The sequence below is a fragment of the Paenalcaligenes sp. GW821-LYS-B07-1 genome, from assembly GCF_058803365.1.
Genome location: NZ_CM179516.1, coordinates 1,539,427 through 1,654,769 on the forward strand (window position 1 = coordinate 1,539,427; position 115,343 = coordinate 1,654,769).

Consider the following 115,343-nt stretch of genomic DNA (forward strand, 5'->3'; position numbering starts at 1 on the left):
ATCGAACGTTTGCGCAGGCAGGGCATAAAAGACGAGCGTGTGCTGCAAGCCATGATGGCTGTACCACGACATTTGTTCGTTGATGAAGGCTTGGCAAGTCGAGCTTATGAAGAAGATGCTCTACCTATAGGTTATGCGCAAACTATCTCGCAACCTTGGGTGGTGGCACGTATGATTGCCACCTTATGTGAGGTGCGCGTTCCTACCAAAGTTCTGGAAGTGGGTGCTGGCTGCGGCTATCAGACGGCTGTGCTCGCACACTTGGCAAATGAAGTGTATGCCATAGAACGAATACAGGGACTATACGATCTTGCTCGTATTAAAATGCGTGATTTAGGCTTAACAAGCCGCGTAAGATTGAACTTTGCGGACGGTATGCTGGGCGTGCCCCATGCCGCGCCGTTTGATGGAATTATTGTGGCAGCTGCCGGACTGAAAATTCCTCAGGCTTTACTGGAACAGTTGGCCGTGGGAGGGCGTTTGATCGCCCCAGAAGGCTCTGCCTCACAACGATTGGTATTGATTGAGCGTACCAGTATGACAACGTGGCAACGTAAGGAGTTAGAATCCGTGCGTTTTGTGCCGTTACGTGCCGGTACTCAGCTTTAAAAAACTCAGGAGAGGGATATGCAGCATTCAGGCGGTAGGTTGATGGCCGTTGCTGAAAATGGCTTGAGCAAGTCGGCAAGCCGTAGTGTAGTAAGCGTAGTCTTGCTATCAGTAGTGTTAGCGGGTTGTGCTTCCAGAATGGATAAAGCGCCTATAGTAGATGGTTCCGCTGGCGGTCCTACTGGCACCACGCAAACTGCACAAAATGCTGGTGGTACGTATCAAGTAAGAGCCGGCGATACGCTCTATAAAATTGCACAAGCTCATGGGATGAGCGTGTCTAATTTGAGCCGTATCAACAACATTACTGATCCTTCGCAGTTGCGTGTGGGTCAAGTATTGCAATTGGGCGAGGGCGTTACACAAGTAGCTGTCACCACTCCAGTAACTCCACCTCCTACTAAAGCGCCTGCTCAACCAGAGCAAGTGCCACCAACTAGCGGTACCACGACTACACCAGCTGCCACGGGCACAGTACAGCGTGCTAGCGATGCTAACTTAATCTCGTGGGCATGGCCTGCTAATGGCCCTGTGATTCAGTCCTTTACGACTGCAACCAAAGGTATAGATCTGTCTGGTGCTATTGGTGATCCTATTCGTGCTGCTGCAGATGGTAAAGTGATGTACGCTGGTAATGGTGTACGTGGCTTGGGTAACCTGATCTTGTTGGGTCATAGCAATGGCTTCATTACTGCCTATGCGCACAACGACAAGTTGTCCGTAAAAACTGGCGATGAAGTGAAAAAAGGCCAAACTATTGCATCGCTGGGTGAAAGTGATACAACGTCCCCACGCTTGCACTTCGAGATTCGCCGCAGAGGTACTCCAGTCAATCCACTGGCATATCTGCCCGCACGCTGATATGATTTTCAGCCGAATGGCATAACGTGAACGAATGCGTTGCTTGTTCATACAGGCAGCGCATTTTTAATTTAGACATCCTCATGACAACAGCATACGAGTTGGAAATAGAGTCTCTCGATATAGAGGGACGTGGTGTAGGCCACTACGATGGAAAAGTGGTATTTGTAGATGGTGTATTGCCAGGTGAACGCGCGTTAGTGGAAAACGTACGCAGCAAATCATCCTATGACAAAGCTCGCGTGGTGCAGCTGTTGACGCAGTCTCCCCAACGCCAAACGCCTCCCTGTCCTAGCTTTGGTGTGTGTGGTGGCTGTGCCATGCAACATCTAGAGCCATCGGCGCAGGTAGCGGTTAAACAGCGTGTGTTGGAAGATGCGCTGAGCCATATCGGTGGTGTCAAAGCTGAAAGCTACTTGGCACCTATGCATGGCCCGTACTGGCACTATCGTCATCGTGCCCGTTTGTCCGTGCGCAATGTGATGAAAAAAGGCACAGCGTTGGTGGGTTTTCGTGAGAAAGGCAGCCATTACGTTGTAGATATGGCCGATTGCCACATCTTGCCTCCGCAGGTGTCGGCATTGTTATTGCCGCTGCGCGAACTGATTAGCGGCATGTCTATCCCTCACCGTATCCCGCAAATCGAAGTGTCGGTGGGTGAAGATTGCTTGTCTTTGGCATTGCGTCATATTGAGCCGTTGCAAGACAGCGATATACAGAAATTACGAGAATTTGCTGCACGCTATAACGTGAGCTGGTGGTTGCAACCCAAAGGGCCAGAAACCATGCACCCATTAGAGCGCGAAGACGAAGATAGCTTGTATTACGATCTGCCAGATTACGATCTGCGCATGCCGTTTAAGCCTATTGATTTCACGCAGGTGAACCCTAGCATTAACCGTAGTTTGATCCGTTTGGCACTAAACTTGCTACAGATTAAACAAGGCGAGCGTGTGGCTGACTTGTTCTGTGGTCTGGGTAACTTCAGTTTGCCGTTGGCGCGTGTGGCGTCTTCGGTGGTGGGTATTGAAGGTAGCTCTACCTTGACCAAGCGTGCGGGTGAAGCAGCGGCTTTACATGGCCTGCAAGATAAAGCCAGTTTTATGACCTTGAACTTGTTTGAGGTAGACGTATCATGGCTGCGTCAGTTGGGCTATTTTGATCGCATATTGATTGATCCCCCACGTGATGGTGCACAAGCTGTAGCGCAAGCGCTAAGCGAGTTAAGCGAGCACGAAAAGCCTAAACGCATTGTGTACGTATCCTGTAACCCCGCAACCTTGGCGCGTGATGCTGGTATCTTGTTGAAAGAGGGCGGTTACCGTTTGCTGAACGCGGGCGTATTGAACATGTTCCCACACACCGCGCACGTAGAGTCTATTGCTGTGTTTGAGCCGGTTTCAGCCGGCGCAGTACAAAGCACCGTAGAGGCGTAACAGCACGATCATTGTGTTGTTGTGTAGGCGGATAAAATGGCTACTGTTGAGCTTCTCACAGTAGCCATTATGGTATGTGTTGCTGCGGCGTTTACTGCGTAGTGTAGCGATGCAGTCCACCGTGTAGTTGAGTGGGCAGTAAGTCTAGCTATTTGCTAATGAGGTTGCACTCCACTGTGCTACAGCCGTCTTGCTGTTGTGCGCAGCACTCTGCCATCAAGAAGTTCACTAACCCCATCATTTCGGTCAGGTTCGCTCTATAGCGCTGGTAGCGCCCCTCTTGGGTGGCTGTAATCAGGCCTGCATGGGCAAGGGCTTTGAGGTGAAATGACAAGTTGGTAGAGGGGATTTGCAAAGTACTAGCAATATCGCCTGCGACCAAGCCATCTTCGCCAAACTTCACGAGTAGCTTAAATACATCTAACCTGACTTCTGAGGCCAGGGAATCGAACATTTGTACGGCTGTTTTGGTGTCCATAAATTGACTATTCAATTATAGTTGAACTATTGTAATGATATCGTTAATACGGAATCTGATCTACTCATGGATACTACCATCACCATCTATCACAACCCTAATTGCGGAACGTCACGCAACGTATTGGGACTAATTCGCAATAGTGGGCACGAGCCTCGTGTCATTGAGTATTTGGTGAATACGCCTAGCAAAGCAGAGTTGCAGGAGCTTATAGAAAAAATGGGCAATAGTGTTCGTGACCTGTTGCGTACCAACACGGCCCCTTATGTAGATTTAGGGCTAGAGCATGCTGCGTTGAATGATGATCAGTTACTCGATGTGATGCTGGAGCATCCTATCTTGATCAATAGGCCGATCGTGGTAACCCCTGTAGGGGTTAAGTTGTGCCGACCTTCAGAAACCGTTCTGGATATTTTGCCAGATCCGCAGATTGGGGCGTTTAGTAAAGAAGATGGTGAGGTAGTGGTCAATGATGCTGGCCAACGTGTGAGTGCTGCAGTTTTGCCCTCGCAAGTCATACCAGAACTGTTTGACGCACCTGATTTACAGCGGTTATTGCAGCCAACACAACGAAAGACACACGCACCACGCTTTTTACTACTTTATGGTTCATTGCGAGAGCGCTCATATAGCCGCTTCGTGATAGAAGAAAGCGCACGTTTGTTGCAGGCACTTGGCGCTGACGTACGTGTTTTTAACCCCAAAGGGTTACCGCTGGTGGATGACAGTTCGGAACAACACCCTAAAGTGCAAGAACTACGATCGTTAGCGCAGTGGGCAGAGGGAATGATTTGGTGTTCGCCTGAACGACACGGGGCTATGACAGGAGTGATGAAAACACAAATAGATTGGATTCCGCTATCTGAAGGTGCAGTGCGACCTACACAAGGCAAAACATTGGCGGTGATGCAGGTTTCAGGAGGGTCGCAATCCTTTAATGCAGTGAATCAGATGCGGGTGTTAGGGCGTTGGATGCGCATGCTGACTATTCCAAATCAGTCTTCTGTGGCCAAAGCGTATTTGGAGTTTGAAGAGGATGGGCGTATGAAACCGTCGGCTTATTACGATCGTATTGTGGATGTCGTCGAAGAGCTAGTGAAATTTACACTGCTAACACGCGATGTAGGGGGGTATTTGGTTGATCGTTATAGTGAGCGCAAAGAAAGTGCTGAAGCTCTAAGCGCTAGAGTCAATCAACGTTCTATTTAATGGCGTAGATCATGTTTACTGCAGTAGGTATTTTTATCTTCACGTTGCTACTGGTGATCTGGCAACCTAAGGGGGTGTCCATAGGATGGAGTGCAAGCATTGGGGCTGTGCTGTCCCTGCTACTGGGTACCGTCAGTGTGGCCGACATCCCAGTGGTATGGAGCATAGTGTGGAATGCAACCGCCACATTCATCGCCATCATTATTATCAGTTTGCTTTTAGATGAGGCTGGCTTCTTTAAATGGGCTGCCTTGCACGTGGCTCGTTGGGGGAAGGGCAGTGGGTTAGCCTTGTTTGTGTTGATTGTCTTGCTAGGGGCAGCGGTTGCCACGTTGTTTGCCAATGATGGCGCTGCACTGATCCTGACACCGATAGTGATGGCAATGCTCTTAGCCTTAGGCGTTAATGCAGGTGCGACATTAGCGTTTGTGATGGCCGCAGGTTTTATTGCAGATACCGCCAGTTTGCCTTTGGTCGTCTCCAACTTAGTCAACATTGTTTCAGCTGACTTTTTTGCTATAGGTTTCACCGATTATGCGGCAGTAATGGTGCCGGTGGCTATCGTTGCTGTACTGGCGTCTCTGTTGATGTTAGTGCTGTATTTTCGTCCTGCAATTCCTAAACACTACAGCCAGGAGTCATTGCAACAACCCCACGAAGTTATCGTTGACCCCATTACCTTTCGCTTCGGTTGGCTGGTATTACTGTTATTGCTGGTGGGCTTTTTTGCATTAGAGCCTATGGGGGTACCCGTCAGCGCTGTGGCGGCAACGGGGGCGTTATTGCTCTATGTAGTGGCAACTCGTCAGCGCATCATCAACACGCATAATGTTGTTAAGGCAGCGCCGTGGGCCATCGTTATATTTTCTTTGGGTATGTACTTGGTAGTCTATGGCTTACGTAACCAAGGCCTAACAGACTATCTAGTACGGCTACTGAATTACTTCGCTGAACAAGGGCTTTGGGTAGCGACATTAGGCACAGGGCTGCTGACAGCGGTGTTGTCTTCAATCATGAATAACATGCCTACAGTCTTGGTAGGGGCTCTGTCTATTGAGGCCTCCAGCGCTACAGGCGTGGTGAAAGATGCCATGATTTACGCCAACATCATAGGCAGTGATCTGGGCCCCAAAATCACACCTATAGGCTCATTGGCGACACTGCTGTGGCTGCACGTGTTGGCACGTAAAGGTATGGTGATTAGCTGGGGCTATTACTTCCGCGTAGGAGTAGTGTTGACGCTTCCTGTATTGTTGTTGACGTTGCTAGCGTTGGGGCTGCGGCTTAGTGTTGAGGGCTAAGGTTAGCTGCTAGCAACTCAGAAATTTCGGTAGCGGCCTGCGACATCATGGCTCGGTAGGACAGCAGCTTTCGCAGGTCGGTTCTAGCCGTAACCGCGTGGCAGGCGATGGCAGCAATAACTTGAGAGCTGTCTGTAGCAGCAAAGATGGGTACTGCAATAGCGATCATGCCTGTCACGAACTCCTCATTGTCTACGCCAAAGCCTTGCCGGCGTGTGCTTTCTAGTTCTGTTTTCAGGCGTTGCATGTCGGTGATGGAGTTCTCGCCATAGGTGGCGAAACTCAGCCTATTTAAGTATTTTTTTTGCTCTATATAGGGTAAGTAGGCCAAAAATAACTTACCACTTGCGGTGCAATGTAAGGGTACAGGGGCATTAGGCTGCACATGTAGGCGTAAGCTCCACTGTGCATTACTGTCTTCCCGCACTAGATATTGCACAGAGTCCTCAGACAGCATCGTCAGGTTGCAGGCCTCACTCGTGCTTTGCACAAGTCGTTTTAAAGTTTTACGTGCAGCATTTAGAAACCACGATGAGCGTAAGGCATTGACGCTGAGTCGCAAACTACGTGTGCCTACGGTATATCCCAATTGACCAGGTAAGCGGATCACGTAACCCGCTTGAATCAATAGTGAAATATTCCTCAATAAACTGGTTTTAGGGATTTTTGAGTAGCGTATTAAGTCAGTTAACGTCAGTGGCTCAGTAGAGTTGGTTAACGTTTCCAGTATGCATAATGCTCGCAATGCACTTGGTGTGCTGCCCATGTCTATGTCTCCGGTGATAGGGGCTAATACCGTTACGATGTTTTTTATATATTCTTGGCGTTATTTGGTGCTAAGTGGATCTTAAAATAGCATAAAAACAAAACCATTTTTGATACTGTAAGTTCCGAAAATGGTTTTTCAAGCGAAAACCCTATGCCGATTATGCACACAACTCCCTACATTGTTTAGGACAAAAACAGCAAGGAGTTAAACGTGCAGGAAATTTATGACTACATCATTGTGGGTGCCGGGTCTGCGGGTTGTGTCTTGGCAAATAGGCTCACAGAAAACGGTAAATACTCGGTATGTTTGATAGAGGCTGGTCCGGCTGATAAGAACATATGGATTCATATTCCTATTGGCTACGGTAAGACCATGTTCAACAAAAAATTGAACTGGGGGTTTAAGACACAAGCCGATCCACATATGAACCAACGCCAGTTTTATTGGCCCAGAGGTAAAACACTAGGCGGAAGTAGTTCTATCAATGGACTGATCTACATTCGTGGTCAAAAAGAGGATTATGACCATTGGGGCGCCTTAGGTAACGAGGGCTGGAGTTGGGAGGATTGCCTACCGTACTTTCGCAAACTGGAATCCAACGACTTACCAGAAGCCGATACGCGCGGAAAAAGTGGGCCGCTGAGTGCAACGTCTATTCCTGCTAAGCATGAGCTCGTTGACGCGTTTATCCATGCAGCGCAAAAAGAGCACATGCCCTACATTAAAGACTTCAATACAGGTAATCAGCATGGCGTGGGTTACTACCAGCTCACCACCAAAAATGGGTTGCGCCAATCCACAGCCGTAGCGTATTTGAATCCAGCCAGACAACGCACGAATCTCACGATCAAAACTGAACATTTAGTGCATCGTGTGTTGTTCAAGAATAAAAAGGTAGTGGGCATAGAGCTGAGTAACAAGGGTGGGGAGCCGTTTGTTATTCGTGCTAATCACGAAGTGATTTTGAGTGCAGGGGCTATTCAAAGCCCTCAGGTCTTGATGCTCTCAGGTATAGGGCCAGCGGATCATCTGCAAAAAATGGGTATTCCTGTGCAGCAGCATGCCCCAGGTGTGGGTCAGAACCTCCAGGATCACTTGCAGTTGCGCTTGATTTATGAGGTCGCGAAACCCATCACTAATAATGACCAACTGCGTACGGTCTGGAGCAAAAGCAAAATTGGTTTGCAATGGTTATTTACGCGCTCAGGCCCGTTGGCTATAGGCATTAATCAAGGGGGCGCATTTGCCTACGCCTTGCCCGAAGAGGCCAAAACACCTGATGTGCAATTCCACTTTGGAACGCTATCTGCTGATCAAGCGGGAGGACAAGTGCATGAGTTTTCTGGCTGCACGATTTCAGTGTGTCAGTTAAGACCAGAGTCACGGGGCTATATGCATCTGCAAAGCACAAATCCTGCTCAGCCTATGGCCATACAGCCCAATTATTTGAGCACTGATCTAGACCGACGTACGGCGGTGGCATCCATTCGCTTAGTGCGACGTATCGCAAGCACGCAGCCTTTAGCGGATTTGTTGGTGAAGGAGTATAGGCCTGGTTTAGACCAGCAAAGCGATGAGGAAATTTTAGAGTTTTGTCGCAATTATGGTGCCACGATTTTTCATCCGGCAGGCACGGCAAAGATGGGAGTAGAAAGCGACGAGATGGCCGTGGTGGATGAGCAATTACGCGTCTATGGCGTGGAGGGTTTGAGGGTGGTAGATGCTTCCATCATGCCTACATTGGTATCTGGAAATACCAATGTGCCTGTAGTCATGATTGCCGAAAAAGCGGCAGACATGATTCTTCAACATCAAAAAACACAATCAAAAAATGTAGCACTCACCTAACTCAGGATTGAGGAGACAAACAATGAATACGACGCATAAACAAGAGGTGTCTAGGGTCATACGAGCTTCAGTCATAGGAGCCACCATAGAGTGGTATGACTTCTTTTTGTACGGTGTGATTGCTGGGCTGGTATTTAACAAACTGTATTTCCCCAGCGATGATGCTTTTATTGGCACGATGCTGGCGTACACCACCTTTGCTATAGGTTTTGTAGCACGGCCTTTAGGGGGCGTAATTTTCGGCCATATCGGCGATAGAGTAAGTCGCAAAGGAGCATTGATTGCGACACTGGTCTTGATGGGGAGCTCTACAGTCGCTATAGGGTTTATCCCTTCTTATGACAGTATAGGCGTTTGGGCTCCTACTCTTTTGCTGCTATGCCGTATTTTGCAAGGTATAGGTTTGGGCGGAGAGTGGGGCGGTGCTGTGTTGATGGCCTATGAGTACGCACCTAAAGAGAAGCGAGGTTTATATGCTTCATGGCCACAGGTAGGGTTGGCTTTAGGGTTGTGCTTGGCATCAGGGGTGGTAGCCATCTTGACGGCAGTACTAAGCACTGAGGATTTCTATGCCTGGGGTTGGCGCGTCGCGTTCCTGTTGTCGGCACTGCTAGTGTTTTTAGGGTTGTACATTCGTGTGGCGATTAAAGAAAGCCCCGAGTTTGAAAAGCTGAAAGCCAGCAACGCAGAAAACAAACAACCCTTTATCAGTATGTTAAAGCAGTATCCCGGCAACATTATCCGAGGAATGGGGGCACGTTACATAGACGGTGTGCTGTTCAATATTTTTGGTGTGTTTAGTATTAGCTACCTGAGTAATGACCTGAATATGGACAGGACAACGGCGCTCACAGGTGTGCTGATTGCCTCATTGATTATGTGTTTTAGCATTCCATTTTTTGGAGCGTTATCAGACAAAGTAGGGCGTACTAAAACCTATTTCTGGGGGGCTATCATCACGGGCTTTTCTGCTGTGCCAGCTCTGTATTTCATGACCACCCATTCAGACAGTACCCTAATAGTCTGGCTATCTATCATCATACCTTTTGGCATTTTGTACGCGTCTGTGTATGGCCCTGAGGCGGCCTTGTTTTGCGAACTGTTTGAGACGGATGTACGCTACACCGGCATTTCATTTGTCTATCAGTTCTCGGGTATCTTTGCCTCGGGTATTACGCCTATGATTGCCACTGCTCTGTTGCACGCTAACGATGGACAACCTTGGTACGTAGCAAGCTATGTGGTATTTGCTGGGTTGGTATCGGCGTATAGCGCATGGTCTATCAAAAAATCTAAGCAACAGAAAACCGACCGGCAGAGCGCTATATTAAGGGGGCATGTATCGCAGGGGGCTGAGTAATAAAATACGAATGCAGTACACAAAAATGCCATGACTGAGTACATGGCATTTTTTTATGTACAGCCTAGACAGTGGCTAAGGGCGATGCCATCAGTCAGGAAAGATTTGCAGTAGAAAATTATCTCGTAGTACGGATTGAGGTATTGGTTTCCAGACACAGTGTGTTTCCGACAAAATGTGATGGTTATCTATGGGGCGATAGCACACGTCACTTTTCATCAGTTGTTGCATAGATTGTGGCACCAGTGCTATGCCTAAGCCCTGGGCTACTAGTTCTACGATGGTGAGCCAATTGCGGCTTTCATGGCTAATGCGAGGGCTAAAGTCAGCCGTGGCACAAATCGCCATGATGCGATCGTGGTAGTGCGGCGAAAGACTGCGTGGGAACAGCAGGAAATTCTCGTGCCGCAGTTGTTGTATAGACAGTTGTGGATGTTGGCTTAGGGGGTGATTGGTGGGCAAACAGCACAGAAATGGCTCAGCTAAAAATAAACGGGTTTGTAGGTCATCTTCGTCTTGATGGTTATGCACGAACCCTAAATCTATTTGCTCGCGTTGCAATGCTTTAATTTGTTCGCTGGAGTTCAACTCTTTTAGTGATACCTCTACATCGGGGTAGCGGTGCTGGAAGTGTTTGATGTGCTGGCTTAAACCTCTAAATAGCATAGAGCTGGCAAACCCCAAACGTAGTTGTCCTGAGATACCCTTAGCGACTTGCTCCCCTACGCGGCGCATATCATTTGCATGTCGTAATAGGTGTAATGCTTCCTTGTAAAACAAAGCGCCAGCAGCTGTTAATTGCACGCTTTTATTGGTGCGGTCAAAGAGGCTAAACCCCAGCGACTGTTCCAGTTGTTGGATGCTCATGCTCAATGGTGGCTGCGAGATGTGCAGTCTTTTTGCAGCACGCCCAAAATGCAGCTCCTCCGCTAGCACTACAAAATGCATGATTTGTTTCAAGGTCATCATTGTTGTCCTATCTATATATTTTTTATATCAAACAATCCGAATAATATATTTTACTTAATTATGGTGGGTTGCCAAGATAGGTGTCAGAACAGTATTGGACGCTGAGCCAAATAAGGAGGATGAGATGAGCGAGATACAGAATTCGCAGCATACTGTAGATATTCCTGATGCCAAGGGCGTGAACGTATTTGAGCAAGACCCTGCGTTGCAGAGCTTATTACAGGTTTATCTGGAGCCAAAACTATTACAGCATTTGTGGCCACACTTCACGCGCTTGGGTAGTGACGTGGGTGGGCAATTGGACGAGTGGGCGGCAACAGCAGATAAAAATCCCCCTTTTTTGCAGTACAGAAATCGACAAGGATTTGATGAGCAAAAAATCATCAAACATCCAGACTATATCCAGCTAGAGCGCAAAGCGTATGGCGAATTGGGCTTAGCCAGAATGTCGCATGTGCCAGGCGTTTTAGATTGGCCAGAAGTGATGCCACCCATGGCTAAGTATGCGCTGACCTTTTTGTTTGTACAGGCAGAGTTTGGGTTGTGTTGTCCGGTGAGTATGACGGATTCACTGACTCATACCATGTGCAGATTTGCACCTAAAGAGGTGGTAGAGCGTTATTTTCCAAATCTGACCACCCCCGACTTTGATGCCCTGACACAAGGGGCAATGTTCATCACAGAGCAAGGTGCTGGCTCAGATGTATCAAGAATTACTACCGTTGCTTCCGAGAAAAACGGAGAGTGGCTGTTAACCGGCGATAAGTGGTTTTGTTCTAATCCGGATGCGGGTGTAGCGATGGTCTTGGCGCATGTAGAGGGTGCGCCAGCAGGACTTAAAGGGCTGGGACTGTTTTTATTGCCGCGCCATCTGGAAGACGGTAGCACCAATCACTATCGTATTTTGCGTCTTAAAGACAAGCTGGGTACACGCTCTATGGCCAGTGGCGAAATTTCGCTAGAAGGAGCAAAAGCTTACTTAATCGGTGAGGTAGGACGCGGTTTTCAGCAGATGGCTGACATGATCAACTTGTCACGTCTGTCTAATGGGGTGCGTGCGGCTGGGTTGATGCGTAGAGCCGTGGGAGAGGCGCTGTATATTTGCCAGCATCGACAAGCCTTTAATAAAGCTTTGATCGACATGCCTTTGCAGCAAAAACAATTGTTGAAAATGATGCTGCCTAGTGAACAGGCACGCAGCATGATGTTCCATACCGCTTTTCTGATGCACCAAGCCAAGCAAGGTGACACTGATGCCGCGAAGTGCGTGCGTGTGTTGACACCGTTGATCAAATTCCGTGCATGCCGGGATGCTCGTAAGGTCACGGGTGATGCTATGGAAATTCGAGGCGGTTGCGGCTACATAGAAGAATGGTCGGATCCTCGTATTGTGCGTGATGCGCATCTGGGTTCTATATGGGAAGGAACCAGCAATATTGTGGCGCTTGATGTGATGCGAGCCATCAAACGAAATCAGGCATTGGAGTTTCTGGATACGTATTTACAGCATTTGCTCAGTGAAAGCACATTGCCTGTCGAATCACGTCAGTTGTTGACAGCTAAGCTTGCCGATGTAGTGGCATTTGTCGGGCAAGTAGCCCAAGCTGAGGATGAGCAAGACACTCGTAAAGCCGCCTCCGCGTTGTATCACATTTGTACTGCCATCATGATGGCGTGGGAAGCCTCTACGTTGAAAAATGAAGGCTGGGCACGTTTGGCATGGGCGCATCTAGTCGTGCGTTACCGCTTGTCTGCCTACGACCCATTGCGCGCTGATAAACAGGCATCACAGACGAGTGCCCTTCAGCATCTGCTATTGCAGCAGCCATTAACTCAAGAACAAGCGTTGAGCTTGTTAGCAGAGTGATGGAAGGGGGAGTAGCGATGCAGCGTAGCGCGTTGGACGGTATTCGTGTACTGGATCTTAGTCGTGTTCTGGGAGGGCCTTTTGCAGCGCAGGTGTTGGCGGATCATGGCGCGAGTGTGATTAAGATAGAGCCGCCCACCGGTGACGACACGCGGTTATGGGGGCCTCCGTTTAGGCAAGAGAGTGCCGCCTATTTTGCAGGTATTAACCGTAACAAGCGTGGCATGGTGGTAGATTTCAGTACGTCAGAAGGTCAGCAACTCTTGGCCGAGTTGCTGACACGTGCTGATGTACTTATTGAAAACTTCAAAATCGGCACATTAGAAAAATGGGGGTTAGGCGACGTACTACAGCGTTTTCCTCGCCTGATTCATTGTCGCGTGTCAGGCTTTGGGGCAGACGGCCCTCTGGGGGCGTTGCCGGGTTATGACTCTGTGATTCAGGCCATGACAGGGCTGATGAGCGTAAACGGTGATGCTGGTGATGAGGCTTTACGTGTGGGATTACCGGTAGTAGATATGGTCACTGGTATGAATGCTGCAATGGGGGTATTGCTGGCCTTGCAAGCACGGCAGCACAGTGGTCAAGGGCAGTTTGTAGAAGCCGCACTGTATGACAGTGGTATCTCGTTGTTGCACCCTCATATACCTAATTATTTATGGTCAGGGAACATTCCCCAACGGTCAGGCAATGCACATCCTAATATTACGCCCTACGATGTGTATCAAAGCGGTACAGCGCCTGTGTATATAGCCGTTGGCAACAACCGGCAGTTTGCCAAGTTATGCGCATACCTTGGGCTACCTTCTATTCCCGATGATGAGCGGTTTTCTAGCAATGCGAATCGCTGTCAGCATAGGGTAGAACTCAAAAACATACTTGAAAAAGCCATGTCGTCCCACGATGGTAAGCAACTGGCTGCGGAGCTTATACAGCAAGGCGTACCGTGTGGTCCTATTTTGGATGTGGCCGAGGTCGTGCAGCATCCTCATACGCAGCATCGTCAAATGTTGGTGGCTATTGGTGAGCAGTACCAAGGTATTGCTTCGCCCATTAAGTTGGCGAATACCCCAGCTCGTTATCGTTTACCGCCTCCGCAGTTTGCTGAGCATAGTGCAGAAATTTTGCGTGAGTATGGTTTCGATGAGGCAGCCATTACACGGTTGCTTGAGCAGAAAGTGGTACAGCAGCAGTAGCCAAAGGAGGGCGCTGTCTATACCGCATGAAGGGCTGATACACATTGCATAGCAATGAACACTAGAACAAAACAATTATTACGATACAGGAGGAGCAATGAAACTCAATTATTTGATGTTTCTAACAGTGCTATATGTGGTGGCAGCACAAGCAGTCGCTGCGGAACCACAAGAAATACGCGTGGGCTCTGTTATTTCGTTAACAGGCAATAATGCGCGCGGTGGTACGGGAATGCATGAAGGCATGCAAGTGGCGGTGGAGGTGTTTAACGACCGTCAATCTGACTACGCCATTCGCTTGCTCACCGTGGATGATGAGTCCGCACCCAGCAAGGCGATTGCGGCAGTCGCGCAGTTGTCATCACAACGTGTGGTCGCAATTACCGGTGGTGCTACTTCTGACCTAGTTGCTCCGGCTGCGGCTGCAGCTGACAAAGTGAGCATGGTGTACATCACATCTGGTGGCACGAGTGAGGAGTTTGTTAAGCAAGGCTACCGAAAGTTTTTTCGCATCAATAATACGCATGGATACGTGAATGCGATGACAGGGCTGTTTACTGACATGGGTATACAGAATATGTCGGTTGTGTATTCCACTCAGAAATCCACCTATGAATTGGCCAGAGTTGTAAAGCAGACCATGGAGGCCAAAGGGGTCACCGTGCATATGCATCCCTTTGATCCGGCAATTCGAGACTTCAAGCCCGTCGTTAACAAAGTAAAGCTATTGGATCAGCCGGAGTTGATCAATGTGCTGGGCTATGAGAATGACTACGTGGGCTTTTTACGGGCAGCGCGTATTTTACAACCTGATGTCAAAGCCATTGTGGGCGTATGGCAAATTGCAAACGCCAAGATGTCTCATGAGTTTCCCGATTTAGTGCGCAATATATCCGGTACCGAAATGCTGCCGTATCCCGTGCATTTTAGCGATGAGGAGGGTCAGGCATTTGAGCACAGATTCAAAGATAAATTCAACAAAAGCCCAGACTATTTAAATGAATACGGTTATGTGCAATCCATGTTGCTGTTTGAGGCTATCGCAAGGGCGGCTGACCAAGGTGTGTTGAATACACCTGATGGCTTGGCTGACGAAATGCGCAATACCGACAGGCAAACCTTAATCGGTAGAGTCAAGTTTGAAGCGAATGGCGACAACCCCTATTTTATGCCAAACATCGGGCAGCATCAGGATGGCAAGGTGGTGCTGGTTTGGCCAGATCAAGCGGCAACGGGTGAGATGAATCTGCCCGGTGTGCCGTGGCAGGCACAGTAAGCTGTTATCGACATTTTTATAAAAAAAACGTGGAGACAAACTATGTTTGAACTGATTCTACAGGCCTTGTTTTCAGGCCTGTTAATTGGTGGTTCCTATGCGTTGATTGCATTAGGACAAGCCTTAGTCTTTGGGAACATGAAGATTGTGAATCTGGCACATGGTGAGTTGGTGCTACTGGCCGCTTACCTTGCCTACAGCTGTGAAATTTGGTGGGGACTCAACCCTATAGTGGCGATTCCTTTGGCCATGTTAGTAGTGTGTGTGTTGGCGGTTTCTATTTATCTGATGGTAGATAAGATCCGTTTGGACCGAGAGCTGAATTCCTTATTGCTGACCTATGGTGTCGCCATTGTGCTGACAAACGTGATTTTGCTGATTTGGAAGTCTGATGTACACGCCAGTGGCACGCCGTGGTTTCAAGAGGCACTGGTCATCAAAAATCTCTACAGCATGAATAGTGAGTGGTTCTTCTTCTTGGTCAGCATGCTGTTGTTGTTGGTGTGTGGTTGGTGGTTGCGCAAAAGCTGGTATGGGCGGGCGGTACGTGCAGTGGCCAGTAATAGAGATGCGGCAAAACTCATGGGCGTTAACCCACGTCAGACAGAAATGTTGTCGTTCGTGGTGGCGGGATTATTGGCTACCTTTGCAGGTGTGGCTCTTTTTAGTACCACATTCATTCAACCAGAGTTGGGTAATTTGTTGACCATCAAAGCCTTCATTATCACGGTGTTGGCCGGTGTGGGATCTATTCCTGGTGTGTTCTTAGCCTCTGTGCTGTTGGGTGTTGTGGAGTCGTTGACTATCACGCTCTTTAGCTCATCGCTACAGGAGTTAACCGGCATGGTGCTGTTCTTGCTGGTGTTGTTTGTGATGCCAAATGGCTTGTTTGGACAGAAAAGGAGAGCCGCATGACACAGCGTGTTTGGTTAGTAATGCTAGTGGTGGGTTTTTATGTGTTGGTGCCTTTGGTGTTGGGCGATAACTTCTATTTGTATAGCTTGTTAATTGCGGCCTTAACGATTGCGGCGATTGCTACGGCATGGTCGTTACTCAGTAACTTGGGTGGCATGATGAGCTTTGGGCATGCCGCCTTTTTTGGGGTGGGGGCATACACTTCGGCCTTATTGACGATGCAAGTGGGTATGCCGGTACTGTTGTCTATGGTGATTGCCGGCGCTTGCACAGCTGTGGTGGCTATTGTGATGCTGCCTACGTTACGGCTATCAGGGCCTTATTTCTCACTGGCGATTTTGGGGTATGCACACATCTTCAAAATTATTGCTACAGAGTGGCGAGGGTTAACCGGTGGTGCAGGTGGTTTAACGGGTATTCCGGCATTACCTACCTTTATGGGATTAGATTTAGGCAGCAATTTGGGCAGTTATTTGCTCATTTTGACGGTAGTGCTGCTGTTTATTGTCGCGTATTACGTGATCAGCAAAAGCTATTACGGTTTAGCGCTTAAAGCGATGCACGAGTCAGAAACGGCGACCCGTGTTATTGGCGTGAATAGTTTTTGGCTTAAAGCCTTAATGCTGTTTATTTCTGCTTTTATGACTGGGCTAGTCGGGGCGTTTAATGCGCACTACATCAACTTTCTAGAACCTAGTTATGCCTTTGACTCCAGTTGGACGCTTATACCGATTATCGCAGCAATTTGTGGTGGTTATCGCAGCATCATTGGGCCGTTTGTAGGGGCGATTGTGATTTACCTGATGGATCAGTTCTTGTTCAAAAACTTGATTCCTACTGGGCATCAAGTGATTTTAGGCATGTTATTGGTCGGCATGATTATCTTAAGACCTTCAGGTTTGGTGAGTTTACTGCGCTATAAAAAACAAGGGGGACACCATGCTTGAACTTGATCAAGTCACTATACGTTTTGGTGGATTAGTAGCCGTCAATCACGTGAGCTTCAGCATGCAACAAAATGAAGTGGTGGGGCTAGTAGGTCCTAACGGTGCCGGTAAAACCACCTTGTTTAATGCAGTATCGGGATTGGTGCGTCCTAACTCGGGGCAAATACGTTTTCAGAAGAGCAATATCATGCGTATGCCCTTACATAAGCGTGCCCGTCAGGGGATAGGTAGATCCTTTCAAATTCCGCAACCACTGCATCAATTGACGGTGCGTGAAAATCTGTTGGTGGCGCAGCGTTTTGGCATGGGCCACGTAGACATGCAGAAAATTGATGAGATTCTGAACTTTATGGGGCTAGCCCATAAGGCCGAGAGTCAGGCAGCCACAGACTTAGCGCTTACTGAATTGAAAGCGTTAGAAGTCGCCAAAGCCTTGGCGACGGAGCCCAAATTGCTGTTGTTAGATGAGGTATTAGCAGGGCTAGAGGTGAAAGGTAAAGCGCACTTTATGCGGTTGTTAAAAACGTTACAGCAAGAGCGTCAGATAGGCATTTTGATTATTGAGCATGATATTGAAACCATCATGCAGCTTTGCAATCGCGTGTGTGTATTGAACTTTGGTCAGTTGATTGCCGATGGAGAGCCCGAAAAGGTGTTCAAAATGCCAGAGGTAATGCAAAGCTACACAGGAGAAATACATGCTTAAGGTAGAGACAATCCAAGCCGGTTATGGCGATATCAATATCTTGTGGGATGTGTCCCTTAGTGTAGAAAAAGGTCAATTCACCACCATTATTGGTACGAATGGTGCAGGTAAAACCACCTTGCTACGAGCCATTATGGGGCTGATTCCTCTTAAAACAGGGGCGATACGCTTGGAAGGAACAGACATCAGCCGCTATCAAACATGGGATATGAATGAACGCGGTTTATGTCTGATTCCTGAAGGACGAATGGTGTTTAGAGAAATGTCCGTGGAAGAAAACTTGATGATGGGGGCATATCCCCAAAAAAGCAGGGCTAATGCAAAGCAAAACCTAGAGTCTGTATATGCACGTTTCCCACGGTTAAAAGAGCGCTATAAGCAATTGGCGGGTTCGTTATCGGGAGGTGAGTCGCAAATGTTGGCGATGGGCAGGGGCTTAATGTCTGAGCCAGACATAATCTTGATTGATGAACCTTCGCTGGGGTTAGCTCCCGTCATTGTGAACGATATTTTCGATATTCTGCGGGGCCTAAAGGACGAGGGGAAAACCATCGTATTAGTAGAACAGAATACGCATCGTTCGGTTGAGATGGCTGATCACGTGTATTTAATGCAAAGCGGCAAAGTTATTTTGTCGCAAGATGCGGCCGATGTGGATTTGGATGCGTTGCATGATTTGTATTTTGCACGATAGCAAGGAGGATATATGTCAGAAGTGCTTACGTATACGGTGCAGGATGGCGTAGCAATCCTTGTCTTTGGGCAAGGTAAAGTAAATGCCTTGAATTTGGAAGTAAGAACAGCGCTTTATAACGCTATTCAGCGTGCTCAAGACGATGTGCAGTGTCAGGCAATTGTATTGGTAGGTAAAGGCAATAGCTTTAGTGCGGGGGCGGATATTAACGAGTTCAATACACCCAAAGCACACGCTACACCCTCTTTGGGAGAGCTATTGGCACGCGTACAAGCAAGTACTAAGCCTGTGGTAGTAGCGATACAGGGCGTGGCACTAGGCGGTGGTTTTGAACTGGCGTTGGCGGCGAGTTATAGGATGATACATAGCACGGCCAAACTAGGGTTACCCGAGGTGAATTTGGGATTGATTCCTGGCGCAGGTGGAACGCAACGTTTACCGCGCATTGTGGGCGTGGGAGTTGCGGCAAAATTGATTGCCACGGCACAGAGACTAGAAGCCACTGAAGCCTTGAGTTTAGGTGTGGTTGATGGCGTATCTGAGCATGATGTCTTAGCAGATGCTGTGCAGCTAGCCAAGCAGAAAGCCCCTGAGTTTATTGCCTGCCCTGATGATTTGCCGGCGCTAACACTTACAGCCGAGGATGCCCCGCAACTGCAAGCGCTAAAGGCGTCGTTAACTAAGCGCAAACGGGGTTACCTCGCGCCAGTGGTTGCTGTGGAATGTGTAGAGCAAAGCACGCATCTTACGTTGCAAGAAGGGTTGAGGCATGAGCGAGGGCAGTTTCAGTGGTTGATGCAAGGTACGCAAAGCAAAGCGTTGCGGTACTTGTTTTTGGCTGAGAGACGTACTCACGATGGGTTGCACACGCAAGCCGTCAACGACGGTTTCGCTAACGTAGCCGTAATCGGTGGCGGGCTGATGGGGCGTGGCATCGTTATGTCGTTGTTGGATGCTGGATTACAGGTCGTGTTGGTAGAGCAAAGCGTGGCCGCGGAGCAAGCAGCGGTGCAGGGCATTAAACATGCCTACCAAGGACAGGTGGACAAAGGGCAACTGAATAAGGCACAGCAGGATGATCGTCTGCAAAGATTACATAGTACGGCACAGATAGCTGCTATTGGGCACGTTGATTTGGTCATTGAGGCCGTGATTGAGGACATGGAGGTTAAACAAGCCGTATTTGCGCAGTTGGATGCGCAGTGTGGCCCAGAAACTGTATTTGCGAGCAATACCTCTAGATTGGACATTAATCAGTTGGCGGCGGCTACCCGTCGTCCTGAGCGTTTTCTGGGCTTGCACTTTTTTAGTCCTGCCAATCGCATGCCCTTGCTAGAAGTGGTGCAAGGAGCTCGTACTGCCCAGGTCGTGATGGCAAAAATCATGAGCTTTGCGAAACGTCTACGCAAGATTGCCGTGCCTGTAGGCGTGTGTGAAGGGTTTGTAGGCAATAGAATGCTGACGGCGTACAGGCGCGAAGCTTCATTTTTGCTAGAGGAGGGGGCCAGCGTAGCACAGGTAGACGCTGCGCTGTACGACTTTGGCATGGCAATGGGGCCTTTCGTGATGACGGATATGGCTGGGCTGGATATCAGTTGGGCGGCTAGGAAACGGTTGGCTGCGAGCAGAGATCACACCATTCGAGACAGCAAAATTGGGGATAGGCTGTGTGAACTGGGGCGGTTCGGTCAGAAGAGCTTAGCTGGATACTATCGATACGAAGCCGGAAGTCGTCAACCCCTAGAAGATCCCGTGGTGGCAGAGGTGATTCAGTGTTGTGCGCAGGAGGCGGGTATTGCTCAACAACCGTGGCAAGCAGCGCAGATTGTAGAGCGGGTCATGTATGCATTGATTAATGAAGGAGTACACCTGCTAGCCGAGGGCATTGCTAGACGAGCTTCCGATATTGATTTGGTGTATGTGCATGGTTATGGCTTTCCCGCGTATAGGGGGGGACCAATGTTTTATGCCGATACGGTGGGGTTGCAGCATGTTTATAGTCAAATACGGGAATGGGAGCAGCTGTTCGGCAAACATTGGACTCCATCGCCGCTTTTTGCCGAGTTAGTGCAAAAACAGCAACGACTATCCGACTATCAATCAGAATAAGGAAAAACAGTGAAAGAAGTGGTGGTGGTTTCTACAGCTCGTACTCCCATTGGTAAGGCATACAGGGGGGCGTTTAATAATAGCTATGGGGCAGAGTTGGGTGCGCATGTAGTACGGGCAGCGCTAGAGCGAGCAAAGGTCGAGCCGGCCGAAATTGATGAAGTGGTGTTTGGTGTTGGGCGTCCTGAGGGCACAACGGGGGGCAATATCGCCAGACAGATTGCGTTGCATGCAGGGATGCCAGTGAGCACATCAGGGATGGTAGTTAGTCGGTTTTGTGCTTCCGGTTTACAAGCTATTGTAAGTGCCGCACATCGTATTTTAGTGGATGGTCTGCCGATGGCAGTAGCGGGTGGTATGGATGTAATTAGTCTGACTGTAAATGAGCACACGAATACGTGGTATCAGCAAGCACCTTGGCTAAAAGAGCACTGTCCAGCCATTTATAGCAGCATGATACAGACAGCAGAAAATGTGGCTAAGCACTATGGTATTACTCGAGAACAGCAAGATGAGTATGGGTTGCAAAGCCAACAGCGTGTCGCTGCAGCGCTAGCAGCAGGGCGGTTTGAGCAAGAAATAGTGCCGCTTACTACGACCAAGCTTGTGAAAGAGAAAGAGACTGGCACATGGCAAGAAGTATCGGTATGCCTACAGCAAGATGAAGGGATTCGAGCTACAGATGCAGCATCGTTAGCAACGTTGAAACCGGTATTGGAGGGAGGTACGGTGACGGCAGGAAATGCGAGTCAACTGTCTGACGGTGCTAGCGCATGTGTAGTGATGGACAGGCGTGTAGCCGAACAACGAAATGCCGATATTTTGGGTGTGTTTCGAGGCTTCGCGGTGAGTGGATGTGAGCCAGGGGAAATGGGCATAGGTCCTATTTATGCTGTACCCAAGCTCTTGAAACAGACTGGATTACGAGTGCAAGATATAGGTTTGTGGGAGCTAAATGAGGCTTTCGCCGTACAGGCGCTATATTGTCGTGATTATCTAGGTATTCCTAATGAGGCGCTGAATGTGAACGGCGGAGCTATTGCGATTGGTCATCCCTTTGGCATGTCTGGAGCACGCATGGTAGGTCATGTGTTGCTGGAAGGTAGACGTCGTGGTGTGCGCTATGTGGTGGTCACTATGTGTGTGGGCGGTGGCATGGGTGCTGCGGCATTATTTGAGGTGACGCCGTAAGCAGGATGATGTGATGATTATTAGGGCTCAAAACTTACGAATCTATCTTGTGCTATTGAGTAAGAGGTGAGCCATACAAAAAGGGGTAGAACAGTAATGTTCTACCCCTTTATTAACGCTGTCTACACTACTTATTCAGCCAGAATGCGCTCGGCTTCAAAGCGTACACGTTCGGGGGCAGTGCCACCGATGTGGTTACGTGAAGCCACAGAACCTTCCAGAGTCAATACGCCGTAGATATCTTCCTCGATACTAGCGTGGAAAGCTTTAAGCTCGTCTAAGCTTAGATCAGCCAAGTCGCAGCCTTTTTCTTCACATTTACGTACAGCCAATGCCACGGTTTCGTGTGCATCACGGAAAGGCAGACCTTTTTTCACCAAGTAGTCAGCCAAGTCAGTGGCCGTAGCAAAGCCTTGCAGTGCAGCAGCACGCATGGCTTCTGGGTGAACGCGAATGCCATCAACCATGTCTACAAAGATAGTCAGTGTGTCGCGGATGGTATCAGCGGAGTCAAACAAACCCTCTTTGTCTTCTTGGTTGTCTTTGTTGTAAGCCAAAGGCTGACCTTTCATCAAGGTCAGCAATGCCATCAGGTGACCGGTTACGCGACCTGTTTTACCGCGTGCCAACTCCGGCACGTCTGGGTTTTTCTTCTGAGGCATGATGGAGCTGCCAGTGCAGAAGCGGTCAGCGATGTCGATGAAGCCTACGCGTGGGCTGACCCATAGCACCAACTCTTCGGAGAAGCGTGAGATGTGAGTCATGACCAGTGCAGCTGCAGCGCAGAATTCGATGGCAAAGTCACGGTCAGAAACCGCATCAAGAGAGTTGCGGCACACGCCATCAAATGCCAACAGGCTGGCAACTTGCTCACGGTCTATAGGGTAGCTAGTACCTGCCAAGGCAGCAGCACCCAAAGGTAGACGGTTCACACGCTTGCGGCAGTCAGCTAAGCGCTCGGCATCACGGCCAAACATTTCGGCATAAGCCAACAAGTGGTGACCGAAGGTCACAGGCTGAGCCACTTGCAGGTGGGTGAAGCCGGGTAGAATAGTGTCTGCATGTTTGAGCGCTAAGGTAGCCAGGCCTTTACGCAATTGTTGCAGCAGAGTAATTGCAGTGTCGATTTCTGCGCGCAGCCATAGGCGGATATCGGTGGCTACTTGGTCGTTACGTGAACGGCCAGTGTGTAGACGTTTACCTGCATCACCGATGATTTCTACCAAGCGCTTTTCGATGTTCAGGTGCACGTCTTCTAGGTCGATAGACCATTCAAACTGCTGCTGTTCGATTTCGCCCAGAATTTGTGCCATGCCGCGTTCAATCGCCTGCAGGTCGTCTTTGCTGATAACACCAACCGTGGCCAGCATAGTGGCGTGAGCCAAGGAGCCTTGAATATCAAAGGCAGCCAAACGTTTGTCGAAATTGACGGAAGCCGTGTAGCGCTTGACGAGGTCAGACACTGGTTCAGTAAAGCGCGCCGACCAGGCTTGGGCTTTGTTCGCGAATTGGTTTTGCATGGAAGATGAAGAGTTATCAGACATAATTGATTGCTTTTGTAGGTCAGCCAGGCTTACGTGTAGCCAGGTCAATAGGCTATATTAAACGGTTATTTAGGACGTGATGGCAAGTTTGACGATCAACACGCTCTGGCGTCCGACAAGATTATAGAAATAAGGTATACATGATTATGCTAGACGAATGGGTAGATCAAAGTTTATTAATGCAGTATTTGCCAGAGGTTTGGATGCGAGTTCTGGCCGGGCTGCTACTGTTGATCGTGCTCTACAGCATTATAAGCTGGGGTGTGCGTGCAGGGATGGCTGTTATTGTTGGCAGAGCCCTGCAAGCAATACGTAAAGGGTCATGGCAGGAGCCATTGCGCAAACGTCGTGTGGCGGCCTATCTCAGCCACATGGTGGCACTGTTGTTCTTGGCCCTAAATTTACAGTTAATGCCCATGAGCGAGACCGTCACAGAGGTCTTGCAGCGTATTGTGCTGACACTGTCATGTTTTTACGCCTTGCGCTGTTTGAGTGCTGTATTGTCAGCGACTCAAGATATCTACGAAGAGAGCACCCGTTCTGGTCGTGCTTCCATTAAGGGCTATATAGAAGTTGCGCGCAGCATTATGTGGGCGCTAGGTACAGTGGTAGGGGTGTCCATTCTGTTGGATAAATCACCTATCTTGATGCTGTCTGGTTTGGGTGCGATCTCAGCTGTATTGCTATTAGTGTTTAAGGATACGTTGCTGTCCATGGTGGCCAGTGCGCAAATCAGTAGCAACGACCTGTTGCGTATCGGCGACTGGATCAGTATGCCTCAGGCTAATGCAGACGGTACGGTGATTGATATTTCTCTGCACACGGTAAAAGTAGAGAACTTCGATAAAACCGTGACCAGCGTACCGACGTACAAGCTGTTTTCTGAAAGCTACAAAAACTGGCGTCATATGTTTGAGTCGGGTGGCCGTCGTATCAAACGTACGCTGAGCATTGATGCTTCTACCATCCGATTCCTGAATGATGAAGAAGTAGAAGGCTTGCGTAGGTTCTCGCTGCTAGACGAGTACTTGGTGGAAAAGCAGCTAGAGCTAGAAGAAAGTAACAGACAATTAAAAGCGGAAGGCCGTGATGTGATTAACCGCCGCCGCTTGACCAACATTGGTACCTTCAGGGCATATGCCATGCAGTACTTGAAGCATAAGAAAGGTATTCATCATCAGATGTTGATGATGGTGCGCATGATGGAACCCAGCAGCGAAGGTGTGCCCGTCGAAATCTATTGCTTTACCGATGACACGGCTTGGGTAAATTACGAGCGTATTCAGGGTGATGTGTTTGACCACTTCTTGTCTATACTGCCTGAAATGGGTCTGCGCTTGTACCAGTCGCCGTCTGGCGTAGACATGCGTGAAGCCTTTGCGCAGGGTGCAAACCTTAAAGAGGTGTTGCAGGCAGAGCGTTCAGACACCGAAAAACGTGCAGGTAGTGCGTTGGACAGTTAAGATGTAGCGGGTGGCAATTTTCAGAGTTATCGCTTTGGTTATATAGATGAAACAAATTACCGCAATTATTAAGCCTTTCAAGTTGGATGAAGTGCGTGAGGCCCTAGGCGAGCTGGATGTAAACGGGCTGACGGTCACCGAGGTGAAAGGCTTTGGCAGACAAAAAGGGCATACCGAGCTGTACCGTGGCTCCGAGTATGTGGTGGATTTTTTACCAAAAATCCGTATCGATATTGTGGTGCCAGCAGACCGTTGTGATGCTGTGATCGAAGCCATTATCAAAGCTGCCCGTACCGGGAAAATTGGTGACGGCAAAATTTTCGTCACCAACGTAGAGCAAGTGGTGCGTATACGTACTGGCGAAGCTGGAGCTGCTGCAATCTAAGGAGCACAAGGTGCAGTCGTATTTTTCACTGGATAATTCTACGTTCTCTAGAATTGGGCAGGGTTCTTGGTATTTAGATAATGCGGCCGATAGAGCGCAAGCTATTCGTGCTGTGCAAACAGGTCTAGACGCTGGGCTGACCCACATAGATACCGCAGAAATGTATGGTGATGGTGCTGCTGAAACCCTGTTGGGCGAAGCGCTACTTGGTCGTAGAGACGAAGCATTTCTAGTGTCTAAGGTGCTGCCGTTTAATGCCGGATACGACGACACTATTACTGCCTGTGAACGCAGCTTACAGCGTTTGCAAACCGACTATTTGGATAGCTATTTGTTGCATTGGCGTGGGCAAGTCCCGCTGGAAGAAACGGTTGCAGCGATGGAGCAACTACAGCAGTCCGGTAAAATCCGTAGCTGGGGCGTTAGTAACTTTGACGTGAGTGATCTGGTAGAACTGCATGCCATCGCTGGCGCAGGCAAAATTGCCTGTAATCAGGTGCTCTACCATTTAGAAGAACGCACCATTGAGCACGAGCTTATAGGTTGGTGCGCTGCTCACGGTATCAACGTTGTAGCCTATAGCCCGTTTGGGCATGACCAGTTTCCATTGGAAAACAGCACAGAAGGCCGGTTGTTAGCACAGATAGGCCAGCAGTACGATGCCAGTGTTCGTCAGGTAGCTTTAGCATTTTTATGTCGTAGGCCGGATGTATTTGCAATTCCTAAGGCATCCACGATGCGACATGTGTTGGATAATGCCGGAGCGTTGGACTTGACCCTTAGCCAAGACGACATCGCCAATATTGATGCAGCATTTCCGCTGCAACCTCATCCGGGTTATTTGCCCATGATCTAAAGGCCGCAGCGGTAGGCGATTAGTCTGCCGCTATGCCGGCTTGGCTGCGTTCATGAAACCACAGCCACATCAATGAAATCACCACTACCCCTACGATAGGGAAGGTCCAGGTGTTGATGCCATCCCAGCCGTGCGTGACCAGTAATTGACCCGAGGAAAATGACGAAATTGCGACCGAGCCAAATACTAAGAAGTCGTTAAAGGCTTGTACACGGTTACGTTCTTCGTTGCGGTAGCAGTCGGTGACCATAGCGGTGGCACCAATAAAGCCAAAGTTCCAACCTAAGCCCAGCAGAATCAAGCTGATCCAGAAGTGCTCTACTGATAAGCCGCGTAGTGCGACCACGCTTGCTAGCGCAATTAAGATTAAGCCACTGAGCGTGACGGCAATTTTGCCGAAACGACGAATGAGTGTACCGGTGAAAAAGCTAGGGCCAAACATGGCCAGAATATGCCATTGAATGCCCAGGGTAGAGTCGCGCATGCTATGACCGCAGCCCACCATCGCCAAAGGGGAGGCGGTCATCATAAAGCTCATTAAGCTGTATGAGCTGGTACCAGCAATCACTGCCACGATGAATTTGGGCTGCTTGACGATTTCCAACAGAGGGCGTCCGTGTGAGGCATTGGCTTGTGCCGCCGGTGTGCTGTGCGTGACAGCAGGGTCATTACGCAAAAATGCAATTAACGGAAGAGCGCACAAAGCCAGTATAGCCTGAGCGATGAATGTGCCGCTAAAGGGGAGGCTAGGGATAATGTCGCTAGTATGAAGGATGACTTGGGTCGCCAGTACGGCAGCTACCAACCCTCCAATCATGACCCAAGAAATGGCTTTAGGCTTAAGGGGACCTTCTACAGAGTCAGCCGCTGCAAAGCGGTAGCTCTGCACGTACGAGGCGTACAACCCAGCCAGAATAGTACCCAGACAAAACAGCAGGAACGAACCTACAGCAATGCCGTAGAAGGCAATCATGCCGCCAGAAGCGCCTAACAAACTGCCTAATACATAACCGAATCGGCGACCCTTTTGTCGCATGACGAAAGCGGCAGGTAGCACGCCTAAGGCCAGCCCGATGTTAAACAAGCTGACGGGCAGTGTTGCCATCTCAGTAGAAGGGGCCAACTGCGAGCCTACCAACCCACCCAGTGCCACGACAACGGCGGGGTTGGCGCCTCCAAGAGCTTGCAGTCCGGACAGCACGAGGGCGTTACGACGCCCGTTGCCTGTAAGTGAGGAGTTCATGCGTTAAGTACTTTGTTAGTAAAATTAATTGTTACGAGGAATATACAAAGAACTTAACGTAATTTATCTTTTTAAGCTAGAAGCTGACTGCTGGGATAACGCGTCCAAAACTCAGGATGAAAACACTCAATCACAATCAAAGCCTGATTTTGTCTCATAAAACGTGAGCATCGGGCATACAGTGGCTGCAGGGCTTGCGTGTGGAAAGTGTGTTGCGCTAAAGGTGCAAGTGCGCTGTCAGTTTCGGTATTTAAGCGATAGCAGAAGTTAGAGCGACTAACTTCTGGGTCGTTGTATAGAATATCGGCCAGTGGTTTGGTGCCTAGGTTCTTAATGCTGCCCCATTGATCGTCAGAGGCTGCTACAGTACAGAAGCTGCGTGCGCAGACCATAGGCTGTTCATCCAAACTCATGACGATTTCTCGCACCCACGCTTGTGGTTGATCCAACATCCAGCTTTCTTCTTCATGCAGCGTAGTAGCACGTTCGGCTTGCACGGCCAGCGTGAGTTGACCTAGGTTGCGCAGCGACGCTGTCAGAGCGCCAGGCTTATCTAGCCAGAAAGCAGGCAAGGGAGCCAAGTCGGAGGGCAATTGGGATGTCCAGGAGTTCTCAGCGGGCGGACAGAATTTCATAGGGAATTACGCAAACAACGCTTAAAATAGCAAAACTATGGAACAGATCAGAATTTCAAAACTTATGGCAGAGCGCGGCCTTTGTTCGCGCCGGGAAGCCGATGCTTTTATAGAGCGTGGCTGGGTAAAGGTTAATGGCCGCGTTGCGGTATTGGGACAAAAAGCATCACCAAACGACAAAATTGTACTGGATAAAACCGCTCAACAACGTCAAACAGAGCGTGTGACCATTATTTTGCATAAACCAGTAGGTATTGTGTCCGGTCAGGCAGAAAAAGGGTATAGAAACGCTGTGTCGTTGATCCAGGCTAGTACACAGTACAAGCCAGGTATCTCTGGGCAAGGTAAATTCAACCCTGCGCACTTACGTGGTTTGGCACCGGCAGGTCGTTTGGATATTGATTCGCAAGGTTTGCTGGTACTGACACAAGATGGTCGTATCGCCAGACAGCTGATTGGCGAAGATTCACCTATAGACAAAGAATATCTGGTGCGTGTGAGTGGCAAGCTGGATGATCGTAATTTGGCTATGTTGCGTCACGGCTTAAGCTTGGATGGCAAGCCGTTGCTGCCTGCAGAAGTGCGCTGGCAAAACGACGACCAGCTGCATTTTGTGCTGCGTGAGGGTAAAAAACGTCAGATTCGCCGCATGTGTGAAATGGTGGGACTGAAAGTTGTAGGCCTGAAACGCGTACGTATGGGACGTGTTGTACTGGGTGATTTGCCTCCAGGCAAATGGCGCTACCTGCGCCCTGGTGAGAAGTTTTATTGAGATTCACAGCAAGGTGCGCCGTGTTTTACGATGCGCACCGCTGCCGTGCTCAGGTGTGATGACACCCTGAAAATACGCTGAGCTCTTGGCGTATCAATTTCCCTCTCTACTTTTTAATCACGGACACGCTGAAAATGGCACGTGTGGGTTTGATATTGACGCCTGGTTTTGCAGACTGGGAATATGCATTTATCGCGGGAACCGGAGCGCCATTCTATGGAATAGACGTGGGTTTTTTTAGTCCTACCCCAGGCGAGTTTAGTTCTCAGGGCGGATTGGCCGTAAGGGTAGATGGCAGCCTTCAGCAATGTCTGGCATGGCAGCCAGATGTGGTGGTGGTTGTAGGCGGGATGATCTGGGAAAGTGCAGAAGCGCCAGATCTGCAAGAGTTTCTCTGTGCTAGCCGAAAAAGTGGCTCAACGCTTGCGGGCATTTGTGGTGGAACGCTAGTGCTTGCCCGTGCGGGGCTATTGGATGCCGTGTCACATACGTCGAACAACGTAGAGTTTCTGAGAGCGAATGCTGTTGGGTATAAAGGCGAAGCGCTTTATCAAGATAGTACAACTGCAGTGTTGGCTGATGGCATTGTCACAGCTAAAGGCTCATCGCCAGTTAGTTTTACATGTGCGGTCTTTCAACAGGCAGGAGTACCCGCAGAGCACATTGCGCAGTTCAAAGCCATGTTGGCTGCAGAGCATCAGTGATGCCCTGCGGGAACAGGTAAAAGCGTTACTCGTCTTCGTCGCGTGTAGTGCGACGCACAGGCTTAGCAGCTTGGTGGCGACAGCTAAACGAGGCGTCTTTGTCTTGTGCCAAGGTGTTGGCTAACCACTTCATGGTTTGTGGCAACTCTTTGGCCAGTACCCAAGGCGGGTTGATCACAAACATACCGCTACCATGTAAGCCAAAGCCGTCTTTTTGTGGTGCTTTTACACTCAGTGATGCGTGTAGCCATTCCACTTTCAGCTGCTCTAAGCGGCGTTGTAGGCTACGAACTTCTTCACGTTGAACAATGGGGTACCAAATGACAATGCAGCATTGGGCAAAGCGTTTCAGGATCTCTGTGAGGCTATCAAAGACCTTTTTGTAATCGGTTTTTGCCTCATAAGACGGGTCGATGATCACAATACCGCGACGAGTATGTGGTGGCATCAAGCGCAACACTTCCTTAAAACCATCTTCTGCATGTACGTGTACGCGGCGTTTTGCTGGTGTACGTATTAATTGCAGGTTGTGTTGCAGCAATGGATATTCGTTAGGATGCAGTTCAAAGCCGTGAAAGCTGTCTTGCTTACGCAGCTTGCTAACAGCTAGCCACGGTGAGCCTGGATAGTAACGTGCTAAACCGTCAGGGTTTAACTCGGCGATAGCGTCCAAATAGCTTTCCACCATATCAGGCACATTTTCGGCCTCGATAACTCTATCCAAACCATCTACACATTCACCGCTTTGCTGTGACCAGTCATGCTCCAGATCGTAAAGTCCGGCGCCGGCGTGTGTATCAATAACGGTAAAGCCGGTTTCCTTTTGCAGGTAATAGTCCAGAATGCGTGTGTAAATCACATGCTTCAGTACATCTGCATGATTGGCGGCGTGAAAAGCGTGTCTATAGCTGAACAAAGTACTATCCGATGGAAGTAAGCGGTTAATCGATGAAATGGAGGGTGAGGTTAGTATTTAACTCTTCATGAAGCTAAGTGTTTGTGTCAGAAGAGTTTTATACCGTATTTCTAAGTAATAAGACGGATGCTAGTGTACGATTTTAAAGGTTTATGAAGGCTAGAGGCGATTCAGCAATGAAAGCAGGCCAAAAGTTCAGTAGAATAGGGGATTATTTTATTCTCTGGCCAGCAGTCCGGTCTTTGGTTTTGATCATAGATTAGGCCGTTGTGCTGTTCTAAACACGCAAGAATAGGTGTTTAATGTTCAATTTTTTCCGAACGCATCAACGTTTGATGCAGGTGGTTTTGCTGATTCTGGTTCTGCCTTCTTTTGTGCTGATCGGGGTGAGTGGTTACAGCAGCTATACCTCTAATGACACCGAAATGGTGAAAATTGGGGATACAGCACTTACTGTTGAAGAGTTTGATCAGGCACGTCGTGTACAGCTACAAAACATGCAGCAAGAACAAGGCAGCGCCTTTGACTTAGCTGCGGTGGATTCACCCGAAGCACGTCGCAAGCTGTTGGACGCTATGGTGAACCGTAATGTCTTGGTAGAAATCGCCACTAAAGAAGGGTTGAGCGTATCGGATGGCATTTTGCGCCAAGCTATTGCTGCTATTCCTGACTTTCAAGTCAATGGTGTGTTCTCGCCTGAGCGCTACAACACATTGTTAAGCACGTCGGGCATTTCCCTGCGTGCGTTTGAGCAGTCCCAGCGTGCAGATCTGACCTTAGATCGCGTATTGGGGCCTGTTGCGCAAACGGCTGAGCTGCCAGCTTCTGTTGCAAACTTGGTAGACAAAGCTCTGACTACAACACGTAAAGTTGAGTTGCTGAATTTCGAAGTGGCTGACTACGTTAAGCCAGAGTCTATTACTGATGCTGAAGTGCAAGCATGGTATGAGAAAAACCAAGATGCATTGCGTTTGCCTCAGTATGTAGATGTGTCGTACTTGGTTCTAGATGAAGATGCGGCGCGTAAAAGCGTACCAGCTCCTTCTGCTGAAGATTTGCAGAATTATTACAACCAGAACAAATCGCGTTTTGGTCGTGCAGAGCGTATTAACCTGAGCCACATCTTGGTTGCAGTGAAGTCTGACGCTTCTGAAGAAGAGCGTAATGCTGCACGTGAACGTGCCGATAAAATCGCTGCAGAAGCTAAACAAGACGGCGCCGATTTTGCTGCTTTGGCACAGCAGAACTCCGACGATAAAGGTACAGCGCGTAATGGCGGTAACTTGAGTTGGATTAGCCGTGGTGCATTGCCAGAGATGGAAACCGCAATTTTTGCTCTGCGTACAGGCGATGTATCGTCAGCCGTACAAAGTGCAGACGGCTACCATATCTTTAAAGCCAATGCGTACGAAGAAGAAGCGGTGCAGCCTTTAGAAGAATTGGCAACGCAGCTTGATCAGGAAATTCGCCAGCAACTGGCAGCGCAACGTTTTGCTGACATGGCAACACAGCTGACAAGCTTGGTGTATGAAAGTCCAGAGTCCTTGCAAGCAACAGCGGATGCGTTGGGTTTGACAATTCGTCAAGCTAAAGGTGTATCCCGCGAAGGCTTGTTGGATGCCGTCATTATTGGTGAAGGTTCAGCACAGAGCTCGGCAGATGCTGAGCTATTGAATGATCCTCGCGTACGTCGTGCTTTGTTTAGCTCACAATCTTTGTCACAGCGCCAAAACGCCGGTGTGATTGAGGTAGCTGCTGACAACATCGTGGCAGTTCGTGCTGAAGAAATCCACGAGTCTTCTGTGCCCGCATTGGCTCAGGTGAAAGACGCCATCGTCAAACGCTTGGCTCTGGAACAAGCTCGTCAACAAGTGAAAGACGCTGGCGAAAAAGCATTGGCTAGCCTGAAAGCAGGCCAAGAAGTGGCTGATGCTAAATTCGGTTGGGAACGCTCCATTAATCGCCTGAATAACGCAGGTCTGCCTGAAGTGATTGTGAACGCAGCGATGTCTGCTGATATTGCGACACTGCCTGGCTACGCTGGCGTCAATACAGATACCGGTTACAGCGTGATTAAAGTAACAGGTGAAAGTGTTGCTGATCTGGATCCAGCGCTGAAAGACTTCATGCAACAGCAAATGCGTGCATTGTTGGCTAATGCTGAAGAGCAAGCTGCAATGACTGCTCTGCGCACTGAGCTGAAAGTAACGGAACAGCCTGCAGTGCAAGAGGCTTTGCAAAGCAGTGACGAAGAAGAGCAGTAATTTTCATCTATGATGTAAATAGCCCCATCTGAGCAGTTAGGTGGGGCTTTTTAATATGTGACGCAATGATAAAAAAATACGTAAAACTGATGATGGTGGGCTGCGCATTCTGGGTGGGTGCAGCGATGGCACAAGAGGCAGGCTATATACAGCGCCAATTGCACAATGCGGTACCAGGAGGGGTGGCAGTATTAGCGTTGGGTAACGAAGAAGAAGCCCCTAAAGCTAGCTATGACGGAAAGCCTGTATTGGTGGTTCGTGATAGTAATGGGCAATGGATTGCTATCGTGGGGTTGGATCTTAAAACCGCACAAGGTCCGCACGAGGTGGTGACGGATCAGGGGCAAACCTTAGGTTTCAACGTGGGCCATAAGCAGTATCGCGAACAGCACATTAAGCTGAAAAATAATTCGCATGTGAATCCTAGTGCTGAGCAGTTAGCTCGGTACGAGCGTGAATATAACGAGCAGATAGATGCGTATCAGCAATTTAATGATCGTTACCCCAGTAACGTGATTTTCGACTTACCAGTACAAGGTCGTTTCAGTAGTCCTTTTGGTTTGCGTAGATTCTTTAATGGCGAAGAACGCAACCCACACTCTGGTTTGGATATCGCAGCGGCCAGCGGCACGCTAGTGCGCGCACCTGCTAATGGCAAAGTAATACTAGTGGGTGATTATTTCTTTAATGGCAAGACGGTGTTCCTAGACCACGGGCAAGGTTTGATCACCATGTACTGCCACTTGTCCGAGATTATGGTGCAACCCGGTGATGAAGTCGCTCGTGGTTCATCTTTTGCCAAAGTAGGGGCGACAGGTCGTGCGACCGGTCCACACTTACATTGGAACGTTAGCTTAAATAATGCACGCGTAGATCCCCAGATCTTTATCGCCAAGCCATGAGTAAAGCCTTATGTAGAGGCTTGAAAGATAGCCTGTCCATAGCGGTTGGGTATGTGCCTGTTGCTATCTCGTTTGGCTTGGCTGCTGTGGCGGCAGATGTGCCCGCATGGGCGGCCATCATGTTTTCGGTACTGGTTTATGCTGGAGCTAGCCAATTCGTGTTGGTGAGCTTGATTTCGCAGCAAGCGTGGTTTCTTACCGCGGTGGCCGTGGTGTGGCTAATGAACTTACGGCACTTGTTTTATGGGCCTGCACTATTGAATGCTGCACAGCCTTGTCAGGCTAAACGTCCCACATTGCTGTGGGGTGCAGGCTTAACGGATGAGGTTTTTGCGACGGCAGTGGGGCGGTTGGCTAAACAGCCGGATAGTGATAAAGAAGATTGGTATTTAGGCTTGCAGTTGGGGGCCTACTTGTCATGGGTGGGCGGCACGGCCATCGGTGCATTGTTTGGTGCGGATTGGTTAGGGCGTTGGGAAGTAGTAGATAAAAGTCTAGGCTTTGTCTTGCCGGCTTTGTTCTTTACGTTGCTGCTAGAAATTGCCGATGCCGTACCTCGCCCGGTGCTATGGGCGGCAGCTTTAGGAGCCGGGCTCAGCCTACTCGTGGTGCCTGTTTATGTGGCTATTATCGTAGGTATGTTCACGGGGTGTGTGGCCGTTTTGGTGGGAGCTAAACGTCGTGAGCACAACTGATTTTATTCTTGTAGCCGTGTTGGGCGGTTTGGGTACGTTATTAATACGTTATGTACCGTTGCGTTTGCATGGCCAGCGACGTTCAGGGCAAGGACGTAGGGTATTGCATCAAATGCTTGCAGCGATTGGTCCAGCGGCTATTGTGTCGCTATTGACCGTATCGCTCATTGCTGAAGTCGCTCCAGACTCGCCTATACGTAGCTTATTACCTGGTTTATGCGGATTGCTGGGGGTATGGTTAGGGCGGAAACTGTTTAGAAACAGCATTGCCGCCGGCACCATCATGGGCGTGTTAGCGTATGCCGCCTGTACTGCAGTAGTGGGGTAGAAATGAAAACCGCCTTGTAGAGTGCAAGGCGGTGATGAATACAGTTAAGAGTTTGCGCCTTTGACGCGTACGATTTTCTGTACTTGCGGAATCTGACGTATAGCGCGAATCACTCTGGCTAAGTGAGTACGGCTATCTACCTGTACAGTCAGGTGTAGCAAGTTAGTGGCTGCGCCTTCGTCAGGCATGGTCAGATGTAGAATATTAGAGTCTGCATCATTAATGGTGGCGGCCAATCGGCCCAATACGCCACGCTCATTCAGTACGGTCACATCCAGCTTGGTGTTCAAATGACGTGCAGTATTGGCATCCCAAACCACTGGAATCCAGCGTTCAGGCTCTTTTACTTGTTGACGTTGTGCGACTTGGCATTCTGCCATGTGTACGACTAGACCGTGACCCATACGAATACCACCAATAATGGCATCCCCTGGAAGAGGTCCACAACACGGAGCCAACTGTACTGCCTGACCTTCGTTGCCATGAATCACAATGGGTGCAGCACCGCTAGAGGTGTAGTCATCCACTTGTGCAGCAGTAGTAGCCAGAATGGCATGCTCAGGCGCAAATCGGCGAGCAACTACGGCTGCCAAACGCTTACCTAAACCAATGTCTGCCAAAATTTCTTCACGTGAAGCTGCGCCTGAGCTTTTAGCCAGTTTTTCCCACTCAGGGTGGTTGTCGTCGGGATAAGGAATGTGAATGCTTTCAAAAGCTTGTTTCAGTAGACGCTTACCGAAGGCAACGGATTCTTCGTATTTTACGGTGCGCAAATAATGGCGAATTTCAGAACGAGCACGACCTGTGCGTACATAGTTCAGCCATTGGATGCTAGGTCTAGCGGCAGGTGAGGTGACAATCTCAACCGAGTCACCACTCTTCATCTCGGTGCGTAGAGCAACGAACTCGCCGTTGATTTTAGCTGCCACAGCTTGGTTACCGATGTCGGTGTGGATGCTGTATGCAAAATCAATAGGTGTAGCGCCACGTGGCAACGAGATAATCTTGCCGCGAGGGGTATACACATAGACTGCGTCAGGGAACAGATCCACTTTAACGTGATCCAGAAACTCACTGGAATCACCAGTTTGGCTTTGAATATCTAACAAAGATTGCAACCAGTGGTGGGTGCGTTTTTGCAGATCGTTCAGTGTGACATTTTCGTCTTTATACAACCAGTGTGAAGCCACGCCTTCTTCCGCTACGTGATCCATTTCATGGGTGCGGAACTGGAACTCTACAGGGGTTCCATAAGGGCCAATCAAGGTAGTGTGTAGGGACTGATAGCCATTGATCTTAGGAATGGCAATATAGTCTTTGAACTTACCAGGAATAGGGCGGTACAACTGATGCAAGGTGCCAAGTGCCAAATAACACTCAGGCAAGGTGTTCACGACTATACGAAAACCGTAAATATCCAGCACATCAGAAAAGGATTTTTTCTGTTCCTGCATCTTGCAGAAAATGCTGTATAGCGATTTTTCACGACCACTTACCTCGGCTTCTATACCAGCAGCAGGTAAAGCAACCGTGACGGCTTCGGTGATTTTGCTTAGCACCTCGCGTCTGTTGCCTCGTGCGGCAAACAATGCCTTATGTAGCACTTGGTAGCGGTTAGGGTGTATAGCTTTAAAGCAGCGGTCTTGCAGCTCGCGAAATAAAGCATTTAGCCCCAAGCGATGGGCAATAGGGGCATAAATTTCTAAGGTTTCTTGAGCAACACGGCGACGTTTTTCTGGGCTAACAGCATCCAGTGTACGCATGTTGTGCAGACGGTCGGCCAGCTTGATCAGGATGACCCGAACGTCTTTGGACATAGCCAAAAGCATCTTTCTGAAACTTTCGGCTTGTTGCTGGCTTTTGGTCTGGAACTGCAAACGCTCTAGCTTGGAAACCCCATCCACAATTTCAGCAACGTCTGTGCCGAATTTTTCCGCTAATTCTTGCTTGGTGACGTCTTGGTCTTCAATAACGTCATGCAGCAAAGCAGCCATTAATGAATCAGCATCTAGCTTCCAGCCAGCGCAGATTTCAGTAACCGCTATAGGGTGGGTAATGTAGGGTTCGCCACTAGTGCGAAATTGCCCCAAGTGAGCGTTATCAGCCAGTTTATAGGCTTCGCGTACACGTTCTACGTCCTTGGGGTCAAGGTAAGTGCTGATGATCTTGTTCAGCGGAGCGAGTGAAGCTATGGGAGCTTTAGCAGGTTTTAGCGTAGGAACCGTAACTACATCTTTATTCCTGCGCCCAAGACGGGAGCCTTTTTTAAGCACGGCCAACAGGCCGGATGAAGCGCCACGTAAACCTGTAAATGCCATAAAACTTCCTCGCTAGATCATTGCTTATCAGGTGGGTACTTTGCGCAACATTTCAAGCCCAGTTGTGCCTGCTGCAACTTCACGCAATGCAGTAACGGTAGGTTTGTTGCGGCTGTCTACGCGTGCTTCGTGGCCTTGAGCCAGTTCACGGGCGCGGTAAGCAGCAGCCAGAGTCAGGTTAAAACGATTGGGGATTTTATCCAGACAATCTTCAACAGTAATACGTGCCATAAATAGAACCTGTATGACTAAATTTTAGGAATTGAATTCGGTGCGAATGCCCAGTTGGCTAAACAACTCGGCGTGCCTATGCGCTTGTTTTGGCAAGCTTAAGCGGCTGGCTTTGACTACAGCGGCTAGTTCTGCAAGCGCAAAGTTAAATTCTTGATTAATAATAACATATTGAAACTCGGAAATATGCGACATTTCGCTGCCAGCGGCCAGCAAGCGGCGTGCAATTACCTGAGCGGAGTCTTGACCTCGTTGGTTCAGGCGACTTTCCAAAGCTTCAATAGAAGGAGGAAGGATAAAAATGCCAATGGCTTCAGGGAAGAAGCGACGCACTTGGCGGGCTCCTTGCCAATCAATTTCCAATAACACATCACGACCTGCTTCTAGGGCTTCGTGTATGGGTTGTACTGGTGTGCCATAAAAGTTGCCATGCACTTCAGCCCATTCCAGCAATTGATCGTCTGCGCGCAATGTCTGGAAATCCTCAACAGACACAAATCGGTAGTGCTCACCATCTTGCTCACCCGGACGCGGAGCGCGCGTAGTGCAAGAAATGGAAAGTTGGATATCGGGTTCTTGTGTCAGCAAAGCGTTGATCAGGCTGGATTTGCCTGCACCGCTAGGCGCGGCGACAATGAAAATATTGCCGGGATGTTGTGTGCTCATGATGATCTAATAGCTAATCAGCGGGTTGAAAGCATAACAAAAAAGCGGTGTAACGAGGCAAAATATTGCAGGCTACTTAGGACAGTTTGCTGAAATCCAGCTCCACAATCACAGGAGTGTGGTCAGAAGGCTGCTCATTGCCGCGTGGTTGTCTATCTATGGTGCAGGCAACGGTCGCAGGCTTTAATGCATCAGAAACTAAAATATGGTCAATACGCAACCCAGCATTGCGGCGGTAGGCCATGCGTCGGTAATCCCACCAACTGAAGCTTTTCTCTTCTTGTGGGAAGAGACGGAACGAATCGTGTAAGCCCAAGCCTAGCAGTGTCTGGAAGGCCGCACGTTCTGGCTCGGAAACATGTACTTCACCTTCCCAGCGGGCAGGATCATGTACGTCCTCATCAGCAGGGGCAATGTTGTAATCACCAACTACAACCAAGTTAGGGTAGCGCTCTAATTCGGTTTTCAACCACGTGGTTAACGCTTGAAACCACTCTAGCTTATAAGCGAATTTGTCGCTGCCAATAGCTTGGCCATTGGGGCAGTACAGGTTGATGATACGTACAGGGCCTGCTGTTGTGTCGAAGGTAGCAGCAATGGCACGTTGTTGTGGGTCTTCATACGTAGGCAAGTTACGTTGTATATCGCTGCCTTCCAGCTTGGTAATGAGCGCCACGCCGTTATACGTAGGCTGCCCAGCCCATTGCGCATCCCAACCTGCTTCACGCAGTTCCTCAATAGGGAATTTATCTTGCGCCAGTTTGAGTTCTTGTAGGCACAGCACATCAATAGGATTTTGCTCTAACCAGTCCAATACTTGCGGCAAACGTACGCGCAGAGAGTTCACATTCCACGTGGCAATTTTCATTGTTAAAGCATTCCCTTTATCTATGCGGCTTACAAGGGGTGGGTTTGGTTTTTGTGTTCTAGGCTACCCACCTGACTACCCAAACACAACATTGTATAGGTAGTGTACCCCGGGCAATGGTGTAGCCAAAGTTAACACCTGATAACTTCTTGGTGTCAGGGCAATGTGAGGCGTGCTCGCCTAGTTAATGTGCGAGCACATACCTTCTATTAGCATCGTCATCTGTTATTTTTTGCAAAATAGTTTAGTTTGACGGCATAGTTTGCTCAAATAGCACACTCACCTATTCACGACGGCTGGGGCTCCCATAAAGAGAGACTGGCCTGTCGCTTATTATTTGCCCTAGAAACCATTCATTTCCTATGAACGTCCAAGACGTAGATAAACTCATCGCCAGCCACCACGTACTCACCGAACATGCCGATTTTGTACGTGGTTTGGTGCGCCCTAACGTGAGAATCACCATTAGCCCAGATGCTGCTACCGGCGTGCAAAGTAAGTTTGGTGGGCCTGCAATGGTGCCTGCTGATTTTGAGTGGCCAGAGCACGATGTGGGTTTGTATTATTTTCTGGGGCAAATCAACTTTTCTGAAATTGAGAATAGACCAGACTCATTACCCGCGACTGGATTATTGGCTTTGTTTAATGCGGATTACGACCCTAACTCTGAAAGCGATGAAGAAGTGTTTTGGGGAGAAGAGGGCTATCTTAAAGCATGGTATTTTGAGGACGTAGATGCCTTGAAACCCATGGCAGCACCTCATGGTAGAGATGTGCAAGGAAAACGCCTGACACTGGTAGGTGAACTGGATATTCCCCGTCATCAGGACATGCTGAAAGGCTGCCCGTTTGATTCTGAAATTCTTGAAGATCTATTGGAGGTAGAGGGCGAGTATCCAGGGCCTTCAGCCACGGCAGATATGCTGGCTACGGATTATTTATTGGGGTATCCCTCGTATTACAGCCTTGGCTACAACCCAACGCCAGGGCCAGAGTGGGTCTCTTTGTTGACGGTAGATTCGTACGAGCAGTTCAATTGGTGTTGGCAGGATGGGGCTAAGTTGATGGTATTTATCGAGAAAGAAAAGCTGTTGGCTCGTGATTTTAGCAATCTGATGTGTGACGCGGGTTAAGCACACGTTGCTGCGTTGAGCGCACTGCGCTAGGGGCGCAAACCGGGCAGGGTTTGGCAAAAGCGCTTATGATGCAGGGCGGGCGTCTAACGGCGTGATGGATCAAGCAGGGAAGTAAAGGGTCATGGATCAAGAATGGGAAGACGATAGTCTGTACGACGAAGATGATGTGACGATGTCGGAAAGTGACGGCATCCGTTATTTGCACTTTGGGACGGAGTGGATTCAAGGTGCGATGCGTATGTCAAAACCACATGACTTGGTATTGGCGTATACGCAGCAAATGATGACGTGGTTGTTATTTCATGAGCCTCACGAATCTGATCGCATTGCTATGCTGGGGCTGGGTGCGGGTTCGTTATTGCGTTATTGCTTAAAACAAACGCCTTCGTATTGCGTCACGGTTGAGATTAATCCCCAAGTAACAGCGATGTGCCGTGCTTTCTTTCGCTTGCCAGATCATGTGCGCTCTGAGATTGTGCACGAGGACGCTGCTGAATGGGTGGAAAATACCGAAAACCATAATCAACATGCTGTGTTGATGGTGGATTTATACGATGCCGCCGCTCAAGGGCCTGTATGCTCATCTGTTGATTTTTACGAAGGCTGTAAGCAATGCCTAGATCAAGATGGCATTATGGTTGTGAATTTGTTTGGCTCGCACCCAAGTTTTGAGTTAAACCTACGTAACATTCGTCAGGTGTTTAATGGGCATGTACTGGTGTTACCTGAAATTGATGAGGGCAATACCATTGTTGTGGCGTTTAAAGGGCGCGGTTTAGAAACGACCACACAACAGCTATTAGATAGAGCAGAGTCCGTGCAAAGCCGTTATAAGTTGGAAGCGCGCCGTTGGGCTAAAGCGCTTTTGGCTACACTGCCGGCAGATACTGCGTTTACAATTAGTGGAATTTAGCAGGGAAATTCACTAGAGTTTTTTTCAGGCCTGTAGTTCAGACTATTCATTGTCTGACTTATTGATTCTTTTTTGCAGGAGCTTCGCATGAAGTTAAGAAATACAACGGCACTTCTGGCCAGCATTCTGGCTGGTATCAGCATGATGAGTGCGAGTGTGGCAGGTGCGCAAACGGTTTCTGTGTCCTCCATTGTTGAACACCCAGCGCTGGACTCTATCCGTGATGGCGTGAAACAGGCTCTGGAAGAGGCTGGTTATACCGAAGCTAACGGTCTGAAATGGCAGTTTCAAACCGCTCAGGGTAATACGGCAATTGCCTCGCAAATTGCCAAAAAATTCGTAGGTGATAATTCGGATGTGATTGTTGCTATCTCTACCCCGTCTGCACAGGCAGCAGTAGCAGCCACTAAATCTATCCCTATTGTCTACTCCGCTGTGACAGATCCTGTAGCAGCACAGTTGGTTCCTTCGTTTGAGGCGAGCGGTACCAACGTGACTGGTATGTCCGATGCATTGGCGCTGGAAAAGCAGGTGGAACTGATTAAACGTATCGTACCTGATGCTCAAAACGTGGGTATGGTGTATAACCCAGGCGAAGCTAACTCTGTGGTGGTGGTAGAGCGCATGCGAGAACTGCTGTCTGAGCAAGGCATGAACTTGGTAGAAGCTACAGCCGCTCGTACCGTAGACGTGCGTGCAGCAGGTAGCAGCCTGATTGGTAAAGTGGACGTGTTCTACACCAATACCGATAACAACGTTGTGTCGGCATACGAAGCGCTGGTGAAAGTGGCTAACGACGCCAAAATACCATTGATTGCTTCTGATACGGGCAGTGTTGAGCGTGGCGCTATTGCAGCATTGGGCGTGAACTACTTCAATCTGGGTAAACAAACAGGTGAGAAAGTGGTGCGTATTCTTAAAGGTGAGAAGCCGGGCGATATTGCTTCCTCCACTAGTGAGAACCTGGAGTTGTTCGTCAACCCAGGTGCAGCCGCCAAACAAGGGCTGACATTAGATGATGCATTCATCAAGTCAGCTACTACCATTGTTGAGTAATTTTTAATCACGCTAGCGGTGCCCTTAAACAGGCACCGCTTATTCTAGTCTGACTACGCATGTCCTTATATTCTCTGTGGGGCGCTCTGGAAATCGGCCTAATTTTTGGTCTGGTTGCACTAGGGGTGCTGATCTCGTTTCGTATTCTTCGTTTCCCCGATTTAACGGTTGATGGCAGTTTCCCTCTTGGGGGTGCCTGTGCGGCTGTATTGATTAGCCAAGGGGTAGATCCATTTATCTCTACGTTTGTAGCCATGTGCGCAGGGGCACTAGCGGGGATGATTACAGGCTGGTTGAACGTACGACTGAAGATCATGGATCTGCTGGCCAGTATTTTGATGATGACAGCGTTGTATTCTATTAACTTGCGTGTGATGGGTAGGCCTAACGTTCCGTTAATTAACGACGATACTGTCTTTACGATTTTGCAGCCTGCAGGCTGGTCAGACGACTACATTTTCCGTCCATTGTTGTTGGTGTTGATCGTGATCATCGCCAAGTTGCTGTTGGATTGGTTTTTCTCTACCCAAAAAGGCTTGGGTATGCGTGCTACTGGCTCTAACCCTCGTATGGCAAGAGCGCAGGGCGTTGCGACTGGCGGCATGATCTTGTTGGGCATGGCTATTTCCAATGCGCTAGTAGCCTTGGCGGGTGCGTTGTTCGCACAGTCGCAGGGTGGTGCTGATATCTCTATGGGTATTGGGACTATTGTGATTGGCTTGGCCGCCGTGATCGTGGGTGAAAGCATCTTGCCATCACGCCGTTTAGTGTGGGCGACGTTGGCGGTGATTCTAGGTGCGATTCTGTATCGTTTCTTTATTGCACTGGCGTTGAACGCAGACTTTATTGGTCTGCAAGCGCAGGATCTGAACTTGGTAACGGCGGTTCTAGTAACCATCGCACTGGTGATTCCGCTGTTGAAAAAACGCAAAAAAGCTATTCGTAAGTCGTAGTACTAAAGGGAAGAGTCATGCTTGAAGCAAAAAACCTGCAATTAACTTTTAACCCTGGTACTCCGATTGAGACTCGCGCATTGCGAGGAGCGTCACTGACTATTCCTAGCGGTCAGTTTGTGACAGTGATTGGGTCTAATGGTGCTGGTAAATCCACATTTTTGAATGCGGTGTCCGGCGATCAGAGCGTAGACGATGGTCAGATTCTCATCGATGGTAAGGATGTGACCCGACTGCCGGTATGGAAGCGTGCTGATATGGTGGCCCGTGTATTCCAAGATCCTATGGCGGGCACGTGTGAAGACTTGACGATTGAAGAGAACATGGCATTGGCCTCTAGGCGGGGCCTGGGCCGTAGTTTGTCGCGTGCCGTACAGCTCAGTATGCGTGACGAGTTTAAAGCCAAACTAGAAACGCTAGGGTTGGGTTTAGAGAACCGTCTGACGGATCGTATTGGGTTGTTATCGGGTGGTCAGCGACAGGCCGTAAGTTTGCTGATGGCAGCATTACGCCCTTCGCGTATTTTGCTGCTGGATGAGCATACGGCTGCTTTGGACCCACGTACAGCAGATTTCGTGTTGGGGCTTACTGCACGCATCGTGGAAGAGGGCAAACTCACTACCATGATGGTCACGCATAGTATGCGTCAGGCCTTGGATGTGGGTGACAGAACCGTGATGTTGCACCAAGGGCAAGTGGTGTTAGATGTGAGTGGTGAAGAGCGAAAAGGTATGGAGGTGACTGATCTACTTCATATGTTTGAAAAAGTACGTGGAGAAAAAATCACTGATGATGCTTTGCTTCTAGGGTGATGAGTTAGTTTTTTGTTACAAAAGACCCTATACGACTGTATGGTCGTTTTTGTGAAAAACAAATAATCCATATATACTTTACGTCTCACTATCCACGTCTACTGGCGCGGTGTGTCTATAGTCTATTGAGATTCAGGAGTTTTTCATGCTGAAATCCCGCCCTAAGGCGTGGCGTCCGCTACGAGTATTGTTCTTAACTAGTGTGGTTCTGCTTGCAGCATGCGGTGATAAAGATCCCCAACAGCAAGCAGGAGGCGGCATGAAGGTTCCTGTCAGCGTCGTGACGGTGAGTACTGCACCGACGGCGCTGTATCAGGACTTGCCAGGCCGCGTGGAAGCCATCAAAGAGGCACAAATTCGTGCTCGAGTAACCGGTATTCTTGAAGAAATTAACTTCAAACAAGGTACTGATGTTACGGAAGGCCAGCATCTGTTTAGTATTGATCCAGATACATATAAAGCGTTGCGTGACCAAGCTGCTGCACAATTGCAAAATGCGCAAGCAGATGCAAAAGCCGCTGCCTCATTGGCACAGCGCTACCAGATACTGATCAAAGAAAATGCGGTAAGCCGTCAAGAATACGACAACGCGATGGCGCGTAATGCTCAAGCGCAAGCTGCTATTGCTGCTGCACAAGCCAACCTGAAAACAGCTGAGATCAATCTAGGCTACACCAAAGTGACATCCCCCATTAACGGGCGTATTGGTAAAGCCATTGTGACTGAGGGGGCGTTGGTGAATGCTACTGAAGGTACTCAATTGGCTGTGGTTCAACAGTTGGATCGTGTGTATGTAGACATTCGTCGTCCTGCTAGCGAATTGATGTCCTTGCGTAATGCGATGGCTGCGGGTGAGTTAACGCAAGACGCCGAAGGCGCCAAAGTGACTGCCTTGTTTGATGATAATTCCCAATACGACCAAGCTGGCGAACTGCTGTTCTCTGGTGTGTCGGTAGACCCATCAACAGGCCAAATCAACCTGCGTGCTGAATTCGCTAACCCAGACAACATTTTGCTGCCAGGCATGTTCGTGCGTGTGCGTTTGCAAAACGGGGTAGACGAGAAAGCTATCTTGGTACCAACACAAGCGATTCAGTATTCCAGCGGCGGTGCAACTTCTGTGTTTGTAGTTAAAGAAGGTGTGGTTGCTGCAGTACCTGTGAAAGTAGGTACTACATATGGCGACAAAATCTTGGTGAACACAGGGTTGGCAGCGGGTGACGAGTTGATCGTTGCTGGCTTCCAGAAAATTGGTCCGGGTGTACCTGTTCAGCCTACACCTTGGAAATCTGGCCCTACAAGCACTGAAAACGCAGAAGAGTCTGCTGAAGCCGCCACACCTGCAAAAGATGAGGGTGCTGAGCAAGCTCAAGGCCAAGACGCAGCTAAAGCAAGCGAGTAAAGTTTATGCCACAGTTTTTTATTGAACGCCCCATTTTTGCATGGGTGATCGCGCTAGGGATCACCCTGCTCGGGCTACTGTCGCTACCGCTAATGCCGGTAGCGCAGTACCCGGATGTTGCGCCACCTTCTGTCACGATTACTGCTACCTACCCAGGTGCAACTGCAGAAGACGTGGCCAGTAACGTTGCTAACGTTATTGAAAACGAGCTGAACGGTGCCAAAGGTCTGTTGTACTACGAATCTGTTAGTGACTCTTTTGGTCAAACCCAAATTACAGCAACGTTCAAACCCGGTACCGACCCTGACATGGCTCAGGTGGACGTACAGAACCGTATTTCCAACGTACAGGCAGCATTGCCTACAGCGGTGGTTCAGCAAGGTTTGAAAGTAGAGCAGGGTAATGCGAGTTTCTTGCTGGTAGTCACACTGTCGTCGGAAGCCGGTGGCATGGACCAAACAGAACTGGCTGACTACGTCAAACGTAACGTGCAAAACACCATTTCACGTGTACCTGGTGTAGGTAAATTCCAGTTGTTTGCATCCGGTAAAGCAATGCGTATTTGGGTAGATCCCGAAAAACTGGTTAGCTATAACCTGAGCATGGCTGAGGTGAACGCTGCAGTGGCCGCACAAAACAACCTGATTTCAGGTGGTATTTTGGGTGCTCCACCAAACCCAGATAGCCAACGTGTAGCTTCGCCTATTATTGTGAATGGTCAGTTGAGCACTCCTGAAGAGTTCAATAACATCATTCTGCGTGCAAACTTGGATGGTTCTTCGGTCAAAATGTCCGACATTGCTCGCGTAGAGGTGGGCTCTGATAACTATCAGTTTGGTGCAAGGTTAAACGGTAAGTCTACAGCAGCGTTTGCGGTGTCGTTGACCCCAGATGCGAACGCGTTGGAAACCGCCGAAGGTATTAAATCTCAGATGAAAGCACTGTCTGAGTTTTTCCCTGAACAAGTTAGTTATGCTATTCCTTACGATACATCCCCCTACATTCAGACCTCTATTCAGCAGGTGGTTGAAACACTGCTAGAAGCGATGTTATTGGTGTTCGTGGTGATGTTCGTATTCTTGCAGAACATTCGCTATACCGTTATTCCTGCACTGGTGGTGCCTGTCGCTATTTTGGGTTCACTAGGTGTGATGAATGCCATGGGCTTCTCTGTGAACGTGTTAACCATGTTCGCGATGGTACTGGTGATTGGTATTCTGGTGGATGATGCGATCGTTGTGGTTGAGAACGTCGAACGTATCATGGCGGAAGACGGCTTGCCTCCTAAAGAGGCAACTGAAAAAGCAATGCCGCAGATTACTGGTGCGATCGTTGGTATTACGCTGGTGCTGACCGTAGTGTTCTTGCCGCTGGCCTTTATGTCTGGTTCGGTAGGGGTGATTTATAGACAGTTCTCCGTCGCGATGGCGGTGTCTATTGCCTTCTCTGCGTTCTTGGCATTGAGCTTTACCCCCGCACTGTGCGCAACCATTTTGAAACCTGTACCTAAAGGTGAGCACGGCGATAACCGACGTGGCTTCTTTGGACTGTTCAACCGCAGCTTTAACAAGCTGACGGATGGTTACGAAGGGATAATTAAAGGCTCATTGAAACGTACTGGTCGTATGATGCTGGTATATCTGGCATTGGTAATCGCTGTAGTGTTTATGTACATGCGTATGCCTACTGCCTTCTTGCCAGAAGAAGACCAAGGTTTTGCTTTCGCAAACATCGAATTGCCAGCTGGTTCTACCGCTAACCGTACGATGGACACCATCGAAGCAGTGGAAGACTACTTCTTTAAACAGCCGCAGGTAGAAAACCTGGTGACTGTGCGTGGTTTCAGTTTTAACGGTAACGGTCTGAATGCTGCATTGGCGTTCGTGATGCTGAAAGACTTTAAAGAACGTAAAGGCCCAGAAAACTCAGCGCAAGCTGTGGCTGGCCGCGCAACGGGTGCGTTGCTGATGGGTCTGCCTGACTCTATCGTGTTCTCTATTGTTCCTCCTGCCATTACGTCGTTGGGTAACTCCTCCGGTTTTGATGTGCGTTTGGAAGACCGTGCAGAACTAGGTACAACTGCATTGTTGAATGCAACGCAAGAGTTGCTGGACAAAGCAGGCAACAGCCCAGTCTTGAAAGATGTACGTTTGACTGGTTTGTCACCAGGTCAGCAGTGGAAAGTGACTATTGACCGTGAAAAAGCCGCCATCCAAGGTGTGGACTTTAATGAAGTTGCTAACCTGCTGAGCACTGCACTGGGCTCGTCCTATCTGGGTAAATATACCAGTGAAGGTTGGGTGCAAAACGTGTGGGTACAGGCCGATGAACGTTTCCGTATGAACATCGAAAACGTGATGAGCCTGCAAGCGAAAAACAGTCAGGGTGAAATGGTACCACTGCGTACTGTGGTGACCGCTGAGCCTATCAAAGGCCCAATACAGATTGTTCGCTATAACAGTTACCCAGCAACACGTATCAGTGGTGGCGCTCAAGATGGCTACACCAGTGGTGACGCGATGGCTGAGATCGAACGTTTGATTTCTGAATTGCCACGTGGTTTTGGTTACGAGTGGACAGGTTTGTCCTATCAGGAAATTCAAGCTTCAGGTCAAAGTATGATCTTGATGGGCTTGTCGGTACTGGTGGTGTTCATGGTGTTGGCGGCATTGTATGAAAGTTGGGCTATCCCGCTATCAGTGATGTTGTCTGTACCGTTAGGGGTGCTGGGTTCGGTGCTGTTAACGAGCGCGATGGGCATGGCTAACGACGTGTACTTCCAGGTGGGTCTCGTGACCATCATTGGTTTGGCGGCGAAGAACGCGATTCTGATTGTGGAGTTTGCTAAAGATGCGGTTGCCCGAGGTGACGATCTAATCGAAGCCACGGTTGAAGCAGCTCGTCTACGTTTCCGCCCAATTCTGATGACATCGTTCGCCTTTATTTTGGGCGTAGTACCTCTGGCTATTGCGAGTGGTGCAGGTGCAGCCAGCCAGAACGCGGTAGGTATTGGTGTGCTGGGCGGTATGTTGGCCGCTACACCATTGGCCGTGCTGTTTGTGCCTACCTTCTTTGTAGTGATTCTGAAATTGTTTAAAACGCAGCCCAAGTTATTTGGTGCAGCAGCTGCAGCCGCAGCGGCAGAAAAAGCCGCACACGCTCAGCCTAGTACCGGGGAGCAAAAATGATAAAAGCTAAGCTCAGTACACTTAGCGCAGCATTGCTGCTAGCAGGGTGCTCCTTTGCTCCTAAATACGAGCAACCTGAAATGCCTGTTTCTGCTGATTACCCTGCCTATGTGCAGGGTGCGGCAGAGGCCAGTTCAGAGGCCAGCTTGGAAACGCTGGGTTGGAAAGAGTTTTTCAATGACCCGCGTTTGCAAGCGCTGATCGCTCTATCGTTAGAAAATAACCGCGATATGCGTATCGCGGTGGCACGTGTAGATGAAGCACGTGCTCAGTATGGCATCGCCAGAGGGGAGCAGTTCCCCTCTATAGGTGCAGCGGCTAATGGCCAGGTAACTCGCAACCCTGAAAACATGCGTTTGCCTGGTTCGTCGTCAGTCAGCAAAACTTTCCAGACAGGGGCGGCTGTGACCTCCTTTGATCTGGATTTCTTTGGCAAGTTGCGTAACTTAAGCGAAGCCGCTTTTGAGCAATACTTGGCAACAGAGGAAGCGCAACGTGCGGTACGTATTAACGTCGTAGCTCAAGTGGCTGAAGCGTATTTCCGCTTGCGTGCCGCACAAGAACTGCAAAGCGTGATGCGCAGCACTGAAAAGAGCCGTTTGGAAAGTTTGCGTCTGACCAAAGTGTCGTTTGATGCAGGCAGCACATCCGAGCTGGACTTAAACCAAGCTACTTTGCAGTTGGAAACAGTACGTGCCGACCTAGAAGAAGCCAAGCGTAATGAAATGCAGGCATTGAATGCCTTGACGCTGTTGGTGGGTACACAGTTGCCAGAAGATCTGCCTAAAGAGAAAGCTTTTGGTCACGAGCAGTTGGTCAGCAATATCCCTGTAGGTTTGCCTTCCGACTTGTTGCAAAGACGTCCCGATATTATTGCGGCTGAGCACGTATTGCGTGCGTCTAACGCAAATATCGGTGCAGCACGTGCCGCGTTTTTCCCCTCTATTTCCATTACAGGTTTGCTAGGTTTTGCTAGCCCATCCTTGGATAATCTAGTGGGGTCATCGCATCGTTTCTGGCAGTACTCACCACAAATTTCGTTGCCGATTTTTGCGGGTGGCAGTATTCAGGCTGCGCTAGATGTAGCTGAAGCTAGAAAAATCATCTCGGTCGCGCAATACGAGCAAAGTATTCAAAACGCGTTCCGAGAAGTTGCTGATGCATTGGCTGGCGAGGCAACCTACAGCTCACAGTTAGATGCTACTAAACGCATGATTGCTTCGGCAGACCGTACGTTAGAGTTGGCTAACTTGCGCTACAAAACAGGTGTAGATAGCTTCCTGCAAGTGCAAAGTGCTGAAGTGAATTTATATGGAGCACAACAAGCCGGTATTCAGATTAGCCTGGCTTCGTTGATTAACCGCATTTCGCTGTACAAAGCGTTAGGCGGTGGCTGGCAGTTGGATGAGGAGGTCGTAGAAGCCAATGATTGAGTTGGGTGTAAATATTGATCATGTGGCGACGCTGCGTCAGCAGCGTCTGACCACGTATCCTGATCCATTGCTCGCAGCGCAACGCGCCGAAGATGCAGGTGCAGACTTGATTACCTTGCACCTGCGCGAAGACAGACGTCATATACAAGATGCCGATGTATTTGCAATGCGTCCGTTGCTGCGTACCAGAATGAATCTGGAATGCGCGATCACCACCGAAATGCTGGAAATTGCCTGCAAGGTTAAACCAGACGATGTGTGCTTGGTACCCGAAAAACGTCATGAACTGACTACTGAAGGTGGTTTGGATGTAGTGGGCCATTTTGATCAGGTAAGCGCAGCAGTGAAGCAACTGCAAGATGCAGGCATTCGTGTATCACTTTTTATTGATGCTGATGCTGCTCAAATCGCCGCTGCCCAAAAAGCGGGTGCTACAGTTATTGAGTTGCACACTGGAGCTTTTGCGGACGCCGTAGGCCCTGAAAACCAAGCTATACAACTGCAACGTATACGTGAGGGTGCAGCGCAGGGTGTGGCATTAGGATTGCGTGTGAATGCAGGCCACGGTTTGCATTACGGTAATGTACAAGAAGTTGCCGCCATTCCTGGTATTGCAGAACTTAATATTGGCCATGCCATCGTTGCCCAAGCGGTATTTGATGGTTGGGAAAAAGCAGTGCGTGACATGAAAGCCTTGATTGTCACAACCGACCAGCAACGCCCTTAAGCGCTGCGGTGTATTAAGTTTTTGTAAGGAGTTGATGTGTCTGTCATCTCAACACTTTTGAGCCGTAATTCGGTAAAAATGGTGCAAGGTCCAGGCCCTAGCCAAGAACAGCTAGAGCAGATTTTGCAAACGGCAATGGTGGCACCTGATCATGGTAAGTTGCGTCCTTGGCGCTTCAAGCTGATTCGTGGTGAGGCTGTTGAGCAATTGGGCGATTTGTCAGTGCAGGCAATGGCCGAAGAGGGCATGGCAGTGGCGCCTACAAAAGAAGCGTCCATTCGCGCATGGCTGAAAGATGTACCGTTGTTGATTGCGGTGGCTTGCCACTTAGATCACAGCAACGAGCGTATTCCTGAGCATGAGCGGTTGCTGGCAACAGGTGCGGCAGTGATGAATATGCTGAATGCTGCCCACGCTTTAGGTTTGGGGGCGTACTGGAGCACTGGCTTGGGGACGTACACGCATAAAGTGCCAGAAGCCTTGGGTTTTGACTCCTTGGACTACAGCTTTATGGGTTTCGTTGTAGTGGGCTCTTTGCCTGATAATGTACCTGTAAAAGAGCGTCCTAATTTCAGCGATTACGTAGGTGAGTGGAAAGGGCTATAACGCCAACTGACCTGCTAAAGCATGAAAGAAAAACAGCCTCTGATGATTCAGGGGCTGTTTTTTTTATGCGTATGGGCTGTGTCACAGTACCGTATTTGTTTGGGCGTTCGGCGCGGCGGGTAGAGTCAGGCTGCCAAACACGTATATGGCTAGGTTTGGCTTTAACAGTACAGTTAATGAATTACTCGTTAACTAGCCAGAGCGCCCAAATTATCCAAAATAGGGCATTCCGGGCGTTCATCGCCATGGCAACACAGGGTTAAGTGTTTAAGTGTGTTAGCCATGTCTTGCAGCTCAGCCGCTTTACGTTCTAGTTCATCTATATGTTGCTGAGCCAATTGTTTGACCTCAGCGCTACTACGATCTTGGTTATGCCAGAGGGCGAGTAGTTCTTTAATCTGCGCCAATGAAAAGCCTAAACTTCTGGCACGTTGAATAAAGCGTAAGCCATGCAGGTCGCGTTCTGTGTACAGTCTGTAGCCGCCTTCTGAGCGCGCACTAGGTTGTAGTAAGCCCTCACTTTCATAGTAGCGAATCATTTTGCTGCTGAGTTGGCTGCGTTCCGCTGCAACGCCTATAGTGACTGCGTGATTCATAGTTGAACTCCTTGTACTGGCAGCCTTGTGGGTATGCCGCTATAGAGTTATGCGCCTGCCGTGTAAACACGTTGATCGCTCAATGTGGATGGCGAGAGTGTTGCAGCGCAGAGGTTAGTGATGCGATAAAAAAGCTGCTCTGTGTAGAGTATGAACCTTACCATAATGTTAAGGTCAAACTACGAAGCGGTTGTGCTGCGAAATGCCATCAAAGCGCTGGTTCGGGCTGTGATGTCGCTATTTTTACAGTACTCTACAGAAGTGTATAACAGCTTTTTTATATATATTGGAGTCAGTTATGAAGCATGAGTTCACAGTAGCCGACATGACATGTGGTCATTGCGTGAAAACTATCACTACAGCGATCCAGAAAGAGTGGCCTGCGGCGATAGTCGTGGCAGATACGGCAACGCATCGTTTGAGCGTTGACGTAGAGGCTGATGCCGCAGCCGTGGCAGCAGTGGTAAAAGAAGAAGGTTATACCCCTGTAGCAGCGTAAGAGGTAGCCGCGTGTAGTTAGCAGTACTCTAGGATGGCGATATAACAGCAGAGGAAAGCATGAATATACTGAATGTTGATGTGGCAATCATTGGTGCAGGAACCGCCGGCATGACGGCATACCGTCAAGTGCTACGACGGGGTAAAACCGCTGTGCTTATAGAAGACTCACATTACGGTACTACCTGCGCGCGAGTAGGCTGTATGCCTTCTAAATTGCTTATTTCCGCTGCTGATCATCGCCATGCTATTGATGAAGCCCCAAAATTTGGCGTCAATGTAGATACCACTACCGTCGCAGTGGATGGTGTAGCGGTCATGGATAGGGTAAAGCGCGAGCGAGATAGATTTGTTTCGTTTGTGGTCAGCGATGTAGAAGGTTTTGATGCTGACACCAAGTTATGGGGTACGGCACGTTTTGTTGATGCCAATACACTAGAAGTGGGTGATCATTCGCAGGTCAAGGCCAAAGCCTTTGTGCTGGCTACGGGTACCAGCCCACGCACACCGGCTGCCCTAAAAAACTTAGGCGAAAAGCTCTTAACGACGGACGAGATTTTCTACTGGGATGATTTACCCAAAAGCATTGCTATTTTAGGCACCGGAGTGATTGGCATGGAGATAGGACAAGCCTTGCACCGCTTAGGTGTTAAGGTGACGATCATCAACCGTAGCCAACGTATTGCAGGCATACAAGACCCTAAAGTAGCCGAGAACGCACGTAGTGTGTTTGCCGAGGAAATGGACATACGTTTCGATACGCAAATTACGCATGCCGAGCGTCAAGGCCACGATGTACAGCTAACTTTGCAAGACGCGCAGGGCGCCGAAAGCCTATTGACGGTAGAGTGCGTGCTCAATGCAGCAGGCAGGCAGCCAAATGTTGAAAAACTGAATCTTGCGGCAGCAGGTGTGACGGTTGATGCTAAAGGCAAGCTTAGCTTTAATGAACACACCTTGCAGGTAGAAAATAAGCCTATCTTCTTAGCCGGTGATGTGAATGGCTTGCATCCCATTTTGCACGAAGCGGCTGATGATGGACGTATTGCTGCCGATAATGCCGTGAACTGGCCTATAGCGCCTCAAGCGCCAGCTAGACGTTGCCCTATGAAGGTGGTGTTTAGTAATCCGCAAGTGATGTCGGTAGGACGGGCGTTTTCGCAGTTACCTGCTGATGTACGTATTGGTGAAGTCAGCTTTACAAACCAAGGGCGCTCACGTGTGATGCTAGAAAACAAAGGTGTGTTGCGCGTGTACGCGGATAAAAACACCGATGTGTTTCTAGGAGCAGAAATGGTGGGGCCATCTGCCGAGCATTTAGCTCATTTGCTGGCGTGGTCAGCACAACAGCAACTCACCATCAAAGAAATGCTGAGAATGCCGTTCTACCATCCGGTAGTAGAAGAGGGTTTGCGTACTGCATTGCGCAATACGCATTCCGCCTAACAGCTTACAGCAGCTTGCGTACGGCTTCGGTCAAATCTTCTACAGATTCGGAGTCGGACGCCAGCACACGAGCTTTGCCGCGTTCATCAAAAATGTAAACCCCGCGACTATGGGCCACTTCGTAGTAGTCGGAGTCGGCTTCGGTGGGTTTTTCGATTTGGAAGGCTACGCGATAACGTCTGGCTAGATCAGCAATGGTTTTCTCGTTGCCGGTCAAACCTATGGCATTAGTATCAAAAGCATCCACGTAAGCTTTGAGAATTTCCGGTGTATCACGGTGAGGGTCTACGCTCACAAATACCACCTGTACTTTCTCGCCATCATCGCCCAAGTTGTCTACCACGGCAGAAAGCTGTGCCATGGTGGTAGGACAGATATCAGGGCAATTCGCGTAACCGAAAAACATGAGCACGACTTTGCCTTTAAGGTCGTCTTGCGTCACGTGTTGGTTGTCTACGGATTGCAGATCGAATTTCAGATCAGGCAGAAAGCCCGTCACAGGGTGAATTTGTGATTCGGCGGCCAGTAAGGGGCCAGCAAAAAGTACGCTGCTGCCTAATACTAGGCTTGCTGCTACGCGTTTGCCCAGAGAACGAAGAGTGAACTTTGTCATAAGCCTATACAAACACCCCCACCAAAAGGTGGGGGATAAAGGGATTAGGATTGTGCCAACATACCACTGTGGCGCAGCAAAGCGTCAATAGACGGATCACGGCCACGGAAAGCTTTGAATGAATCAGCAGCAGGGCGTTCGCCGCCTACAGCCAAGATTTCATCCAAGAACTTGCGTCCGGTTTCTGGGTTCAGCGTATTGCGGCTATCACCCTCTTGCAGTGCAGTTTCTTCAAACGCGCTGTAGGCATCAGAAGACAATACCTCAGCCCATTTGTAGCTGTAGTAGCCTGCGCCATAACCACCAGCGAATAAGTGCGAGAACGCATGTGGGAAACGGTGCCATTCTGGCGGGAAGATTACCGCTACTTCTTTGCGTACCTGATCCAATGTGCCCAAAACATCTTTGATGGAGAGGCCTTGATCTTGCTGGTGAATCAGCATGTCAAACAGCGAGAACTCGATCTGGCGCACCATTTGCATACCGCTTTGGAAGTTCTTAGCAGCAAGCAGTTTGTCGTACAGAGCGCGTGGCAGAGGTTCGCCAGTTTCTACGTGGTGAGACAGTTTCTGTACTACTGGCCATTCCCAGCAGAAGTTTTCCATAAACTGTGAAGGCAGTTCGATGGCATCCCACTCTACGGCAGAAAAAGCGGATACAGCAGGCTCATCTACACGGGACAGCAAGGCGTGCAACGCATGGCCACTTTCGTGGAAGAGGGTGATCACTTCGTCGTGTGTCAACAAAGATGGTCTGCCTTCTTGCGGTTGTGCGAAGTTGCACACCAGGTACACAACGGGTACTTGGGTGGAAGTGCCTAACAGTTTACGGTCACGTTCGCCGTTCACCCATGCGCCACCTTGTTTACCAGCACGCGCATACAAGTCTACGTACAAGTAACCCAGTGTGTTGGCGTTTTTGTCTTGTACTGCATAGGCTTGCACATCAGGGTGCCAACCAGGTTCTTGTGTAGGTACAAACTGCACGCCGTACAGTGTATGTACAACGTCAAACAAGCCTTTCATGACTTGTGGCTCGGTGAAGTACTGACGTACTTCATCTTCGGAGTACGCGTAGCGGTTTTCGCGCAGGCGTTCGGCTACAAATGCCATATCCCACGGCTGCAGTTCGTTCATATGCAAGCTGACACGAGCAAATTCTTTCAATTGCTCTAAGTCAGTGCGGGCAAAACTGATGGATTTTTGCGCCAGAGTACGTAGGAATTCCAACACTTGTTCTGGGGTGTCGGCCATACGTGTTTCTAAGCGCATGTGCGCGAAACTGTCATAGCCTAGCAAACGGGCCTCTTCAGCACGCAAGCTTAGCAATTGTTCGATGGTTTCAGAGTTATCCCACTCAGGCTTGCTGCTTTGCTCGGAAGCAATGGTGGCATAGCCTTTGTACATGGTCGCGCGCAGGTCTGCGTTTTTAGCGTACTGCATCACAGGTAGGTAGCATGGCATTTTCAGCGTGAGCAACCAACCTGTTTTGCCTGCTTGGGTAGCAGCGTCTTTAGCAGCGGTTAGTACATCGGCAGGGATGCCTTCCAGCTCGCTTTCATTCTCAACCAGCAAGGTCCAGTGATCAATGCTATCCATCACATGTTCAGAAAAACGTTGTGATGCGGCAGCTTGCTGTTCAGAAATTTCGGCGTAACGTTCACGTTTTTCGCCCTGCAGCTCTACACCGCTTAAGCGGAAATTACGCAGTGCTAATTCAATGACGCGTTGGCGTGCAGGGCTAAGGGTAGCGAACTCAGCACTGGCGGCCAAGTTCTTGTATTGCGTGAACAACTGCTCGTTCAGCCCCAACCACGTGGAGAACTCCGTTACTTTGGGTAGGCACTGATTGTAGGCCTCACGCAGTTCAGGCGTGTTCACGACAGAGTTCAGGTGTCCTACGATAGTCCATGCGCGCCACAGCGGCTCTACGGCGTCTTCCAATGGGGTAACCACGTTATCCCAAGAGCTGTCGCTCACGTGCTCTACGGCTTGCACAGCGCTTTTGGCGCTTTGCAGTAGTTGATCAATAGCGGGTATAACGTGTTCGGGCAGAATGGCCGAGTAGTCAACCAGTTGGTTGACTGGCCCAAGCAGGGGATTCGTCATTTAACTCTCTTTGTTTGCGCGGCGCTCAGCAGCTTCCAACGTATTGACCAGCAACATCGCAATGGTCATTGGGCCCACACCACCTGGAACAGGGGTAATGGCAGAAGCAACTTGGCTGGCACTAGCGAACTCTACGTCACCGGCCAGTTTTCCGTCGTCTAGGCGATTGATGCCCACGTCGATGACTACGGCGCCAGGTTTGATCATGTCACCCTTAATCATATTGGGTCTACCTACCGCAACTACAAGTACGTCGGCTCGGCGAGTATGTGCTGCCAAGTCACGAGTCTTGGAATTACAGAGGGTTACGGTAGCACCAGCAGCCAACAGCATCATAGCCATAGGTTTGCCAACAATATTGCTAGCACCCACGATTACTGCTTCAGCACCACGCAAGGAAACTTGTTCAGATTCCAGCATTTTCATGACACCGTAGGGGGTGCAAGGGCGAAACAGTGGTTGGCCAGTCATGAGCAAGCCAGCGTTACTAATGTGAAAGCCGTCTACGTCTTTGGCAGGAGAGATACTTTCAATCACCAGATGCTCATCTAAATGAGCAGGCAGAGGCAATTGCACCAAAATACCGTCTACGCCATCGTCTTGATTGAGTTTTTCAATCAGTGTCAGCAGCTCGTCTTGAGTGGTGCTGGCAGGTAAACGAATGACATCAGAGTTGATGCCTGCTTTTTCGCAAGCCAGAGCTTTGTTGCGTACGTAGACTTGGGAAGCAGGATCTTCACCAATCAATACTACGGTCAGGCCAGGATGAATGCCTTTGGCTTTTAGCTGCTTGACGTCCTCGGCAACTTGCTCGCGAACGCTTTGTGCTAAGGCTGTGCCCGAAATGATCCTGGCTGGTGTACTGCTCATGCTAGTTTTCTCCGCTTTGTACCAAGGCAATCTTCATCAGATCTGCCACAGTGGTAACTTCAAGTTTTTCCATAATATTTGCCCGGTGTGCCTCAACAGTTTTGATACTGATGTTGAGGTCTCCGGCGATTTGTTTGTTCAGACGGCCTGCCACAATGCGCTCTAGCACTTGTTGTTCGCGAGCAGTCAAGCGTGACAGCACTTCTGCGTGTGTACGTTTAGCGTGCGCTTGATCAGCCATAAGGCTGGCTTGTTCCATCATGCGTACTACAACGGCACGCAGGTCAGCTTCGTTAAACGGTTTTTCTAGGAAGTCTACGGCACCTTTTTTCATGGTGCTGACCGCCATAGGTACATCACCGTGACCGGTAATGAATACGATAGGAATAGGGGAGTTGCGGGCAATCAGTGCTTCTTGCAGTTCAAGACCGCTCATGCCAGGCATACGTACGTCAGCAATCAGTACGCTAAGTTGTGTGGTGTCGTAAGAGCTGAGGAATTCTTCAGCAGACGCAAAGCACTGCACTCGGTAACCATTAGCCTCAAGCAGCCACCGCAAGGAGTCACGAACGGCTTCATCATCATCCACAATAAAAATCGTGCAGGGAATCGGGGTACTACTCATGCTTGTATCTCCTTGGGGCTATCGGTGGTTGGTTGCATTACGTCTTGCGCACAGGGCAAAGAGAATCGGAATATTGTTCCACCTTCTGGATTCTCCACTGCCCACAAACGACCATGGTGTGATTCTATAATGGTTCTACAGATGTTTAAGCCCATCCCCAGACCTTCTGATTTGGTGCTGTAGAAAGGCTCGAAAAGGCGCTCGGGGTTTTTGAGTCCATAGCCCCTGTCGATGACGGCGACCTCTAACATTTGATCGTAAAGTGAAATGTTCACATGAAGGATATGATAATCGCTTCCTTCCATCGCTTCTACGCCATTTTTTAGCAAATTGAGTAGTACTTGCTCAATAAGGATGGGGTCAGCTAACACCATAGGTAGGTGCTCAGGAAGCTCAACGGCTATTTCTATACGACGTTTGCGTGCATCTATGTCTGCAAAGCTTACCGCATTATCAATGATTTGCGTAATGGGAACCGCTTGGCGACGCGGTTCGCTACGTTTCACAAACTCACGGATACGGCTAATGATTTTGCCGGCGCGTTCTGCCTGTGCAGCGGCTTTTTCCAAGGCTTCTAATAGTTGCTCTGGCTTGGCTTTACCACTACGCACCATCGCTACAGCACCCATGCTGTAGTTATTAATGGCCGTCAATGGCTGGTTAAGTTCGTGCGCTAACGACGAGGCCATCTCACCCATGGTGGTTAACCTACTAGTGAGTTGGATTTTGTCTTGTTGCACACGTGAGGCTTCTTCATGTTTGCGGCGTTCGGTGATGTCTCGGGCTACCTGCAAGCGCACACGACGACCATCTGTCCAAGCCAGCATACGGTGGTGCACTTCAAACCAGCGTTGTGCTTGTGCTGAGTAGGTTTCTACCGTTTCATCAGTAAAGCGTCCCAAACGTCCACCTAGCAACTCTTCGTGTCCGTGACCTTGCGCGCCAAAGAAGCGTCGGTAGGTACGGTTGGCAAACAGCAGCTCTAAGCCTTCGGGTGTGTCGGCGGTCACTGAGATAGCATCGTCCAAACCTTCTAGCACCGTCATAAAGCGCTCGTGTGCGGCCGTCATGGCTTCACGTATACGCTTAGGTTCGGTGATATCTGTCATGGACGTCATCCAGCCTATTTGCTCACCATTAGGATCGCGCAAAGGCGATACATACATGCGGGCTGTGAAGCGCGAGCCATCGCGGCGCTGTGCTTCTACTTCTAGACCACTATTGGGAGTGCGTCCAGACAGGATCAGGTCTAGCACCTCTTGATGATGAGAGTGTCGCCCGGGAACCCAGTAAGGGAAGGGGGCGGTGCGGCCTATAAGGTCAGCCTCGTTCCAGCCTATCATTCGGCAGAAAGCAGGGTTAACGTAGGCGATACGGCCACTCATATCAAATACACGCATACCGGTAGACATGGAGTTTTCCATGGCTCGTCTGAAGCCGGTTTCGGCAATCAGGGCGGCTTCAGCGCGTGTACGGAAGCGTGTGTAGCGCCATAGGGCTAACAAGCTAAATACGATCACCAGAGACAGCGCGGCAATTACCATGGTTAGGCGTTGCTGGCGGGTCTCTTGGTCTATGGGAACCACCATCACGCTATCGTGTTGCAGGCGCTGCAACCAGATAAATACGCCCATCACACATAAGTAGAGAATCAGTACGATGACAGGCGTAAGCCAGTAAAGACCGCGTCTATTGTGACGTGCCTGATCGTAAAACGTATTAGGTATAAGTGATTTTTTTACGGAGTTTGCCATAACAGTAATCGTAAAAAGCTGGGAGCATTGTAAACCTTAACGCTCGTTGATACTTTTCACATTATAAAAACTATTACCATAAAATGAAATTTTGCTTGAGATAACCTTTTTTCTTTCCTAGAATAGAATTGATAAATAGGCATGATCTGCCTAAATACTGTACGGGTCCGGTCAATCTGTTATGGTCTGAAAAGCAAACATTACAACGCAGATGAACATCGCAGCACGGACTTCTATCAATAAAACTGGAGACGCTATATGTCCTCTCTTGACCAAAACAGTAATCCAGCCAGCGCCAATCCCGACGCAGCTCTTGAAACACAAGAATGGCTAGAAGCTTTAGAGGCCGTGCTTGATCGTGAGGGCCCACAACGTGCCCATTACCTGTTGGAACGCCTAACTGACTTGGCGCGCCGTTCAGGTTCTAACATCCCTTACTCTCCGCACACGGCTTACTTGAACACCATCCCTGTAGGGTTGGAGCCAAATAATCCTGGTGATTTGGCGATTGAGGAACGTATTCGCTCGTATATTCGCTGGAACGCGATGGCAATGGTGGTAAAAGCCAACCAAGAAACGCCTGCCGATGGCGGCAGCTTGGGTGGTCACATTGCATCGTTTGCTTCCTTAGCAACCATGATTGAGTGTGGTCAGAACCACTTCTGGCACGCTGAGAACGAAAATCACGGTGGCGACTTGGTGTACTTCCAAGGTCATACCTCTCCAGGTATGTACGCCCGTGCGTTTTTGGAAGGCTCTTTGACCGAAGAGCAAATGGATAACTTCCGTCAAGAAGTAGACGGCAAAGGCTTGTCCTCCTATCCTCACCCTAAATTGATGCCAGAGTTCTGGCAGTTCCCTACTGTATCCATGGGTCTTGGCCCACTGATGGGTATTTATCAGGCTCGTTTTCTGAAATACCTGCATGCGCGCGGCATTCAAGACACTAGTGGCCGTAAAGTATGGGTATTCTTAGGTGATGGCGAGATGGACGAGCCAGAATCCTTGGGTGCTATTGGTGTAGCAGCACGCGAAGGTCTGGATAACCTGATCTTTGTTGTGAACTGCAACCTGCAGCGTCTGGATGGTCCTGTACGTGGTAACGGCAAGATCATTCAAGAATTGGAAGGCACCTTCCGTGGTGCTGGCTGGAACGTGATCAAACTGATCTGGGGCGGCTACTGGGATCCATTGTTGGCTCGCGACAAAGAAGGTGTGTTGCGCCAAGTAATGGAAGATACCATCGACGGTGAGTACCAAGCGTACAAAGCCAATGACGGTGCTTACGTTCGTGAGAACTTCTTCGGTAAAGATCCTCGTCTGCTAGAAATGGTAAGCCGTATGAGCGACCAAGATATTTGGCGCTTGAACCGTGGCGGTCACGATCCAAACAAAGTGTATGCTGCATTTGATGCTGCTGTGAAACACGAAGGTCAGCCTACTGTGATCTTGGCCAAAACCATTAAAGGTTACGGTATGGGTCATATTGGTCAGGCTAAAAACCCGACTCACCAGCAAAAGAGCTTGGATATAGATTCCATCCGCGAATTCCGCGATAGATTCAATATTCCAATTTCTGACGACAAACTGACAGATTTACCGTACTTCAAACCGGCAGATGATTCTCCAGAAATGCAGTACATGCAAGCACGTCGTAAAGCGTTGGGCGGTTACTTGCCTAAGCGTCGTGCCAAATCTAGCGAGAAACTGACAGCGCCTGAGTTGGAAGTATTTAAAGCGATACTGGAGCCTACAGCCGAAGGCCGTGAAATCTCCACTACACAAGCCTTTGTACGTGTACTGAACCAGTTGCTGCGTGATAAAGAATTGGGCCCACGTGTAGTACCTATTTTGGCTGACGAATCCCGTACATTTGGTATGGAAGGTTTGTTCCGTCAGATCGGTATTTACTCTGCTGTAGGCCAGAAGTACACACCAGTCGATAAAGACCAGGTGATGTACTACCGTGAAGACAAAAAAGGTCAGTTGTTGCAAGAGGGTATCAACGAGCTGGGCGCGTTTAGCTCCTGGGTCGCTGCTGCTACGTCGTACTCCAGCAATAACAAGATCATGATCCCGTTCTTTATCTACTACTCCATGTTCGGTTTCCAACGTTTTGGCGACTTGGCATGGGCAGCTGGTGATATGCAAGCGCGTGGTTTCATTCTGGGTGGTACGGCCGGTCGCACAACACTGAACGGCGAAGGTTTGCAGCACGAAGACGGTCAAAGCCATATTCAAGCTTCTGTGATTCCAAACTGCGTGTCTTACGACCCGGCATTTGCTCACGAAGTGGCAGTCATCATGCGTGACGGTCTGCGTCGTATGGTTCAAGAGCAAGAAGATGTGTACTACTACATCACGCTGATGAACGAAAACTACGCACAACCAGGTCTGAAATCTGGCGACGAAGACGGCATCCTACGCGGTATGTACAAATTCAAGTCTGTTGATGCAGGCAAACTGAAAGTACAACTAATGGGTTCTGGTACGATCTTGCGCGAAGTTATCGCTGCTCAAGAACTGCTAGAAAAAGACTGGGGTGTAGGTTCCGACGTATGGAGCGTGACCAGCTTTACAGAATTGCGTCGTGAGGGTTTGGATTGTGAGCGTTACAGCTTGCTGAACCCTGCTGATAAGAAAGCACCAGTACCTTACGTGACACAGAAGTTGGCTGAAACCGATGGTCCAATCGTCGCTTCTACTGACTACATCAAAGCATTTGCTGACCAAATCCGTGCCTTTGTACCTGAAGGTCGTATTTACCGTGTATTGGGTACTGACGGTTACGGTCGTTCTGATTATCGCTACAAACTGCGTGAGCACTTTGAGGTTGATCGTCATTTTGTTGTATTGAGCGCGCTGCGTGCATTGGCCGATGAAGGCAAACTGCCACGCGAAAAAGTGCTGGAAGCAATCAAAAAGTACGGCATCAATCCCGAGAAAGCCAATCCGCATCACGCCTAAGGAGTAGATAAATGAGCAATTTGATTGAAGTCACTGTTCCTGACATCGGCGACGACGGTGAAGTGGATGTGATTGAGCTGCTGGTTGCCGTTGGCGACACCGTAGAGGTTGAGCAAAGCTTGATTACCGTTGAATCCGATAAGGCTTCGATGGAGATCCCATCGTCACACGCTGGTGTGGTGAAGTCGTTGAAAGTAAAAATCGGCGATAAAGTAAAGCATGGTTCCTTGATTCTGGAACTGGATGCAGCCGGTGCCGCGGAGGCTCCTAAAGCAGAGGTTGCCGCTGCGCCAGCGGCGGCTCCTGCTGCCGCAGAAAAACCTGCTGCAGCACCAGTTGCTACAGCAGCGCCTGCCGCTGCAGAAACAACTACATCCATCATTACTGTACGTGTGCCAGATATCGGCGATGCCCGAGATGTAGACGTGATTGAAGTGCTGGTCGCTGTGGGTGACACCATTGAAGCGGATCAAAGCCTGATCACACTGGAAACTGAAAAAGCGTCCATGGAAGTACCTTCCAGCCACGCTGGTGTGATTACTGCGCTGAAAGTGAAAGTGGGTGACACGGTTAGCGAAGGCTCCGACATTCTTGAACTGCAAGTAAGCTCTGCTGCTCCTGCAGCAACGCCTGCGGCTCCAGTGGCTGAAGCATCTAAAGCAGCAGCGGTTGCCTCCACAGCAACTGAAGTGGTGAGTTCCGCCGCTGGTGTGGCTGCATCCCAATCACCAGTACGTGAGTCGCCTACAGCCGCTTTTGCTGAAGCAGCTGTGCCTCTGCGCAATTTGCCTCATGCATCTCCATCCGTGCGTAAATTTGCACGTGAGTTGGGCGTGAACCTGACTAAAGTGAATGGTTCTGGTAACAAAGGCCGTATCACCGCTGACGACGTACGTCAGTTTGTGAAAGCTGCGTTGGCGGGTGGTGCTGCGCCTGCAGCAGCGGGTGCATCGTTATCTGGCGGTGGGTTGGATCTGTTGCCATGGCCAAAAGTCGATTTCAGTCGCTTTGGCGAAGTGGAAGCCGCTCCGCTGTCACGCATCAAGAAAATCTCTGGTGCCAACTTGCATCGCAACTGGGTCATGATTCCTCACGTCACCAACAACGAGCAAGCAGATATCACTAGCCTAGAAGAGTTCCGTAAACAGCTGAATGAAGAAGGCAAAAAAGCAGGTACACGTGTGACCATGCTGGCGTTCTTCATCAAAGCGGTGGTTGCTGCACTGAAGAAATTCCCAGAGTTCAACGCATCGTTGGATGGCGATAACCTGATTCTGAAGAAATACTTCCATATTGGTTTTGCTGCCGATACGCCAAATGGCTTGGTAGTGCCTGTGATCCGTGACGCTGACAAAAAAGGCGTACTGGAAATCGCTAAAGAAACTGGTGAGTTGGCTGGTTTGGCTCGCGAAGGCAAACTGGGTGCTGCACAGATGCAAGGTGGTTGTTTCACCATTTCGTCCTTGGGCGGTATTGGTGGTACAGACTTCACACCTATCATCAATGCACCTGAAGTGGCCATCATGGGCTTATCCCGCTCTAGCGTACAGCCTATCTGGAATGGCAAAGAGTTCGAGCCACGCCTGATGTTGCCAATGTCGCTGTCTTATGACCACCGTGTGATTGATGGTGCATCGGCTGCTCGCTTCAACGCTTACATAGCGACACTGCTGGCGGATTACCGTCGCATCTTGCTGTAAGGAGCCGTTATGAGCATGATTGATTTGAAAGTGCCTGATATCGGTGATTCCGGTGAAGTAACGGTGATTGAGCTGTTGGTGAACGTTGGCGATACCATCGAACTGGAACAAAGCCTGATTACGGTTGAGTCCGACAAAGCGTCTATGGAAATCCCAGCTGCAGAAGCTGGGGTGGTCAAAGAAGTGTTGGTCAAACTGGGCGACAAAGTAAAAGAAGGCTCTGCCATCGTACGTATAGAAGCGACTGGTGCAGCAACAGAGGCGGTTCCTGCTGCCGCTGCGGCACCTGTAGCAGCGGCTACGGCCGCCGCGCCAGCGCCTGTACAAGCTCCCCAAGCTGCACAGCACAGCGGTGCAGCCGATGGTGAGTACGATGTAGTGGTGTTGGGAGCGGGTCCTGGCGGATACTCCGCTGCGTTCCGTGCTGCTGACTTAGGCATGAAAGTAGCCTTGGTTGAGCGTTACAGCACACTGGGTGGCGTATGTTTGAACGTAGGGTGTATTCCATCCAAAGCGTTGCTGCACAGCGTAGGTGTGTTTGAGGCGGCTAAAGCCTTGGCCGATCACGGTATTCGTTTTGGCGAAGCCAAGATCGAGCTAGACGCACTGCGTGACTACAAAACATCCGTTATCGGTAAGTTGACTGGCGGTTTGGCTGGTATGGCCAAAGCCCGTAAAGTGACTGTAGTGAATGGCGTGGGCGCGTTTGTAGACCCTCACCACATTTCAGTACGTGCGGCAGATGGTAAAGAGCAAGTGTTGAAATTTGCATCGGCCATTATCGCTGCAGGTAGCCAGTCTGTGAAACTGCCATTCTTGCCTGAAGACCCACGTATTGTGGACTCTACAGGGGCGTTGGAATTGCCATTCCTGCCTAAGAAAATGCTGATCGTTGGTGGTGGCATTATCGGTCTGGAAATGGGTACAGTGTACTCAGCTCTGGGCGCACGTTTAGACGTGGTAGAGATGCAATCCGGCCTGATGCAAGGTGCAGACCGCGAAGCCGTAAAAGTTTGGCAGAAAATGAACGAACACCGTTTCGATCACATTATGCTGAACACCAAAACAGTTTCTGCTGAAGCACGCGAAGACGGTATTTGGGTCAAGTTTGAGGGCGATAAAGCCCCAGCAGAAGCTCAGCGCTACGACTTGGTATTGCAAGCCGTAGGCCGTACGCCTAATGGCAACAAGATTGGTGCAGACAAAGCGGGTATTGCTGTGACTGACCGTGGTTTCATCAACGTAGACAGTCAGCAACGTACTAACGTGCCGCACATCTACGCGATTGGTGACATCGTAGGTCAACCTATGTTGGCGCATAAAGCCGTACACGAAGCCCACGTAGCAGCAGAAGTGATTCATGGCGAAAAAGCCTTCTTTGATGCACGTGTGATTCCTTCTGTTGCGTACACTGACCCAGAAGTAGCGTGGGTAGGTATGACCGAAGAAGAGGCCAAGAAAGAGGGTATTGCCATTGAGAAAGGGCATTTCCCATGGCAGGCTTCTGGTCGTGCGATTGCTAATGCACGCGACGAAGGCTTCACTAAGCTGATTTTCGACGCAGAAAGCAAACGTATCCTAGGTGGAACCATCGTAGGTACGGGCGCTGGCGATTTGATCAGCGAAGTGGCGTTGGCCATTGAAATGGGTGCGGATGCTGTTGATATTGGCAAAACCATCCACCCACATCCTACCTTGGGTGAGTCTGTGGGTATGGCGGCAGAGGCTTCATTGGGTGCATGCACCGATTTGCCACCTGTACGTCGCAAGTAGTTTTTTCGTCATTAACCTGACGTCAGTAATGGCAGGTGCTATCATTAGCACCTGCTGTTTTTTTGTGTGCTTTGACCATGTTGAATCATTCTTTGACAGCCACCAGCTCGCTGGAACAATGGCTGACATATCTGGAAACCCTACATCCTACCGAAATCGACTTAGGGTTGGATCGCATCAAACAAGTCGCAAAAAACCTTGCACTGCAAACGCCGTTTGTCACCATCACGGTGGCAGGCACTAATGGGAAGGGTTCTACCTGTACCATTTTGGATGCCATTTTGCGCGCCGCTGGTTATAAAACTGGCCTCTATACTTCCCCTCATCTGGTGCATTACAACGAGCGCATTCAATTGAATGGCGAGTTGGCAACTGACGCACAGATTACCCAGCAATTTTTCCGCATTGAACAAGCGCGTGGCGAGGTATCGCTGAGCTACTTTGAGTTCGCTACCTTAGCGGCGCTGTTAATGTTTGAACAAGAAAAAGTAGATGTAGCTATTCTGGAAGTAGGGCTGGGCGGCCGTTTAGACGCCGTTAACATGGTTGATGCCGATTGCTCTATCCTCACCAGCGTAGACATTGATCACATTGCTTATCTGGGCGATTCACGCGACGCCGTGGGCTGGGAAAAAGCGCATGTGTTCAGACCTGGCAGGCCTGCTATTTGTGCAGACCCGTTGCCGCCAGAGTCTGTACAGCGCTACGCCAATGAAATTGGTGCTGACCTGTGGTTGTTTGGAAAAGATTTTAATTACTCTGGCGATAGCCAACAGTGGGCTTACGGTGGTCGTGAGCAACGTCGTGCGGGCTTAGCATACCCGTCACTGCGTGGCGTAAATCAGCTGTTGAATGCATCGGCAGCCTTGGCAGCCCTAGAAGCGCTGCAAATGAAGTTGGTGGTGTCGGCCCAAGCTGTGCGTAGTGGTTTGAACCGTGCCTCTATCCCTGGTCGTTTACAGATTTTGCCTGGCGAGCCTTTGGTGGTATTGGATGTGGCTCATAATCCGCATGCAGCGGGTGCATTGGCGCAGAATCTGGATCAAATGCCGTGCACAGGCCGTACATTGGCCGTGTTAGGTATGCTGAATGATAAAGATGCAGCGGGCGTATTGCGCTTGCTGATCGATAGAATTGATAGTTGGTACGTGGCTACCTTAGAAGGGCCTCGCGGATTAAGTAGCCGTGATTTGGCAGCGCTACTAAATGGCGTGAAAAAAATGGGGGCAGTACAGAGTAATCCTCTAGAGGCTGGTGCATCAGATAGTGACCGCAAGCCCGGTGTTCGTCCCGCAGCCGGCAAACGTGTAAACTATTTTGAAACAACTGTTAGAGAGTGTGAAAATCCGGTTAAAGCTTTCGAGCAAGCACTAACAGATGCCCAACCGAATGATAGAATTCTTGTATTTGGTTCATTCGCCACAGTTGGCCCGGTTCTCAAGCATTTAGGTAGAGATCCTCGCTAACTGTGTGGTGCAAGCGGTTTTTACTTAGTGGGTTTCAGATACATGGGGTTGTTCTCAAACAAAGAAACAGGTGGTGCATCACGACGTCAGTCCAGTGATGCGCAATTGCGCGAGATGCGTACGCGAGCACGCCGTCGATTAGTAGGCGCGTTGGTTCTTGTATTGGCAGCGGTGGTGATTGTTCCTTTTCTCACCAGTAACGATTCTGAGAATATGCCTGAACCGGTGATGGCTGTGATTCCAGCTATCGTTCCACCCGTTATTGAAGCTGAGCCTACACAAGGTACAGTAGTAGGCGAGCAAGATACTGGTGAAGCAACAGGCGACGAGGGCACTGTGCTTGCAATGCAGCAGCCTACGCCTGTGACACCGGGTAATACAGCTACAGCAGGGTCTTCTACGCCCGCTACGCAGCAGCCTGCGGCTGTAGAGCCTCCTAAGCCTGCAGTGGCGCAGCCTACACGCCCCGCGACACAACCTTCTACACCTCCGCCACCATCTCCACGCCGCGACAATAATCAGCGAACTGATGATGGCGCTGTAGCATTAGCATTGCTGGAAGGGCGTACCCCACCTAGCAGCAATTCAACAGCATCCTCGGGTAGCAATAATGCACAACGTGGTAACTTTATCTTGCAGATTGCGGCCTATTCGTCGGAAAATGATGCACAGACCCGTCGCCGACAGTTAGTAAACGCAGGTGTTACTAACGCTTATGTGGAAAGCACCACATCTGGCGGCAAAACTGCGTACAGGCTGCGCGTAGGGCCTTTCCCTACACGTGAAGCCGCGCAGGCAGCCCAAACGCGCTTACGCTCGTTAGGGTATGCGAATAGTTTTATTTCTACCAAGTGACAAGCTTTGATTATTTACTGTTAGCACTACTAGGACTCTCCAGTATCCTAGGATTAATCAGGGGGCTGCTCAAAGAGCTGCTCTCCTTGATTGCTTACATCGCTGCATTTCTGGTTGCTATATGGTGGGGACCTTCGCTCTCCGTCTTACTAACCGACTATCTGAATAACGATTTGCTTCGCACTGCTGTGTCCTACGCAGTGCTTTTTATTGCGGCTTTATTGACCCTTGGCCTATTGAATATGATGCTGGCGACCTTGATAGATCGCAGTGGCCTGGGGTCTGCTGATCATGCATTTGGCGCGCTCTTTGGCCTCTTGAGGGGTGTGGTATTTGCATTGTTGCTGGTCATATTGGCCGGCTATACCGAGTTGCCTAAAGAGCCCTGGTGGCAAGAGGCGCGACTATCAAAAGCCTGCGTGAATGCCGTGCAGCAGTTAAAGCAGTTACTGCCATCTTCTTTAGCATCTTGGTTACCTTACTAAACTAGCACTGGAACATTATTATGTGTGGAATCGTTGGGGCGTACGCGTACAGTCCCGTAAACCAATTGATCTACGATAGTTTGCTGCTTTTGCAGCACCGTGGTCAGGATGCCGCTGGCATTACTACTTTTAACGATAACTTCTTTCACACACACCGGGGCAAGGGACTAGTTAGAGACGTGTTCCGCACACGCAATATGCGTGCGCTGCCAGGTAATAGTGGTCTAGGGCATGTGCGTTATCCCTGCGAAGGCGATAGCGATAGCATCGAAGAGGCACAACCCTTCTATGTAAATGCTCCATTTGGTATCAGTTTTGTGCATAACGGCAATTTGTCCAATTGGCGTGAATTGCGTGAGGAATTGTTCAGCATAGACAGACGTCACATGAACACACGCTCAGATTCCGAAGTATTGCTGAACGTGTTTGCGCACGAGTTGCAACAAGCGTCCAACCAAGGTTCAGACGCTGAAAGCATTATCTTTGCAGCAGTAAACGCTGTGTACACCCGCGCTAGAGGTTCCTACTCGGTGATTGCTCAAGTGGCTAGCTTGGGTATGGTGGCTTTCCGTGATCCTAACGGCATCCGTCCATTGTGTATGGGTAAACGTGAAACCGCACAAGGTACAGAATGGATGTTTGCCTCGGAGTCTGTGGCGCTGACAGGTTGTGGCTTTGATTTGGTGCGCGATGTTAAACCAGGCGAAGCCATTTGGATTGACTTGAACGGTGAACCTCATAGCCGCCAGTGCATGGAATCCGCTAAGTTGATGCCATGTTTGTTCGAGTTCGTATACTTTGCACGTCCTGACTCTACGGTTGACGGTATTTCTGTGTACGATGCCCGTTTAAACATGGGTGAGTACTTGGGCGACAAAGTGGCAAAAACTGTGCGCCTGAGTGACATCGACGTGGTGATGCCAATTCCAGACTCTTCACGTCCATCGGCTATGCAGTTGGCTGACAGATTGAACCTGCCATACCGCGAAGGTCTGATCAAAAATCGTTACATTGGCCGTACCTTCATCATGCCAGGCCAGGCTGTACGTAAGAAATCAGTACGCCAGAAGTTGAGTCCTATTCCTATGGAATTCAAAGGCAAAAACGTATTGCTGGTGGATGACTCCATTGTGCGTGGTACTACCAGCAAAGAAATCGTTGAAATGGCGCGTTCGGCTGGTGCAAACAAGGTTTATTTAGCCTCTGCTGCGCCACCAGTACGTTATCCAAACGTATACGGTGTGAGCATGCCTACCTATGGTGAGCTGATTGCACATAACCGCGATGTAGATGAAATCGCCAAAGAAATTGGTGTAGATGGTCTGATTTTCCAAGACTTGGCAGATCTGGAGCAAGCATTGCGTGACTTGAACCCTGAGATCAAAGAGTTCGAAGGTTCTTGTTTCCACGGTGAGTACGTCACAGGCGACATTAATGAAGCCTATTTGCTGCGTTTGTGCCAAGAGAAAGAAGAGGCTAATAAGCGTAAAAAATCTATGCCTGCAGACGACTAATGCGCATGTAATGTGCTGCCGCGACTGACAGTAGCGTGCCATAACCTTGCAAGGGGTTATGGCACTTTGTTTTTAGTCTATACCTTTTAGCAAAATACATCCTTGGTTGTATTTTTCTATGGATTTCAGCAATAGGGTTTTGTGTATGCCAAATTTGGTAGACAGCCTATTGAGAATGTCGTCGTTAAGCTTGAATGGTTGATTTTCTATTTCTAGATACTCGGCGATATCCAGATTCATTTTTTTAGCCATATATTCGCTGCTTAAGTACAAATACTCTCGCCAAGCGCGTATGGGGTTCCAGAGGTGTTTCTCCATATTGGTGGAGACCTCTGCGGGTATAGTCATGTTGGGCTTGGGTAGCTGGATAATTTCGTTCAGTACCTTACAGACCCTACTATCTAATAATGCGCCACTGGTTAAAAATCCGGTTTTCTTATCTTTGGTAGAGAGATTTTTACTCTTCAGCAATTGCGAGGGAGAGTAGAAGAAGCCATCAATGTCATGAATGCTGGTTTGGGTATGAGACACAGTAGTACTCCGAACATGGTCATGCCGCCCAGAATAGCAATCGCCTAGAAGCAGTGGTATCAGAGCTGTCTGTATCAGCTTCAGATAATTCTCATAGTCGTGTTTTTTTGATGAGTTTGTGGTGCCCTTTGTGTGTTGAGAGCCTACTGTTCAGGCATCGTGATGACGCCTCATGCCCATCAGAGATGTGATGCGGTAGTGGCTGATGGGCATGAGATGGCAGGTTATTGTGGGTTTATACCTTTCATAAAAGCCCATGCTTGGTTGTATTTCTCTATGGATTTCACCAGTAATCGTTTATGAATCCCAAGCTTGGCAGAAATGTTATGGATAGCGGCATCATCAAGTTGAGTAGGTTGATCTTCGATCTCAAGGTATTCTGCTACATCCAAATTCATTTTCTTAGCCATGCACTCGCTGCTTAGGCACAGGTATTCTCTCCAAGCACGTATAGGGTTCCAGAGATGCTTTTCCATGCTGAAAGGTACTTGTGCAGGGATAGCGGAACCAAGCTTAGGTAACTGCGTAATTTCATTTAACGCTTGGCAGACCCTGCTATCTAACAAGGCACCAATGGTCAAAAAACCTAGTTTGTTGTCGGTGCTTAATATGTTTTTATTTTTGAGTTCTTCCGAAGGGGAGTAGAAGAAACTGTCAATGTTGTGCATGCTGATTTGAGTTTGGGTCATAGGTGTACTCCGAACGTGGTTTATGTGTTCCAGAATAACCAGCACAGCTCCTCGTCTATATCAGACGCATCCTTATCTACTTCAGACAAGTCTCATAGGACTTTTCTATTTGTAAATACAAAGCACTAGCTCTCAATGGGGGCATCAAGCAAATCTTTGTAGAACACTAGCGGCAGAGTAGAAAAAATCTCAGTGTGCATGTAAGGAAATCGGCCAGGACTGATCTAGTAGTTGGGCTAATGCATCATGACGCACGGCAGGTGAGATCAAAAAGCCCTGAATAATGTCACACCCCATGTGATGAAGGAGATCTGCTTCTTGTTGGGATTCCACGCCTTCGGCAACCACTGTTAACTCTAGATCGTTTCCTAAGCGAATAAGGCTATGCAAGGCTGTACGAAAGTGTTCATGCTTAAGAGCATTGTGGAGCAGGGCACGGTCTAGTTTGAACTCGTTAAAAGGCGTAGAAAGTAGTTTGTAAAATGAGCTGTAGCCTGTGCTGAAGTCGTCTTGCGACAGGGTAAAACCCATCATGCGCAATCGTGTGGCACCACTGTAGTAGTGCCCAGTCTCGGTAGTGGTTGTGTGTTCAGTTAACTCAAACGTTATAGCATTCGGTCTGGCGTTTTGCGCCATGACGAGCTTATAGAGCCGCTCAGGTAGCGTTAAGTCGTTCAAGAGGCGAGTGTGCAGGTTGATGGACACATTAAGTTCATGGCCTAGTGTGCGCCAATACTGTTGGGCTGAAATGGCTTGCTGCAGCATGTTGTACAGCAATATTTCGTGTAAGCCAGCACGTTCTATATCGGGTAGGAAGGCACTAGGGGGAAGTAACCCAAGGCTAGGATGCTCCCAGCGTGCCAATGCTTCTACCCCCACTATTTTTTGCTCACCCATAGAGTATTGAGGTTGATACCAAGCTTGAATAGCATGGGTAGCTAGTGCCGTCTGCACTATGTGATTGGAATGTGTGTGGCAAGGTGGGCAGACGACGGGTGTGAGCTGCTGTTGATGTGTATGTAGGTCGCGTAAAAGTGTGCTGCCACAGCGCTGGGTAAAGGGTTTGGTATAGGTGCCCAGTACGTTAATTTCCCTAGCTGTAGCCGCTTGGGAAACCCCAGACAATATGGGTAAGGGATCGCTGCTGATCAAAGCAAGTGCAGGCTGATATGTAGGCTATTGTTCTATCAGTGAAAGCACATTTATATCTGGCATATGCAAATCGCTAAGTACTAGATCGTAGGCCACCTCTGAGAGCCGGCGCAAAGCCTCTCTACCGCTACTAACGCCGTTAACGTGATGAGGGCCTAAGCTTGCCAAGGTATGGGTAATGTTGGCGAGTAGGGATGGGTGATCTTCTACGACCAGAATACGATAGCGCATTGATAAGACTCCAGAGCTTGTTGCGCCTTCCTAGCATGGTGTGTCACCACGCAAACAGTACGTCATGACAGTAGAAACGTAACCCACTACGCCATGTGGGCAGCGTAGTGTGTTCGTCATAGGGTAGGAATGCGGAAGGATCTGATTGAGCTGTGGATTCGTCTTTAATACTAGGCGTAGCAGGTAACACACAAAAACGCAGCTAAGCACTACAGAACGGCTTTAGCGTATCCGTAGCAATGCGAATAGCGGAGGGGCTTTGCTGGGTGTTATGAAGTCATAAGAAGTATCTGATGCAGTGGGAGTGTGATTTCTGTCTGAACAGGGGAGAAGTCTGATCTGGTTTGACTCTTGAATCAGATACATTGAAATCTACAGGGAGGGGGCGAATGCACTGAGCAGTGTGCTTGATGGCGAAGCCGGGGCAGAGGTGTAGCGCGATGTAATCTAGCATTTTTAGGTAGTAACGGATGTGGCCGACTCAATAACAGCGACAGTACTGCAGGCTCTAGAAAGCTCATGTACATTGATATTGCCTAGCATTGCCGGGGTGTTAGTGACTGTTTTTGTGGCGTGGGTCCTGTACTTGCGTAAGCAGGTTGCTCAGCGTATTGCTTCTGAAAAAGCCTTAAATGACCAGCTAGAATTCCTTGACACATTAAGTGAGGCTACGCCTCAACCTATTTATGTACGTGATATCGCAGGGAAGTTTATTAGCGGCACGCGTAGCTATTTGGAAGCAGTAGGGGCCAAAGCAGAAGACTTGTATGGGAAAACGGTTTTGCAAGGCCCTCCAAAGTTTGGTGCGGCACAAGCCATGCATCAGGCCTACATGCACGCCATAGCGAGTAATCAAGCGCTACGTATGCGGCGTGCCACCATCATGAACGGAGAAGAGCGCTGGATAGATCATTGGATTCAACCCTTTCATGATGCGAATGGCGTGATGCAAGGCGTAGTTTGTGGCTGGTTAGATGTTACGGAACAGCAGCGATTGATTGCGGAATTGAAGCAGGTGGTCACAGAGCTAGAGATCGCCCGCAAGCAGGCAGAGCAAGCCAATAGAGAAAAGACCAGTTTTCTGGCAACAATGAGTCATGAAATCCGTACGCCGCTGAGTGCTGTGATTGGGACATTAGAGCTAGTGCAGTATCAGGCCGATCAAGGGGTACTGGATAAAAAGGGCATACAGATTGCATATAGCTGCGCCCATGGTGTGCAGGACTTGATTGGCGATGTGTTAGATATCTCTAGAATAGAATCGGGCAGACTGGTATTTATCCCTGAGCGTGTGAGTTTCAAAAGCTTGATAGAGTCCGTAGCCTTGCCGTTTGAGGGGTTGGCCAAAGAAAAAGGGCTAGCGCTGTTGCTAGAGTTAGATGCGTATGCATCTACGGATGTGTTGGCGGACCCTGTTAGGGTAAGGCAAATGCTGTTTAATTTAGTGAGCAATGCCATCAAGTTCACCGTTACAGGACATGTAAAGATTAGTGCCGTAGGACAGAGCGTAGGCAACGGTATTATGCGTATGCAATTAACGGTGAGCGATACAGGTATAGGGATATCCGAAAATGAGCAGAAACGTTTGTTTTTACCGTTTACGCAGTTAAATAAAAGTGCCGACCCGTCAGGCTCAGGGCTGGGTTTAGCAATTACGCGCTCATTGTGTGAATTAATGGGCGGCACCCTAACCATGTACAGCTCGTTGAATGCGGGTACCTGTATGGTGATTGAGCTAGAGGTGCCGCTAGCGCAGGGCAAGGGGATAACTGTTCAGAGCCAAGAGCTAAGCTCCTTAGTACCACAAGCATCTGTACAGCCATTGCATGTTTTAGTGGTAGATGATTACGCCGTACACCGTCAATTACTATGTCAGCAATTGGAGTTTCTGGGGCACACCTTTAGCGAAGCCACTACAGGGCAGCAAGCTCTGGCACTATGGCGTATCACAACGTTTGATGTGGTAATTACAGACTGTAGAATGCCAGGCATGTCCGGTGTGGAGCTTACCGAGGCTATACGTCATGAAGAGCACATGATGCAACAATCACCATGTTTGATCTTGGGTCTGACGGCTGACGCACAGCGCGAAGAAATGCAGAGAGGCTTAGCGGCAGGTATGGATGACTGCATGGTTAAGCCTTTAGGGCTAGAGGCTTTGCAAGCAAAGCTCGCGTCATTATCTCGTGCGTATAGTGAGTGCCCAGAACCAGACAATCCTAACGAGCCACGTCACTACAGCCAAGCACCTGTTGCAGAATCCACATTGAGGGCTCAGGATTTTGAGACCTTGCTGACGTTGACGGGCGGACGTAGAGAAAAAGCATGGCTCTTAGCCAGGGAAATTCTAAAATCTGTTGACGATGCTAGACAGCAGTTACAACCACCTTATGAGCCACAAGATTGCAGCAGTATTGCCGAGTTAGTGCATCAAGTTTTAGGTGTAGCACGCATGTTGGATCATCAGACCTTAGTACAGGCTTGTAGGCAGGTAGAGTCAATCTGTCAGGGCGATTGGTTGAGCGATAGCGGGGCGCTGGAATCCATACAAAAGTTATGTTGTCTTTTGGAAGAAATGAGCAGTCGCTATAGGCGGTTGTTTACGACGGCTCCTTGCGTATAGAGTGCTAGTTAGGTTGTGGCAATATCATTGCGTTGGGCTATTTTCACCAACTCAACCATGTTGGGGGCGTTGAGTTTACTCATCAGCCGTATTTTGTAGGTGCTGATGGTTTTGTGACTCAGCATCAGGGTATGGCTAATTTCTTGGTTGTTCATACCTTTCACTAGTAGCCCAAATACCGTGAGTTCTCTATCGGTTAAGAGTGACAGCTCAGACACGTTGGTTGACGTATTTTTTCGGGCGCTAATAAACGCGTTTTCACGTAATTGGTCAGTGACTTCTTTTTGAAAGTAGGAGTACCCGGCAAGTACCGCTTTTACGGCTCGGGTTAGTTCTTCTAGCTTATCGTCTTTGCACACAAAGCCCGAGGCACCAGCTTGCAGACAGCGAAAAGCGTAGTGGTTAGAGTCACTAGAGGTCAGAATCAGAATATTAGTTTTGACGTTAGAGCTACGCAGCCGATCAATGACCGAAAACCCATCCAGTTTGGGAATGCTTAAATCAAGTATCACTAAGTCGGGTTCTAAGCTACGTACGGTTTGTACGCAGTCAGCACCAGTATGGCATTCGGCTACGACCTCATAGCCTTCACGCTCAAGAACAAGACGCACAGCCATGCACATTAAGGGGTGGTCATCAACAATTACAATGCGGGGTTGCATGATTAATCCAGTGTAAAAAGTACAGTTAGCTTATGTTGTGCCAGGCTTATTTCTGCGAGCGTGATGAGTAAGCGTATGATTGGCACAAATGGAGATTACCAAAAAATGATGAGAGCAATGGCGAGGACCGCAGAGCGGAATATTCAGCAGAATCAGGGACAGCAGTTTTGGCATGACCCTATGCTTCCGTTCGTAGAAACACGCCGTGCTTGTCATAGTAGAGCCTGCTATAAACCGCATTCTCACCCTACGTTTTCTATTGGAGCCGTAGATGGTGGTAGCAGTGTGTTTACGGGAGCAGAGGGCGGCCCGGTTGCATTACGTCCTGGTTCATTAGTGTTTGTGCCAGCAGAACGTGTGCATGCGTGTAATCCTGCCCCTGACAGCGCGTGGAGCTATCAGATGTTGCACCTAGATGTGTGGTGGCTGTGCACAGTGCGACAAGAGTATGTTGATGATGGCTCTCGTAAGGTAGAGCCGGTTCGTGTGGTGTCGGATGCGGCGTTGTACGTGCAGTTCTGTCACCTCAATGATGTCTTGTTTTCGGCGGCAACAGCGGATGAAAAAGAGGCCGCACTCATAGAGTTTGTGGGGGATTACGACGTATCACAAAGTGTGTGGGTAGAGTCAGTTAGCAATACGTCACTTGTTGCGAAGAAAATCCAACCAGCGTTAGAGTACCTACGTAACGTACCTACAGAAAAAGTGTCATTAGCAGAGTTGGCTGCGTTAACTAGCATGAGCCGGTATCAGCTAATCCGTGCGTTCAGAACGGTAACGGGTATGACACCGCACGTATGGCAACTGAATTTGCGCATAAATGTTGCCAGATCATTGATGCATCACGGTGATAGCCTAGTTGACCTGGCCCAGCATTTAGGGTTCGCCGATCAGGCGCATTTCCAACGTGTGTTTAAAGCCTATACCGGGGTGACGCCAGGTTGTTATAAGGCGTGATGCCACAAGGCATGAGCACTGCAATTTTCTTCAATACACCCATCAGGCTCTTAGGCAGACTACACCTAACTTTTTTGAGGTGTGTTTCTGTCAATGCAGCTGTTTTTAGTGATAGCCGCAGCGCATTTCTTAGCGCTGCTTTCTCCTGGTCCTGATTTCTTTCTTGTTGCTCGAACCTCGTTAACGGCTGGGTGGAAGGTTGCCAGCGGAGCAAGCCTAGGCATAGCGTTAGCAAATGGTGTGTTCATCGTTGTAGCCTTTGCCGGTGTAGAGGCCATGCACCCAGACAGCATCTGGTTTGTGATTTTGCAGATGGCAGGGTGTATTTACCTGTTTTACTTAGGCGTACTGTTTATCTGCTATGCAGGGGATGGCACGTTACATGTACCGATGTCTACACAAAAAACATCGGCAACGACGGCGTATAGGGCATGGTGGCGAGCGCTAGGCATGGGGTTCTTGTCAGGCATTCTGAACCCTAAGAATGCTTTGTTTTACGCCAGCTTAGTGAGCCTTCTCACAGAACCCTATGCCATCAGCGTAGGCTGGAAAGTGTTTTATGGCCTATGGATGTTTAGCCTCGTGGCGTTATGGGATACGTTGGTGGCTGTGCTCATCGGTAATCAACGTGTATTACAGCGTTTTGCCAGAATACAGCCATGGTTAGAGCGTGTTTCAGGTGTCATGCTGATTCTGCTTGCGATGGCTGTGTTGGGCGCCATGGTACTGCACCGGTAGCCAGTCAGCTATCTAGACTAGATGGTATTAGCGTTTTAGGAAAGATGGCAGTAAAGAGCCTTCTGCGACCTTTAAGGCTTGTTGGATGAAACCAGTAAAACGGGGTGCATCGTGACGCAGTCCAGTCTGTTGACCACCTATTAAACAGAGGTGCGCTGCTTGGCCTATAAGCTTAGCGAGGGCTGGGGAAGCTCCCCAGCGCTGGCTGGTGTTCACAGCAAAATCTAACCTGGTTTGGTCTACACGTTTTTGAAAGCTGGCAACTAACGGGTCTATTAATGACCACGCTCTAATCGCTACTTCTATGTGTGGGCGTTTTTCGGACGCAATGTCTACATAACGTAATAGGGTGTCTGCAGAATTAGTGCCATGTGAGGCATAGGCCAGCATTCGGTGTGTGTAGTCTTCTTCCCAGTAGCTAAGTAAGGCTGTCACATAGTCAGATTTGCTGTGAAAGTGGTGATAAAACGAGCCACGCGTCACGTGTAAACGGCGCGCTAGGTTTTCAGCTGATACACCAGCATGACCTTCGTGTTCTAGTGCATTCAAGCCAGCTTCTATCCAGTGGTGACGAGTGAGAGTACCCATAGCGAGTGGCCATACAGGCTGTGTATGGCGTTATCCAAGTTGATAAATTGCGAATTCTACATACGTATTATCACCGTATTTGGTGTGCGGTGAGTGGACTAAGGAGTTCGTCTTGAAAACTATTGCGCTAGTAGCATTTGACCAATTTACCGATCTAGATCTGTTTTTGATGTGGGATATCTTGGGCCGCAATCAGCAAGATTGGACGGTTCGCATTTTGGCAACCAGCCCTACGATTACCTCTGCTCATGGGCTGAAAATTGATGTGCATGGCTCGGTGTCTGAAGCCAATACAGCGGATGCGGTGCTTTTCTCTAGTGGTAAACAAGGCATACCTGCTGCGTTACAGGACCCCGACTTTTTACCATCGTTGAGCTTGGACAGTAGTAAGCAATACATAGGCTCTATTTGTGCAGGCGCCTTTATTCTTGAGCGTTTAGGCTTGCTGACGCAATCACAAGCCACAACGCATCCAGAAGCGCAGGCCGCTTTGCGCTCAAGTGGTGTAGAGGTGGTGGAACAGGCTTTAGTGTGTTGTGATAGGGTGGCAACAGCTGGGGGCTGTTTAGCTGCCCTGTATTTAGTAGGGTGGCTGGTAGAGTCTTTATTTGGTGTGACCAAGCGTCAAGAAACCTTGCTACCGGTATTGCCAGCCGGGCAACAAGCGCATTATGAGCAATTGATTTCAACAAGTATTCAGCAAGCTAGGGTGTTGGTGCAGTAGGGATTGAGCAGGTCATACAATTCATCTGTATGTGGGCCGCCAGCATCTTCTACAATGGCGCATGGTAATGCAAGGTAGTAGGGAAAACTATGCAGATTTGGGTAGATGCTGACGCCTGTCCGGTGGTGGTTAAAGAGATTTTATTCAGAGCCTCACAACGCTGGCAAAAGTCATTAACTCTGGTGGCTAATCAAATGCTGCGTACACCGCCTTTTCACTTGATCAAGGCAGTACAAGTACCACGAGGTTTTGACGTGGCTGATGATTACATCGTGCAGCACGCCAGTGCCGGTGATTTGGTGATTACGGGTGATATTCCGTTGGCGGCACAATTGGTAGAAAACGGTGTGCATGTGCTTAGCACGCGCGGCGAACGTTTTACACCTGACAACATACGTGAACGTTTATCCATGCGCGATATGCTGGAAGAACTGCGTAACTCAGGTGTGGAAGTAGGTGGGCCTGCGGCGTTTAGTCAGTCAGACCGACGAGAGTTTGCCAATGCGTTGGACGCTTTAATGATGCGGTTGGCGAGAACGCCAGCAGTGTAATGTGCATCAAGCAATAAATAGGTGTTGAGGCGGGATGCTATCAGTAGTTGGTTAACGCTTTTCATGATTTTCAGTGTGGCAATGCCTGCATTTTTAGCAAATTTGCGTTAACCTTTCAGGTCGATTGTTTAGGAGCATACTATGGCACAAGCATCCGCAAGCCACATCTTGGTTAGCAGCGCAGAAAGAGCGCAAGAACTGAAAACTGAAATTGAAAACGGCGCAGATTTCGCGCAGTTGGCACAAGCTAACTCTAGCTGCCCTTCATCCCGTCAAGGTGGTGCATTGGGTAGTTTTGGCCGTGGCCAAATGGTTCCTGAGTTTGACGCAGTGGTATTCAGCGCCCCCGTTGGCGTTGTTCAAGGCCCAGTGCAAACACAATTCGGTTACCACTTGGTTCTAGTGACCGAGCGTAACGACTAAGATAGTTGTTATCTGTAGTCTGAGAAAAGCCAGCATCATGCTGGCTTTTCTCTCTACTTAACATTAGCCGCTGTGTTTATTGCCCAAGCCACCAAGACGCCGTTGAGTTTTGTGGATCTAATGACCATCTTGCTGAGTTCCGGTTTGTGTCCCAGTGATGCGCGACAATAATGCAGCCGTAGCGATGGCAGCGTGTCATCAGCACAGCAACGAGCTATAGATAGACCAAGATAACCAGAAGCACCAAGGAGCACGCATGGCACGAAATATAGAAATCAAAGCATACATAGACAGTATTGCGGCTGTGCTACCCAAAGCATTAGCGGTAGCAACGGCTGCTCCAGTCGAGATACAGCAAGACGATACGTTCTTTCAGTGTGCAAATGGACGATTGAAATTGCGTGCTTTTGATGCTCAACGGGGTGAGCTGATTTTCTATAGTCGTGCTAATCAGGCTGGTCCTAAAGAGTCTTTTTACCTGATCAGTAGCACCACGCAGCCGCAGCAACTACGAGAAGTATTGGCAGCCGCGCATGGCGTCGTGGGGCGGGTCATTAAGCACCGTACATTGGTGATCGCTGGCCGTACTCGTATTCATTTGGATCGTGTAGAGGGTTTAGGTGAGTTTTTAGAGTTGGAAGTGGTGCTAGAAGACGGTGAGACTTCAGAGACAGGTATGAAAGAAGCCTACGCGTTGATGCAGCAGTTGGGCGTGGGGGAAAATCAGCTTATTGAGGGTGCTTACGTAGATCTGTTAGCACAAAAATCCTAACAATATGGCATAGCAGTAGGACCGATAGCATTTAAAATAGGGCGTTACCACTTTTTGAGCTGAGCAAACTATGGCGACATCAGCAGAGATTATGAATTTTTTGCTGGATCAACTTTCTAGTGTGAACCAGCTCAGCACCAGACGCATGTTTGGTGAATACTGCGTGTATGTGTCTGGCAAGCCTGTAGGGTTTGTGTGTGATGATCAGCTGTATATGAAAATCACACCTGCAGGCCGTCATGTGGCGCCACAATTGGAAGAGGGGTTTCCGTATCCCGGTGCTAAAGCATACCTACTGGTTACGGCAGATAGGTGGGAAGACCGAGACTGGCTGATTGAGCTTGTTCTGGCAACGTATGGTGATTTACCCGACCCTAAGCCACGTAAGAAACGTAAGGCTTGAAGGCGCATTAATGGGGTGGAGGGGGAGTAGCACCCAGATGCATCAATAGGCTTTGTAGCGGCGGGCCTAACGCATTCCAGTCTTGATAGCACACGCACAGTTGGCGTGTAGCCCACTCATCGGTCAATGCCAGTTTTTTATAGGTATACCGACGCTGGTATTGGGTGGCAATCGCTTTGGGTAGAATAGCGACGCCTATGCCATGTTGAACCATCTCGCACATGCCCTCAAACGTTTTCATCTGTATGCGCGATTGCAGCACATGACCTAGAGCATGTGCTTGCGAGTCTATGTGGTCTTGTAGCGCATTGCCGGGGCTAAGGCCCACAAAGGTTTCTGTGACCACATCAGCAAATGACAGTTTTGTGTGTTGAGCCAATCTATGGTCAGGCGGCACAATCAGCAGCAGATGATCGGCAGCTACGGGCTGCAAGTGTAGGTGAGGGGCAGCTATGGCATCTGACACAATGCCAGCGTCCGCCACACCTACCGTAATACTCTGAACGATTTCTTCACTGGTGCGCTCTTTGAGTTCTACACGCAACTGTGGGCGTGAGCTTAGCCATACCGCTAAGCGTTGCGGCAGAAAGTGGCTGAGTGCGGCGGTATTGGCGTACAGCGTTAACGTCCCACGCGTACCCGTCACAAAATCGTGCAGCTCACCTTTGAGCAGATCTTGTTGGCGCAGTATCAGACGGGCGTGGTGCGCTAAGGCTTCACCCGCTTCGGTGGTGATGACTCCACGGGGCTGGCGTATCAACAATGGCACGCCTACTTCATCTTCGATTTTACGCAGCCGTTCACTGGCTGAGGCCAGTGCTAAGTGCGCACGTATAGCCCCTTGAGTGATGCTTCCTGCATCAATAATGCATAAGAAAAGACGTAAGTCAGAGAGATCAAGACGCATTTTTTAGTTTCCTATGCTTCGGGTTTTCCGAAGGCTGCTGCGAAGAATCCTCATTGTGCACCAGGGCTGGATTGGCTTCAATACAGTCATGAATACAGAACTTTCTTTTTACGTTTTAATCACGGCCACCTTCTTTGTTGCGGGTATGGTGAAGGGCGTGACCGGAATGGGGCTGCCTACGGTAGCGATGGGTATATTAGGTACCACGATGCCTGCTTCCATGGCGGCGGCAATGTTGGTACTGCCTTCATTTATCACGAATGTCTGGCAGTTGTTGGCAGGCCCCGCCATGCTGAAGCTGCTGCGTCGTTTGTGGCCATTGTTAGCAACTATTTGTGTGGGGACAGTAGGGGGCTCATTGCTGTTGGTACATGTAAACCCATTGTGGTCAGGCTTCGCTTTGGGCGTAGCGTTGATGGTGTATGCCACCTATGCATTGGTCGCGCCAGTGTTTGTTGTACCTGCTAACACAGAACGTTGGGCATCGCCGTTAGTCGGCTTATTGACGGGAATCATCACGGGCGCAACGGGTGTATTTGTGATGCCTGCGGTGCCGTATATCAGTGCGTTGAACCTGAGCAAAGATGAGCTAGTGCAAGCCTTGGGGTTGTCGTTTACCGTGTCTACTGTAGCACTGGCGGTGGGGTTGCTTATGCATGGGGCATTTAGGTTAGAGCAGTTAGGCTTATCGATGTGGGCTGTATTGCCTGCCTTGTTGGGCATGTGGCTAGGAGGGCATGTACGTGCGCGCATTAGCCCTAAACGTTTTAAACAGTTTTTCTTGGTGTTTTTGGTGGTGCTAGGCGTAGAGTTAGCTTCGCAGCCTTTTCTGTGATGCTACAGCCCTAACTTTTTAAGCAAACAGTCTGCCACCATCACATCTAAGTGTGCGCCACCGCCATTTTTAAACACGGTAATGTCATGTTCAGTACGTAAGTTATGGGGATGAACGACCAACTCGTACAAATCACCTCGCAGGTGTGTGGGGCTAATAGCGCCAGAAGCGATAGGGGCAGCAATTTCACCTATATGGTGCGTGGTGGTATGGCAGTCTACATATAGCGCTGATGCAGCAATGAGGGCGTCGTCTGCTTCGCGCATCGTAGGTGTAAACGCGCCTACCAAATCTATGTGAGTGCCTGGGCGTATCCATTCACCGCGTAGTATAGGGCTTTGTGCTTGCGTGGCACTTGCCACAATATCTGCCCTTGCTAGGGTGGCAGGCAAATCAGACACGGCGCGAACTGCTATACCTAAGTCACCCAACTGATTGCAGAGTGTTTGTGCCTTTTCTACGCGCCTAGCCCAGATGGATACCTGTTCTATGCTGGGAAAAAGCGCGCGGTAAGCGCGTGCTAGATTTCCAGCGACAACCCCAGCACCCACAATAACCAGATGCTTACTATCAGGACGAGCAAGCAAGGTTGCGCCTAGCACTGAATCAGCAGCTGTTTTCAAATCAGTGATTAGTTGTGCCTCGATAATGGCCCGCAAAACACCGGTGTCAGGTGTAAAAAGCTGCACCGTACCGTGTGTGTTGGGTAATCCATGAGTAGCATTGTGGTTAAACACACTTTCAGTTTTGATACCAAACCCTATGCCTTCTATACGTGCTGCGCGCGTCATCAACATACCGTTGTCAGGCCCAAACAGTAGGTCGTGCATCTCAGCTTTGGGTAACGTATGTCCTTGGCGTAATGCCTCTACAGCTTCTGGCCAGCTAAGCACAGATTTGGCGTCTTCGTAGCGTAGATAGGTAGCGGGCATGGCCGTGGTGACTCCAGAAGTAATTGGGCGAATGGCAGTAGTGTTACGTAAAAAATGAAGAAAGCCAAGTGGGTTTTTTGTACACCAAAAAATGATCCTCATTGGGGTTGGGAGGGTTTACACGTAGACGTAAAGACATCCTAAATTCTGTCATTTTCATGCTATCGGCAAAGGAGCACGTCGCGAAATACTAGAGCCAATTCATAAAGCAGAAAAAGGATTCATTTATGTACAGAGGGTTCTGGTATGCGGAGGCATTGGATCAGGAAAGCGCATTAGCACCTAGCTTGACGGGTTCTATGGAGGCAGATGTATGCATCATCGGGGGAGGCTTTTTTGGTTTATGGTCTGCCATCCGTTTGAAGCAAGCGAATCCTGATATGAATATCGCTCTGATAGAGCGTGACCGTTGTGGCTCAGGAGCGAGCGGCCGTAACGGTGGTATTGCAACAAACTGGTGGGCCAAGTATTTATCGCTGATGCAAATTTGTGGTGAGCAAGAGGCCAAGCGAGTCTGTGCAGCAGCAGAATCTGCCATTGATGAAATAGGCAGCTTTTGTGCTGAACACGGTATTGATGCCGAGTTTCGTAAAGACGGATGGTTGTGGACCGCCAGTAATCAAACGCAGATGGACTCATGGGAATTACTCACACGTGAGCTAGAAAAGCATGGATTGAATCCTTTTAAGTTAATGTCGCCCGACGAGGTTAGGCAGCGTACGGGGTCGCCACGCGTGCTTGGTGGGATTTTTGATCCCAATGCGGCAACGGTACAGCCTGCCAAGCTAGCGCGTGGTTTACGGGCAGTAGCCATCAAGTTGGGTGTACAAGTGTTTGAGCACACTCCGCTGACAAAGCTAGAGCGATCTGAGCATCCTGTCGTGCACACCCCCGATGGCAGTATCCGTGCCAAGAAAGTGGTAGTGGCCATGAATGCATGGGGCGCGCAGTTCCCCGAGTTACGACGCATGATTACGCTTATGTCCAGTGATATGGTAGCCACAGCCCCTGTGCCTGAGCGTTTAAAAGCGATAGGGCTGGATAGCGGTGTTGCGATTACCGATTCTCGTACGTTATTGAACTATTGGCGTAACACCACCAAAGGCCGCATCGTATTTGGTAAGCCCTTAGGGCAGTTTGGTTTTGCGGGTGATATAGAAACTATCTACGACAAGCCCAGCCCTGCTGCTGACAAAGTAGAGCAGGAAATGCGTAGCTTTTACCCGCAGTTAAATGATGTGCCTGTAGTCAGTAATTGGACTGGCCCTATAGATAGAACCATTAAAGGTCTGCCTAATTTTGGGCGATTGGGTGGTCATAAGAATATCTTTTTTGGCATTGGTTTCTCGGGCAATGGCGTAGGGACCACGGTGTTTGCCAGTCGCATTATTAAGTCATTGGTAGAAGAGGCTGACGATGAGTGGGCAAATTGTGGCTTAGTTGATCAAGAGATCAAGCTGTTCCCACCCGAGCCGTTTAGCTACATAGGCGCGCACGTGGTGCGCAATGCGCTGGTGAAAAAAGAGCGCTACGAGGACATGAATAAACAAGCTGGTTGGCTCACACAAAAGCTGGCAGCGTTAGCACCAGCGGGCTATGTGCCGCAACTCAATGACATTAAAGAATAGTGAGTTGGCTATGACACATCACATTGTTTTCTTAGATTACGAAGGTATAGGGCCTGCGGTCAGCATTAATAGGCCGGAGTTTCCTCATACCTGGACGAACTATGCGTATACCGCCCCAGATCAGGTGGTAGAGCGCTTAAAGGATGCCACGATTGCGGTGACTTGTAGTTTGCCATTACGCCAAGAGCAGCTAGAGCAGCTACCTAATCTGCAAATGATTTCCATGGCGTTAACAGGGGTGGATATTGTGGATGTGGCGTATTGCCAAGAGCGCGGTTTGCGAGTGGCAAACGTGCCAGGTTATGCCGAGAACACCGTCGCAGAACATACCCTGTCACTGATTTTTGCGTTATTGCGTCGCACAGGGAACTACCACCAGTTGATGCGCGATATTCACGAGGGCGATGCCGCACTACAGAACCTATATCTGAATTATAGGGTGAGAGATCTGCGCGGCTTGCATCTGGGCATCATTGGCAATGGGCCCATTGCGCATAGGCTCAAACAGATCGCGGAAGGCGTAGGCATGCAGGTACAGTTGCATGACAGAAACGGTAAGTACCAAGGCAAGGAGTACGTTCCCTTAGAGGCGCTACTCAAAAGCAGTGATGTGTTGGCGATTTGCTGCCCATTGACGTCGGAAACCTACCATCTGATTGATGCGGCTGAGCTGGCGATGATGAAGAAAGATGCCTTGCTCATCAATACTGGGCGTGGCGGCGTGATCAATGAGTCCGCCATGATTACCGCATTGCTAGAAAAGCGGTTGGGTGGGGTGGGGTTAGATGTGGTAGAGCACGAACCCATTCAGCTGGATAACCCCATTTTTCAGCTTATTCATCACCCTAACTTTATGTTGACGCCACATGTGGCGTGGAGCAGCGAGAATGCTATGCAAACATTGATGGATAAGGCTATCGCCAACATCGTTGAGTTTGTAGACAGTGAAAATAAAGTTCACATGGAAAACTAGTATGCAAAGCGTAATAGAACAATTAATCGCTATTGTGGGCGAGCATAGGGTGAAAGTAGATGAAGACGCTAAGCTGGTCTTTGGTAAAGACCAAACCAGAGTGTTTACGCCTAACCCTATTGCAGTCGTGTTTCCCAATAACACCGAAGAAGTGCAGAAAATAGTGCAGTTGGCGAATCAGCAGCACATCGCTATTGTGCCTTCTGGTGGGCGTACAGGGCTTTCGGGCGGTGCCGTCGCGATGAAGGGCGAAATAGTCTTGAGCTTAGAAAAGATGAATCGTGTCTTGGATTATCTGCCTGAAGACAGAGTGATACAGGTGCAGGCAGGCATGATCACAGAACAGTTGCAAACTATTGCTGAAGAAAAGGGCTTGTTTTATCCCGTTGATTTCGGATCGTCTGGTTCTAGCCAGATAGGTGGCAATATTGCGACTAATGCCGGTGGTATCAAGGTTATACGCTATGGTATGACCCGCAATTGGGTATTGGGCCTAACGGTGGTGACGGGCAGTGGCGAGGTGCTACATATCAATAACGGCATGATGAAAAATGCGACGGGTTATGCGCTGCAGCATTTGTTCATAGGCTCAGAAGGTACGTTGGGAGTGATTACTGAAGCCCATATGAAATTAGAGCGGCAGCCGCAAAACTTACAGGTTTTAGTATTGGGCGTGCCTGATTTTGACGCCGTGATGCCCGTGATGCGCGAGTTCAGAGCACAGATAGATTTAACTGCTTTTGAGTTCTTCGATGCGAATGCGATGCAAAAGGTAGTAGATTGCGGCCATGTGAGCGCACCCTTTGCGACGCAAGCCCCTTTCTATGTGCTACTAGAGTTTGAAAGCCCGCATGAGGAAACCTTGAATCAAGCCATGCAGGTATTTGAGGCATGTATGGAGAAAGGGTGGGTAGTGGATGGCGTGTTAAGCCAATCCCTAGAACAACTCAAAAATCTATGGCGCTTGAGAGAAGACATTACCGAGTCTTTATCCGGCTATACCACCAATAAAAATGACATTTCGGTGCTGATTAGTCATGTGCCTGCTTTCATCAATGACATAGAACAGTTCTTTGCTGAACACTATGCTTCCTTTGAAACCTGCTGGTTTGGGCATATTGGTGATGGAAATCTGCATTTGAACGTGGTGAAGCCACACGACATGCCCATCCCTGAGTTCTACGAACTATGTAAGCAGATCAATCCCAAAATTTTCGAGTTGGTCGCGAAATATGGAGGATCTATTTCGGCCGAGCATGGGGTGGGGTTAACTAAAAAACCGTATTTAACGTACAGCCGTAGCCATACCGAGGTGGAGTACATGAGAGGTATAAAACAGCTTTTTGACCCTAATGGAATTATGAATCCAGGAAAGATTTTTGACATGGCATAACAACCTGAAACCTGCGGGTTCTAACGTGCGGAACACCGGTGGCATTTTCTTCTGAAAATAGTCCGTTTTCTTATATTGGCAATCTTGGATGACGGTAAGAATAGCTATAACAATAGTGGGGAGACAACATGATTAAAGTTACATCTACACCCGCAGATGACAATGGTTGTGCATGGTATCACTTGAGCCAGAAACGCACAGTAAAACCTATGCTTACAGCTAAAGTTGAAGCCGATTGGGTAGTGGTTGGTGCTGGTTTTGCTGGGTTGTCCGCTGCTCGACAACTAGCCAATAATTTCCCAGATGACAGTGTGGTACTGGTAGAGGCGCAAGAGGTGGGTTTTGGTGCTTCAGGTAGAAACTCGGGCTTCTTAATTGATCTACCACATGATATTGGTGCGCCAGACTACATCGGTGATCTAAACACGGCAGGCATGTACCTGAAGTTAAATCGGGCGGCACAAGATATCTTAAAAGGGTTGGTGGCAGAGTTCTCCATTGATTGCAAAATGGATCCAGTGGGTAAGTACCAGTCTGCGGTAGAACAGCGCGGCCTTGATGTGTTGGTCGCCTATCAAAAAGGGTTGGATCGCTTAGGCACTGAATATCACGTAATAGAGGAAAAGGCGCTGCCTGAACATATTGGAACGTCTTTCTATAAACGTGCGTTGTTTACGCCGGGCACTATCTTGGTGCAGCCATCGGCCTTGGTAAAAGGCTTGGCAGAAAACCTGCCTAAGAACGTGACGTTGTATGAGCATACGGTCATTACCGAGTTCGACAATGAAACGCACCCACACAAGGTGATTTTGCATACGGCTAAAGGGGGCGTGATTGAGGCTAAAAAACTGGTGTTAACCAACAATGCCTTCGCTGCTAAATTTGGTTTTTATACAGGTAGGTTGCTGCCGATTTTTACCTACTCCAGCATGACTCGCGTGCTGACAGAAGAAGAGGGCGAGCGTTTAGGCGGTAAACGTACATGGGGCATTATCCCTGCAGACACCTTTGGGACTACCTTAAGGCGCACACCAGACAACCGCTTATTGGTACGTAACAGCTTTAGCTATAACAGCGATGGTCGCAGCAAGCCGGATCTACTACCCAAAATACGGCAACGACATCGTCGGTCTTTTGAAAATCGTTTTCCCATGTTGGGCAATACCGAGTTCGAGTACACATGGGGTGGCGCGTTATGTATGTCACGCAATGGTGAGGGCGTATTCGGACAGCTGGGTAAGAATGTTTATGGTGCATTGTGTTGCAACGGACTGGGCACAACAAAAGGCACGATTACAGGAGCTTTGCTTGCAGACTGGTTGGCGGGCGAACGTAACGACATGATTGATTTTTTGTTGGCATCGCCAGGGCCTAGCAGTACGCCACCAGACCCGTTCTTAACGCTGGGCGTCAACATCAACTTGATGTACTCGCAGCACAGAGCTGGTATAGAGGCTTAACTCACTTACTCATTGATTACATTCCCTTTTTTTAAAGGGAATAGGAGTCTTATTGCCAAAAATAAAGCTTTTGAATGTGTAGCGGAGACTTCTTTTAAAAATAATTCCCATTGAGAAATATATAAATTAAATGTGGATGGAGGCGGTTTATGAGACAAAAAACACCTATAGAGGATATCCCTTTAAATAGTTTTCACAAGAAACTAACGTTCTATTCATCTGGCGGGCCATTTCTGGATGGTTATGTACTGAGTGTGATTGGCGTCGTAATGATGCAGATTACCCATGACCTAGGACTGACACTGTTTTGGCAAGGTTTGATTGCTGCGTCAGCATTAATAGGTATTTTTATTGGTGGTTTTCTGGGGGGCATCATCACCGATAAGTTAGGGAGAAAGGTGCTGTACCTACTTGATCTAATCGCTATTATTGGCTTCTCTGTGGCGCAGTTCTGGGTAGACTCTGCGTGGATGCTGTTTGTATGGCGTTTGTTACTCGGTATAGCGGTGGGGGCTGATTATCCTATTGCTACAGCATTCCTAACGGAGTTCTTACCGCGAAAATACCGAGGCACCATGATTTCCGTCATGGTAGTGCTCTGGTTTATGGGGGCTGCCGCGGCTTACATCGTCGGTGAGATAGCACTACGCTATGGCGGGGCAGAAGCGTGGCGCTGGGTTCTGGCTAGTGCACTCGTGCCAGGTGCGATCTTTTTGATGGCGCGATACGGCACACCAGAATCACCGCGGTGGTTGCTTAGTAAAGGACGTGTGAAAGAAGCCGATGCTGTAATCAAGAAAGTGTACGGCCAGCAGTATTCCGTCGATGACCTGAAAGAGGAAGTTGTTTGTAACTCCAAGAAAATCACGGTGTACGACTTATTCCACTCTGGTTACGGCAAACGGATGCTTTTTGTATGCATGTATTGGACGTGTTCGATTATCCCTATTTTTGCCATTTATGCTTTTGCTCCTCAAGTATTGAAAGCACTGAGTATTAGCGAGGATATGGCCACTATAGGATCGGTATTGATCACTGTGCTGTTTACTGTAGGGTGTATCTTCGCCACGATGCTGATCAATGTGATGGGACGTAAGAAGATGTTGTTTCACAGTTTCTTGTGGTCAGGGTTGATGCTGCTTTTGCTCGGGCTATATCCGAACTCTCCGTCGTCCATTATTTTGCTGCTGTTTTCAGGCTATGCGATTTTTGTAGGTGGCACGCAAGTCCTACTCTATGTGTACCCAAATGAACTTTTCCCAACTGAGGTCAGAGCGACAGCCGTGGGCATGGTGACATCAATTTCCCGAATAGGTGCAGCAACAGGAACTTATTTAGTGCCTATGTCGTTAGCAGATTTTGGGATTGAGTTCACGATGTTGGTCGCAGCGGGTTTGTCTCTTATAGGAGTGTGGTCAGCATGGCGGCTTGCTCCGGATGTGGATGCGCTGTCGTTATCTGATGCAGCGAGCCTGAGTCTATCTAGATAAATGTCACTAGCTAGTTATGTCTAAAGATGAGGAAAGAAATGAGCAATCAATTAGTAGTCATTCGAGCAGTAGAAGCAACGAAAATGGGCGATCCAGCTCCTGCAAAATTCCCTTTAGGTGATGTGATCGCTATGCAAAGTACGGCGCAGGCACATGACTCTACGGAAAATCAGGCGATGATAGGGGTATGGGAAAGCTCTCCTGGGCGATTTGAGCGATTCTTGCAGAATCGTGAGTTCAGCTACATTGTGCAAGGCTGGTGTGTGTTTGAGCCTGAGGGCTTAGAGCCTGTGGAGTTACACGCAGGTGATGCCGTGTTGTTTCCCGCTGATTGCAAAGGCGTGTGGGATATCAAAGAAAACTTCAAAAAAACCTATTGCTTGTTCTAATGGGTAAAACTCAAAAGAGCGCTTAGGCGCTCTTTTATATGATTGATTTATTTGTCTATTTCGTGTCTACGCTTTCTATAGGAATAGGGTGTTTCACCGTACAGTTTTTTAAACCAGGAGATGAAGTGAGAGGCATCCGAAAAGCCGCACTCCATCGCGATATTGGTAACGTAGTCGCTGGTGTTGGTGAGTAAAAAACGTGCATGTTCTAAGCGTAAACGCCGCCAGTAGCTGGCAGGGGACTCATTAGTATTTACTGCAAATGCACGGTGCAGTTGTCTAGTATTGGTATTAGCGTGTTTGGCTACATCCGTCATGGTGATCTGACTGCTTAAGTTATCACGCATGTAGGTGATGGCTTTTTTAACGATCTCGTTTTCGTAAATATTTGGATTTTTAAACAAGATAGAGTCGGTAGGGCCACTCACAGCGGGTTTGTTAGGCAGCAGCAAATAATCCAGACTTTTCTGTGCACGCACGTTACTGCAGTTTTTACGTATGAGTGCAGTAGCCAGTCCTATGGCTGTACCGCCGGGGCAAGTGTAGATGCCACCGTCCTCAATAAAGTTGTCATCAATGAGTGCTTTGGCGTGGGGGAATTTTTGTTTGAACTCATCAATGATGGCGTAGTGTATGGCGCATTTACGTTGATCAAGGATACCTGCTTTGCCCAACACGAAAGAGGCTGAGCACAGCGCGATAATCGAAATTTTTGCATCGTTGATCTGTTGTAAGGTTTGTAAAAGCTCCTCTGAGGGTGAACGCGTTTCAGACAGCAAGCCACCGGCTAACACCACATAGTCATAACTATTGAAAGGGTCGAAGCTAGTGGTAGGGTGTATGAGCAACCCACAACTGGCGGTAACAGGCTGGTTGTCAAAGGTCATCCAGTCCCATTGGCAGTAAATCTGTTGGCTGCGATATTCTTTGTCAGCGGCAAAGCGTAATGACTCCACCAGCCCCGCTACGGGAGCTAAGGTGAATTTATTCATCAAAATAAAACAAACGCGCATATCAGGCTGAATGTTTTCCAGATCCTCAATGGCGATGAAATCCCCTAGGGAGGAAGCAAGGTCTTCCATTGTTCATACTGTCTCGGTTATTTGTTTAACCACCTAAGCATAGATGGCAGTGTTTTTATAATTTCTGGCATTGGCTAGTGTAGAACCGCGTGTGCAACAGATGCTTCTTAGTATACTGCGAGCTTTTCTCTAGTGTGTTTGTGCATGTGTAGGCCTTGCAAATGGTAACGTCATTGCATGCACTCTGGCCTGTGCTCTGGCATAAAAAACGGCACTTTATAGCAAGTGCCGTTTTGTTTACGAAGACGCCAGGTAGAGCTTAGAACTTCGCGCGTAGGTTCAGCATAAAGCTGCGTGGTTCACCGTAGATCAAGCCATCGTAAAACCCGAATTGTCGGTAATAGGTTTTATCAAAGAGGTTATTGATGTGTGCGCTCACGCTGAAGTTTTTGTTCAGATCGTAGCGGGCCATAACGTTGGTAAGCATGTAGCCAGACTGGCGTATGGGGCTGTTGTCAAACTTGCCATTACCTAACGGACGACCGGGCATGGGTGTGCTCGTAGTAGCGCTGTTGTAGCTGATGCTAGTACCTAAGGTCAGTTTGTCGGACAGTATGTCAGGTCGGTAGGTGGTGCTTAGGCGAACACTGTGTCGTGGGTCTTCGCGTGGGCTACCGTTAGCATTGGGGTCTACTACATTCATGTAGGTATAGCCGGCATAAACGTTCCAACGACTACTTAATGCGCCAGCCACTTGCAAATCTATACCAGTAGACTTCACGCCGGTAGCATTTGCCACATAGGCTTGGTCGCCGGTATTCAATACCGTGTTGTCATCATCTGCTTTTGCAACGTTTTTCTGTTGAGCATGGAAAATGGCGACTGTTGTAGACAGTTTGTCATCTAACCAACTACTTTTGATACCTGCCTCATAGCTAGCGCCACGTATAGGCTTAATAATGTTGCCCGACACATCGCGTTGGTTTTGCGGTTTGAAAACGTCTGTGTAACTGGTGTACAGCGTGTGATTAGGGGTGATATCAAAGGTCAGGCCTAGGTATGGCGTCCAGACTTTTTTGTCTAACTCAGCACGGCGGGCACTACGTACGTTGTCTTTGTCGTAATCGTGGGCGTAGGTTTTGTAGTAGCTGTAGCGAGAGCCTAGGATCACTTTGAGTTGATCAGTAAGTTCTAGCCTAGTAGCAAGGTACGCGCCATAGTTGCTAGTGGTGGTGACGCCGCGTGCGTTGGTTCTGAAGGTTTGTGGTGCACCGTATTCGTTCCCGCTCCATGTCTGCCAATTGGCTGGCAGGTCTAGACGGTACTGGCAACCACGAGCAGGCGCGATGCCATCAATATTGCAGTTGCCCAAGGCACCGCTAAATTGGTATGAGGTTTCCTCGGTGCGTTGGCCGTTAAACCCTACAATCAGTTCATGTTCTCGACCTAATAACTGGAAGGGGCCGCTCACGTTTACCGAGAACGCATGTTGTCGGGTTTCACTCTCAGAATGCAGGCTATTGAGGTAAGCAAGGCCAGTATCTTTATCAAAAAAGCCCCATGTGGAGCCAGCGCTGTTCGCTTTCAGAACACCAAAGTTGTTGACGCTGTCTAAGTGGCTATAGCTGTAATTGGCGCCCAGATTCCAACCACCCCCTAAGTTTTGATCTAGGTTCGCAAACCACGTAGAACTTTTACGTTGGGTGTAGCTCCAGTCTGCAACGGGGTGAAAACGTCTATCAAAGTTGGTTTCGCTACCATCCGCAAACCAAATAGGGACGTTAGTGCCCCATGAGGTGCCTTTGTGTTTTTTGTAATCGTACTCATAACCAGCGGTGATGCTGGTGTTGGGTGATAAATCGTAGGTCAGCGTAGCCAGCACACCCAGTGATCTGGGGTTTTCGTTATTACGGAAGGTGTTGCTGTCATCGCCACTCACAATTAAGCGTGCACGCAAGTCACCGTCTGTAGACAGTGGGGTGTTGATGTCCCCCATGACGCGCTGTTTACGCCAGCTTCCAACTTCTACCTCACCAATGACTTGGAAGTCTCGTAGTGCTTTTTTACGCGATAAGCTCACCGTTGCCGAGGAATCACCTGTACCACCGAGCAAGCCATTGGCACCACGTAGGATTGTGACATTTTCGTAGAGATCCATGTTGATGGTGCCGCCAATGCCAGAAAATCCGGACTCGCCATTAAATTCCAGCCCGTCAATGCGGTAGTTGGTGATGTTAAAGCCGCGTGCTCTGTAGGTAGTACGTGAACCAATATCGACTTCATTGACCGAAATACCTGATACAGAAAGCAGGGCGTCATCCAGAGTTTGGATGTTTTCGTCTTCGATTTGCTGTCTAGTGATATTGGTGATGGCCTGAGGGGTTTCTTTTTCTTCTAGCTTCAAACCTATAGCGCTGCGGCTGTAGGTCTGTTGGTAGCTGTCTTGCGCATCAATAGTCTCATGCCCTTTAACAGTAATGCTTTTAAGGGTGTGTGTGGACTCTTGAGCCAGAACACTGTGGGCAGACATGGCCAACATAACCAACGCAGCCAGAGGTTTTAGCGTAGTGCTAGATAAGGTTGACGGCAAAGCTAAACTCCTAATTCAATAATGAGAATAATTCTTGTTTGCCGTAAGATTAGCGTGTATGGTTTTAGGCTGTGTTTTGTCGTGTATTGAGAAGCAGCAAAATTGTATTGGTATGTAATGGACGAGCAAAAAAAACTACTGCGTAGCGTATTAATTATTGAGGATGATCTGGAATTAGCTGAGTTAGTGGCGCAAGAGCTTCGATTCGGAGGCTTCTCAACCTATATTGCGCAAAGTGGCAGGGAAGCGGCCACGATACTAAAAGAATCCACCATTTCGTTGGTGTTGCTGGACTTGATGCTGCCAGGGGAAGATGGCCTAGAAATATGCAAACAGATTCGTCGCCACGAACACTCGCCTGCGATCATTATGGTGACGGCGCGTGGGGAGCTAGCCGACAAAGTGGCTGGTTTAGAGCTAGGTGCTGATGACTATGTAGTCAAACCTTTTGAGGCGCGTGAGTTACTAGCGCGTTGCAAGGCAGTGATGCGCAGGCAGGGTGGGGCTTCTACTAACCAAGTTATGTCGGCACCGCACATGACTGAGCCTGTGCGTTATGGCTTTCTGGGGTGGCAGTTAGACATGAAGGCAAGACTGCTGTACTCGCCAGAAGGGGTAACGATTTCATTGCCCAACTCAGACTTTCACGTTTTAGTTGCACTGATCGAGGCGCCTAACAAGGTGCTGCCTAGGGCCTTGCTGTTAGAAAGAGCATTTAGCCGTAGCATGAGTTATGAAGACCGTGCGGTGGACGTATGTATTAGTCGCTTACGTCAGCATTTAGAAAAAGATAGGTCCAAGCCAGAGCTCATACGCACAGTGCGTAATGAGGGTTATGTACTGTATGTAGACCCTACACAGGTGTCCGTGCAGTAATGGGCTCTACCTTGTCAGCAAAAGCGAGAAGCCTAGGGGTGGTGCTGTATAAAATCGCCTACTTCTTTTACCCCGAGCGTCTACGTAGCAAGATTACTGTGGTGGCTGTGGTGGGTTTGTTTTTGGCCCAAGCACTCACCAGCACCATGTGGTCGCAGATGCGGCATCAAGCGCTGGTAGAAACGCCAGCACGCATTGCAGCTGTACGCTTTTCTGACTGGTACTTACATGCAGAGTCACAGCTAAAGCTTGGGCAATCTATTAGCCACGAATGGTTAAATGGCGTCTATGCCGTAGAGCGTAACCAGCCTGTCTCACCCAATTATGAGTCGAACATACACGATGATCTGGTGTCATTCTTTGGCAATATCATCCAAGAAAGAACGGGCGCGTGTGATGATTTTCGCCTGATTTCTGCCAACAAAATACAGACAACCAAAGCCGATAGTAATGGTTTTTTTGCACTGTTCTCAGACGGGCTAGCTTTGGTAGATGTGTCCTTTGTGGCGGTGTTTAGGTTATCTAATGGGCAATTGTGGCAACTGCAGGTGACCGAGAACCAGGGTTGGAGCTCTATAGGTACAGTAGAACTTATCTACGATTACTTTCTGCGTATCTATTTTGTTAGGCTGATTCTGGTCGTGCTGGCATTGACGCTGTGTCTGAACTTCATCTTTAGACCCTTGAAAAAGCTAGAAAAAAGCGTCAAGGAAATGGACGTAAACAGGCACCAGGAAACCATCCAGCTAGGAGGCTCTAAAGAGTTCAAACACTTAGGGGATGCCTTTAATAGCATGGTTGAGCGCTTACAGAAGCATATAGAAGAGCGTTCTTATTTTTTCAGTGCTGTCTCGCATGATTTACGTACTCCCATCACACGCTTAGGCTTACGGGTGCAACAAGTGGATGATGTGGTGCTACGGAAAAATCTCAGCCGCGATATTGAGCAGCTCAATGAACTGGTGAACTCTACTCTAGAACTGATGCGTTTTCAGACCTCTACAGAAGAAGCCGTGGCCGTGGATGTAGGGGCGTTGGTGACGGCAGTGAGCGTGAATAGGCAAGACCTAGGTGAGCAGATTGTGTTGGGTGATGTGGAGCAGGTTACGCTGAAAGTACAAATTCAACGATTACGACGATGCGTGGAAAACCTGATCTCCAATGGACTGCGCTATGGGTCTACAGTGCATGTGTATGCGCATAAACGTGCGCAGGAATATGTCATTACGGTAGCTGATGAAGGGCCGGGTATACCGCAGGAAGAGTACGCTAAGGTACTGCGTCCGTACTATCGTGTTGAAACCTCACGAAACCGTGAGACGGGTGGTTATGGATTAGGATTGAGCATTTGCGATGAGGTCATGCGAGCGCATGGCGGCCATATTCAATTCACCCACGATAACCAGCGCTTTTGTGTGTGTTTGCATTTGCCCTTGCCCTAGCCTGAGCGACAACCGTACACTGAATTTCTATAACCCTTTTTGCTATTTTCATTATGATCGTCCGCCCGGCTTCCCGTTCACCTTGGTTGCTGCTTTTTACCCTAAAAGGCTCCATTGTTTCCATCGTTTGGCGACGTGTAGTAGCGATGATGCTGCTAGCAACCTTAGTGGTGTTTTTTGAATATAAATACTCTATGGATGCCGCTGGATTGGGGGCTGTTCCATTGATGTTGGTGGGTTTGACGCTAGCGATTTTCTTGGGCTTCAGAAACAGTGTGGCCTATGAGCGTTGGTGGGAAGCGCGCACCTTGTGGGGCGAGTTGCTGATCGTGACGCGTAATCTGACACGTCAAACCTTAAGCTTTACCGATAATCTCCCCGAGGATCAAAAACGCACATTAGCGCACCGTTTGGTGGCCTTTTCCCATGCTTTGCGCCATAAGCTGCGTGGCAGTAATGCGACTGCGGATTTAACTCGTTGGTTGGGCGAAGACAATGCACAGCGTTGCTTGGCGTCGTCTAATCCGCCTAATGTGCTGTTAGGCGAACTAGGGCAGGCCTACGCACAACTACGACGTGATGGGCAGATGGATAACATCTTGTTTGCTGACGTCGATAAACAGCTCAATAGGCTGTCTTATATTGCGGGTGGCTGCGAGCGCATCACTAGCACGCCCATGCCTTTTGCCTATATTTTGTTGCTGCACCGCACGGTCTATATCTATTGCTTGTTATTGCCGTTTTGCTTGGTGGGCAGTTTAGGTTGGATGACACCTATTATGGTGGGCGTGTTGTCGTATACCTTCTTTGGGCTGGATGCTTTGGGCGAGCAAATTGAAGAGCCGTTTGGCCTGCAAGCAAATAACCTGCCCTTAGATGCGTTATGCCGCAGCATAGAAATTAGTGTGGCAGAGCTATTAGGCGATGAAGAAGTGCCTGCCCCTATACGTCCATTTGATGGCGTGTTGATGTGATGCAGTAGTGCGTGGTAATGAAAAGGCCATACTGTTCATATGGCCTTTTCGGTAGAGGTAGCGCTTAGCGTGGAGGTTCAACCTCCCTACGTGCTGCTTCAATCCACTTTTGTATTGCTGGTAAGGCGAGAATGCGTTCTATCCAGGCTTGACAGGGGGAGCTGACAGGTAGCTGGTAATAATGAATACGGATGGCGACTGGTGCGAAAAATGCATCCACGGTAGTGAAACGATTGCCAGCCAAAAAAGGCCCCGAAAAGTTTTGTAAGCCGTTTTCCCATAGTTCTACAATGCGTGCCAAATCTTTGGATAGTTCAGCATCAATAACCGCTAAGGGGGCTTGGGGGCTACAGTTCATGGGGCATTGCGTGCGTAGCGCTTGAAATCCGGAGTGCATTTCGGCGGTAGCACTACGTGCCCAGACACGTGCGGATTTGTTTTGTGGCCAAGCAGCTGGGTAAGCCTCAGCAATGTGCTCACAAATAGCGAGTGAGTCCCATATGAGCAACTCCCCATCTTTCAGGCAAGGGACTAAACCTGTGGGCGAAAACCGTCTGAACTTTTCGTAACTATGCCCATTACCACCATAGCTGCTAAAGGTTTCTACCACCTCGTGAAATGGCACACCTAACATTTTCAGTAGTATCCATGGGCGTAGTGACCAGGATGATAAGTTTTTATTCGCAATGTGTAGAGTGAGCATTGTGGGCGTTAATGAAAAATATAGGAAGTTTCGGGAAATAGTGAAGCGTAAAAATTTACAGAACTCTCTCTAAGATGGAAACTAGTTATTGTCCCGAGTTTTTGATGTTTAACGAATGAGTAGTTTGTGTTAGAGAGTAATCTAAGCTTAAACGAATAAAAAACGGCTCACCATAGTGAGCCGAGGGTTTACGCTCGCGGTATCACGAGGCAGAACGTCAACAAGCCTTAGAAGCTCTTTTGGCTCAGGCTAAAAAAATAAGTGCCAAATTCGATAGTTTAGGTATTTAAAAAGCCGCTAGGTTAAGCGGCTCTCTAATGCTAGAACTGTGTAGATGGCTTAGGGGGGCGTTTGCCTTGGTGCACTTCTAGCTGTTGTTGGCGTTCGCGTTCGGCCAATGCTTGGTTGTCTGGGCTGCTGGCGTACTCCAACCATTCAATGATGATGGGATCGTCATCGATAGCGCGTGCTTCGCGGGCGAGTTGCAAGGCTTTATTAACATTGATGGGCATGCAAATGCCACTGAAATAGTGCTGCGAGAGCATGATTTTAGGGTGGGGTAATTGCATGTCACTGCCGCGTTTGAGCCAGTTCTGCCCAGTTTTCACCACGCTACAGTTGGTGTAGTGATGGCCTATCTCATAGTACAACCTACCCAAGGCCATAATAGAGGCTTCATCTCCCTGTTCTGCTGCTTTGGCGACGGCTACTAATTGTTCTACGCTGATAGGAGCATCAGGGTAGAAGCTTTGCATAGCGGTTAAATAGCGTATATCAGGGTTGCCGCCAGTGGTGGCTTGGCTTAAAACTAATTCACCCGTTGGCCCTTTATAGTTCACGCCACAGGATGCTGGGTAAGGACCTTGTGGATTTAAGCACTCGGCTTGTTCATTCACATAATCAGGAAGCGAGCAGCCTGCTACGGTGATAAGGGTAAGGGCGGTGACTAAGGCGAATCTAGATAAAGAATGGCGCACAAGAATACGTTTGCATAAAGACAATGATGCTGAGTAGTCTACAGCCCTTAGGGCGGTAGGAGGCGGTTTTAACGCTCCTAAAAGAAAAAGCCCCTACAAGGGGCTTGTCGCGCGCTCAGTAATGTTGCTTAGGATCTGGCGGTTGGGCTCGCGTTTGTTTGCACAGCACGATGGCGCTGTTCAATTTCACGACGCAGCTCACGACGCACCTCAGCAGCCACAAAACGGCGTTTTTCATCGTCGGTTTGGGGTTCTAGCGTAGGCACAGGAATGGGCTTGCCATTCTCAACCGCAACCATAGTAAAGAAACAGCTGTTCACGTGGCGCACAACGCGGCTACGAATATCTTCAGCAATCACTTTGATACCAATTTCCATCGAGGATGTACCGGTGTGATTAACGCTGGCTAGAAAAGTCACCAGTTCGCCCACATGAACGGGCTGTTTAAAGGTCACTTGATCCACGCTCAGTGTCACTACGTAGCTTTTGGCGTAACGGCTAGCACAGGCGAAGGCCACTTGGTCCAGCAGTTTGAGGATGGTGCCACCATGCACGTTTCCGGAAAAGTTTGCTGTATCGGGAGTCATCAATACAGTCATGCTTAATTGGTGGGCGGGCAAATCCATTGTGTAACGTCCTTGTTTGGATACAAATAACGATGCCAAACACAAGAGTAAAGGCACCGTTGAAATAAATCAGTAGTAGAGTAAAAATGCGGCAAACAGACTGCTGTATAGGTCATCGTTCGCTGCTCATTATATGCCACGGCTTGTTGAGACTGGCTTGAAATGGCCTTTATAAGCAAATGAGTGATGTGAAAAATCCTCAGCTTAGCTGAGGATTTTCATGAGCGGGTAACAAATAGAGTTGTAGTATTAGCTCTCTACGATTAATACGGTGCTTTCTACTGTTGTTGCTTTGATGTCATCCTCGGTTGAGCTGACAGGTTTGCAACCAAAGTTTTGGTATAAGGCGAGTTGATCATCGTAGTGTGGGCTTTTCTTACCATGTCTGTCGATGAAACCGCTTTGACCCGGAGGCATCGCGTCGCAAAACTCGACGTTGTCCTCATAGAACACAATGCGGTTGTTCTCTGTGCCTCGGTTTTGGTAACCCGTGAAGCTGAACGTATTGCCTGCTGTGGTTTGTGGTGTACCAGTAAAGTTGCGATCGCTAAACTTATGAACTGAACTGCTCATTTTCCAGTTAGCCATATCTTCACCTTGCTCCGCTTTTAAGCGTTGATAGGTATTTTCTAAGGCTTGCTGCATGACCTCGGTAGAGGGTTTCTGTGCAAAGAAATTATGGCGTTGTGGGTCGGGGTTTTGTTCTAGATCCAGTGCGCGCAGCAGAACTTTAGTCCCCATGCTGAGGTTGATAGAGCCTGGGTTAGGGCCGTTGGTGCTCGCAAAACCGGTGTTGGTGTAGCTGGCTTGATGGGCTTCAGGCAAAACAGGCACCAGCACCAGCTTGTACATTTCTTCCAGCCACGTTTTGAAAATCAAACGTTCAGGGCCAACGTTAACGCCGTTGCCGTCATCCGTTTCTAATCCATCCCACTGCAGCAAAAGCGCTGTCATGTCGTGTGTAGGTGTGTTCGTTGACTGTTTAGCAGCGACTTTTTGTAGGTGCGGCTGGAAGTAACGCCAGTTCACGTCGTGGTAGGATGCTAGGCGATTGAAGTCCCAAATTTCTTGCAGCGTGAATTTGTCTTTTTGTGCGAATTGCACATTCAATTCGTTGACCCTATCACCGTAGGTCCAGTAGTACGCATCGGTATTGGTCTTGTCGGGTGCGGGGCGGTTATTCCAGTTACTTAGGTAGCCTTGCTGAGGGTTGTAGGCTTTAGGTGTGGCGCTAAAGTCATGTATGCCTTCCCATTCCATGCTGCCATCGCCCAAGGCGGGAATGCGCATGTCTTGGTTTGCTGGGCGTTTAGGCAGAAAGCCGGGCGATACATAGCCTATGTTGCCGTTTTTGTCAGCGTAATACCAGTTGATGGATATCGCCATTTTCTCGGCTTGCGCTAAGAAATCTTCCCAGTTTTGTGCTTTAGCGATATTGAGCCATGCCAACAAGGACTGCACTTCGTAGCCGTCCCAACTGCGTTTCTTACTGTATGCCACCTTGTTTTGATTATCTACAGCCATGACGGGGCCATGCACCGTGCGCTGTAACGTCACGACGGTATCCGGCTGGCCCTTAACCTTAATGGTTTCTTGGCGCTCTTCTATGTCTAGGTATTCGTTGTTGTAGCGATATTGAGCAGGGTTGTTAGGGTTCAGTTGCTCTTGGTAAATATCGACCACATCTTGCGGGCCGGCGGTTGCGCCCCAAGCGATTTGGTTATTGGTGCCAAACAGCACGATAGGGTACGCAAAAGGGGTGTTACCTGTTACGTTGAAGCCAGCACCGTGTAAGCCAATGCCATAGGTGTAGCTGGGGTTATACCAGCCAAACTGCGGGCCATTAATCAAAATGGTGGCGTTTTCTTCTACGCGATGTGGTTGGGTAGACCAGAGGTTACTGGCCTTGGGTACAAAGTCTGGCCCGGTACCACCCCAGCGTGTTGCGGTGTCTTGCAAAATGGATTGCGCTGCATCCGTGGAGAGGGCAACCAATTGTGGTGGCGCAGGCGGTTGGTAGGACACCGGTTTTTGAGTACTTGATGTAGGTACGGTGGTGGGGGAGTTTGGATCATTCACCCATAGCAACTCATTGAAAATTCGCTCAGCCTCGGCTTTACCGTGTTTGGCTTCCAGGTCGTTTAGCAAACTTAACGACCCCATTTCCAAGTTCACATCAGAAAAACGATTTGCCATAGAGCCTACCCAGATCATAGCCACGTCAAAGGCAGAGATAGGTGTGGGGGCAAAGTCGAAGTCTAGATACTCTTTGGGCAGTAGCTCTGGGTTTCTGAGTACTTGAGCTAAATACGCGTTATAGCCGTCGGCGTAGCCTTTGAAAATGTTGGCATCTTCTTCTGGTAGGGCGGCGAGTTGCTGGTTGATGGATTCGGGGTTGAAGTTACGGCGTACGTTGATGTCGTAGTTCAGGTAGGCGTTGTTGTCACCAGGACCTAATACTTCTGCTGTAGTACCTACAAAGGATCGGCGTGCCATGTCCAATTGAAATAAGCGATCTTGTGCGACCGCATAGCCATAGCCGTAAAACAGTCCGTAGTTACTGTCAGAAAATACATGAGGTACGTCGTAGGCATCACGGTTTATTTCTACCGTTACGGGGGCGGCATGGGCCACTGAAAGTAGGACACTAGCCAATAAACTCAAACTAAAAGCTGTTTTTTTCAAAGCAGAAGATCGCACTCGTTGTCTCCAGGCGCTATATATGGGAATAGCGGTTAATACATTACTTATTTTTGATTTATTAGAGTAATTGTGTAATGTTTAAACTTGAAATAAGGGCTTGTCCTAGTTGTTCAACGATTGTGTGTCGCGTGGCGGTTTGTGTTTGCTGGCTTTTTGAAGCTGGATTAAGCTAGTGAATCATTCCCTTACTGTGTCACGAGCATCTTATGAGCCACGCCTACTTTGCACGCGTTCATTGGCAACGTCAGCCTGATGAAGCCTTTTCGGATAATAAGTACAGCAGATTGCATCACTGGACCTTTGATGAGGGGGTGAGCATCCCTGCCTCGTCGTCCGTGCATTCTGTTCCGTTACCGTACTCAACCTTAGCGGCTGTTGACCCAGAGGAGGCTTTGGTGGCAGCGGTTTCAAGTTGCCATATGTTGTGGTTCTTGGGCTTAGCGGCTAAGAAAAGATGGGTAGTAGAGAGCTATGATGACAACCCGCAGGGCACGATGGGAAAGAACAGCCACGGCAAAATGGCCATCACAGAAATAGTCTTAAAACCTAAGGTTGTGTTTTCAGGTAGTTATCAACCTAGCCAAGATGAGATTGCTAAAAACCATGAGCAAGCCCACGAGAACTGCTATATTGCGCACTCTATTTTGGCAACGGTAACTGTAGACGGTGAAAATCACTACGCAGGCTGATTACGTCAATGCGTGTTTAGTAGACCGTCCTACTGGGGGCGGGCTACGCTTTCGCATTCGTTTGTAGGTCTAGTATTAGCAAGATTATGTCTGAATCTAAAAAAGCGACGCGCCCCATGTGTGAGCGTTGTGCGCGGCCCGTATCACATTGTTTATGTGCACACATAAGCGTAGTGCCTAATCGCATTAGCGTGCTGGTACTGCAGCACCCAGATGAGCAAAAGCATCCCTTAAATACTGCACGTCTGGCCGTATTGGGCTTAGAACAGGCCGAACTGTGGGTAGGAGAGCATTTCCCTCAGTTGGAAGAAAAACTTTTGGAAGTTGATGCGGCGTTTCTACTGTTCCCTGCAAAGGAGCACAATGTGCAGCAGCCTTTAGAGGCTATAGAGGAAGCGAAGACTGCATTGCTGATTGTGCCCGATGGCACGTGGCGTAATGCACGGAAAATCATTCAGTCCAACACATTGTTAAGCAGCTTGCCGCATCTTAGTTTGCCAGTGGGTGAGCCTTCTTTGTATAGAGTGCGTAAAGCAACAGAAACGGCAGCAGTGGCGACCATCGAAGCTATTGTTCGCACGTTGAAGGTGTTAGAGCCAGAGCATGATTTTCAGCCTTTATTAAAGCCGTTTACTGTTTTGGTAGAGCAGCAGATTGCGGCGATGGGAGCAGAGGTTTACGCGCGTAACTATGGACGTAGGGACAACTGAAACCAGAGTGGGCTGGCAGCGAAAGTGATGGGTAAACAAAAAAGGACTTATAGCAATTACGCTGTAAGCCCTTTTCACTAAGAAGGTTACATGTCAATACAATGTACCGACCTCACATACTTATTTCTGATGTTTGCGTACCCAGTCTGCATAACGATTAAACCAGTTTTGCAGGAAGTCTTTGCTCGCAGGCCCAATATTGCCATCAGCATCGAACAAACCATCTTTGTGCTGGAGGAAAACTTCAGGTTGTTGAAGCGTCGGGACATCAAGAAATGTGAGCACGTTACGTAGATGCTGCTGAGCTACGGCAGTACCTATAGCACCAGTCGATATTCCTAATACACCTGCCGGTAGACCAGACCAGACGTTCTTGCCATAGGGGCGTGAGCCTTGGTCTAAAGCATTTTTCAATACACCAGGTATGGAACGATTGTATTCAGGGGTGACAAACAGCAGCCCGTTGGCGGACTGTATTTTTGCTTTGAACGCCACTACAGCCTTTGACGGTTGAACGTCAGCATCTTGGTTGTACAGTGGCAGGTTACCAATATCTATAAATTCACAAACGAAATCGGCAGGGGCTAAACGAACAAGCGCTTGAGCGAGCTGGCGATTAAAAGAGTCCTTTCTCAGGCTACCCACTACTACTGCAATTTTAAATTGATTCATATTGATGGTATCCATGTTTGGAGTGCTCAAACAGTGATGCTAAACACTCTGGGTGAAGAAATGATGTGCTTGTATTTGGAAAATATACGTTAAAGAGCAGGGTTTTCTATATCATTGATTATCGACGATCTTAGCTATAAATGCGTTGATATAAGGCATGAAAGGGGATTTTATTTATTATACCTTGCTCATAATGATGGTTTTTGGCGCTGTGAACGTACAATCGAAGGTGACAAGGCTTCTGCTTTATGCGGCAGAAGCCTTGTGCGGCGAGAGCCTGCTTGTTAGCTTGACCGTGTCACTTCCAAAGTAGCAATACGTCGGTTAGCGATTCCGGTAATCGTAATATGCAGATCATCTAGCTCGGTTGTAGCACCAACCTCAGGCAAGGTGCCAAAGACATCTAACAGTAGTCCAGCTATAGAGCTAAAGCCATTTGCCCGCGTAAGTAAAGTGTCACTTTCAAGTGTTTGGGCAAGGTGGTGTAAGTCGGTGGTGCCGTCTACACGCCATGTGTTGGGGGCTATGCATTCAATAGTGGGGTGTTCATCTTCATCAGGGAACTCACCGGCAATGGCCTCCAAAATATCTATAGGCGTAAGCAAGCCTTGAATGGTGCCGTATTCGTCGGTCACCAGTACTAACTGACCACGTGATTTCTTGAGTATATCCATGGCCTGCAAGACGCCTGTAGATTCGTGAACAATAATTGGTTCACGCAAAGAAGGCAGCTTCTGCAGGTCTGCGTTATCAAGTATGTCGGCCATCAGATCCTTAGCTCGCGCAACGCCTAAGGTGTTGTCCAGCTGACCACGGCTTACGGGGAAGAAGCTGTGTGGCGTTTCGCGTAACAGTTGCTGGATGACGGCAGGGTCATCATCCAGGTTTACCCATGATATTTCTGAACGGGGAGTCATGATGGAACGAATGGAACGGGCACCCAATGTCAGTACGCCGCTGATCATATTACGTTCCTCAGGGCCAAAGGCTGCTTGGTCCATGTGTTGTTCGTCGTGGGCTTCATCTTCGGTGCTTTCGGAGCGTTTGCGATCACCCAGCAAGCGTAAAATGGCGTCAGCAGTACGATCACGCAACGGTAGGCGAGCTTCATTTTTAAGTGAACTGCGACGGGCCCATTGGTTGAAAAACTCAATCACAATAGAAAAACCGATGGCAGCGTATAAGTAGCCCTTAGGAATTTTGAAGCCCAAACCTTCGGCTGTGAGCGTTAAACCTATCATCAAGAGGAAGCTTAAGCACAGCACCACAACGGTGGGGTGCGCGCTAACAAAACGCGTTAGCGGCTTAGATGTCCACATCATCATGGCCATAGAGATCACAACGGCTGCCATCATGACAGGTAGTTCATCCACCATACCGATGGCGGTAATGACCGCGTCTAACGAGAATACGGCATCCAACACGATGATTTGAGCCACGACCACAGCAAAGCTGGCATAGGTTTTAGAGCGGCTTTGTTGATGTGGCGTGCCTTCTAAGCGTTCATGCAGTTCAGAGGTGGCTTTTAACAAAAGGAAAAGGCCGCCTAACAGCAGAATTAAGTCACGTCCCGAGAATGAATAGGAGGCAATAGAGAATAAGGGAGTGGTGAGTGTCACCAGCCACGATACGATGGTGAGTAAGCCCAAACGCATCACCAGTGCGAGCGATAGGCCTATTAAGCGTGCTCTATCGCGTTGATGCGGGGGGAGTTTATCAGCCAGGATGGCGATAAAAATAAGATTATCTATACCAAGTACTATTTCCAGTACAACCAGAGTCAGCAGACCCACCCATATATTGGGGTCTAAAAGCCATTCCATATTACGCCTACATGATTGAGTAAAACCTGATGCCGTACCATCGCCAGTAAAGGGGATGGGAAAAAACTACAACGCATGTCTAATGCGTGTTGTGTGGCTTAAACGCGGGGCGGTTTTCGTCGTGGCGGGTAGGCTAACGGAGAAGCTTGAGCACTATAGCTAGGCCATTGCTCACACAATAAGGGAGGGTGTAAGTACAGCTCTGCACTGTTCACAGAATCACTAATATCGGCATGCACCGTTTGTTGGCCCTTCTTAGGTTTATCTAAGAAAAACGTAGTGCTTTTTAGGATGCTTCTATCAGTGGTTGTTGCCGTTTCAGCGACTTCAGCAGTCGTGGTGGTATGAGGTACCGTAGGTAAGTCTGCTAGAGACTCAGCTAATACTTGAATGGGCAGAATGAACAGTAAAAAGAGGACGATAAATCGTCGCATACGGGCAGAGAGAAGTTGTGACTTGTTCAGTATAACGTAAGGAATGGTTGATTTTGATTTTTATTTGCGAGAGGAGGGTACCCGTTTAGGGGCACCCACACATCACGAAAATGCCAGCCAGAGACCAGCAATAATAACGATGGCTACGGTGGCCCACCCTAAGCGGTCCACATAGCGATGTAGTAAGCCTTCCATACGTGGGCCACCCCACGCAAGTAAACCTGCCACCAAAAAGAAGCGCATGCCTCTACCAATAATCGCCGCCAGCACAAAGGGGGTAAATGCCATAGCCATCGCACCGGCAGCCAGCGTGAAGACTTTAAAAGGAATGGGCGAGAAACCGGCGACAAAAATGGCCCAGAATCCGTAGTCTTTAAACCAGGCAATAGCGGTTTCATAAGCAGGCCAGTAACTGCTACCCTCTAGCCACGCTTGTATAGCGCTAAATGCATAGTAGCCAATCAAGTAGCCAAGTATGCCGCCTATTACAGACGCTAACGTCGTGAGCAGAGCGAACCACCACGCGCGCTTAGGCGTTGCCATACACATGGGGGCGAGCATGACATCGGGTGGAACGGGGAAGAATATAGACTCAAAAAAACTGAGCGTGCCAAGAAAGAAAGGCGCTTTAGGGTCACGTGACCACGTCATTGCGCGAGCATACAACGGTGAGAATATCTTCATGCAAGAAGGTAGAGACGTAGGTCTATAAGTAAAGGTGCTTGTTGGTGGGGTACAGGATATGTATAGGGCGGGTTTTGAAACTCCAAAGTGGTAATACCGGTATTAGAGCATCTGTTTGTATAAAAGTTCTGACGGCAAATGGGGATCCTGGGAAGATGCCAGCACCTGAGATGCACGATGTAATGGCGATGTTGGGGTCATCAAACTGGAGGCCCTCATTGTGGGGTACGTTAAACACGTTTGTGTCAGAGTAAAGCTCCCATGCCAAGGCAGAGTAGACTGTACAGAGCTAATCCAGAAGGAGTCTGTACAAATGATGAATTGCGATCCTGTTACCGGTGCGTGTTTATTGCCTGAGTTAGAAACGCCTACCAGCGTGAAGCCAACATTACGTCAAGGGTTAGCGGTGCGCTATGTCGGTGATCCTATGTGTTCTTGGTGCTGGGGTATTTCATCTACGGTCAAAGCGTTAGCTGATTTTTGTGCCGCAGAAGGTATAGCGTTTTCTCTTACCATGGGTGGTTTGCGGGCTGGCGGTGGTGACCCATGGAGCCCACAATTTAAAGACTTTTTGCGTAATGAATGGCAGCACATTGCTAACGTCACTGGCCAGCCTTTTGGTTTTACGTTGTTAGAGGCGCCGCATTTTAACTACGATACCGAGCCCGCATGCCGTGCTGTGGCAACCGTAAAGCTGCTCGAAGCAAAACACAATCTGCCAGAAGCCATAGTGCTGCAGTTTTTTTCTGCTATTCAACAGAAGTTTTATGTAGAAGGGCAAGACACCACCAAGGTAGATTTCTACGCTGAAATTTGTGTGCGTTTAGGGCTGGATGTGGCGGAGTTCAATTCATTGTTTGAGTCGCCAGAAGCCAAGCACGCAGTACACCAAGAGTTCGTACGTTGCCGGCAATGGGGAGTGCGTTCTTTCCCTACAATTTTGTTGGAACGTAATGGTGAAATGTCTGCGTTAGCGGTAGGTATGGTGAAGGCAGACCAATTGCTGACTACACTCAAACAAGCAATAGCCGCCTAAGTCTTTAGGCAGTACACGACACAAGGAGCAGGTAATGCACTACATTCTTCAAGTTGATTTCCCGTATACCGGTCCGTGGGGCAAAGACATGGTTCCAGCGATGGAGGCTTTGGCGCAGTCTATCGCCAAAGAGGCTGGATTGATTTGGAAAATATGGACTGAGAACGCTGCAGAGCATGAAGCAGGGGGGATCTACCTGTTTGCGGATAAAGCCAATGCAGAGCGTTATTTGGCATTGCATGCAGACCGCTTAAAGCAAGCCGGCATCCCCTATGTGAATGCCAAGATTTTTGCAGTGAACGAAGCGCTTTCTAGCATAGATGGCTGGAGTGCCTAAGCGTAGAAAACTACGTGACAACATAATCATCGAGTATGAGAGACAGGATAATCACGAGCGTTATGGCTTGGTTTCTAGGGTGTTGCACTGGGGATGGCCAGCATTGGCCACAAGCTGATTTCTGTAGGTAATGCGGCGCATGATGTAAGTGGCGACGTAGTGAGTTTGTAGAAAAACGGGTTGCTATCCGATTGCAGAGGCGTTTATTCAGGATTTACACTTGTCATAAATCACGAAGCAATGAACAGCTTGAGGATGTAGCTGTCAAAATAGTAGGAATGACATGAGAATAAAAGCAGTAAGCAGTTCTGTAGTCGGATTATCTGCCGCAGTGTGTTTGTCGCTGGTGGGAACTACCGCTCACGCGAATGGACACTCGCTACTTCTAGATGGTGGGCCAGAGGCGCTAATTAGCACCATAGATACCTTCCACGTTAAAGTGCAAGAGCAAGTCACAGATGGGTGTTTGTCTAATGTTGCAGCCTTGAAAGACACTATGGAAACTGAGCTTAAAAAAAATGGTTTTCAAGTTGCTGACAGAGTAGGCTCAAGAGCAAAAGGGCTGCTTGTTAAAGCAATTGGGTATCAGCTGACACCAGCTTCTCTGTGTGCAGTGAGTGTGACGGTAGCCATTGAGCTTCCGCTGGTAGTGCCTGTACCGTATGCTGACAGCAATCCTTCTGGGGACACTACTCTGGTCGTATATAACTATGATGTGCGACGAGAGCTGTTAACAGGCCCTAAGAGCGATATTCAAAAGCGTGTTGAAGGTGTGATGCAAGCAGCAGCAAACACGGTAGTCACCGATATATCACACGCTAGAAGCAGTATTTTCACGAGATTCCCCGAGATTCAGCAGGAGTTTGAGAACCAGTCCAGATAGCACGGTTTGTTTTCAGCTCGTCAGTAAACCGCCTTAGGGCGGTTTTTTGTTGAACACGGTAGGCCTCAACCGCTTCAACGCATGGAGGTACGTGAAAAGTGCATCGTTACAGTGCTATTTTGGTGATATGCTCGGAGTCCAACGACTCTGCCTAGCGATAACCAAAGGCTCATATCATGGAACAACTACAGCAGCTTTTGATGGTTTACATAGCCTATTTGATTGCAACAGCAAGCCCTGGGCCCAGTAATATGGCCATCATGGGAATGGCGATGAGCCAAGGCAGAGGTTCTGCCTTGCTGTTAGCGTTCGGTGTGATCACGGGTAGTTTGTTTTGGGCTGCGATGGCGGCTACAGGGATTTCAGCAATACTTGCTACCTATGCTAATGCACTGTTCGTCATCAAAGTAGTGGGCGGTCTGTACCTGCTGTATTTAGCCTACAAAGCAGCAAAGTCTGCACTCAGCACCAAAATGCCCTCCTCAGTAGTGGCCCGCTTACCTGCCAACAAGTGGCAAATTTATAGGCGTGGTCTGTTGCTGCATCTGACCAATCCTAAAGCGGTATTGGCATGGATAGCAATTATGTCTCTAGGGCTTAGACCGGACTCTCCCACTACTACGTTGCTGGCAATAATCTTTGGTTGCGCGATATTAAGTGTTGTAGTGTTTGGGGGGTATGCCATTGTGTTTTCTACAGCACCTATGATTCGTTCGTATTTAAAAGCACGCCGCTGGATTGAGGGTGTGCTGGCGATAGCATTTGGTTATGCTGGTATACGGCTGTTGTTAGCTAAAGCTATATAATTGGCGGCATGTTTTTCCTTCCCCGTCTCTCGCAAAACTTAAGCTGGGTCACGCAACGCTCGTTGCTGTGGCTGCTACTGCTTGCGATTGTGGTACGAGGGCTGGTGCCTGCAGGCTATATGCCCGATGCTGCAGCTGCCCAAAACGGGCAGTTGGCACTGACATTTTGTACGGCTGATGGTGCAGTAAGCACACTGCGTTTTGCTTCCGAATCAGGTCATGATGACTCGTCGTCCGCAAGTGGCGACATGGATTGTGTATTTGGTGTGTTGTCGCTGCAAGCGACGATGACGCCACCTGAGGGCGCAGTGCAGCCTAAGCCTGTATTACAGCAGTCACCGCTGTTGGTGCGTGCTGAGCAGATACAGGCTCCTATTCTTCTTACTCAAGGGCCTCCTTTAGGTTCTAGAGCTCCCCCCGTTGTTCACTAACGTTGCACATTTTGTGCAGCCTACGTTTTTGTGCCATCAACAGTTGTTGAGGCGAGCTTGGCGTACTGCCAACGCTAGAGAAAACGTGGCTGTCAGGTTGTGATGTATCCGTGTTTTACGCATGTGCTGTTCATCTTTTGGAGTGAGCAACTGGCGTAGGCGTGGCTATGTCTATTTCATACTGGATGGCACCATCTTGTGGTGCCTCCCTGCGTTGGCTACAACATGCAAAGATATATTCATCAAATTGGCGCGGCGGCGATGCTGGCCTTGTGTCCGGTAGCGGCGGTTTATGCGGCTACCTCAGAACATCCACCTAATGCAGATCAAGGTGTACAGGCATCCACACTGGCCCCTATACAGGTGCGCGGCTTACAAACACATGTAGCGAATGGGCCTGTGGATTTTCAGGCGATTACTTCAACGGCGAGTCGATTAGGATTAAGCATCAGCGAAACACCCGCAACGGTGACGGTGATAGGCCGAGAAACCATTGAACAGCGTGGTGCTGACAATACCCAAGAAATGTTGCGGGGCGTACCGGGTATCAGTGCGTCGTCACCCCCTGGTGCGATAAATGTCAGCTACAGGGGCTTTACTTCTGGCCAAGTGGCCGTTTTGTATAACGGCATTAATCTTCAAGATACCGGCCAAGCTACACGTCCTGTAGATAGCTGGATCTATGACCGCGTAGAGGTTATGGGCGGGCCATCAGGCTTTTTGTATGGGGCTGGGGCGGTAGGCGGCACCATTAACTACATTAGCAAGCTGGCCCAGCGGGACGACTTCTACGATGCACAGTTGCGGGTGGGTTCGTATGGCTTACGCAGTGTAGGCCTAGGGCTGAATAGACAGTTAAGCGGTCAAGAGGGTGGGCCTGCGCATTACGTGCGTATTGATGCGTTACACCGAGCAGGAGATGGTTGGGTGGATAGGAATTCAGCACGTGCCAATCAAGTGGCGGTATCGCTGTTGTCGGATTTCACTCCTAGGCTATCGCACACGTTGGCTTACGAGTACCAAACAGAAGTGGAGCGTAGCCCCTACTTTGGCACACCCGTACTAAATCCCAAGGTGGGCGAACTCAAAATAGATCGCAAAACGCGCTATAAGAATTACAACAGCCGTGATGCGCGCTACGAGCAACGTGTACAGTGGTTGCGGTCAATCGTTGATTACACTATTTCTGATGCGTGGAAATTTCAAAACACGGCGTATTGGTATGACGCTAGGCGTGATTTTCGTAATCTAGAAAACTATAACTACACGCCAGATAACAGTGCCGTGATACGTAGCGGCCCCTATCTGCAGCGGCATGAACACCAGCTGTATGGCAATAGAATGGTGGCCACCTATAACGGCAACCTTGGCCAACTAAAAAGTGATTGGGCCTTCGCGTTGGATGCCAGTATGAGCTACCGGACTAATTTCCCCAGTAGCGCGACCTACGAGAGCATCGTGGACCCCTATGATTTTGACGTAGAGGACTTCTTCGATATACCGGGTATGTACGACAGTTTTCAACGAGATAGACGTACTCGGTTGCGCACTTTAGCAGTGTCAGCGGAAAACCGTACCGAGCTGCTTTCTAACCTGCAATTGATTACAGCCTTACGCTATGAGCGTTTGAAACTAGACCTGAATAACTACCGTACGGCAAGTGCGACCAACCCTGCGCATTTTGGGCGTAGTTACTCGGCGACCACTGGGCGAGTAGGGCTAGTGTGGGACCCTGCGCTGGGTATTAATCTTTACGCGCAATACGCCACATCAGCCGATGCGCCTGCGGGTGGTTTAACCACGACCAGCTACGCCAATCTTAATGACAACGCGAAGCTTAGTACGGGTAGGCAAGTTGAAGTAGGGGGGCGGTTTAGCTTTTGGGAAGACCGTGTCACCGTGGGGTTAGCAGCGTATGAAATCCAACGGAAAAATGTGGCTACCCCTGATCCACAAAACCCACGCACGACAGTGCAGGCAGGTAAACAGTCTTCACGAGGTGTAGAGCTTTCCGTGGGTATGCAGCCCATTTCCGCGTTGAGGTTACAGGCCAATCTTGCCTACGTAGATGCTCAATACGACACGTTTAATCAAAAAGTGGGCAACGAGATTGTGTCTATGACGGGAAAAAGGCCTGTAAACGTGCCTAACGTTGTGGCCAACCTATGGGTAGATTACGACTTTCTGCCGCAATGGACTGCCAGTGCAGCGGTGCGTCATGTGAGTAAGGTGTATGGCAATGTGGCCAACACCTACTACGTCCCAGCCTACACACTGCTGGATGTAGGTGTGTCGTATAAGCTGAATTCCAGCCTGACGTTAGTGGGGCGTGTACGTAATCTAACCAATGAAACTTACGCCGTAGGCACCAACAGCATTTCCTACTATTACGCAGGTGCTCCTAGAACGTACGAGCTCACATTGCGTGCCGCATTCTAGGGGGTAAGAATGCGGCTACGTAACCCGAAGGGTCTTGTGTATTGGTTGCACCGTTGGAGTGGGGTGGCGGTTGCCATCCTCATGGTGCTTTGGTTTTTTAGCGGGATAGTGATGCTGTTTGTAGGCTATCCAAAATTGTATCCGTGGGAGCACATGGCTAGACTGGAGCCCTTAAGGCAAGCGTCATGCTGTGTGTCATTGCATGCGGCGTTAGACGCTGTACCACACACAGATTCCATCGTGAGTAGTGTGCGCGTCGTGGTAGTAGGAGGGAAGCCACAATATCAGATCGTGCAGGGAGCTAACGTTTATGCAGTAGATGCGCAATCAGGCACTTTGTTAGCGCCTATAGATGAAGAACAAGCGCTAGACTCCGTTGCTCATTATTTACAGGGCAGCTCACCCACGTATGAAGGCTTGGTCGAAGCAGATCTTTGGACACGATCAGGCGTGTTGCACCCACATCGGCCTTTGCATAAGGTGCGGGCAAATGATGCCGCAGATACTGTGGTCTATGTCTCGTCTCGCACGGGGGAAACAGTGCTGCTTGCGGATGCCCACACACGTAGTTGGAACTACGTAGGTGCATGGCTGCATTGGCTATACATGTTTAGAGGGCCTACGCCTGACCCTATCTGGCATTGGCTAGTGGTAGTGCTTTCAGCGGTAGCAGTGGTGAGCACTATAGCGGGTACGGTAGTAGGCATATGGCGTTGGCGTTTTCGTAAGCCCTACCGTTCTGGTGCGCGAACACCGTATCCATCCAGAGCAATGCGCTGGCATCATATTGCAGGTTTATTGTTCTGTGGTGTGACCTTAACGTGGATAGTCAGCGGATTACTTTCCATGAACCCATTGGGTGTGTTTTCACCAGGCCAAGTCGCCAATAAAGCTGCCTACCAAGGCAAAGTCTTAAGCGCTGCGTGGTTTGATAAAACCGCACAAGACTTTATTGCTACGATGCCACCAGACAGCCTGCGAGAAATACAGTGGACGCTGATAGACAGCCAACCGTATTTGATTGGACGTACAGCAGATAATCACCCTGTAGTCATGCCTGCAGCAGAGGGGCTACCACCAACGATTGACCACTACATAGACGAACATCAGTTGCTGGCAGCGGCCAAGCATTTATTTGATTTCCCTATAGTGTCTGTTCAGCGACTAGAGCAGTACGACACCTACTACTACACCAGAGCACCACAAGCTATGCGTGGCGCACGAGAAAAACCACTGCCTATTTTGCGCATTCAGTTTGCGGATCCAGACAGCAACTGGGTACACCTAGACCCACGTACGGGCGCAATAGAAAGCATCATGGATAAGCATCAACGTTCAGGCCGCTGGTGGTTTGAATTACTGCATAGCTGGGATCTACCGGTAATGCTGCAGTTTGCAACGCTACGCG

At 49.1% G+C, this 115,343-nt stretch carries 105 protein-coding genes and 1 pseudogene (2 of these 106 only partly in view); 72 read left to right on the forward strand and 34 right to left on the reverse strand.

Annotation, left to right across the window (positions count from 1 at the left end):
* The 3 genes from AC3QL0_RS07310 to rlmD form a co-directional block, all read left to right on the forward strand.
* Window positions 1-609 carry the 3' portion of a protein-L-isoaspartate(D-aspartate) O-methyltransferase gene (locus AC3QL0_RS07310; RefSeq protein ID WP_493010746.1) on the forward strand. It extends 216 nt beyond the left edge of the window, so 609 of the gene's 825 nt are visible here — the last part of the coding sequence; the start codon falls outside the window, past its left edge; its stop codon occupies window positions 607-609.
* Between the two features lie 18 nt (window positions 610-627).
* A complete protein-coding gene (locus AC3QL0_RS07315; protein ID WP_493010747.1) occupies window positions 628-1,470 on the forward strand; it encodes a peptidoglycan DD-metalloendopeptidase family protein in 843 nt (280 codons plus the stop codon).
* A gap of 83 nt (window positions 1,471-1,553) precedes the next feature.
* A complete protein-coding gene (gene rlmD / locus AC3QL0_RS07320) occupies window positions 1,554-2,906 on the forward strand; it encodes a 23S rRNA (uracil(1939)-C(5))-methyltransferase RlmD (protein ID WP_493010748.1) in 1,353 nt (450 codons plus the stop codon).
* 148 nt (window positions 2,907-3,054) lie between these two features.
* Here the strand turns inward: rlmD and AC3QL0_RS07325 are convergent, their stop codons facing one another.
* Window positions 3,055-3,384 (reverse strand): ArsR/SmtB family transcription factor, encoded by a 330-nt coding sequence (locus AC3QL0_RS07325; protein WP_493010749.1) that lies wholly within the window; start codon window positions 3,382-3,384, stop codon window positions 3,055-3,057.
* Window positions 3,385-3,450: 66 nt separating this feature from the next.
* Between AC3QL0_RS07325 and arsC the strand changes: the two are divergent.
* The 3 genes and pseudogenes from arsC to AC3QL0_RS07340 all read left to right on the forward strand — a co-directional run.
* Window positions 3,451-3,789 (forward strand): annotated as a pseudogene (gene arsC / locus AC3QL0_RS07330) (arsenate reductase (glutaredoxin)); the annotation flags it as partial.
* 81 nt (window positions 3,790-3,870) lie between these two features.
* Window positions 3,871-4,593 (forward strand): arsenical resistance protein ArsH, encoded by a 723-nt coding sequence (gene arsH, locus AC3QL0_RS07335; RefSeq protein ID WP_493010954.1) that lies wholly within the window; start codon window positions 3,871-3,873, stop codon window positions 4,591-4,593.
* Between the two features lie 11 nt (window positions 4,594-4,604).
* Entirely contained in the window at window positions 4,605-5,894 is a 1,290-nt protein-coding gene (locus AC3QL0_RS07340; protein WP_493010750.1) for an arsenic transporter, read from the forward strand.
* On the opposite strand, the gene AC3QL0_RS07345 is transcribed toward AC3QL0_RS07340, so the two are convergent.
* The gene (locus AC3QL0_RS07345; RefSeq protein WP_493010751.1) at window positions 5,878-6,660 is read right to left on the reverse strand and encodes an IclR family transcriptional regulator; all 783 of its coding nucleotides are present in this window, start codon (window positions 6,658-6,660) and stop codon (window positions 5,878-5,880) included. The two genes, AC3QL0_RS07340 and AC3QL0_RS07345, sit on opposite strands and share 17 nt — an antisense overlap.
* A 213-nt stretch (window positions 6,661-6,873) precedes the next feature.
* On the opposite strand from AC3QL0_RS07345, the gene AC3QL0_RS07350 reads away from it, so the two are divergent.
* Together AC3QL0_RS07350 and AC3QL0_RS07355 are read left to right on the forward strand one after the other, a co-directional pair.
* Window positions 6,874-8,511: a GMC family oxidoreductase gene (locus AC3QL0_RS07350; RefSeq protein ID WP_493010752.1), complete on the forward strand. Its 1,638-nt coding sequence runs from the start codon at window positions 6,874-6,876 to the stop codon at window positions 8,509-8,511.
* 22 nt (window positions 8,512-8,533) lie between these two features.
* Window positions 8,534-9,871 carry an MFS transporter gene (locus tag AC3QL0_RS07355; protein ID WP_493010753.1) on the forward strand — a complete coding sequence of 446 codons (1,338 nt, stop codon included), beginning with the start codon at window positions 8,534-8,536 and terminating at the stop codon, window positions 9,869-9,871.
* Between the two features lie 90 nt (window positions 9,872-9,961).
* Here AC3QL0_RS07355 and AC3QL0_RS07360 read toward each other — a convergent pair whose 3' ends face one another.
* Window positions 9,962-10,840 carry a LysR substrate-binding domain-containing protein gene (locus AC3QL0_RS07360; protein WP_493010754.1) on the reverse strand — a complete coding sequence of 293 codons (879 nt, stop codon included), beginning with the start codon at window positions 10,838-10,840 and terminating at the stop codon, window positions 9,962-9,964.
* A 124-nt stretch (window positions 10,841-10,964) separates the two neighbouring features.
* Between AC3QL0_RS07360 and AC3QL0_RS07365 the strand changes: the two genes are divergently transcribed.
* The 9 genes from AC3QL0_RS07365 (at window position 10,965) to AC3QL0_RS07405 (ending at window position 21,741) form a co-directional block, all read left to right on the forward strand.
* Window positions 10,965-12,707: an acyl-CoA dehydrogenase family protein gene (locus AC3QL0_RS07365; protein WP_493010755.1), complete on the forward strand. Its 1,743-nt coding sequence runs from the start codon at window positions 10,965-10,967 to the stop codon at window positions 12,705-12,707.
* A 17-nt stretch (window positions 12,708-12,724) separates the two neighbouring features.
* Complete coding sequence (locus AC3QL0_RS07370) at window positions 12,725-13,903, forward strand: CaiB/BaiF CoA transferase family protein (protein WP_493010756.1); 1,179 nt, start codon at window positions 12,725-12,727, stop codon at window positions 13,901-13,903.
* A gap of 97 nt (window positions 13,904-14,000) precedes the next feature.
* Window positions 14,001-15,179 (forward strand): ABC transporter substrate-binding protein, encoded by a 1,179-nt coding sequence (locus tag AC3QL0_RS07375; RefSeq protein ID WP_493010757.1) that lies wholly within the window; start codon window positions 14,001-14,003, stop codon window positions 15,177-15,179.
* 42 nt (window positions 15,180-15,221) lie between these two features.
* A complete protein-coding gene (locus AC3QL0_RS07380; protein WP_430219624.1) occupies window positions 15,222-16,094 on the forward strand; it encodes a branched-chain amino acid ABC transporter permease in 873 nt (290 codons plus the stop codon).
* On the forward strand, window positions 16,091-17,041 hold the full coding sequence (locus tag AC3QL0_RS07385) for a branched-chain amino acid ABC transporter permease (RefSeq protein WP_493010758.1): 951 nt from the start codon (window positions 16,091-16,093) through the stop codon (window positions 17,039-17,041). Before AC3QL0_RS07380 ends, AC3QL0_RS07385 begins: the two co-directional genes overlap by 4 nt.
* The gene (locus AC3QL0_RS07390; RefSeq protein WP_493010759.1) at window positions 17,034-17,747 is read left to right on the forward strand and encodes an ABC transporter ATP-binding protein; all 714 of its coding nucleotides are present in this window, start codon (window positions 17,034-17,036) and stop codon (window positions 17,745-17,747) included. Before AC3QL0_RS07385 ends, AC3QL0_RS07390 begins: the two co-directional genes overlap by 8 nt.
* Window positions 17,740-18,441, forward strand: coding sequence for an ABC transporter ATP-binding protein (locus AC3QL0_RS07395; protein WP_493010760.1), 702 nt, complete (start codon window positions 17,740-17,742; stop codon window positions 18,439-18,441). The genes AC3QL0_RS07390 and AC3QL0_RS07395 overlap by 8 nt, the downstream gene beginning before the upstream one ends.
* A gap of 12 nt (window positions 18,442-18,453) precedes the next feature.
* Window positions 18,454-20,550 (forward strand): 3-hydroxyacyl-CoA dehydrogenase NAD-binding domain-containing protein, encoded by a 2,097-nt coding sequence (locus AC3QL0_RS07400; protein ID WP_493010761.1) that lies wholly within the window; start codon window positions 18,454-18,456, stop codon window positions 20,548-20,550.
* 9 nt (window positions 20,551-20,559) lie between these two features.
* Complete coding sequence (locus tag AC3QL0_RS07405; protein ID WP_493010762.1) at window positions 20,560-21,741, forward strand: acetyl-CoA C-acyltransferase; 1,182 nt, start codon at window positions 20,560-20,562, stop codon at window positions 21,739-21,741.
* 131 nt (window positions 21,742-21,872) lie between these two features.
* On the opposite strand, the gene argH is transcribed toward AC3QL0_RS07405, so the two are convergent.
* Window positions 21,873-23,285: an argininosuccinate lyase gene (gene argH / locus AC3QL0_RS07410; protein ID WP_430223419.1), complete on the reverse strand. Its 1,413-nt coding sequence runs from the start codon at window positions 23,283-23,285 to the stop codon at window positions 21,873-21,875.
* A gap of 140 nt (window positions 23,286-23,425) precedes the next feature.
* On the opposite strand from argH, the gene AC3QL0_RS07415 reads away from it, so the two are divergent.
* From AC3QL0_RS07415 to AC3QL0_RS07425, 3 genes are read left to right on the forward strand one after another with little or no spacing between them, the layout of a single operon-like run.
* On the forward strand, window positions 23,426-24,748 hold the full coding sequence (locus AC3QL0_RS07415) for a mechanosensitive ion channel family protein (protein WP_493010763.1): 1,323 nt from the start codon (window positions 23,426-23,428) through the stop codon (window positions 24,746-24,748).
* 46 nt (window positions 24,749-24,794) lie between these two features.
* Window positions 24,795-25,133: a P-II family nitrogen regulator gene (locus AC3QL0_RS07420; protein ID WP_135861505.1), complete on the forward strand. Its 339-nt coding sequence runs from the start codon at window positions 24,795-24,797 to the stop codon at window positions 25,131-25,133.
* Window positions 25,134-25,143: 10 nt separating this feature from the next.
* Window positions 25,144-25,989 (forward strand): aldo/keto reductase, encoded by an 846-nt coding sequence (locus AC3QL0_RS07425; RefSeq protein WP_493010764.1) that lies wholly within the window; start codon window positions 25,144-25,146, stop codon window positions 25,987-25,989.
* Window positions 25,990-26,008: 19 nt separating this feature from the next.
* Here AC3QL0_RS07425 and AC3QL0_RS07430 read toward each other — a convergent pair whose 3' ends face one another.
* Together AC3QL0_RS07430 and AC3QL0_RS07435 are read right to left on the reverse strand one after the other, a co-directional pair.
* A complete protein-coding gene (locus tag AC3QL0_RS07430; RefSeq protein WP_493010765.1) occupies window positions 26,009-27,232 on the reverse strand; it encodes an MFS transporter in 1,224 nt (407 codons plus the stop codon).
* 71 nt (window positions 27,233-27,303) lie between these two features.
* Window positions 27,304-27,867 carry a chorismate--pyruvate lyase family protein gene (locus tag AC3QL0_RS07435; protein WP_493010766.1) on the reverse strand — a complete coding sequence of 188 codons (564 nt, stop codon included), beginning with the start codon at window positions 27,865-27,867 and terminating at the stop codon, window positions 27,304-27,306.
* A 37-nt stretch (window positions 27,868-27,904) separates the two neighbouring features.
* Between AC3QL0_RS07435 and AC3QL0_RS07440 the strand changes: the two genes are divergently transcribed.
* Both AC3QL0_RS07440 and AC3QL0_RS07445 read left to right on the forward strand, forming a co-directional pair.
* Window positions 27,905-28,639 carry a pseudouridine synthase gene (locus tag AC3QL0_RS07440; protein ID WP_493010767.1) on the forward strand — a complete coding sequence of 245 codons (735 nt, stop codon included), beginning with the start codon at window positions 27,905-27,907 and terminating at the stop codon, window positions 28,637-28,639.
* A 134-nt stretch (window positions 28,640-28,773) separates the two neighbouring features.
* Window positions 28,774-29,343 (forward strand): DJ-1/PfpI family protein, encoded by a 570-nt coding sequence (locus AC3QL0_RS07445; protein WP_493010768.1) that lies wholly within the window; start codon window positions 28,774-28,776, stop codon window positions 29,341-29,343.
* Window positions 29,344-29,368: 25 nt separating this feature from the next.
* Here the strand turns inward: AC3QL0_RS07445 and AC3QL0_RS07450 are convergent, their stop codons facing one another.
* Window positions 29,369-30,259, reverse strand: coding sequence for a 23S rRNA (adenine(2030)-N(6))-methyltransferase RlmJ (locus AC3QL0_RS07450; RefSeq protein WP_493010769.1), 891 nt, complete (start codon window positions 30,257-30,259; stop codon window positions 29,369-29,371).
* A 302-nt stretch (window positions 30,260-30,561) separates the two neighbouring features.
* Between AC3QL0_RS07450 and AC3QL0_RS07455 the strand changes: the two genes are divergently transcribed.
* The 4 genes from AC3QL0_RS07455 (at window position 30,562) to AC3QL0_RS07470 (ending at window position 34,448) form a co-directional block, all read left to right on the forward strand.
* Entirely contained in the window at window positions 30,562-32,523 is a 1,962-nt protein-coding gene (locus tag AC3QL0_RS07455) for a SurA N-terminal domain-containing protein (protein ID WP_493010770.1), read from the forward strand.
* 65 nt (window positions 32,524-32,588) lie between these two features.
* On the forward strand, window positions 32,589-33,425 hold the full coding sequence (locus AC3QL0_RS07460; RefSeq protein WP_493010771.1) for a peptidoglycan DD-metalloendopeptidase family protein: 837 nt from the start codon (window positions 32,589-32,591) through the stop codon (window positions 33,423-33,425).
* On the forward strand, window positions 33,422-34,120 hold the full coding sequence (locus tag AC3QL0_RS07465) for an AzlC family ABC transporter permease (RefSeq protein ID WP_493010772.1): 699 nt from the start codon (window positions 33,422-33,424) through the stop codon (window positions 34,118-34,120). The genes AC3QL0_RS07460 and AC3QL0_RS07465 overlap by 4 nt, the downstream gene beginning before the upstream one ends.
* Window positions 34,107-34,448, forward strand: a complete 342-nt coding sequence (locus tag AC3QL0_RS07470; protein ID WP_493010773.1) for an AzlD domain-containing protein — start codon at window positions 34,107-34,109, stop codon at window positions 34,446-34,448. Before AC3QL0_RS07465 ends, AC3QL0_RS07470 begins: the two co-directional genes overlap by 14 nt.
* Window positions 34,449-34,492: 44 nt before the next feature.
* On the opposite strand, the gene AC3QL0_RS07475 is transcribed toward AC3QL0_RS07470, so the two are convergent.
* The 4 genes from AC3QL0_RS07475 to xth all read right to left on the reverse strand — a co-directional run bounded on the left by AC3QL0_RS07475 (window position 34,493) and on the right by xth (window position 38,531).
* A complete protein-coding gene (locus tag AC3QL0_RS07475) occupies window positions 34,493-36,766 on the reverse strand; it encodes a RelA/SpoT family protein (RefSeq protein ID WP_493010774.1) in 2,274 nt (757 codons plus the stop codon).
* 27 nt (window positions 36,767-36,793) lie between these two features.
* Complete coding sequence (rpoZ, locus tag AC3QL0_RS07480) at window positions 36,794-36,997, reverse strand: DNA-directed RNA polymerase subunit omega (RefSeq protein ID WP_166409109.1); 204 nt, start codon at window positions 36,995-36,997, stop codon at window positions 36,794-36,796.
* 24 nt (window positions 36,998-37,021) lie between these two features.
* Window positions 37,022-37,663: a guanylate kinase gene (gmk, locus tag AC3QL0_RS07485; protein ID WP_135861494.1), complete on the reverse strand. Its 642-nt coding sequence runs from the start codon at window positions 37,661-37,663 to the stop codon at window positions 37,022-37,024.
* Between the two features lie 76 nt (window positions 37,664-37,739).
* Complete coding sequence (xth, locus tag AC3QL0_RS07490; protein WP_493010775.1) at window positions 37,740-38,531, reverse strand: exodeoxyribonuclease III; 792 nt, start codon at window positions 38,529-38,531, stop codon at window positions 37,740-37,742.
* Between the two features lie 362 nt (window positions 38,532-38,893).
* Here xth and AC3QL0_RS07495 point away from each other — a divergent pair, with 362 nt between their 5' ends.
* From AC3QL0_RS07495 to AC3QL0_RS07540, 10 genes are all read left to right on the forward strand, one after another.
* The gene (locus AC3QL0_RS07495; protein ID WP_493010776.1) at window positions 38,894-39,664 is read left to right on the forward strand and encodes a YwqG family protein; all 771 of its coding nucleotides are present in this window, start codon (window positions 38,894-38,896) and stop codon (window positions 39,662-39,664) included.
* A 124-nt stretch (window positions 39,665-39,788) separates the two neighbouring features.
* The gene (locus tag AC3QL0_RS07500) at window positions 39,789-40,580 is read left to right on the forward strand and encodes a spermine/spermidine synthase domain-containing protein (protein WP_493010777.1); all 792 of its coding nucleotides are present in this window, start codon (window positions 39,789-39,791) and stop codon (window positions 40,578-40,580) included.
* Window positions 40,581-40,721: 141 nt separating this feature from the next.
* Window positions 40,722-41,636, forward strand: coding sequence for an ABC transporter substrate-binding protein (locus AC3QL0_RS07505; RefSeq protein ID WP_493010955.1), 915 nt, complete (start codon window positions 40,722-40,724; stop codon window positions 41,634-41,636).
* 59 nt (window positions 41,637-41,695) lie between these two features.
* Window positions 41,696-42,589, forward strand: a complete 894-nt coding sequence (locus AC3QL0_RS07510) for an ABC transporter permease (RefSeq protein ID WP_493010778.1) — start codon at window positions 41,696-41,698, stop codon at window positions 42,587-42,589.
* Window positions 42,590-42,606: 17 nt separating this feature from the next.
* Window positions 42,607-43,401, forward strand: coding sequence for an ABC transporter ATP-binding protein (locus tag AC3QL0_RS07515; RefSeq protein ID WP_493010779.1), 795 nt, complete (start codon window positions 42,607-42,609; stop codon window positions 43,399-43,401).
* A gap of 145 nt (window positions 43,402-43,546) precedes the next feature.
* Window positions 43,547-44,803: an efflux RND transporter periplasmic adaptor subunit gene (locus AC3QL0_RS07520; protein WP_493010780.1), complete on the forward strand. Its 1,257-nt coding sequence runs from the start codon at window positions 43,547-43,549 to the stop codon at window positions 44,801-44,803.
* Window positions 44,804-44,808: 5 nt separating this feature from the next.
* On the forward strand, window positions 44,809-47,991 hold the full coding sequence (locus AC3QL0_RS07525) for a multidrug efflux RND transporter permease subunit (protein WP_493010781.1): 3,183 nt from the start codon (window positions 44,809-44,811) through the stop codon (window positions 47,989-47,991).
* A complete protein-coding gene (locus AC3QL0_RS07530; RefSeq protein ID WP_493010782.1) occupies window positions 47,988-49,424 on the forward strand; it encodes an efflux transporter outer membrane subunit in 1,437 nt (478 codons plus the stop codon). Before AC3QL0_RS07525 ends, AC3QL0_RS07530 begins: the two co-directional genes overlap by 4 nt.
* Window positions 49,417-50,151: a pyridoxine 5'-phosphate synthase gene (locus tag AC3QL0_RS07535; protein ID WP_493010783.1), complete on the forward strand. Its 735-nt coding sequence runs from the start codon at window positions 49,417-49,419 to the stop codon at window positions 50,149-50,151. The genes AC3QL0_RS07530 and AC3QL0_RS07535 overlap by 8 nt, the downstream gene beginning before the upstream one ends.
* A 36-nt stretch (window positions 50,152-50,187) precedes the next feature.
* A complete protein-coding gene (locus tag AC3QL0_RS07540) occupies window positions 50,188-50,757 on the forward strand; it encodes a nitroreductase family protein (protein ID WP_430223408.1) in 570 nt (189 codons plus the stop codon).
* A gap of 188 nt (window positions 50,758-50,945) precedes the next feature.
* On the opposite strand, the gene cueR is transcribed toward AC3QL0_RS07540, so the two are convergent.
* Window positions 50,946-51,353 carry a Cu(I)-responsive transcriptional regulator gene (gene cueR / locus AC3QL0_RS07545; protein ID WP_493010784.1) on the reverse strand — a complete coding sequence of 136 codons (408 nt, stop codon included), beginning with the start codon at window positions 51,351-51,353 and terminating at the stop codon, window positions 50,946-50,948.
* A 298-nt stretch (window positions 51,354-51,651) separates the two neighbouring features.
* Here cueR and AC3QL0_RS07550 point away from each other — a divergent pair, with 298 nt between their 5' ends.
* Together AC3QL0_RS07550 and AC3QL0_RS07555 are read left to right on the forward strand one after the other, a co-directional pair.
* The gene (locus tag AC3QL0_RS07550) at window positions 51,652-51,852 is read left to right on the forward strand and encodes a heavy-metal-associated domain-containing protein (RefSeq protein ID WP_493010785.1); all 201 of its coding nucleotides are present in this window, start codon (window positions 51,652-51,654) and stop codon (window positions 51,850-51,852) included.
* A 59-nt stretch (window positions 51,853-51,911) separates the two neighbouring features.
* Window positions 51,912-53,297 (forward strand): dihydrolipoyl dehydrogenase, encoded by a 1,386-nt coding sequence (locus tag AC3QL0_RS07555; RefSeq protein WP_493010786.1) that lies wholly within the window; start codon window positions 51,912-51,914, stop codon window positions 53,295-53,297.
* Window positions 53,298-53,301: 4 nt separating this feature from the next.
* Here AC3QL0_RS07555 and AC3QL0_RS07560 read toward each other — a convergent pair whose 3' ends face one another.
* The 5 genes from AC3QL0_RS07560 to AC3QL0_RS07580 are packed head-to-tail and all read right to left on the reverse strand — an operon-like array spanning window position 53,302 to window position 59,267.
* Entirely contained in the window at window positions 53,302-53,910 is a 609-nt protein-coding gene (locus AC3QL0_RS07560; protein ID WP_135865031.1) for an SCO family protein, read from the reverse strand.
* A 44-nt stretch (window positions 53,911-53,954) separates the two neighbouring features.
* Window positions 53,955-56,018, reverse strand: a complete 2,064-nt coding sequence (locus AC3QL0_RS07565) for a M3 family metallopeptidase (RefSeq protein WP_493010787.1) — start codon at window positions 56,016-56,018, stop codon at window positions 53,955-53,957.
* Window positions 56,019-56,888: a bifunctional methylenetetrahydrofolate dehydrogenase/methenyltetrahydrofolate cyclohydrolase FolD gene (gene folD, locus AC3QL0_RS07570; protein ID WP_493010788.1), complete on the reverse strand. Its 870-nt coding sequence runs from the start codon at window positions 56,886-56,888 to the stop codon at window positions 56,019-56,021.
* A gap of 1 nt (window position 56,889) precedes the next feature.
* Window positions 56,890-57,513: a response regulator transcription factor gene (locus tag AC3QL0_RS07575; protein ID WP_135865022.1), complete on the reverse strand. Its 624-nt coding sequence runs from the start codon at window positions 57,511-57,513 to the stop codon at window positions 56,890-56,892.
* Window positions 57,510-59,267 (reverse strand): PAS domain-containing sensor histidine kinase, encoded by a 1,758-nt coding sequence (locus AC3QL0_RS07580; protein WP_493010789.1) that lies wholly within the window; start codon window positions 59,265-59,267, stop codon window positions 57,510-57,512. Before AC3QL0_RS07580 ends, AC3QL0_RS07575 begins: the two co-directional genes overlap by 4 nt.
* 258 nt (window positions 59,268-59,525) lie before the next feature.
* Here AC3QL0_RS07580 and aceE point away from each other — a divergent pair, with 258 nt between their 5' ends.
* The 7 genes from aceE to purF all read left to right on the forward strand — a co-directional run bounded on the left by aceE (window position 59,526) and on the right by purF (window position 70,027).
* Window positions 59,526-62,234, forward strand: a complete 2,709-nt coding sequence (gene aceE, locus AC3QL0_RS07585; RefSeq protein WP_493010790.1) for a pyruvate dehydrogenase (acetyl-transferring), homodimeric type — start codon at window positions 59,526-59,528, stop codon at window positions 62,232-62,234.
* 11 nt (window positions 62,235-62,245) lie between these two features.
* Entirely contained in the window at window positions 62,246-63,934 is a 1,689-nt protein-coding gene (aceF, locus tag AC3QL0_RS07590) for a dihydrolipoyllysine-residue acetyltransferase (RefSeq protein WP_493010791.1), read from the forward strand.
* A gap of 9 nt (window positions 63,935-63,943) precedes the next feature.
* Window positions 63,944-65,707, forward strand: a complete 1,764-nt coding sequence (gene lpdA / locus AC3QL0_RS07595; RefSeq protein ID WP_493010792.1) for a dihydrolipoyl dehydrogenase — start codon at window positions 63,944-63,946, stop codon at window positions 65,705-65,707.
* A gap of 77 nt (window positions 65,708-65,784) precedes the next feature.
* On the forward strand, window positions 65,785-67,173 hold the full coding sequence (gene folC, locus AC3QL0_RS07600) for a bifunctional tetrahydrofolate synthase/dihydrofolate synthase (protein WP_493010793.1): 1,389 nt from the start codon (window positions 65,785-65,787) through the stop codon (window positions 67,171-67,173).
* Between the two features lie 42 nt (window positions 67,174-67,215).
* A complete protein-coding gene (locus AC3QL0_RS07605) occupies window positions 67,216-68,028 on the forward strand; it encodes an SPOR domain-containing protein (RefSeq protein ID WP_493010794.1) in 813 nt (270 codons plus the stop codon).
* Window positions 68,025-68,513, forward strand: coding sequence for a CvpA family protein (locus AC3QL0_RS07610; RefSeq protein WP_493010795.1), 489 nt, complete (start codon window positions 68,025-68,027; stop codon window positions 68,511-68,513). Before AC3QL0_RS07605 ends, AC3QL0_RS07610 begins: the two co-directional genes overlap by 4 nt.
* A 20-nt stretch (window positions 68,514-68,533) precedes the next feature.
* The gene (gene purF / locus AC3QL0_RS07615; protein WP_493010796.1) at window positions 68,534-70,027 is read left to right on the forward strand and encodes an amidophosphoribosyltransferase; all 1,494 of its coding nucleotides are present in this window, start codon (window positions 68,534-68,536) and stop codon (window positions 70,025-70,027) included.
* A 72-nt stretch (window positions 70,028-70,099) separates the two neighbouring features.
* Here purF and AC3QL0_RS07620 read toward each other — a convergent pair whose 3' ends face one another.
* From AC3QL0_RS07620 to AC3QL0_RS07635, 4 genes are all read right to left on the reverse strand, one after another.
* Entirely contained in the window at window positions 70,100-70,558 is a 459-nt protein-coding gene (locus AC3QL0_RS07620; protein ID WP_493010797.1) for a hypothetical protein, read from the reverse strand.
* A gap of 224 nt (window positions 70,559-70,782) precedes the next feature.
* On the reverse strand, window positions 70,783-71,247 hold the full coding sequence (locus tag AC3QL0_RS07625; protein WP_493010798.1) for a hypothetical protein: 465 nt from the start codon (window positions 71,245-71,247) through the stop codon (window positions 70,783-70,785).
* 189 nt (window positions 71,248-71,436) lie between these two features.
* A complete protein-coding gene (locus tag AC3QL0_RS07630) occupies window positions 71,437-72,399 on the reverse strand; it encodes an EAL domain-containing protein (RefSeq protein ID WP_493010799.1) in 963 nt (320 codons plus the stop codon).
* 24 nt (window positions 72,400-72,423) lie between these two features.
* Window positions 72,424-72,630, reverse strand: coding sequence for a response regulator (locus tag AC3QL0_RS07635; protein WP_493010800.1), 207 nt, complete (start codon window positions 72,628-72,630; stop codon window positions 72,424-72,426).
* A 472-nt stretch (window positions 72,631-73,102) separates the two neighbouring features.
* Between AC3QL0_RS07635 and AC3QL0_RS07640 the strand changes: the two genes are divergently transcribed.
* Entirely contained in the window at window positions 73,103-75,253 is a 2,151-nt protein-coding gene (locus AC3QL0_RS07640; protein WP_493010801.1) for an ATP-binding protein, read from the forward strand.
* 8 nt (window positions 75,254-75,261) lie between these two features.
* Here the strand turns inward: AC3QL0_RS07640 and AC3QL0_RS07645 are convergent, their stop codons facing one another.
* The gene (locus AC3QL0_RS07645) at window positions 75,262-75,915 is read right to left on the reverse strand and encodes a response regulator (RefSeq protein ID WP_493010802.1); all 654 of its coding nucleotides are present in this window, start codon (window positions 75,913-75,915) and stop codon (window positions 75,262-75,264) included.
* A 117-nt stretch (window positions 75,916-76,032) separates the two neighbouring features.
* Between AC3QL0_RS07645 and AC3QL0_RS07650 the strand changes: the two genes are divergently transcribed.
* Complete coding sequence (locus tag AC3QL0_RS07650; RefSeq protein ID WP_493010803.1) at window positions 76,033-76,872, forward strand: AraC family transcriptional regulator; 840 nt, start codon at window positions 76,033-76,035, stop codon at window positions 76,870-76,872.
* A 93-nt stretch (window positions 76,873-76,965) separates the two neighbouring features.
* Window positions 76,966-77,610 carry a LysE family translocator gene (locus AC3QL0_RS07655; RefSeq protein WP_493010804.1) on the forward strand — a complete coding sequence of 215 codons (645 nt, stop codon included), beginning with the start codon at window positions 76,966-76,968 and terminating at the stop codon, window positions 77,608-77,610.
* 27 nt (window positions 77,611-77,637) lie between these two features.
* Here the strand turns inward: AC3QL0_RS07655 and AC3QL0_RS07660 are convergent, their stop codons facing one another.
* Window positions 77,638-78,198 carry a TetR/AcrR family transcriptional regulator gene (locus AC3QL0_RS07660; protein ID WP_493010805.1) on the reverse strand — a complete coding sequence of 187 codons (561 nt, stop codon included), beginning with the start codon at window positions 78,196-78,198 and terminating at the stop codon, window positions 77,638-77,640.
* Window positions 78,199-78,310: 112 nt separating this feature from the next.
* Here AC3QL0_RS07660 and AC3QL0_RS07665 point away from each other — a divergent pair, with 112 nt between their 5' ends.
* The 5 genes from AC3QL0_RS07665 (at window position 78,311) to AC3QL0_RS07685 (ending at window position 81,071) form a co-directional block, all read left to right on the forward strand.
* Window positions 78,311-78,922, forward strand: coding sequence for a DJ-1/PfpI family protein (locus AC3QL0_RS07665; protein WP_493010806.1), 612 nt, complete (start codon window positions 78,311-78,313; stop codon window positions 78,920-78,922).
* Between the two features lie 89 nt (window positions 78,923-79,011).
* On the forward strand, window positions 79,012-79,473 hold the full coding sequence (locus AC3QL0_RS07670; RefSeq protein ID WP_493010807.1) for a YaiI/YqxD family protein: 462 nt from the start codon (window positions 79,012-79,014) through the stop codon (window positions 79,471-79,473).
* A 141-nt stretch (window positions 79,474-79,614) separates the two neighbouring features.
* Window positions 79,615-79,896, forward strand: a complete 282-nt coding sequence (locus tag AC3QL0_RS07675) for a peptidylprolyl isomerase (RefSeq protein WP_166409041.1) — start codon at window positions 79,615-79,617, stop codon at window positions 79,894-79,896.
* A 256-nt stretch (window positions 79,897-80,152) separates the two neighbouring features.
* Entirely contained in the window at window positions 80,153-80,668 is a 516-nt protein-coding gene (locus tag AC3QL0_RS07680) for a class IV adenylate cyclase (protein WP_493010808.1), read from the forward strand.
* Between the two features lie 91 nt (window positions 80,669-80,759).
* Window positions 80,760-81,071, forward strand: coding sequence for a TfoX/Sxy family protein (locus AC3QL0_RS07685; RefSeq protein ID WP_493010809.1), 312 nt, complete (start codon window positions 80,760-80,762; stop codon window positions 81,069-81,071).
* A 7-nt stretch (window positions 81,072-81,078) separates the two neighbouring features.
* On the opposite strand, the gene AC3QL0_RS07690 is transcribed toward AC3QL0_RS07685, so the two are convergent.
* Window positions 81,079-81,978: a LysR family transcriptional regulator gene (locus AC3QL0_RS07690; RefSeq protein WP_493010810.1), complete on the reverse strand. Its 900-nt coding sequence runs from the start codon at window positions 81,976-81,978 to the stop codon at window positions 81,079-81,081.
* 88 nt (window positions 81,979-82,066) lie between these two features.
* Here AC3QL0_RS07690 and AC3QL0_RS07695 point away from each other — a divergent pair, with 88 nt between their 5' ends.
* Complete coding sequence (locus tag AC3QL0_RS07695) at window positions 82,067-82,813, forward strand: sulfite exporter TauE/SafE family protein (protein WP_493010811.1); 747 nt, start codon at window positions 82,067-82,069, stop codon at window positions 82,811-82,813.
* Between the two features lie 2 nt (window positions 82,814-82,815).
* On the opposite strand, the gene AC3QL0_RS07700 is transcribed toward AC3QL0_RS07695, so the two are convergent.
* Window positions 82,816-83,745, reverse strand: a complete 930-nt coding sequence (locus AC3QL0_RS07700) for an ornithine cyclodeaminase family protein (protein WP_493010812.1) — start codon at window positions 83,743-83,745, stop codon at window positions 82,816-82,818.
* A 227-nt stretch (window positions 83,746-83,972) separates the two neighbouring features.
* On the opposite strand from AC3QL0_RS07700, the gene AC3QL0_RS07705 reads away from it, so the two are divergent.
* The 6 genes from AC3QL0_RS07705 (at window position 83,973) to AC3QL0_RS07730 (ending at window position 91,078) form a co-directional block, all read left to right on the forward strand.
* Window positions 83,973-85,373: an NAD(P)/FAD-dependent oxidoreductase gene (locus AC3QL0_RS07705; RefSeq protein ID WP_493010813.1), complete on the forward strand. Its 1,401-nt coding sequence runs from the start codon at window positions 83,973-83,975 to the stop codon at window positions 85,371-85,373.
* A 10-nt stretch (window positions 85,374-85,383) separates the two neighbouring features.
* Window positions 85,384-86,346 carry an NAD(P)-dependent oxidoreductase gene (locus AC3QL0_RS07710; RefSeq protein WP_493010814.1) on the forward strand — a complete coding sequence of 321 codons (963 nt, stop codon included), beginning with the start codon at window positions 85,384-85,386 and terminating at the stop codon, window positions 86,344-86,346.
* A gap of 1 nt (window position 86,347) precedes the next feature.
* Window positions 86,348-87,739 carry an FAD-binding oxidoreductase gene (locus AC3QL0_RS07715; RefSeq protein ID WP_493010815.1) on the forward strand — a complete coding sequence of 464 codons (1,392 nt, stop codon included), beginning with the start codon at window positions 86,348-86,350 and terminating at the stop codon, window positions 87,737-87,739.
* 128 nt (window positions 87,740-87,867) lie between these two features.
* Window positions 87,868-89,199: an NAD(P)/FAD-dependent oxidoreductase gene (locus AC3QL0_RS07720; RefSeq protein ID WP_493010816.1), complete on the forward strand. Its 1,332-nt coding sequence runs from the start codon at window positions 87,868-87,870 to the stop codon at window positions 89,197-89,199.
* 149 nt (window positions 89,200-89,348) lie between these two features.
* Window positions 89,349-90,689, forward strand: coding sequence for an MFS transporter (locus AC3QL0_RS07725; protein ID WP_493010817.1), 1,341 nt, complete (start codon window positions 89,349-89,351; stop codon window positions 90,687-90,689).
* Between the two features lie 38 nt (window positions 90,690-90,727).
* Window positions 90,728-91,078, forward strand: a complete 351-nt coding sequence (locus tag AC3QL0_RS07730) for a cupin domain-containing protein (RefSeq protein WP_493010818.1) — start codon at window positions 90,728-90,730, stop codon at window positions 91,076-91,078.
* A 47-nt stretch (window positions 91,079-91,125) separates the two neighbouring features.
* On the opposite strand, the gene AC3QL0_RS07735 is transcribed toward AC3QL0_RS07730, so the two are convergent.
* Window positions 91,126-92,160, reverse strand: a complete 1,035-nt coding sequence (locus AC3QL0_RS07735; protein ID WP_493010819.1) for a GlxA family transcriptional regulator — start codon at window positions 92,158-92,160, stop codon at window positions 91,126-91,128.
* Window positions 92,161-92,419: 259 nt separating this feature from the next.
* Window positions 92,420-94,690: a TonB-dependent siderophore receptor gene (locus AC3QL0_RS07740; protein WP_493010820.1), complete on the reverse strand. Its 2,271-nt coding sequence runs from the start codon at window positions 94,688-94,690 to the stop codon at window positions 92,420-92,422.
* A 117-nt stretch (window positions 94,691-94,807) separates the two neighbouring features.
* Here AC3QL0_RS07740 and AC3QL0_RS07745 point away from each other — a divergent pair, with 117 nt between their 5' ends.
* From AC3QL0_RS07745 to AC3QL0_RS07755, 3 genes are read left to right on the forward strand one after another with little or no spacing between them, the layout of a single operon-like run.
* Complete coding sequence (locus AC3QL0_RS07745; protein ID WP_493010821.1) at window positions 94,808-95,566, forward strand: response regulator transcription factor; 759 nt, start codon at window positions 94,808-94,810, stop codon at window positions 95,564-95,566.
* Window positions 95,566-97,008, forward strand: a complete 1,443-nt coding sequence (locus AC3QL0_RS07750; RefSeq protein WP_493010822.1) for a sensor histidine kinase — start codon at window positions 95,566-95,568, stop codon at window positions 97,006-97,008. Before AC3QL0_RS07745 ends, AC3QL0_RS07750 begins: the two co-directional genes overlap by 1 nt.
* Before the next feature lie 53 nt (window positions 97,009-97,061).
* On the forward strand, window positions 97,062-97,982 hold the full coding sequence (locus AC3QL0_RS07755) for a bestrophin family protein (RefSeq protein ID WP_493010823.1): 921 nt from the start codon (window positions 97,062-97,064) through the stop codon (window positions 97,980-97,982).
* A gap of 64 nt (window positions 97,983-98,046) precedes the next feature.
* On the opposite strand, the gene AC3QL0_RS07760 is transcribed toward AC3QL0_RS07755, so the two are convergent.
* From AC3QL0_RS07760 to AC3QL0_RS07775, 4 genes are all read right to left on the reverse strand, one after another.
* The gene (locus AC3QL0_RS07760) at window positions 98,047-98,685 is read right to left on the reverse strand and encodes a glutathione S-transferase family protein (RefSeq protein WP_493010824.1); all 639 of its coding nucleotides are present in this window, start codon (window positions 98,683-98,685) and stop codon (window positions 98,047-98,049) included.
* A gap of 320 nt (window positions 98,686-99,005) precedes the next feature.
* A complete protein-coding gene (locus AC3QL0_RS07765) occupies window positions 99,006-99,662 on the reverse strand; it encodes a hypothetical protein (protein WP_493010825.1) in 657 nt (218 codons plus the stop codon).
* 128 nt (window positions 99,663-99,790) lie between these two features.
* A complete protein-coding gene (locus tag AC3QL0_RS07770) occupies window positions 99,791-100,288 on the reverse strand; it encodes an acyl-CoA thioesterase (RefSeq protein WP_493010826.1) in 498 nt (165 codons plus the stop codon).
* A 249-nt stretch (window positions 100,289-100,537) separates the two neighbouring features.
* Window positions 100,538-102,988, reverse strand: coding sequence for a penicillin acylase family protein (locus AC3QL0_RS07775; RefSeq protein ID WP_493010827.1), 2,451 nt, complete (start codon window positions 102,986-102,988; stop codon window positions 100,538-100,540).
* 209 nt (window positions 102,989-103,197) lie between these two features.
* Here AC3QL0_RS07775 and AC3QL0_RS07780 point away from each other — a divergent pair, with 209 nt between their 5' ends.
* On the forward strand, window positions 103,198-103,680 hold the full coding sequence (locus AC3QL0_RS07780; protein ID WP_493010828.1) for an OsmC family protein: 483 nt from the start codon (window positions 103,198-103,200) through the stop codon (window positions 103,678-103,680).
* A gap of 86 nt (window positions 103,681-103,766) precedes the next feature.
* The gene (locus AC3QL0_RS07785) at window positions 103,767-104,390 is read left to right on the forward strand and encodes a tRNA-uridine aminocarboxypropyltransferase (protein WP_493010829.1); all 624 of its coding nucleotides are present in this window, start codon (window positions 103,767-103,769) and stop codon (window positions 104,388-104,390) included.
* A gap of 120 nt (window positions 104,391-104,510) precedes the next feature.
* Here AC3QL0_RS07785 and AC3QL0_RS07790 read toward each other — a convergent pair whose 3' ends face one another.
* The 3 genes from AC3QL0_RS07790 to AC3QL0_RS07800 form a co-directional block, all read right to left on the reverse strand.
* Window positions 104,511-105,062, reverse strand: a complete 552-nt coding sequence (locus AC3QL0_RS07790) for an NADPH-dependent FMN reductase (RefSeq protein WP_493010956.1) — start codon at window positions 105,060-105,062, stop codon at window positions 104,511-104,513.
* A 284-nt stretch (window positions 105,063-105,346) separates the two neighbouring features.
* On the reverse strand, window positions 105,347-106,885 hold the full coding sequence (locus AC3QL0_RS07795) for a TerC family protein (protein ID WP_493010830.1): 1,539 nt from the start codon (window positions 106,883-106,885) through the stop codon (window positions 105,347-105,349).
* A gap of 536 nt (window positions 106,886-107,421) precedes the next feature.
* Window positions 107,422-107,970 (reverse strand): YqaA family protein, encoded by a 549-nt coding sequence (locus AC3QL0_RS07800; protein ID WP_493010831.1) that lies wholly within the window; start codon window positions 107,968-107,970, stop codon window positions 107,422-107,424.
* Between the two features lie 346 nt (window positions 107,971-108,316).
* Between AC3QL0_RS07800 and AC3QL0_RS07805 the strand changes: the two genes are divergently transcribed.
* The 7 genes from AC3QL0_RS07805 to AC3QL0_RS07835 form a co-directional block, all read left to right on the forward strand.
* The gene (locus AC3QL0_RS07805) at window positions 108,317-109,039 is read left to right on the forward strand and encodes a DsbA family protein (RefSeq protein WP_493010832.1); all 723 of its coding nucleotides are present in this window, start codon (window positions 108,317-108,319) and stop codon (window positions 109,037-109,039) included.
* A 34-nt stretch (window positions 109,040-109,073) separates the two neighbouring features.
* On the forward strand, window positions 109,074-109,376 hold the full coding sequence (locus AC3QL0_RS07810; RefSeq protein ID WP_493010833.1) for a monooxygenase: 303 nt from the start codon (window positions 109,074-109,076) through the stop codon (window positions 109,374-109,376).
* 283 nt (window positions 109,377-109,659) lie between these two features.
* The gene (locus AC3QL0_RS07815) at window positions 109,660-110,259 is read left to right on the forward strand and encodes a hypothetical protein (RefSeq protein ID WP_493010834.1); all 600 of its coding nucleotides are present in this window, start codon (window positions 109,660-109,662) and stop codon (window positions 110,257-110,259) included.
* A gap of 176 nt (window positions 110,260-110,435) precedes the next feature.
* On the forward strand, window positions 110,436-111,065 hold the full coding sequence (locus AC3QL0_RS07820) for a LysE family translocator (RefSeq protein WP_493010835.1): 630 nt from the start codon (window positions 110,436-110,438) through the stop codon (window positions 111,063-111,065).
* Window positions 111,066-111,073: 8 nt separating this feature from the next.
* Complete coding sequence (locus AC3QL0_RS07825) at window positions 111,074-111,496, forward strand: DUF2946 family protein (protein WP_493010836.1); 423 nt, start codon at window positions 111,074-111,076, stop codon at window positions 111,494-111,496.
* Window positions 111,497-111,721: 225 nt separating this feature from the next.
* A complete protein-coding gene (locus AC3QL0_RS07830) occupies window positions 111,722-113,935 on the forward strand; it encodes a TonB-dependent receptor (RefSeq protein WP_493010837.1) in 2,214 nt (737 codons plus the stop codon).
* A 9-nt stretch (window positions 113,936-113,944) separates the two neighbouring features.
* Window positions 113,945-115,343 carry the 5' portion of a PepSY domain-containing protein gene (locus AC3QL0_RS07835; RefSeq protein WP_493010838.1) on the forward strand. The gene runs 128 nt beyond the window's last position, so 1,399 of the gene's 1,527 nt are visible here — the first part of the coding sequence; it begins with the start codon at window positions 113,945-113,947; its stop codon lies beyond the right edge, outside the window.

What these genes read in the sequence shown, in the direction of transcription:
- AC3QL0_RS07455 (WP_493010770.1), top strand. Translation starts at nt 30,562, where the DNA reads ATGTTCAATTTTTTCCGAACGCATCAACGTTTGATGCAGGTGGTTTTG.
- AC3QL0_RS07655 (WP_493010804.1), top strand. Translation starts at nt 76,966, where the DNA reads ATGCAGCTGTTTTTAGTGATAGCCGCAGCGCATTTCTTAGCGCTGCTT.
- AC3QL0_RS07735 (WP_493010819.1), bottom strand. Translation starts at nt 92,160, where the DNA reads ATGGAAGACCTTGCTTCCTCCCTAGGGGATTTCATCGCCATTGAGGAT.
- AC3QL0_RS07725 (WP_493010817.1), top strand. Translation starts at nt 89,349, where the DNA reads ATGAGACAAAAAACACCTATAGAGGATATCCCTTTAAATAGTTTTCAC.
- AC3QL0_RS07420 (WP_135861505.1), top strand. Translation starts at nt 24,795, where the DNA reads ATGAAACAAATTACCGCAATTATTAAGCCTTTCAAGTTGGATGAAGTG.
- AC3QL0_RS07380 (WP_430219624.1), top strand. Translation starts at nt 15,222, where the DNA reads ATGTTTGAACTGATTCTACAGGCCTTGTTTTCAGGCCTGTTAATTGGT.
- AC3QL0_RS07435 (WP_493010766.1), bottom strand. Translation starts at nt 27,867, where the DNA reads ATGAAATTCTGTCCGCCCGCTGAGAACTCCTGGACATCCCAATTGCCC.
- AC3QL0_RS07675 (WP_166409041.1), top strand. Translation starts at nt 79,615, where the DNA reads ATGGCACAAGCATCCGCAAGCCACATCTTGGTTAGCAGCGCAGAAAGA.
- AC3QL0_RS07785 (WP_493010829.1), top strand. Translation starts at nt 103,767, where the DNA reads ATGTCTGAATCTAAAAAAGCGACGCGCCCCATGTGTGAGCGTTGTGCG.
- AC3QL0_RS07360 (WP_493010754.1), bottom strand. Translation starts at nt 10,840, where the DNA reads ATGATGACCTTGAAACAAATCATGCATTTTGTAGTGCTAGCGGAGGAG.
- AC3QL0_RS07770 (WP_493010826.1), bottom strand. Translation starts at nt 100,288, where the DNA reads ATGGATTTGCCCGCCCACCAATTAAGCATGACTGTATTGATGACTCCC.
- AC3QL0_RS07700 (WP_493010812.1), bottom strand. Translation starts at nt 83,745, where the DNA reads ATGCCCGCTACCTATCTACGCTACGAAGACGCCAAATCTGTGCTTAGC.
- AC3QL0_RS07635 (WP_493010800.1), bottom strand. Translation starts at nt 72,630, where the DNA reads ATGCGCTATCGTATTCTGGTCGTAGAAGATCACCCATCCCTACTCGCC.
- AC3QL0_RS07390 (WP_493010759.1), top strand. Translation starts at nt 17,034, where the DNA reads ATGCTTGAACTTGATCAAGTCACTATACGTTTTGGTGGATTAGTAGCC.
- AC3QL0_RS07365 (WP_493010755.1), top strand. Translation starts at nt 10,965, where the DNA reads ATGAGCGAGATACAGAATTCGCAGCATACTGTAGATATTCCTGATGCC.
- AC3QL0_RS07395 (WP_493010760.1), top strand. Translation starts at nt 17,740, where the DNA reads ATGCTTAAGGTAGAGACAATCCAAGCCGGTTATGGCGATATCAATATC.
- AC3QL0_RS07760 (WP_493010824.1), bottom strand. Translation starts at nt 98,685, where the DNA reads ATGCTCACTCTACACATTGCGAATAAAAACTTATCATCCTGGTCACTA.
- AC3QL0_RS07525 (WP_493010781.1), top strand. Translation starts at nt 44,809, where the DNA reads ATGCCACAGTTTTTTATTGAACGCCCCATTTTTGCATGGGTGATCGCG.
- AC3QL0_RS07650 (WP_493010803.1), top strand. Translation starts at nt 76,033, where the DNA reads ATGGCGAGGACCGCAGAGCGGAATATTCAGCAGAATCAGGGACAGCAG.
- argH (WP_430223419.1), bottom strand. Translation starts at nt 23,285, where the DNA reads ATGTCTGATAACTCTTCATCTTCCATGCAAAACCAATTCGCGAACAAA.
- AC3QL0_RS07315 (WP_493010747.1), top strand. Translation starts at nt 628, where the DNA reads ATGCAGCATTCAGGCGGTAGGTTGATGGCCGTTGCTGAAAATGGCTTG.
- AC3QL0_RS07505 (WP_493010955.1), top strand. Translation starts at nt 40,722, where the DNA reads ATGATGAGTGCGAGTGTGGCAGGTGCGCAAACGGTTTCTGTGTCCTCC.
- AC3QL0_RS07790 (WP_493010956.1), bottom strand. Translation starts at nt 105,062, where the DNA reads ATGAATCAATTTAAAATTGCAGTAGTAGTGGGTAGCCTGAGAAAGGAC.
- AC3QL0_RS07530 (WP_493010782.1), top strand. Translation starts at nt 47,988, where the DNA reads ATGATAAAAGCTAAGCTCAGTACACTTAGCGCAGCATTGCTGCTAGCA.
- AC3QL0_RS07340 (WP_493010750.1), top strand. Translation starts at nt 4,605, where the DNA reads ATGTTTACTGCAGTAGGTATTTTTATCTTCACGTTGCTACTGGTGATC.
- AC3QL0_RS07800 (WP_493010831.1), bottom strand. Translation starts at nt 107,970, where the DNA reads ATGACGTGGTCACGTGACCCTAAAGCGCCTTTCTTTCTTGGCACGCTC.
- AC3QL0_RS07580 (WP_493010789.1), bottom strand. Translation starts at nt 59,267, where the DNA reads ATGGCAAACTCCGTAAAAAAATCACTTATACCTAATACGTTTTACGAT.
- AC3QL0_RS07515 (WP_493010779.1), top strand. Translation starts at nt 42,607, where the DNA reads ATGCTTGAAGCAAAAAACCTGCAATTAACTTTTAACCCTGGTACTCCG.
- AC3QL0_RS07440 (WP_493010767.1), top strand. Translation starts at nt 27,905, where the DNA reads ATGGAACAGATCAGAATTTCAAAACTTATGGCAGAGCGCGGCCTTTGT.
- AC3QL0_RS07825 (WP_493010836.1), top strand. Translation starts at nt 111,074, where the DNA reads ATGTTTTTCCTTCCCCGTCTCTCGCAAAACTTAAGCTGGGTCACGCAA.
- AC3QL0_RS07345 (WP_493010751.1), bottom strand. Translation starts at nt 6,660, where the DNA reads ATGGGCAGCACACCAAGTGCATTGCGAGCATTATGCATACTGGAAACG.
- AC3QL0_RS07560 (WP_135865031.1), bottom strand. Translation starts at nt 53,910, where the DNA reads ATGACAAAGTTCACTCTTCGTTCTCTGGGCAAACGCGTAGCAGCAAGC.
- AC3QL0_RS07680 (WP_493010808.1), top strand. Translation starts at nt 80,153, where the DNA reads ATGGCACGAAATATAGAAATCAAAGCATACATAGACAGTATTGCGGCT.
- aceE (WP_493010790.1), top strand. Translation starts at nt 59,526, where the DNA reads ATGTCCTCTCTTGACCAAAACAGTAATCCAGCCAGCGCCAATCCCGAC.
- rpoZ (WP_166409109.1), bottom strand. Translation starts at nt 36,997, where the DNA reads ATGGCACGTATTACTGTTGAAGATTGTCTGGATAAAATCCCCAATCGT.
- AC3QL0_RS07780 (WP_493010828.1), top strand. Translation starts at nt 103,198, where the DNA reads ATGAGCCACGCCTACTTTGCACGCGTTCATTGGCAACGTCAGCCTGAT.
- AC3QL0_RS07710 (WP_493010814.1), top strand. Translation starts at nt 85,384, where the DNA reads ATGACACATCACATTGTTTTCTTAGATTACGAAGGTATAGGGCCTGCG.
- AC3QL0_RS07745 (WP_493010821.1), top strand. Translation starts at nt 94,808, where the DNA reads ATGGACGAGCAAAAAAAACTACTGCGTAGCGTATTAATTATTGAGGAT.
- AC3QL0_RS07810 (WP_493010833.1), top strand. Translation starts at nt 109,074, where the DNA reads ATGCACTACATTCTTCAAGTTGATTTCCCGTATACCGGTCCGTGGGGC.
- AC3QL0_RS07730 (WP_493010818.1), top strand. Translation starts at nt 90,728, where the DNA reads ATGAGCAATCAATTAGTAGTCATTCGAGCAGTAGAAGCAACGAAAATG.
- AC3QL0_RS07605 (WP_493010794.1), top strand. Translation starts at nt 67,216, where the DNA reads ATGGGGTTGTTCTCAAACAAAGAAACAGGTGGTGCATCACGACGTCAG.
- AC3QL0_RS07795 (WP_493010830.1), bottom strand. Translation starts at nt 106,885, where the DNA reads ATGGAATGGCTTTTAGACCCCAATATATGGGTGGGTCTGCTGACTCTG.
- AC3QL0_RS07645 (WP_493010802.1), bottom strand. Translation starts at nt 75,915, where the DNA reads ATGCAACCCCGCATTGTAATTGTTGATGACCACCCCTTAATGTGCATG.
- AC3QL0_RS07415 (WP_493010763.1), top strand. Translation starts at nt 23,426, where the DNA reads ATGATTATGCTAGACGAATGGGTAGATCAAAGTTTATTAATGCAGTAT.
- AC3QL0_RS07385 (WP_493010758.1), top strand. Translation starts at nt 16,091, where the DNA reads ATGACACAGCGTGTTTGGTTAGTAATGCTAGTGGTGGGTTTTTATGTG.
- AC3QL0_RS07750 (WP_493010822.1), top strand. Translation starts at nt 95,566, where the DNA reads ATGGGCTCTACCTTGTCAGCAAAAGCGAGAAGCCTAGGGGTGGTGCTG.
- AC3QL0_RS07355 (WP_493010753.1), top strand. Translation starts at nt 8,534, where the DNA reads ATGAATACGACGCATAAACAAGAGGTGTCTAGGGTCATACGAGCTTCA.
- AC3QL0_RS07375 (WP_493010757.1), top strand. Translation starts at nt 14,001, where the DNA reads ATGAAACTCAATTATTTGATGTTTCTAACAGTGCTATATGTGGTGGCA.
- AC3QL0_RS07495 (WP_493010776.1), top strand. Translation starts at nt 38,894, where the DNA reads ATGAACGTCCAAGACGTAGATAAACTCATCGCCAGCCACCACGTACTC.
- AC3QL0_RS07325 (WP_493010749.1), bottom strand. Translation starts at nt 3,384, where the DNA reads ATGGACACCAAAACAGCCGTACAAATGTTCGATTCCCTGGCCTCAGAA.
- AC3QL0_RS07400 (WP_493010761.1), top strand. Translation starts at nt 18,454, where the DNA reads ATGTCAGAAGTGCTTACGTATACGGTGCAGGATGGCGTAGCAATCCTT.
- AC3QL0_RS07565 (WP_493010787.1), bottom strand. Translation starts at nt 56,018, where the DNA reads ATGACGAATCCCCTGCTTGGGCCAGTCAACCAACTGGTTGACTACTCG.
- AC3QL0_RS07830 (WP_493010837.1), top strand. Translation starts at nt 111,722, where the DNA reads ATGCAAAGATATATTCATCAAATTGGCGCGGCGGCGATGCTGGCCTTG.
- AC3QL0_RS07670 (WP_493010807.1), top strand. Translation starts at nt 79,012, where the DNA reads ATGCAGATTTGGGTAGATGCTGACGCCTGTCCGGTGGTGGTTAAAGAG.
- AC3QL0_RS07460 (WP_493010771.1), top strand. Translation starts at nt 32,589, where the DNA reads ATGATAAAAAAATACGTAAAACTGATGATGGTGGGCTGCGCATTCTGG.
- xth (WP_493010775.1), bottom strand. Translation starts at nt 38,531, where the DNA reads ATGAAAATTGCCACGTGGAATGTGAACTCTCTGCGCGTACGTTTGCCG.
- lpdA (WP_493010792.1), top strand. Translation starts at nt 63,944, where the DNA reads ATGAGCATGATTGATTTGAAAGTGCCTGATATCGGTGATTCCGGTGAA.
- AC3QL0_RS07695 (WP_493010811.1), top strand. Translation starts at nt 82,067, where the DNA reads ATGAATACAGAACTTTCTTTTTACGTTTTAATCACGGCCACCTTCTTT.
- AC3QL0_RS07690 (WP_493010810.1), bottom strand. Translation starts at nt 81,978, where the DNA reads ATGCGTCTTGATCTCTCTGACTTACGTCTTTTCTTATGCATTATTGAT.
- AC3QL0_RS07660 (WP_493010805.1), bottom strand. Translation starts at nt 78,198, where the DNA reads ATGGGTACTCTCACTCGTCACCACTGGATAGAAGCTGGCTTGAATGCA.
- gmk (WP_135861494.1), bottom strand. Translation starts at nt 37,663, where the DNA reads ATGAGCACACAACATCCCGGCAATATTTTCATTGTCGCCGCGCCTAGC.
- AC3QL0_RS07500 (WP_493010777.1), top strand. Translation starts at nt 39,789, where the DNA reads ATGGATCAAGAATGGGAAGACGATAGTCTGTACGACGAAGATGATGTG.
- AC3QL0_RS07805 (WP_493010832.1), top strand. Translation starts at nt 108,317, where the DNA reads ATGATGAATTGCGATCCTGTTACCGGTGCGTGTTTATTGCCTGAGTTA.
- AC3QL0_RS07475 (WP_493010774.1), bottom strand. Translation starts at nt 36,766, where the DNA reads ATGGCATTTACAGGTTTACGTGGCGCTTCATCCGGCCTGTTGGCCGTG.
- AC3QL0_RS07445 (WP_493010768.1), top strand. Translation starts at nt 28,774, where the DNA reads ATGGCACGTGTGGGTTTGATATTGACGCCTGGTTTTGCAGACTGGGAA.
- AC3QL0_RS07705 (WP_493010813.1), top strand. Translation starts at nt 83,973, where the DNA reads ATGTACAGAGGGTTCTGGTATGCGGAGGCATTGGATCAGGAAAGCGCA.
- folC (WP_493010793.1), top strand. Translation starts at nt 65,785, where the DNA reads ATGTTGAATCATTCTTTGACAGCCACCAGCTCGCTGGAACAATGGCTG.
- purF (WP_493010796.1), top strand. Translation starts at nt 68,534, where the DNA reads ATGTGTGGAATCGTTGGGGCGTACGCGTACAGTCCCGTAAACCAATTG.
- rlmD (WP_493010748.1), top strand. Translation starts at nt 1,554, where the DNA reads ATGACAACAGCATACGAGTTGGAAATAGAGTCTCTCGATATAGAGGGA.
- AC3QL0_RS07550 (WP_493010785.1), top strand. Translation starts at nt 51,652, where the DNA reads ATGAAGCATGAGTTCACAGTAGCCGACATGACATGTGGTCATTGCGTG.
- AC3QL0_RS07715 (WP_493010815.1), top strand. Translation starts at nt 86,348, where the DNA reads ATGCAAAGCGTAATAGAACAATTAATCGCTATTGTGGGCGAGCATAGG.
- folD (WP_493010788.1), bottom strand. Translation starts at nt 56,888, where the DNA reads ATGAGCAGTACACCAGCCAGGATCATTTCGGGCACAGCCTTAGCACAA.
- AC3QL0_RS07465 (WP_493010772.1), top strand. Translation starts at nt 33,422, where the DNA reads ATGAGTAAAGCCTTATGTAGAGGCTTGAAAGATAGCCTGTCCATAGCG.
- cueR (WP_493010784.1), bottom strand. Translation starts at nt 51,353, where the DNA reads ATGAATCACGCAGTCACTATAGGCGTTGCAGCGGAACGCAGCCAACTC.
- AC3QL0_RS07535 (WP_493010783.1), top strand. Translation starts at nt 49,417, where the DNA reads ATGATTGAGTTGGGTGTAAATATTGATCATGTGGCGACGCTGCGTCAG.
- AC3QL0_RS07370 (WP_493010756.1), top strand. Translation starts at nt 12,725, where the DNA reads ATGCAGCGTAGCGCGTTGGACGGTATTCGTGTACTGGATCTTAGTCGT.
- AC3QL0_RS07720 (WP_493010816.1), top strand. Translation starts at nt 87,868, where the DNA reads ATGATTAAAGTTACATCTACACCCGCAGATGACAATGGTTGTGCATGG.
- AC3QL0_RS07555 (WP_493010786.1), top strand. Translation starts at nt 51,912, where the DNA reads ATGAATATACTGAATGTTGATGTGGCAATCATTGGTGCAGGAACCGCC.
- AC3QL0_RS07575 (WP_135865022.1), bottom strand. Translation starts at nt 57,513, where the DNA reads ATGAGTAGTACCCCGATTCCCTGCACGATTTTTATTGTGGATGATGAT.
- AC3QL0_RS07815 (WP_493010834.1), top strand. Translation starts at nt 109,660, where the DNA reads ATGAGAATAAAAGCAGTAAGCAGTTCTGTAGTCGGATTATCTGCCGCA.
- AC3QL0_RS07430 (WP_493010765.1), bottom strand. Translation starts at nt 27,232, where the DNA reads ATGAACTCCTCACTTACAGGCAACGGGCGTCGTAACGCCCTCGTGCTG.
- AC3QL0_RS07820 (WP_493010835.1), top strand. Translation starts at nt 110,436, where the DNA reads ATGGAACAACTACAGCAGCTTTTGATGGTTTACATAGCCTATTTGATT.
- aceF (WP_493010791.1), top strand. Translation starts at nt 62,246, where the DNA reads ATGAGCAATTTGATTGAAGTCACTGTTCCTGACATCGGCGACGACGGT.
- AC3QL0_RS07685 (WP_493010809.1), top strand. Translation starts at nt 80,760, where the DNA reads ATGAATTTTTTGCTGGATCAACTTTCTAGTGTGAACCAGCTCAGCACC.
- AC3QL0_RS07510 (WP_493010778.1), top strand. Translation starts at nt 41,696, where the DNA reads ATGTCCTTATATTCTCTGTGGGGCGCTCTGGAAATCGGCCTAATTTTT.
- AC3QL0_RS07755 (WP_493010823.1), top strand. Translation starts at nt 97,062, where the DNA reads ATGATCGTCCGCCCGGCTTCCCGTTCACCTTGGTTGCTGCTTTTTACC.
- AC3QL0_RS07625 (WP_493010798.1), bottom strand. Translation starts at nt 71,247, where the DNA reads ATGACCCAAACTCAAATCAGCATGCACAACATTGACAGTTTCTTCTAC.
- AC3QL0_RS07520 (WP_493010780.1), top strand. Translation starts at nt 43,547, where the DNA reads ATGCTGAAATCCCGCCCTAAGGCGTGGCGTCCGCTACGAGTATTGTTC.